This is a genomic window from Paraburkholderia fungorum (genome assembly GCF_046027215.1).
In the GTDB taxonomy this organism is placed as follows: domain Bacteria; phylum Pseudomonadota; class Gammaproteobacteria; order Burkholderiales; family Burkholderiaceae; genus Paraburkholderia; species Paraburkholderia fungorum_D.
This window is the reverse complement of the sequence record NZ_JAQQEN010000001.1, coordinates 1,894,458-2,009,800: the sequence shown is the minus strand read 5'-3', so window position 1 is coordinate 2,009,800 and position 115,343 is coordinate 1,894,458. Positions and strand designations below refer to the sequence as shown.

General features: G+C 62.2%; 92 protein-coding genes and 3 tRNA genes (2 of these 95 cut by a window edge). 35 read left to right on the top strand and 60 right to left on the bottom strand.

All coding sequences use genetic code 11. From position 1 onward, the window contains the following. The 4 genes from PQR27_RS08910 to PQR27_RS08895 form a co-directional block, all read right to left on the bottom strand. Positions 1-857, bottom strand: the 5' portion of a protein-coding gene (locus PQR27_RS08910; protein ID WP_408523281.1) for an SDR family oxidoreductase. The gene continues 31 nt to the left of window position 1, outside the view; only the first 857 of its 888 coding nucleotides appear in the window; its start codon is at positions 855-857; its stop codon lies beyond the left edge, outside the window. A gap of 48 nt (positions 858-905) precedes the next feature. Continuing rightward, positions 906-1,904, bottom strand: a complete 999-nt coding sequence (locus PQR27_RS08905; protein WP_408523279.1) for an NADP-dependent oxidoreductase — start codon at positions 1,902-1,904, stop codon at positions 906-908. 110 nt (positions 1,905-2,014) lie between these two features. Further along, positions 2,015-2,500 (bottom strand): PaaI family thioesterase, encoded by a 486-nt coding sequence (locus tag PQR27_RS08900; protein WP_408523277.1) that lies wholly within the window; start codon positions 2,498-2,500, stop codon positions 2,015-2,017. Positions 2,501-2,509: 9 nt separating this feature from the next. Next, positions 2,510-2,812 (bottom strand): Dabb family protein, encoded by a 303-nt coding sequence (locus PQR27_RS08895; RefSeq protein ID WP_408523275.1) that lies wholly within the window; start codon positions 2,810-2,812, stop codon positions 2,510-2,512. Positions 2,813-3,053: 241 nt separating this feature from the next. On the opposite strand from PQR27_RS08895, the gene PQR27_RS08890 reads away from it, so the two are divergent. Further along, positions 3,054-3,581, top strand: a complete 528-nt coding sequence (locus PQR27_RS08890; protein ID WP_408523273.1) for an LEA/WHy family protein — start codon at positions 3,054-3,056, stop codon at positions 3,579-3,581. Between the two features lie 7 nt (positions 3,582-3,588). Here the strand turns inward: PQR27_RS08890 and PQR27_RS08885 are convergent, their stop codons facing one another. The 3 genes from PQR27_RS08885 to PQR27_RS08875 form a co-directional block, all read right to left on the bottom strand. Next, the gene (locus PQR27_RS08885; protein ID WP_408523271.1) at positions 3,589-4,767 is read right to left on the bottom strand and encodes an acetyl-CoA C-acyltransferase; all 1,179 of its coding nucleotides are present in this window, start codon (positions 4,765-4,767) and stop codon (positions 3,589-3,591) included. Positions 4,768-4,864: 97 nt separating this feature from the next. Continuing rightward, on the bottom strand, positions 4,865-6,949 hold the full coding sequence (locus tag PQR27_RS08880) for a 3-hydroxyacyl-CoA dehydrogenase NAD-binding domain-containing protein (protein WP_408523269.1): 2,085 nt from the start codon (positions 6,947-6,949) through the stop codon (positions 4,865-4,867). Between the two features lie 142 nt (positions 6,950-7,091). Then, positions 7,092-8,777, bottom strand: coding sequence for a 3-(methylthio)propionyl-CoA ligase (locus PQR27_RS08875; RefSeq protein ID WP_408523267.1), 1,686 nt, complete (start codon positions 8,775-8,777; stop codon positions 7,092-7,094). Positions 8,778-8,933: 156 nt separating this feature from the next. On the opposite strand from PQR27_RS08875, the gene PQR27_RS08870 reads away from it, so the two are divergent. The 5 genes from PQR27_RS08870 to PQR27_RS08850 all read left to right on the top strand — a co-directional run bounded on the left by PQR27_RS08870 (position 8,934) and on the right by PQR27_RS08850 (position 12,875). Beyond that, positions 8,934-10,505, top strand: coding sequence for a protein adenylyltransferase SelO (locus tag PQR27_RS08870; RefSeq protein ID WP_408523265.1), 1,572 nt, complete (start codon positions 8,934-8,936; stop codon positions 10,503-10,505). A gap of 84 nt (positions 10,506-10,589) precedes the next feature. Further along, the gene (msrB, locus tag PQR27_RS08865) at positions 10,590-11,012 is read left to right on the top strand and encodes a peptide-methionine (R)-S-oxide reductase MsrB (protein ID WP_408523264.1); all 423 of its coding nucleotides are present in this window, start codon (positions 10,590-10,592) and stop codon (positions 11,010-11,012) included. A 225-nt stretch (positions 11,013-11,237) separates the two neighbouring features. After that, positions 11,238-11,768 (top strand): septation protein A, encoded by a 531-nt coding sequence (locus PQR27_RS08860; protein ID WP_408523262.1) that lies wholly within the window; start codon positions 11,238-11,240, stop codon positions 11,766-11,768. 1 nt (position 11,769) lies between these two features. Next, a complete protein-coding gene (locus tag PQR27_RS08855) occupies positions 11,770-12,084 on the top strand; it encodes a BolA family protein (RefSeq protein ID WP_408523260.1) in 315 nt (104 codons plus the stop codon). Between the two features lie 11 nt (positions 12,085-12,095). Then, entirely contained in the window at positions 12,096-12,875 is a 780-nt protein-coding gene (locus tag PQR27_RS08850; RefSeq protein ID WP_408523258.1) for a peptidylprolyl isomerase, read from the top strand. 158 nt (positions 12,876-13,033) lie between these two features. Here PQR27_RS08850 and purL read toward each other — a convergent pair whose 3' ends face one another. Next, entirely contained in the window at positions 13,034-17,155 is a 4,122-nt protein-coding gene (gene purL, locus PQR27_RS08845; RefSeq protein ID WP_408523256.1) for a phosphoribosylformylglycinamidine synthase, read from the bottom strand. A gap of 315 nt (positions 17,156-17,470) precedes the next feature. On the opposite strand from purL, the gene PQR27_RS08840 reads away from it, so the two are divergent. Further along, complete coding sequence (locus tag PQR27_RS08840; RefSeq protein WP_408523255.1) at positions 17,471-18,766, top strand: FAD-dependent oxidoreductase; 1,296 nt, start codon at positions 17,471-17,473, stop codon at positions 18,764-18,766. Between the two features lie 498 nt (positions 18,767-19,264). Here the strand turns inward: PQR27_RS08840 and PQR27_RS08835 are convergent, their stop codons facing one another. Then, positions 19,265-19,531, bottom strand: coding sequence for a hypothetical protein (locus PQR27_RS08835; protein ID WP_408523253.1), 267 nt, complete (start codon positions 19,529-19,531; stop codon positions 19,265-19,267). A 44-nt stretch (positions 19,532-19,575) separates the two neighbouring features. Here PQR27_RS08835 and PQR27_RS08830 point away from each other — a divergent pair, with 44 nt between their 5' ends. Together PQR27_RS08830 and pgi are read left to right on the top strand one after the other, a co-directional pair. After that, complete coding sequence (locus PQR27_RS08830) at positions 19,576-21,171, top strand: NAD(P)H-hydrate dehydratase (protein WP_408523252.1); 1,596 nt, start codon at positions 19,576-19,578, stop codon at positions 21,169-21,171. Positions 21,172-21,441: 270 nt separating this feature from the next. After that, complete coding sequence (gene pgi, locus PQR27_RS08825; RefSeq protein ID WP_408523250.1) at positions 21,442-23,064, top strand: glucose-6-phosphate isomerase; 1,623 nt, start codon at positions 21,442-21,444, stop codon at positions 23,062-23,064. A gap of 173 nt (positions 23,065-23,237) precedes the next feature. On the opposite strand, the gene PQR27_RS08820 is transcribed toward pgi, so the two are convergent. Then, positions 23,238-23,924: an ABC transporter ATP-binding protein gene (locus tag PQR27_RS08820; RefSeq protein WP_408523248.1), complete on the bottom strand. Its 687-nt coding sequence runs from the start codon at positions 23,922-23,924 to the stop codon at positions 23,238-23,240. On the opposite strand from PQR27_RS08820, the gene PQR27_RS08815 reads away from it, so the two are divergent. Then, entirely contained in the window at positions 23,923-24,627 is a 705-nt protein-coding gene (locus PQR27_RS08815; RefSeq protein WP_408523246.1) for an arylesterase, read from the top strand. The two genes, PQR27_RS08820 and PQR27_RS08815, sit on opposite strands and share 2 nt — an antisense overlap. Positions 24,628-24,746: 119 nt before the next feature. Then, the gene (locus PQR27_RS08810) at positions 24,747-25,088 is read left to right on the top strand and encodes a hypothetical protein (protein ID WP_408523244.1); all 342 of its coding nucleotides are present in this window, start codon (positions 24,747-24,749) and stop codon (positions 25,086-25,088) included. A 139-nt stretch (positions 25,089-25,227) separates the two neighbouring features. On the opposite strand, the gene PQR27_RS08805 is transcribed toward PQR27_RS08810, so the two are convergent. From PQR27_RS08805 to tig, 8 genes are all read right to left on the bottom strand, one after another. After that, entirely contained in the window at positions 25,228-27,165 is a 1,938-nt protein-coding gene (locus PQR27_RS08805) for a SurA N-terminal domain-containing protein (RefSeq protein ID WP_408523243.1), read from the bottom strand. A gap of 87 nt (positions 27,166-27,252) precedes the next feature. Then, a tRNA-Asp gene (locus PQR27_RS08800) sits at positions 27,253-27,329 on the bottom strand. 45 nt (positions 27,330-27,374) lie between these two features. Next, positions 27,375-27,450, bottom strand: a tRNA-Val gene (locus PQR27_RS08795). A 169-nt stretch (positions 27,451-27,619) separates the two neighbouring features. Further along, entirely contained in the window at positions 27,620-27,892 is a 273-nt protein-coding gene (locus tag PQR27_RS08790) for an HU family DNA-binding protein (RefSeq protein WP_007585907.1), read from the bottom strand. A 356-nt stretch (positions 27,893-28,248) separates the two neighbouring features. Continuing rightward, the gene (lon, locus tag PQR27_RS08785; protein ID WP_408523241.1) at positions 28,249-30,672 is read right to left on the bottom strand and encodes an endopeptidase La; all 2,424 of its coding nucleotides are present in this window, start codon (positions 30,670-30,672) and stop codon (positions 28,249-28,251) included. A gap of 204 nt (positions 30,673-30,876) precedes the next feature. Further along, positions 30,877-32,148 carry an ATP-dependent Clp protease ATP-binding subunit ClpX gene (clpX, locus tag PQR27_RS08780; RefSeq protein WP_007182009.1) on the bottom strand — a complete coding sequence of 424 codons (1,272 nt, stop codon included), beginning with the start codon at positions 32,146-32,148 and terminating at the stop codon, positions 30,877-30,879. Positions 32,149-32,331: 183 nt separating this feature from the next. Beyond that, on the bottom strand, positions 32,332-32,985 hold the full coding sequence (gene clpP / locus PQR27_RS08775) for an ATP-dependent Clp endopeptidase proteolytic subunit ClpP (RefSeq protein ID WP_007182010.1): 654 nt from the start codon (positions 32,983-32,985) through the stop codon (positions 32,332-32,334). Between the two features lie 191 nt (positions 32,986-33,176). Then, positions 33,177-34,523: a trigger factor gene (gene tig, locus PQR27_RS08770; protein ID WP_408523239.1), complete on the bottom strand. Its 1,347-nt coding sequence runs from the start codon at positions 34,521-34,523 to the stop codon at positions 33,177-33,179. 517 nt (positions 34,524-35,040) lie between these two features. On the opposite strand from tig, the gene PQR27_RS08765 reads away from it, so the two are divergent. Next, positions 35,041-36,186, top strand: coding sequence for a glycerate kinase (locus PQR27_RS08765; protein WP_408523238.1), 1,146 nt, complete (start codon positions 35,041-35,043; stop codon positions 36,184-36,186). A 68-nt stretch (positions 36,187-36,254) separates the two neighbouring features. After that, on the top strand, positions 36,255-36,707 hold the full coding sequence (locus tag PQR27_RS08760; protein ID WP_408523237.1) for a MarR family winged helix-turn-helix transcriptional regulator: 453 nt from the start codon (positions 36,255-36,257) through the stop codon (positions 36,705-36,707). 52 nt (positions 36,708-36,759) lie between these two features. On the opposite strand, the gene PQR27_RS08755 is transcribed toward PQR27_RS08760, so the two are convergent. Together PQR27_RS08755 and PQR27_RS08750 are read right to left on the bottom strand one after the other, a co-directional pair. Beyond that, positions 36,760-38,247, bottom strand: a complete 1,488-nt coding sequence (locus tag PQR27_RS08755; protein ID WP_408523236.1) for a DUF3999 domain-containing protein — start codon at positions 38,245-38,247, stop codon at positions 36,760-36,762. Then, on the bottom strand, positions 38,244-41,450 hold the full coding sequence (locus tag PQR27_RS08750; protein WP_408523235.1) for a DUF2339 domain-containing protein: 3,207 nt from the start codon (positions 41,448-41,450) through the stop codon (positions 38,244-38,246). The genes PQR27_RS08755 and PQR27_RS08750 overlap by 4 nt, the downstream gene beginning before the upstream one ends. A gap of 240 nt (positions 41,451-41,690) precedes the next feature. Here PQR27_RS08750 and PQR27_RS08745 point away from each other — a divergent pair, with 240 nt between their 5' ends. Further along, positions 41,691-41,972: a hypothetical protein gene (locus PQR27_RS08745; protein ID WP_408523234.1), complete on the top strand. Its 282-nt coding sequence runs from the start codon at positions 41,691-41,693 to the stop codon at positions 41,970-41,972. Between the two features lie 123 nt (positions 41,973-42,095). Here PQR27_RS08745 and PQR27_RS08740 read toward each other — a convergent pair whose 3' ends face one another. Further along, the gene (locus PQR27_RS08740; protein WP_408523233.1) at positions 42,096-43,490 is read right to left on the bottom strand and encodes a sugar porter family MFS transporter; all 1,395 of its coding nucleotides are present in this window, start codon (positions 43,488-43,490) and stop codon (positions 42,096-42,098) included. 367 nt (positions 43,491-43,857) lie between these two features. On the opposite strand from PQR27_RS08740, the gene PQR27_RS08735 reads away from it, so the two are divergent. Beyond that, a complete protein-coding gene (locus tag PQR27_RS08735) occupies positions 43,858-44,307 on the top strand; it encodes a thioesterase family protein (protein ID WP_408523232.1) in 450 nt (149 codons plus the stop codon). A 119-nt stretch (positions 44,308-44,426) separates the two neighbouring features. Here the strand turns inward: PQR27_RS08735 and PQR27_RS08730 are convergent, their stop codons facing one another. From PQR27_RS08730 to PQR27_RS08720, 3 genes are all read right to left on the bottom strand, one after another. Next, on the bottom strand, positions 44,427-44,888 hold the full coding sequence (locus PQR27_RS08730) for a universal stress protein (protein WP_408523230.1): 462 nt from the start codon (positions 44,886-44,888) through the stop codon (positions 44,427-44,429). Positions 44,889-44,983: 95 nt separating this feature from the next. Next, complete coding sequence (locus PQR27_RS08725; protein ID WP_408523229.1) at positions 44,984-46,150, bottom strand: acetamidase/formamidase family protein; 1,167 nt, start codon at positions 46,148-46,150, stop codon at positions 44,984-44,986. Between the two features lie 340 nt (positions 46,151-46,490). Continuing rightward, positions 46,491-47,345 carry a LysR substrate-binding domain-containing protein gene (locus PQR27_RS08720; RefSeq protein ID WP_408523228.1) on the bottom strand — a complete coding sequence of 285 codons (855 nt, stop codon included), beginning with the start codon at positions 47,343-47,345 and terminating at the stop codon, positions 46,491-46,493. Between the two features lie 107 nt (positions 47,346-47,452). Here PQR27_RS08720 and PQR27_RS08715 point away from each other — a divergent pair, with 107 nt between their 5' ends. Beyond that, positions 47,453-48,157, top strand: a complete 705-nt coding sequence (locus tag PQR27_RS08715; RefSeq protein ID WP_408525443.1) for a haloacid dehalogenase type II — start codon at positions 47,453-47,455, stop codon at positions 48,155-48,157. A gap of 167 nt (positions 48,158-48,324) precedes the next feature. Here the strand turns inward: PQR27_RS08715 and PQR27_RS08710 are convergent, their stop codons facing one another. Together PQR27_RS08710 and PQR27_RS08705 are read right to left on the bottom strand one after the other, a co-directional pair. Beyond that, positions 48,325-49,446 carry a branched-chain amino acid ABC transporter substrate-binding protein gene (locus PQR27_RS08710; protein WP_408523227.1) on the bottom strand — a complete coding sequence of 374 codons (1,122 nt, stop codon included), beginning with the start codon at positions 49,444-49,446 and terminating at the stop codon, positions 48,325-48,327. Between the two features lie 435 nt (positions 49,447-49,881). After that, complete coding sequence (locus PQR27_RS08705; RefSeq protein ID WP_408523225.1) at positions 49,882-51,285, bottom strand: aminotransferase-like domain-containing protein; 1,404 nt, start codon at positions 51,283-51,285, stop codon at positions 49,882-49,884. Between the two features lie 182 nt (positions 51,286-51,467). On the opposite strand from PQR27_RS08705, the gene PQR27_RS08700 reads away from it, so the two are divergent. The 3 genes from PQR27_RS08700 to PQR27_RS08690 all read left to right on the top strand — a co-directional run bounded on the left by PQR27_RS08700 (position 51,468) and on the right by PQR27_RS08690 (position 55,341). Then, entirely contained in the window at positions 51,468-52,877 is a 1,410-nt protein-coding gene (locus PQR27_RS08700; protein ID WP_408523223.1) for a glycerate kinase type-2 family protein, read from the top strand. A gap of 1 nt (position 52,878) precedes the next feature. Further along, entirely contained in the window at positions 52,879-54,153 is a 1,275-nt protein-coding gene (eno, locus tag PQR27_RS08695) for a phosphopyruvate hydratase (protein ID WP_408523221.1), read from the top strand. Positions 54,154-54,219: 66 nt separating this feature from the next. Continuing rightward, the gene (locus tag PQR27_RS08690; protein ID WP_408523219.1) at positions 54,220-55,341 is read left to right on the top strand and encodes a tyramine oxidase subunit B; all 1,122 of its coding nucleotides are present in this window, start codon (positions 54,220-54,222) and stop codon (positions 55,339-55,341) included. 19 nt (positions 55,342-55,360) lie between these two features. Here PQR27_RS08690 and PQR27_RS08685 read toward each other — a convergent pair whose 3' ends face one another. Beyond that, the gene (locus tag PQR27_RS08685) at positions 55,361-56,305 is read right to left on the bottom strand and encodes a LysR family transcriptional regulator (RefSeq protein WP_408523217.1); all 945 of its coding nucleotides are present in this window, start codon (positions 56,303-56,305) and stop codon (positions 55,361-55,363) included. A 173-nt stretch (positions 56,306-56,478) separates the two neighbouring features. Between PQR27_RS08685 and PQR27_RS08680 the strand changes: the two genes are divergently transcribed. Further along, positions 56,479-57,696 carry an FAD-dependent monooxygenase gene (locus tag PQR27_RS08680; protein ID WP_408523215.1) on the top strand — a complete coding sequence of 406 codons (1,218 nt, stop codon included), beginning with the start codon at positions 56,479-56,481 and terminating at the stop codon, positions 57,694-57,696. A 120-nt stretch (positions 57,697-57,816) separates the two neighbouring features. Here the strand turns inward: PQR27_RS08680 and PQR27_RS08675 are convergent. Continuing rightward, positions 57,817-57,903 (bottom strand) — tRNA-Leu (locus PQR27_RS08675). 231 nt (positions 57,904-58,134) lie between these two features. Between PQR27_RS08675 and PQR27_RS08670 the strand changes: the two genes are divergently transcribed. Next, entirely contained in the window at positions 58,135-58,959 is an 825-nt protein-coding gene (locus tag PQR27_RS08670; protein ID WP_408523214.1) for a squalene/phytoene synthase family protein, read from the top strand. A gap of 50 nt (positions 58,960-59,009) precedes the next feature. Here the strand turns inward: PQR27_RS08670 and PQR27_RS08665 are convergent, their stop codons facing one another. The 3 genes from PQR27_RS08665 to PQR27_RS08655 form a co-directional block, all read right to left on the bottom strand. Continuing rightward, a complete protein-coding gene (locus PQR27_RS08665; RefSeq protein ID WP_408523212.1) occupies positions 59,010-60,251 on the bottom strand; it encodes a DUF1501 domain-containing protein in 1,242 nt (413 codons plus the stop codon). A gap of 112 nt (positions 60,252-60,363) precedes the next feature. Next, positions 60,364-61,842, bottom strand: coding sequence for a DUF1800 domain-containing protein (locus PQR27_RS08660; protein WP_408525441.1), 1,479 nt, complete (start codon positions 61,840-61,842; stop codon positions 60,364-60,366). A gap of 309 nt (positions 61,843-62,151) precedes the next feature. Next, entirely contained in the window at positions 62,152-62,481 is a 330-nt protein-coding gene (locus PQR27_RS08655) for a hypothetical protein (RefSeq protein WP_408523210.1), read from the bottom strand. Between the two features lie 229 nt (positions 62,482-62,710). Here PQR27_RS08655 and ompR point away from each other — a divergent pair, with 229 nt between their 5' ends. The 4 genes from ompR to PQR27_RS08635 all read left to right on the top strand — a co-directional run bounded on the left by ompR (position 62,711) and on the right by PQR27_RS08635 (position 66,472). Beyond that, positions 62,711-63,445 carry an osmolarity response regulator transcription factor OmpR gene (gene ompR, locus PQR27_RS08650; protein ID WP_408523208.1) on the top strand — a complete coding sequence of 245 codons (735 nt, stop codon included), beginning with the start codon at positions 62,711-62,713 and terminating at the stop codon, positions 63,443-63,445. Positions 63,446-63,785: 340 nt separating this feature from the next. Then, positions 63,786-65,135, top strand: a complete 1,350-nt coding sequence (gene gluS, locus PQR27_RS08645; protein ID WP_408523207.1) for a two-component system sensor histidine kinase GluS — start codon at positions 63,786-63,788, stop codon at positions 65,133-65,135. Between the two features lie 186 nt (positions 65,136-65,321). Continuing rightward, positions 65,322-65,870: a peroxiredoxin gene (locus tag PQR27_RS08640; RefSeq protein WP_325042768.1), complete on the top strand. Its 549-nt coding sequence runs from the start codon at positions 65,322-65,324 to the stop codon at positions 65,868-65,870. A 77-nt stretch (positions 65,871-65,947) separates the two neighbouring features. Beyond that, entirely contained in the window at positions 65,948-66,472 is a 525-nt protein-coding gene (locus PQR27_RS08635; RefSeq protein WP_408523206.1) for a carboxymuconolactone decarboxylase family protein, read from the top strand. A 696-nt stretch (positions 66,473-67,168) separates the two neighbouring features. Here the strand turns inward: PQR27_RS08635 and ispF are convergent. After that, positions 67,169-67,648, bottom strand: a complete 480-nt coding sequence (gene ispF, locus PQR27_RS08630) for a 2-C-methyl-D-erythritol 2,4-cyclodiphosphate synthase (protein WP_408523204.1) — start codon at positions 67,646-67,648, stop codon at positions 67,169-67,171. A 36-nt stretch (positions 67,649-67,684) separates the two neighbouring features. Beyond that, positions 67,685-68,398, bottom strand: coding sequence for a 2-C-methyl-D-erythritol 4-phosphate cytidylyltransferase (gene ispD, locus PQR27_RS08625; protein WP_408523203.1), 714 nt, complete (start codon positions 68,396-68,398; stop codon positions 67,685-67,687). A gap of 121 nt (positions 68,399-68,519) precedes the next feature. Here ispD and mfd point away from each other — a divergent pair, with 121 nt between their 5' ends. From mfd to mscL, 4 genes are all read left to right on the top strand, one after another. Next, complete coding sequence (mfd, locus tag PQR27_RS08620) at positions 68,520-72,002, top strand: transcription-repair coupling factor (protein WP_408523202.1); 3,483 nt, start codon at positions 68,520-68,522, stop codon at positions 72,000-72,002. Between the two features lie 130 nt (positions 72,003-72,132). Further along, on the top strand, positions 72,133-73,371 hold the full coding sequence (gene argE, locus PQR27_RS08615) for an acetylornithine deacetylase (RefSeq protein WP_408523201.1): 1,239 nt from the start codon (positions 72,133-72,135) through the stop codon (positions 73,369-73,371). A gap of 54 nt (positions 73,372-73,425) precedes the next feature. Continuing rightward, positions 73,426-74,460: a threonine/serine dehydratase family protein gene (locus PQR27_RS08610; protein ID WP_408523200.1), complete on the top strand. Its 1,035-nt coding sequence runs from the start codon at positions 73,426-73,428 to the stop codon at positions 74,458-74,460. 88 nt (positions 74,461-74,548) lie between these two features. Beyond that, complete coding sequence (mscL, locus tag PQR27_RS08605; protein WP_408523199.1) at positions 74,549-74,995, top strand: large conductance mechanosensitive channel protein MscL; 447 nt, start codon at positions 74,549-74,551, stop codon at positions 74,993-74,995. A gap of 107 nt (positions 74,996-75,102) precedes the next feature. Here the strand turns inward: mscL and PQR27_RS08600 are convergent, their stop codons facing one another. The 3 genes from PQR27_RS08600 to PQR27_RS08590 form a co-directional block, all read right to left on the bottom strand. After that, positions 75,103-77,076, bottom strand: coding sequence for a hybrid sensor histidine kinase/response regulator (locus PQR27_RS08600; RefSeq protein WP_408523198.1), 1,974 nt, complete (start codon positions 77,074-77,076; stop codon positions 75,103-75,105). Positions 77,077-77,154: 78 nt separating this feature from the next. Beyond that, a complete protein-coding gene (locus PQR27_RS08595) occupies positions 77,155-77,634 on the bottom strand; it encodes a response regulator (RefSeq protein WP_408523197.1) in 480 nt (159 codons plus the stop codon). A gap of 78 nt (positions 77,635-77,712) precedes the next feature. Then, positions 77,713-79,323, bottom strand: coding sequence for a sensor histidine kinase (locus PQR27_RS08590; RefSeq protein ID WP_408523196.1), 1,611 nt, complete (start codon positions 79,321-79,323; stop codon positions 77,713-77,715). Between the two features lie 394 nt (positions 79,324-79,717). On the opposite strand from PQR27_RS08590, the gene PQR27_RS08585 reads away from it, so the two are divergent. Continuing rightward, positions 79,718-80,209 (top strand): hypothetical protein, encoded by a 492-nt coding sequence (locus PQR27_RS08585; protein ID WP_408523195.1) that lies wholly within the window; start codon positions 79,718-79,720, stop codon positions 80,207-80,209. Between the two features lie 713 nt (positions 80,210-80,922). Here the strand turns inward: PQR27_RS08585 and PQR27_RS08580 are convergent. After that, positions 80,923-83,406 (bottom strand): AsmA family protein, encoded by a 2,484-nt coding sequence (locus tag PQR27_RS08580; RefSeq protein ID WP_408523194.1) that lies wholly within the window; start codon positions 83,404-83,406, stop codon positions 80,923-80,925. Positions 83,407-83,577: 171 nt separating this feature from the next. Between PQR27_RS08580 and PQR27_RS08575 the strand changes: the two genes are divergently transcribed. Beyond that, on the top strand, positions 83,578-84,288 hold the full coding sequence (locus tag PQR27_RS08575; RefSeq protein ID WP_408523193.1) for an ABC transporter ATP-binding protein: 711 nt from the start codon (positions 83,578-83,580) through the stop codon (positions 84,286-84,288). Continuing rightward, positions 84,285-85,091, top strand: coding sequence for an ABC transporter permease (locus PQR27_RS08570; RefSeq protein WP_408523192.1), 807 nt, complete (start codon positions 84,285-84,287; stop codon positions 85,089-85,091). Before PQR27_RS08575 ends, PQR27_RS08570 begins: the two co-directional genes overlap by 4 nt. A 69-nt stretch (positions 85,092-85,160) precedes the next feature. Here PQR27_RS08570 and PQR27_RS08565 read toward each other — a convergent pair whose 3' ends face one another. Together PQR27_RS08565 and PQR27_RS08560 are read right to left on the bottom strand one after the other, a co-directional pair. Then, positions 85,161-85,724: a DUF6013 family protein gene (locus PQR27_RS08565; protein WP_408523191.1), complete on the bottom strand. Its 564-nt coding sequence runs from the start codon at positions 85,722-85,724 to the stop codon at positions 85,161-85,163. Between the two features lie 325 nt (positions 85,725-86,049). Continuing rightward, the gene (locus PQR27_RS08560) at positions 86,050-87,066 is read right to left on the bottom strand and encodes a zinc-binding alcohol dehydrogenase family protein (protein ID WP_408523190.1); all 1,017 of its coding nucleotides are present in this window, start codon (positions 87,064-87,066) and stop codon (positions 86,050-86,052) included. 102 nt (positions 87,067-87,168) lie between these two features. Between PQR27_RS08560 and PQR27_RS08555 the strand changes: the two genes are divergently transcribed. Further along, positions 87,169-88,143, top strand: coding sequence for a LysR family transcriptional regulator (locus PQR27_RS08555; protein WP_408523189.1), 975 nt, complete (start codon positions 87,169-87,171; stop codon positions 88,141-88,143). A gap of 9 nt (positions 88,144-88,152) precedes the next feature. Here PQR27_RS08555 and PQR27_RS08550 read toward each other — a convergent pair whose 3' ends face one another. The 4 genes from PQR27_RS08550 to PQR27_RS08535 form a co-directional block, all read right to left on the bottom strand. Then, complete coding sequence (locus PQR27_RS08550) at positions 88,153-88,452, bottom strand: hypothetical protein (protein WP_408523188.1); 300 nt, start codon at positions 88,450-88,452, stop codon at positions 88,153-88,155. Positions 88,453-88,497: 45 nt separating this feature from the next. After that, the gene (ligD, locus tag PQR27_RS08545) at positions 88,498-91,362 is read right to left on the bottom strand and encodes a DNA ligase D (protein WP_408523187.1); all 2,865 of its coding nucleotides are present in this window, start codon (positions 91,360-91,362) and stop codon (positions 88,498-88,500) included. Between the two features lie 37 nt (positions 91,363-91,399). Then, positions 91,400-92,395, bottom strand: a complete 996-nt coding sequence (gene ku / locus PQR27_RS08540; protein ID WP_408523186.1) for a non-homologous end joining protein Ku — start codon at positions 92,393-92,395, stop codon at positions 91,400-91,402. A gap of 193 nt (positions 92,396-92,588) precedes the next feature. Then, on the bottom strand, positions 92,589-93,836 hold the full coding sequence (locus PQR27_RS08535) for a cytochrome P450 (protein ID WP_408523185.1): 1,248 nt from the start codon (positions 93,834-93,836) through the stop codon (positions 92,589-92,591). A gap of 248 nt (positions 93,837-94,084) precedes the next feature. Between PQR27_RS08535 and serB the strand changes: the two genes are divergently transcribed. After that, entirely contained in the window at positions 94,085-94,924 is an 840-nt protein-coding gene (serB, locus tag PQR27_RS08530; protein WP_408523184.1) for a phosphoserine phosphatase SerB, read from the top strand. Positions 94,925-95,159: 235 nt separating this feature from the next. Here serB and PQR27_RS08525 read toward each other — a convergent pair whose 3' ends face one another. From PQR27_RS08525 to PQR27_RS08465, 13 genes are all read right to left on the bottom strand, one after another. Beyond that, the gene (locus PQR27_RS08525) at positions 95,160-95,609 is read right to left on the bottom strand and encodes a hypothetical protein (protein WP_408523183.1); all 450 of its coding nucleotides are present in this window, start codon (positions 95,607-95,609) and stop codon (positions 95,160-95,162) included. Between the two features lie 178 nt (positions 95,610-95,787). Continuing rightward, a complete protein-coding gene (locus PQR27_RS08520; RefSeq protein ID WP_408523182.1) occupies positions 95,788-96,972 on the bottom strand; it encodes a cystathionine beta-lyase in 1,185 nt (394 codons plus the stop codon). Positions 96,973-97,101: 129 nt separating this feature from the next. Further along, complete coding sequence (locus PQR27_RS08515; protein ID WP_408523181.1) at positions 97,102-97,731, bottom strand: hypothetical protein; 630 nt, start codon at positions 97,729-97,731, stop codon at positions 97,102-97,104. A gap of 51 nt (positions 97,732-97,782) precedes the next feature. Then, positions 97,783-98,967, bottom strand: a complete 1,185-nt coding sequence (bktB, locus tag PQR27_RS08510; protein ID WP_408523180.1) for a beta-ketothiolase BktB — start codon at positions 98,965-98,967, stop codon at positions 97,783-97,785. A gap of 75 nt (positions 98,968-99,042) precedes the next feature. Continuing rightward, positions 99,043-99,984, bottom strand: a complete 942-nt coding sequence (locus PQR27_RS08505; RefSeq protein ID WP_408523179.1) for a sugar kinase — start codon at positions 99,982-99,984, stop codon at positions 99,043-99,045. Between the two features lie 3 nt (positions 99,985-99,987). Next, on the bottom strand, positions 99,988-101,364 hold the full coding sequence (gene rimO, locus PQR27_RS08500) for a 30S ribosomal protein S12 methylthiotransferase RimO (protein ID WP_408523178.1): 1,377 nt from the start codon (positions 101,362-101,364) through the stop codon (positions 99,988-99,990). 81 nt (positions 101,365-101,445) lie between these two features. Further along, positions 101,446-102,468 (bottom strand): tRNA dihydrouridine synthase, encoded by a 1,023-nt coding sequence (locus PQR27_RS08495; RefSeq protein ID WP_408523177.1) that lies wholly within the window; start codon positions 102,466-102,468, stop codon positions 101,446-101,448. 335 nt (positions 102,469-102,803) lie between these two features. Next, the gene (gene phaR, locus PQR27_RS08490) at positions 102,804-103,445 is read right to left on the bottom strand and encodes a polyhydroxyalkanoate synthesis repressor PhaR (protein ID WP_408523176.1); all 642 of its coding nucleotides are present in this window, start codon (positions 103,443-103,445) and stop codon (positions 102,804-102,806) included. 134 nt (positions 103,446-103,579) lie between these two features. Continuing rightward, complete coding sequence (locus PQR27_RS08485; RefSeq protein WP_408523175.1) at positions 103,580-104,320, bottom strand: 3-ketoacyl-ACP reductase; 741 nt, start codon at positions 104,318-104,320, stop codon at positions 103,580-103,582. A 159-nt stretch (positions 104,321-104,479) separates the two neighbouring features. Continuing rightward, on the bottom strand, positions 104,480-105,661 hold the full coding sequence (locus tag PQR27_RS08480; RefSeq protein WP_408523174.1) for an acetyl-CoA C-acetyltransferase: 1,182 nt from the start codon (positions 105,659-105,661) through the stop codon (positions 104,480-104,482). 135 nt (positions 105,662-105,796) lie between these two features. Next, positions 105,797-107,563, bottom strand: coding sequence for a class I poly(R)-hydroxyalkanoic acid synthase (gene phaC, locus PQR27_RS08475; protein WP_408525440.1), 1,767 nt, complete (start codon positions 107,561-107,563; stop codon positions 105,797-105,799). 625 nt (positions 107,564-108,188) lie between these two features. Then, the gene (pgeF, locus tag PQR27_RS08470; RefSeq protein WP_408523172.1) at positions 108,189-109,046 is read right to left on the bottom strand and encodes a peptidoglycan editing factor PgeF; all 858 of its coding nucleotides are present in this window, start codon (positions 109,044-109,046) and stop codon (positions 108,189-108,191) included. After that, a complete protein-coding gene (locus PQR27_RS08465; protein WP_408523171.1) occupies positions 109,043-110,314 on the bottom strand; it encodes an RluA family pseudouridine synthase in 1,272 nt (423 codons plus the stop codon). Before PQR27_RS08465 ends, pgeF begins: the two co-directional genes overlap by 4 nt. Positions 110,315-110,352: 38 nt before the next feature. Between PQR27_RS08465 and bamD the strand changes: the two genes are divergently transcribed. Beyond that, positions 110,353-111,213 carry an outer membrane protein assembly factor BamD gene (gene bamD / locus PQR27_RS08460; RefSeq protein WP_132374763.1) on the top strand — a complete coding sequence of 287 codons (861 nt, stop codon included), beginning with the start codon at positions 110,353-110,355 and terminating at the stop codon, positions 111,211-111,213. A gap of 101 nt (positions 111,214-111,314) precedes the next feature. Here bamD and rlmD read toward each other — a convergent pair whose 3' ends face one another. From rlmD to PQR27_RS08440, 4 genes are all read right to left on the bottom strand, one after another. Next, positions 111,315-112,733, bottom strand: a complete 1,419-nt coding sequence (rlmD, locus tag PQR27_RS08455) for a 23S rRNA (uracil(1939)-C(5))-methyltransferase RlmD (protein ID WP_408523170.1) — start codon at positions 112,731-112,733, stop codon at positions 111,315-111,317. Between the two features lie 147 nt (positions 112,734-112,880). Beyond that, positions 112,881-113,657, bottom strand: a complete 777-nt coding sequence (locus PQR27_RS08450; RefSeq protein WP_408523169.1) for a 3'-5' exonuclease — start codon at positions 113,655-113,657, stop codon at positions 112,881-112,883. Between the two features lie 4 nt (positions 113,658-113,661). Then, positions 113,662-114,741 carry an RNA polymerase sigma factor RpoS gene (rpoS, locus tag PQR27_RS08445; RefSeq protein WP_408523168.1) on the bottom strand — a complete coding sequence of 360 codons (1,080 nt, stop codon included), beginning with the start codon at positions 114,739-114,741 and terminating at the stop codon, positions 113,662-113,664. An 11-nt stretch (positions 114,742-114,752) separates the two neighbouring features. Continuing rightward, a protein-coding gene (locus PQR27_RS08440) for a peptidoglycan DD-metalloendopeptidase family protein (protein WP_408523167.1) crosses the window boundary here: on the bottom strand, positions 114,753-115,343 show its 3' portion. The gene runs 348 nt beyond the window's last position; 591 of the gene's 939 nt are visible here — the last part of the coding sequence; its start codon lies beyond the right edge, outside the window — the gene reads right to left on this strand; its stop codon occupies positions 114,753-114,755.

Sequence of the window (115,343 nt, the reverse complement as noted above, 5' to 3'; positions counted from 1 at the left end):
GAGAGCGGATCGGTGGGATTGCGCAACTGCTCGATGTCCTCGTGGCGCAGTTTCACCGTTGCCATGATGCCCGGATGCGTGACGATATAGAAACGCCGCGCGGCGATCGCTTCGAACGTGATGTCGGCGACGTCGGTCGCGCTCAGTTTGCCTGACTGCACCGCGCGTTGCAGTTGCTTGCCGGCGGCAATCTGCGAGCGGGTCGGCGTGGCCTCGTTGCGTAATGCGTCGGGGCGGGCGCGTTCCGCGTCGGCGATGCCGGTCGGCACGAACGCCGGGCACAGCAGCGAACAGCCGACTTCGCCGGCCTCTGCCTGCGCCGCTTGCGCCAGTTTCAGGTCGTGATACAGCGTCTCCGTGAGCGACACCACGGCGTGCTTCGACGCGTTGTAGATGCCCATGGCCGGTGGCGACAGCAGACCCGCCACCGACGCCGTGTTGACGATATGCGCCGGCTCGTTCTGCCGCAGCATGATCGGCGCGAAGACGCGCACGCCGTGCGCGACCCCCATCACGTTGACGCCGAACACCCAGGACCAGTCGTTCGCCGAGCTTTCCCACAGGAAGCCGCCCGAGCCCACGCCCGCGTTGTTAAATAGCAGATGCACTTTGCCGAACGCGTCGAGCGCCGCTTGCGCGAGCGCTTCGACGTGGGCGGCGTTGGACACGTCGGTGGGCACGCCGATCACCTTGGCACCGTCCGCACGCAACGCGTCGACGGTTTGCGCGAGCGCGTCGTGATTGACGTCGGCCAGCACGAGCTGCATGCCGAGCGACGCCCCCTTTGCCGCGAACGCGCGGCCGAAACCGCTTGCCGCACCGGTGATGACCGCCACCTTGCCTTCGAACTCGAACATCGTGTCTCTCCTGGGACTACCGGTTGTGCCGTTGCTTGCGCCGTGAGGTCAGATCAGCTTGACGAGCTGCTTGCCGAAGTTCTTGCCCCTGAGCAGACCGATGAATGCTTCAGGCGCCGCATCGAGCCCTTCTGCGATGGACTCGCGGTACTGCAGCTTCTTCTGCGCGACCAGCGTGCCGAGTTCCTTCAGCGCCTGCGGCCACACGTCCATGTGCTCGCTGACGATAAAGCCCTGCACCAGCAGACGCTGCGTGAGCATCAGCGACGGGTTCCTGAGCGGCAGCGGCTGACCGTCGTAGCCAGCAATGAAACCGCACAGCGCGATGCGGCCGAACGCGTTCATGCGCGCCAGCGTCACGTCGAGCACTTCGCCGCCCACGTTCTCGAAGTAACCATCGACACCGTTCGGTGTTGCCGCTTTCAGGTCCTGATACAGATTGCCGGCCTTGTAGTCCACGCACGCGTCGAAGCCGAGCGTCTCGACTACATAACGGCACTTGTCCGCACCGCCAGCAATGCCGACCGCGCGCGCGCCGGCCTGCTTCGCGAGCTGGCCGACCACGCTGCCCACCGCGCCGCTCGCTGCGCTTACCACCACCGTCTCGCCCGCTTTTGCGGCAATGATCCTGTTCAGACCATACCAGCCGGTCACGCCCGGCATGCCGACCGGGCCGAGCCAGGCCGACAGCGGCACATGCGTATCGTCGACTTTCTGCACACCCGCGCCGTTCGAGACGCCATACTCCTGCCAGCCGAACATCGCAACGACCTTATCGCCGACCGCGAATTTCGGGTTCTTCGACTCGACCACTTCACCGACCGTGCCGCCGATCATCACCTCGTTCAGCGGCTGCGGCGCGGCGTACGACTTGCTGTCGTTCATCCGGCCGCGCATATACGGATCGAGCGACAAAAAGTGATTGCGCACGCGGAATTCGCCATCGGCGAGCGGGGCCAGCGGCGTTTCGACGAGCCGGAAGTTATCGGGCGTCACTGCGCCTTGCGGACGCGAAGCCAGGACGAGTTGACGGTTGATCTGGGGCATGACGATCGTCTCCATGGGTGACCGATGTGATCGGCGAATAGTGCAAACGGTGCCTGCGAAAGCATGGCCGGCGCGCGCGGCTCTCAACGCGCGCGCCGGCCATCCGGCGGTTAGCCGTCGCTGGGTCCGGGTTTGGCGGAAGGGTCGCTGCGCAGACGCTGTTGCGTCACGTCGCGGCCCACGGCGAGGCGCCGCATGTATTTGAAAGTGCCGAGCGCCTTGGCGACGAAATGGCCTCCGCTATCGCGGATCTCGCCTTCGCAATAGGCCATGGTGGTCGAGCGGTGCAGTACACGGCCGGTGGCGCGCAACTCGCCGCGGCCCGGCTGCATGAAGTTGACCTTCATCTCGACGGTCACCACACCGACGCCGTCGCCCGCGAGACTGCGCGCGGCCATGGCGAGCGCGACATCCGCAAGCGTCATGGTGACGCCGCCGTGCGCAACGTCCCACGTGTTCATGTGATCCGGCTGCAGCGGCAGCACGACTTCGCTGGCGCCGTCGTTAGCCGACACGAGCTGCGCGCCGAGCCGGTCGACGAACGGGCTTTCGGGCAACGACGCGCTGCTCGCTCTGGATGAGGGCGTATCGGTCATTGCGTTGCGTCAGACTTCGTAGTCGACAGATTGACGCGCTTCACGCACCGCGCCGACGAAACCCTTGAGGGCTTCGTGCTTCGGATGAACCTGGTACGCGTCGAGCGCGGCCTTGTCGGCGAAGTCCGACACCAGCACCACGTCATAGCTCGATTCGAGGCCCGGCTGCGCAATCCCGACTTCGAGATGCAGGATGCCCGGGACGATGTCGCGGCAGCCTTCGAGTTTTTCCTTCAGCTTCAGACAGTTTTCAGCGCGTGTGGCGCCTTCTGCGGTTTCTTTGAGCTTCCACATCACAATATGACGGATCACGGGTTCACCTTCTTCCATTCAATTCGTTGGACTGGGACTGTGCGTTCAATGCAGCCGCTGCATTCGCCAGACCGGCTGATTCGCGCGAAAGTCCGCAGGCTTCGTTCTGCCCGGACGTGCGCTCGATAGCGCACGCGAACAGTCGGAAATGATACCCGCTATGGCGCTCCCGCATCTGCCGCTGCCGTGAAAGCGCCCGGGTACAATGCACGAACCAACCCGTTCCTGCGAGGTGCCGGTCATGTCCCTGTTTCGCGCACGGCTTTCCGGCCGTACCACCCGCCTAGCCGCAATCCTCGTCTTCACCGCCCTGTTCCTCAACGGCTGCGTCGGCATGTTCGGCAGCGAACCCGTGCGGGTGAACGTGGCCGGCATCGAACCGATCGACAGCCAGAGCCTGGAAGTACGCTTTAACGTCAAACTGCGTGTCCAGAATCCCAACAACTCCGACCTCAATTTCGACGGCGTGTCGCTCGATCTCGAACTGAACGGCAAGCCGTTCGCCAGCGGCGTGACCAACCAGAGCGGCATCGTCCCCCGCTACAGTGAAATCATTGTCAACGTACCCCTGACGGTGCCGGCCTTCGCCGCGGTTCGCCAGGCCTTCGCCTTCGCCGACTCCGCCCAGTCCGGGCAGATCCCGTACATGCTGCGCGGCAGGCTCGCCGGCGGCTTTACGGGCGGTGTCACGAGCGGCCTGGTGGGCGGCACGCGCTTTATCAATCAGGGTACGTTGAGCCTGCCCGCGCTGGGTATGGCTTTCCCTTGATGCAGGATCAGACCACTTCGAACAAACCTGCCGCGCCCTGACCGCCACCGATACACATCGTCACGACGACCAGCTTCGCGCCGCGCCGCTTGCCTTCGATCAGCGCATGGCCGGTGAGGCGCGCACCAGAGACGCCGTACGGGTGACCGACCGCAATCGCGCCGCCGTTCACGTTCAGGCGATCCTGCGGAATGCCGAGCTTGTCCGCGCAGTACAGCACCTGCACGGCGAACGCCTCGTTCAGTTCCCACAGGTCGATGTCTTCCACCTTCAGGCCAGCCTGCTTGAGCAGCTTCGGCACCGCGAACACCGGGCCGATGCCCATTTCGTCCGGCTCGCAACCGGCCACCGCGAAGCCGCGGAAAATACCCAGCGGCTGCAGGCCTTCGCGTTCGGCGACCTTCGCGTTCATCACGACGCACGCCGACGCGCCGTCTGAAAACTGGCTCGCATTGCCGGCGGTGACCACACCGCCTGGCATCGCGGTGCGAATCTTCGAGACGCCTTCGAGCGTGGTGTCGGCGCGAATGCCTTCGTCGGCGCTGACGGTCACTTCCTTCGTGAAGAGACGGCCGCTGGCTTTGTCGGCGACGCCTGCGAGCACGGTCAGCGGGACGATTTCGTCCTTGAACTTGCCGGCTTCGAGTGCGGCTGCGGCGCGTTGTTGCGAGCGCACGCCATATTCGTCCTGGCGTTCCTTCGAGATCGAGTAACGCTTGGCGACGTTCTCGGCCGTCTGCAGCATCGACCAGTAGATTTCCGGCTTGTTCCTGCTCAGCCAGCCTTCGGCCACCATGTGGCGGTTCATCTCGTTCTGCACGCACGAGATCGATTCGACGCCGCCCGCGACGAACACGTCGCCTTCACCGGCGATCACGCGTTGCGCCGCCAGCGCAATGGTCTGCAAACCCGACGAGCAGAAACGGTTCACCGTCATGCCGGGCACGCTGACCGGCAAACCGGCGCGCAATGCGATCTGCCGGGCGATGTTCATGCCGGTTGCGCCTTCCGGATTCGCGCAGCCCATGATTACGTCTTCGACGCGCGCCGGGTCGAGCTTCGCGCGCTCGACAGCGGCCTGCGTCACGTGCCCACCGAGCGTTGCGCCGTGCGTCATGTTGAAACCGCCGCGCCACGATTTGGCGAGACCCGTTCGGGCGGTCGATACGATTACGGCATCAGTCATGCATGTCTCCTTCCTGTGTCGACCAGAGTTAGCGCTTTTAGCGCTTACTCTGGTCCCATACAAAGTTGATTTCACTCAAGCGGCTGTTCAGTCCCGCTCAGCCGTTAAAGCCGCGCCCCTTGGCGGCAAGCTCCGCGATACTCGGCGCGAGTTGCCACGCATCGCCGTTGGCCCGCGCCGCGTAGCGGCGAATCGCGCGCTCGACGTTGTAGAGGCCGACCGTATCCGCGTACAGCATCGGGCCGCCGCGATAGAGCGGGAAGCCGTAGCCGGTCAGATAGACCATGTCGATATCCGAGGCCTTCGATGCGATGCCTTCCTCGAGAATCTTCGCGCCTTCGTTCACCAGCGCGAACACGAGGCGCTCGACGATTTCCTCGTCGCTGATCTTGCGGCGCTCGGCTTTCGTTTCCCTGGAGAATTCGCTGATCATCTCGTCGACCAGTTTCGACGGATACGCAGTGCGGTCGCCCGCCTTGTAGTCGTACCAGCCGCCGCCGGTTTTCTGGCCGAAGCGCCCCGTCTCGCACAGACGATCGGCGATCTTCGAGTAGTGCATCTCCGGATGCTCCTGATAGCGGCGCTTGCGGATCGCCCAGCCAATATCGTTGCCGGCCAGATCGCTCATGCGGAACGGACCCATCGCGAAACCGAATTTCTCGATGGCCTTGTCCACCTGGGCCGGCAGCGCGCCTTCTTCGAGCATGAAGAGCGCCTGGCGGATGTACTGCTCGATCATGCGGTTGCCGATAAAGCCGTCGCACACGCCGGAGACCACCGCAGTCTTCCTGATCTTCCTGGCGAGCTTCATGACGGTGGCGAGCACGTCTTTTGCCGTTTCCTTGCCGCGCACCACTTCGAGCAGCTTCATCACGTTGGCCGGGCTGAAGAAGTGCATGCCCACCACGTCCTGCGGACGCTTCGTGAACGCGGCGATCTTGTCGACATCCAGCGTGGAGGTGTTCGATGCGAGGATCGCACCGGATTTCGCCACTTCATCGAGACGCTTGAACACCTGCTCTTTCACGCCGAGTTCCTCGAACACGGCTTCGACGATCAGGTCGGCGCTCCCGAGGTCGTCGTAGGACAGCGTTGGCGTGATCAGCGCCATGCGCTGTTCGAGCACTTCCGGCTTGAGCTTGCCCTTCTTGACGGTTGCTTCATAGTTCTTGCGAATCGTCGCGACGCCGCGATCGAGTGCTTCCTGCTTCGTTTCCAGCAACGTGACGGGGATGCCCGCGTTGATGAAGTTCATCGCGATGCCGCCGCCCATCGTGCCGGCGCCGATCACGGCCACCTGCCTGATGTCGCGCACCGGCGTATCCGCAGGCACATCGGGAATCTTGCTGGCCGCGCGTTCGCCGAAAAACGCATGACGCAGCGCACGGCTCTCCGGCGTTTGCACGAGCGCCATAAAGCATTCGCGCTCGAAGGCGAGGCCCTTGTCGAAGCCGTTCTGCACGCCCGCTTCTACCGCGTCGATGCACTTGAGCGGTGCCGGAAAATTCTTTGCAATGCCGGCCACGCTATTGCGTGCGAACTGGATGAAACCAGCGGCATTCGGATGGTCGATCTTGCGGTCACGCACTTTCGGATGCGGGCCCTCTTTCGCGCCGACCTTGCGGGCAAACGCGAGCGCGGCTTCAGCCAGATCGCCTTCCACGACTTCGTCGAACAGACCTGAATCGGCGAGCTTCTCCGACATCACCGGCGCGCCCGCGACGATCATGTTCAGCGCGGCTTCGAGGCCGATGGCGCGCGGCAGACGCTGCGTGCCGCCCGCGCCCGGCAGAATGCCAAGCTTCACTTCCGGCAAGGCGATCTGCGCGCCGGGTGCGGCGATCCGGTAGTGCGCGCCAAGCGCCAGCTCGAGGCCACCGCCCATCGCCACGCTGTGAATGGCCGCGACCACGGGTTTCGCGCTGCCCTCGACGGCCTTGATGACCGTGGCGAGGGTGGGCTCCTGAGTGGCTTTGGGCGTGTTGAATTCGGTGATGTCGGCGCCGCCCGAAAAGGCTTTGCCGGCGCCCGTCAGCACGATCGCCTTGATGGCCGGATCGTTCTGCGCGCGCTCGATCCCTTCGACGATACCGGCTCGCGTCGAGAGGCCGAGGCCGTTTACGGGGGGATTGTTCAGCGTGATGACGGCCACGCCGCCATGAGTTGTGTAGTCCACTGCCATCTGCCTGCCTCCATACGATGAGGCGGCGCATGACGCGCCGCCCGTCCGGTTCATCGAGTCGGCTCATTGTCCGACTTTTCGTCCGACTTTCCCGGGGTCAGCAGGCAGGATACACAAAAAAGCACGCTCGTTCAATTTATCGTTAGGCGGGGTTTCCCCTGACAAGGGCAGTCAGCGGACAATCCTTTTCGTCCTCGAGCGCGGACGGCAGGACATGATCGCGGAACGTGTCGCGCAGCTTGAGTTTTTGCAGCTTGCCGGTGGCCGTATGCGGGAGTTCGTCGACGAAGGCGACGTCGTCGGGGATCCACCATTTGGCCACCTTGCCGTCATAGAAGGCGAGCAGTTCCTCGCGCGTCACCTCGAACCCCGCGCGCCTGACCACCACCAGCAGCGGCCGCTCGGTCCACTTCGGATGCGCGCAGGCGATGCACGCCGCCTCCGCCACCGCTGGATGCGCGATCGCGACGTTCTCGAGGTCGATCGAGCTGATCCATTCGCCGCCTGACTTGATCACGTCCTTGGAGCGGTCCGTGATGTGCAGGAAGCTGTCACGGTCGATCGTGGCGACGTCGCCGGTCGGAAACCAGCCGTCCACCAGCGGCGAGTCGTCCTTGCGAAAATACCGGTCGATCACCCACGGCCCGCGCACGTGCAGATCGCCGAACGCAACGCCATCCCACGGCAGTTCGCGCCCATCGTCGCCGACGATCTTCATATCGACGCCATACAGCACATGGCCCTGCTTTTCGAGCAGTTTGCGTTGCTCTTCGAGCGGGCGCTGGCTTTGCTCCCATGTCAACTTCGACAGCGTGCCGAGCGGCGACATCTCCGTCATACCCCATGCATGGATCACCTGCACGCCGTATTCGTCCTCGAACGCGCGCAGCATGGCTGGCGGGCAGGCCGAACCGCCGATCACCGTGCGATTGAGCGACGAGAAACGCGCCTTGGCCTCGCGCAGATAGTTGAGCAGGCCGAGCCACACGGTCGGCACGCCGGCCGAATAGGTGACGCGTTCGCTTTCCATCAGTTCGTAGAGCGATTTGCCGTCCAGATCCTTGCCGGGAAAGACCAGCTTCGCGCCGGTCAGCGGCGCGGCGTGCGGAATGCCCCACGCGTTCACATGGAACATCGGCACGACCGGCAGCACGCAGTCGCGCGCAGACAGGCTCATTGCGTCGGGCAGCGACGCGCCGAACGCGTGCAGCACCGTCGATCGATGCGAATACAGCGCGCCTTTCGGATTGCCTGTGGTACCTGACGTATAGCAGAGGTAGGACGCCTGACGCTCGTCGATGGCCGGCCAGTCGTAGTGGCCGTCCTGCGCATTCACGAGCGTTTCGTAGCTCAATACGGGGGTTTGCATCGCGGGCAGATGGGCTTCGTCGGTCAGCGCGATCCAGCCGCGCACTTTCGGACACTGTGGCGCGAGCGTGTCGACCAGCGGTGCGAATGTGATGTCGAACAGCACGTAGGCGTCGTCGGCGTGATTGATGATGTAGGCGATCTGATCGCAAAAGAGGCGCGGATTGATCGTATGGCAGACCGCGCCGAAACCGGTGGTGCCGTAATACGCTTCCAGATGACGGTAGCCGTTCCAGGCAAGCGTCGCGACCCGTTTGCCGGGTTCGACGCCGAGGGCAACCAAGGCCTGTGCCAGCTGCCTGGCGCGCTTTTCACAATCGCGATAGGTATAACGATGCAGGTCGCCTTCGATGCGCCGCGACACGATCTCGGTGCCGCCGAAATGCCGCGCGGCATGCGCGAGCAACGAGGACACAGTAAGCGGCACGTCCATCATCTGGCCAAGCAGCGGCGTCGTCATAAAGAGAGATCTCCTCGCCTTGTTTTTGGTGATTGAGGTTGTTGTTCAGATGCCGCGCGAGGCTTGCCTGCAAGCGCCACAGGTGAAAGGCAGAGGGCCGGCCAGCAGCTCCGCGGGCGCGGATTTACAATATCGGTTAATCCAGAGGCGCTCAACATGTCGTTTTCCCCAAGCATTGCAGGGTCATCCGGGCCGCTGACGGCTCTTTCCAACGCACTGACCGCACCGCCCGAAAGCGCCTTTGCGCGGCTCGGCAGCACGTTTCTGACGCGTCTGCCGGCCGCGCCGCTCAATGCGCCTTACATGGTCGGCTTCTCGGAAGAAACGGCCGCCATGCTCGGTTTAGAAGCCGGGCTCCAGAATGATCCAGGTTTCGCCGAACTCTTCTCGGGCAACGCCACGCGCGAATGGCCTGCGCAAGCGCTGCCGTATGCGTCGGTGTATTCGGGACATCAGTTCGGCGTGTGGGCCGGCCAGCTTGGCGACGGCCGCGCGCTTGGACTCGGCGAGGTCGAGCACAACGGCAAGCGCTTCGAGCTGCAGCTCAAGGGCGCGGGTCGCACGCCCTACTCGCGCATGGGCGACGGCCGCGCCGTGCTGCGTTCGTCGATCCGCGAATTCCTGGGTTCGGAGGCGATGCATCATCTCGGCATTCCCACCACGCGCGCGCTGTGCGTGATCGGCTCCGACCAGCCGGTGCGGCGCGAGGAAATCGAAACCGCCGCGGTGGTCACACGGGTGGCGCCGAGTTTCGTGCGGTTCGGACACTTCGAACATTTCTATTCGAACGATCGCGTCGATGCGCTCCAGGCGCTTGCCGATCACGTGATCGAGCGTTTCTATCCGCATTGCCGCGAAGCCGACGATCCGTATCTTGCGCTCCTCGATGAAGCGGTGAAGTCCACGGCCGACCTGCTGGTGGAATGGCAGGCGGTCGGCTTCTGCCATGGCGTGATGAATACGGACAACATGTCGATCCTCGGTCTCACGATCGACTACGGCCCGTTCGGTTTCATGGACGGCTTCGACGCCGGCTACATCTGCAATCACTCCGATTCGCAAGGCCGCTACGCGTACAGAATGCAACCGCAGATTGCGTACTGGAACCTCTTTTGCCTCGCGCAGGGCCTGCTGCCGCTGCTTGGAGAAAAGCACGAGGAAAGCGTGCGCGGCGACAAGGCGATCGAAGACGCGCAACGCGTGCTCGGCGGTTTCAAGGAGCGTTTCGCGCCAGCGCTGGAGCGGCGCATGCGCGCCAAACTCGGACTCGAAACGGAACGCGATGGTGACGACACGCCGGGCGACGCTTCGCTGGTCAATCGCCTGTTCGAAGTGATGCACGCAAACCGTGCGGATTTCACGCTGACGTTCCGCAATCTGGCGCGTATTTCCAGATATGACGCGAGCGGCGACGCGCCGGCGCGCGACCTGTTCCTCGACCGTGCCGCCTTCGATGCATGGGTGAACGACTACCGCGCGCGCCTGTCCGAAGAAACACGCGACGACGCCGCGCGCGCTATTGCAATGAACCGTGTGAACCCCAAATTCATCCTTCGCAATCACCTGGCGGAAACAGCGATCCGCCGCGCGAAAGAGAAGGACTTTTCCGAAGTGGAGCGTCTGGCGGCCGTGCTGCGCCGTCCGTTCGACGAGCAACCGGAATATGAAGCGTATGCCGGACTGCCGCCCGATTGGGCAAGCTCGCTGGAAGTCAGCTGCTCGTCGTGACAGCTTGCCGCCCGCGGAAACGGCTTGAATCCGCCTGAATTCGTTAGCACGCTCCAAAACAAGCCCGAGACAGGAACCCCGACCATGAACAACCCCGACGACCTCAAGACCGACGCCCCCGCCGTGCAGAAAGACGACGCCGAGTGGCGCAAGCAGCTCTCCGAGATCGAATATCAGGTGACGCGCCACGCGGCCACCGAGCGCCCTTTCACCGGCCGCTACCATGACCACTGGGATCGCGGCATTTACGACTGCGTGTGCTGCGGCACGCCGCTGTTCGAATCGGACACCAAATTCGACGCCGGTTGCGGCTGGCCAAGCTACTTCAAACCAATCGACGGCGAAGTGATCGCCGAGAAAACCGACCGCTCGCACGGCATGCTTCGCATCGAAGTGGAGTGCAAGAACTGCGGCGCGCATCTCGGCCACGTGTTCGAAGACGGCCCCGCCCCGACCGGTCTGCGTTACTGCATCAATTCGGCTGCGTTACAATTCGAGCCCAAGTAACGCAGCGCGGAGTTCGGCGCGTTGCCGGCCGGCGGGCACCCCAGTGCACCCTTCCCCGCCCGCCGGCCGCGACACCCTTCATCCGGCGTGCGAACCGGACAACCCGGCGCCGGCAGTCACGGTGCGACGGCTCACGCCGCGCACCGGCTGCCGTGGCGGGTTCAGCCAGCCACGCACCGCGTCCCTCATTCTCCGACCCACTCTTGCCGAATTCCCGACCAGATAATGAAATTCCTGTTCGATCTGTTCCCGATCATCCTGTTCTTCGTCGCCTTCAAGATATGGGGCATTTTCACGGCGACGGCAGTGGCGATCGTTGCCACGCTGGTGCAGATCGCGTGGGTGGCGTTCCGCCACCGCAAGGTCGATCCGATGTTGTGGGTGAGCCTCGGTGTGGTCACCGTGTTCGGCGGCGCGACGCTCGTGCTGCATAACGACACCTTCATCAAATGGAAGCCGACGGTGCTGTACTGGGCGTTTTCGGTCGCCCTGATCGTCTCGCAACTGGCCTTCAACAAGAACCTGATCGAAGCCATGATGGGCAAGCAGATCTCGTTGCCGCACGCGATCTGGGGCAAGCTGAACATTGTCTGGGCGGTGTTCTTCGTGCTGCTCGGACTCGTCAACCTGTTCGTCGCGTACAACTACACAACCGACCAGTGGGTCAATTTCAAACTGTTCGGCGCCACCGGCTGCCTCGTGGTGTTCATTGTCGGGCAGAGTTTGTGGCTCTCGAAGTACATGAAGGAAGAATGACATGACGAGCGATGTATTCATGCACGCCACCACCGCCGAGCGTGCCGCGCTGATCGAAGCGCGCCTCACCGCGGCGCTCGCGCCGGTCGCCTCGATCCGCATCACCGATGACAGCGCCCAGCACGCCGGGCACGCCGGCGCCTCCGCCGGCGGTCATTTCAGTGTCACGATCGTGGCCGTCGCATTCGCCGGCAAGGCCCGCGTGGCGCGGCATCGCATGGTGTATGATGCGCTGGCCGATGCCATGCAGCGCGGCATTCACGCCCTTGCAATCACGGCGTATACGCCCGAAGAATTCGCTTTGTTGCCCCGCTAGGAAACCTTTCGATGACCTTGAAGAAAACCCGCCTCTGGGTATTGCTGGCTGCATTTGCGGCCGCACCTGCATTCGCACAGAACATCGCCGTGGTGAACGGCACGCCGATTCCGAAAGCGCGCGCCGATGCGCTGATCGAGCAACTGGTTCATCAAGGCCAGCAAGATACGGCGCAACTGCAAATGGCCGTGCGCGAAGAACTGGTGAACCGCGAAATCCTGATGCAGGAAGCGCTGCGCCGCGGTTTGCCGAATCGCCCGGATATCAAGGCGCAAATCGCCGTCGCCCAGCAAACCGTCGTGTTGCGTGCGTTGATCGAAGACTTCGTGAAAAACAATGCACCGACAGACGCCGAAGTCACGGCGCGCTACAACGCGCTGATCAAGGACGCGGGCGGCAAGGAATATCACCTGCACCACATCCTGGTGGACAACGAACAGCAAGCCAAGGATCTGATCGCAAAGATCAAGGCCGGCGCGAGCTTCGAAGACCTCGCCAAGCAATTCTCGAAGGACCCGGGATCGGGCAAGAACGGCGGCGACCTGGACTGGTCGGACCCGAAGGCTTACGTGCCTGAATTCGCGGACGCGGCCACGCATCTGCAGAAAGGCCAGATGACCGACACGCCGGTGCATACGCAATTCGGCTGGCACATCATCCGTGTCGACGACGTGCGCAACATCACGCCGCCGCCGCTCGAGCAGGTGCGTCCGCAGATCGTGCAGCAGATCCAGCAGGAAAAGCTGCAGGCGTTCGAGGAAGGCCTGCGTAAGAACGCGAAAATTCAGTAAGCGGTTTTTACTGACCGTCTGAAAACAATAAAGCCGCCCGAGGGCGGCTTTATTGTTTTTGCTGCGTCTTTTTTGGCGTTGTTTTGCGTCGAAGGCCGCCTCGCAGCGGCCTTCGTCATATCACCCAATCAGGCCCAATCAGGCCCAATCAGGCCCAATCAGCCCAGCCAGCGCCGTGCGTTCTGGAACACGCGCATCCACGGGCTTGCGTCCGTACTGCCCTCGCCCCAGCCTTCCGGATGCCAGCTCATCTGCACCGCGCGATGCACGCGCTCGGTGTGCGGCATCAGCACCGTGAAGCGGCCATCCGGCGTGGTGACCGACGTAATGCCCTCCGGCGAGCCGTTCGGGTTGAACGGATACTGCTCGGTCGCCTGACCGCGATGGTCGACAAAGCGCATTGCCACGGCCACCTTCGACGCATCGCCTTGCTGCGAGAAGTCGGCGAAACCTTCGCCGTGCGCGATCGCGACCGGAATGCGCGAGCCTTCCATGCCGGCAAAGAAGATCGACGGCGAAGCCTGCACTTCGACCAGCGAGAACCGCGCTTCGAATTTCTCCGACTTGTTACGCGTGAACTTCGGCCATGCTTCGGCGCCCGGAATCATCGACGCGAGACTGCTCATCATCTGGCAGCCGTTGCAGATGCCCAGCGCAAAGGTGTCTTCGCGGCCGAAGAAGGCGGCGAACATGTCGGCGAGTTGTGCGTTGAAGCGGATCGCTTTTGCCCAGCCTTCGCCGGCGCCCAATGTGTCGCCGTACGAGAAGCCGCCGCACGCCACCGCACCGGCGAAATCCGCCAGCGTGGCGCGGCCCGACAACAGGTCGCTCATGTGCACGTCGTGCGCGTCGAAACCAGCACGGTCGAATGCGTAGGCCGTTTCGAGGTGCGAGTTGACGCCCTGCTCACGCAGAACCGCGACACGCGGACGCGCGCGCTTGCCAACGCCCCGAAGGAAGTCCCCTTGGGGGACAAATGGGGCGGCGACATCTTCCGAAGGATCGAAGCTCAGCACCGGCGTGATGCCCGGATCGGCGGCGTCGGAGAGCGCGTCGTATTCGGCGTCGGCGCAAGCCGGGTTGTCGCGCAGACGCGAAATCCGCCAGCTCACTTCGCTCCACGCACGATGCAACTCGGTGCGCGGCGCGTCATAAATCTTCTTTGCGTCGCGATAGATTTCGATCGTGTCGCGCTCGTTGGTCTTGCCGATCACGTGCGAGCACGCCGACAAACCGTGTTCGCGCAACGCGACCAGCACCGCGTCGCGGTCCGCCGCGCGCACCTGAATCACGCCGCCGAGTTCTTCGTTGAAGAGCGCACGGATCGTGCGATCTTCGCGGCGGCCGCTGGTCTGTTTGGCCCAGTCTTTGGCGTCGCCGTAATCGGATTCGTGATGCGGATCGAGCACCAGCATGTCGACGTTCAGCGACACGCCGACGTGACCCGCGAATGCCATTTCGCACACCGTCGCCCACAGGCCGCCGTCCGAGCGATCGTGATAGGCGAGCAGCTTGCCGTCGCTATTGAGCGCCTGGATCGCGGCGAAGAAACGCTTGAGATCTTCCGCGTCGTCGACGTCGGGCACCGTGTCGCCGATCTGTTGCGTGACCTGCGCGAGGATACTGCCGCCGAGACGATGCTTGCCACGGCCAAGATCGATCGCGATCAGCACGGACTCGCCTACGCCATCCGTTCCGCTTGCGCGGCGCAGTTGCGGCGTGAGGTGGCGGCGCACGTCTTCCACTGGAGCGAACGCCGAGATGATCAGCGACACCGGCGCGACCACTTCCTTCGCGACGCCCTGATCTTCCCACTTGGTGCGCATCGACAGCGAATCCTTGCCGACCGGAATGCTGATGCCGAGCGCCGGGCACAGCTCCATGCCGATCGCCTTGACCGTGTCGAACAGCGCGGCGTCTTCGCCCGGTGCGCCGCACGCGGCCATCCAGTTCGCCGACAGCTTGAGCTTATCGAGCGACGCGATCGGCGCCGCCGCGATGTTGGTGACAGCCTCGCCCACCGCCATGCGGCCCGAGGCCGGTGCGTTGATCACCGCGAGCGGCGTGCGCTCGGCCATGGTCATCGCTTCGCCGCGGAAGCCCGCGTAGTCCATCGTCGTGATCGCGACGTCGGCCACCGGCACCTGCCACGGGCCGACCATCTGGTCGCGCGCGGTCGTGCCGCCCACCGAACGGTCGCCAATGGTGATCAGGAACGACTTGCTGGCCACCGTGGGGTGACGTAGCACGCTCACGGCGACTTCCGACAATACGATACCGGTGACATCCACCGGTTCGAGCTTCGTTTCGACACGCCTGACATCGCGATGCATGCGCGGCGCCTTGCCAAGCAGCACTTCCATTGGCATGTCCACCGGCTGATGGGCCGCGTCACCGTTCTGTTGCGTGTCGATCAGCTTCAGTTGACGCTCGGCGGTGGCCGTGCCGATCACCGCGAACGGGCAACGCTCGCGCGTGCACATCGCTTCGAAAGCCGGCAGATCGGCCGGGGCGATCGCCAGAACGTAACGTTCCTGCGCTTCGTTCGACCAGATTTCGCGCGGCGACAAACCACTCTCTTCCAGCTGGATCTTGCGCAATTCGAAAACCGCGCCTTTGCTCGCGCCGTCCACGACTTCCGGGAACGCGTTCGACAAACCGCCCGCGCCGACGTCATGAATGCTCAGAATCGGGTTCTTCTCGCCGAGCTGCCAGCACGCGTTAATCACTTCCTGCGCGCGCCGTTCGATTTCCGGATTGCCGCGCTGTACCGAGTCGAAGTCGAGCTCGGCCGTGTTGGTGCCGGTGGCCATGGAACTGGCCGCGCCGCCGCCCATGCCGATGCGCATGCCCGGGCCGCCGATCTGGATCAGGAGCGACCCTTCCGGCAGATCGTGCTTGTGTGTGTGCTGGTCCGAGATATTGCCGATGCCGCCGGCGATCATGATCGGCTTGTGATAGCCGCGCACCAGACCCGCGACGTTCTGTTCGTACGCACGGAAATAGCCGCCCAGATTGGGCCGGCCGAATTCGTTGTTGAACGCGGCGCCGCCGAGCGGGCCGTCGATCATGATCTGCAGCGGCGAGGCGATGCGGTCGGGACGGCCGTAGGCTGCGTGTTTGTCGTCCGGGTTGCGGAGCGCGAGCGGCTGTACTACGTCGCGGGCGTTTTCCCACGCTTCGACGCCGTCCGGCAATTCCAGATTCGACACTGTGAAGCCCGCCAGACCCGCCTTCGGACGCGCGCCGCGGCCGGTCGCGCCTTCGTCGCGGATTTCGCCACCGGCGCCGGTCGAGGCGCCCGGGAACGGCGAGATCGCGGTCGGGTGGTTGTGCGTTTCCACCTTCATTAGCGTGTGCGTCAGTTCGACGTTGCGGCGGTAGTGCTCCGGCAACGCGTTCTCGCCCAGTTCAGCCGGCGTGCGCGGGAACCAGCGCTCGGCCACGCCGCCCGCCATGATCGCCGAGTTGTCCGAATACGCGACGATGGTGCCTTGCGGGTTCAGCTTCTCGGTATTGCGGATCATGTTGAAGAGCGAGATGTCCTGCTTCTCGCCGTCGATCGTCCAGTCCGCGTTGAAAATCTTGTGACGGCAGTGTTCGCTGTTGGCCTGCGCGAACATCATCAGTTCGACGTCCGTCGGGTTGCGGCCCAGTTTGGTGAACGCATCGACGAGGTATTCGATTTCGTCGTCGGCGAGCGCGAGGCCCAGTTCCGTGTTGGCTGCTTCCAGCGCGCCGCGACCGTTGCCGAGCACGTCGACGGATTGCAGCGGCTTGGCCGGCAGTTCGTCGAACAGATGCAGTGCGTGGTCACGCGAGGGCGACATGCTTTCGGTCATGCGGTCGTGCAGCGCTGCGGCAACTGCGGCGCGCGCTTCGTCCGAGAGCGCCTTCTTGCCGCCCAGCAGGCCGCTTTTCAGCGTGACCGTGTACTCGACGCCGCGCTCGATGCGGCGCACCTGCGTGAGACCGCACAGATGGGCGATATCCGTTGCCTTGCTGGCCCACGGCGACACCGTGCCGAAGCGCGGCACCACGAGGAAGGTTTCGGCGGCGCCGCGCTCTCTGCTTTCTTCGAGCGGATCGCCGTAGTGCATCAGCGCTTCGATCTTCGCGTTATCTTCCGCGGATAGCGGCGTCTGGGCGTTGACGAAATGCAGATATTGGCCACGCACGCCGGTAATGTTGGCGTCGATGCGCGTGAGCGTTTCGAGCAGGCGGGTTTGACGGAAATCGGAAAGGGCCGAAGCGCCGGGGAAACACGAGAAGTGGGCCATGGACTTGACGTTGCGTCTATGAGTCGCGCGTGCAGGCGACGTGAGGCGGAAGGGAAGTCCGAGATTATAACCCGGGAACGTGCTTCCAGCGGGCTTGCAATGGGCCGTGGGGCGCCGGCCCGTTGTGCCGGCATCGCGGCCCGGCATGGCGTCCGGTGTGGCGCTCGCGTGGCCCGGCGATCGGTTTGACTGCTATCATTCGCCCTTTCACCAGATCGGCGCGGACGGCCTGAGCAACGTCGGGCTTCGGCGCCGCATGTCACGCTTAACGGGAACGTCCGGTTTCGGCGCCCCGCCGGCAAATCGAATCAGAACATGGATGTCATCGTCATTGGCGGCGGGATTGTCGGCGTCGCCACCGCTTATCAACTGCGTGCGGCCGGCCATCGGGTGTGCGTCGTCGAACGCCACGCAACGGTTGCGCAAGGCGCGACCTACGGACACGGCGGCACGGTGCTCCCCACCCCGCTGGACGTCTGGTTCGGCCCGACGTTCATGGCCAGCCGCCAGGGCGCAAAAAACGGCGTGATCAGCAAAACCGGCTTTAACGGACCGGCCCGTCAGTTCGTCAGGCAGCTTGCCGCATTACAGGAGCCGGAGGCTTTCAGCCGCCAGTTTGGACGACTGCGTCGGCTGATCGAGCTCTCGCGTGACGCGATGGCCGACATGGAAGCGCGCTTCGGGCTCGAATTCGAACAGACGAGCGGCCTGCTGTATCTGGTACGTTCCGCGCACGAATGGCAGCAGACGCAGACCGCGCTCGAACTGCTGCGTCAATACGAAGTGCCGCACCATGTGCTGACGCCGGCCGAATGCGCCGCGTTCGAGCATTCCGTGCCAACTGACCCCGAATTCGCCGGTGGCGTGCTCTTCGACCAGGAGCGCACGGCCAACTGTCCGCTGTTCACGAAGCTGATCAAGCAGACGCTCGACGCGCAGGGCGGCGTGCAGTTCATGCTCGGCTGCGAGGTCTCGGCGATCCGCCTGGACGGCCAGCGCCCCGCGGTGGAACTGGCGCCGCGTCCGGGTGCCACGTCCCGTTCGCGCGAGGTCGACGTGATTGGCGCAGACGCGATCGTCGTGGCCGCGGGTCACGGCAGCCTGGCGCTGCTCGAGCGACTGGGCTTGAGACTGCCGCTGCATCCGTTGCGGTTGCATAACCTGGTCGCGCCGATTGCGCATGAGGAATGCGCGCCGCATGTCGCGATTGTGGATGCGGTTAAGCGGATCGCGATTAGCAGGATGAATCATCGTTTGCGGATTGCGGGCGGCGCGGTGTTGCAGGGTGCCGGGCAGATTGATAAACCGTTGGGTGAAGCATTGACCAAGGAGGCGCTGGCGCTGCTGGGTCAGGCGACGCACGACTGGATTCCTGGCGCGGCGAGGATTTCGGCGGCGTTGCCGTGGGAAGGGGTCAAGTTGCTGTCGCCGGATGGGATGCCGGTGATTGGGAATGCGTTGCATCCGCGGCTTTTTGTGAATATCGGGCATGGGCCAGCCGGGTGGGGGCTGGCATGTGGGGCTGGGAAGGTTGTGGCTGATATGGTTGCCGGGGTGGCGCCCGGAGTGCCTGAGGATACGTTGGCTGCTGTTCGGGCCGATCGGTTTTAGGTTTTTTTGCCTTTGGCGGCGGCATTGTTTGTGCGCCTGCGGCTTTGGCCTTTCCTTGCTTTTTTATTGGTTTATTAGCGTTCCCCCTGTGCGGGGGGGCACCTACTTTTCTTTGCCGGCCGCAAAGAAAAGTAGGCAAAAGAAAGCGGCTCAAACCGCCAATTCTTAAGCGGGTCCCCTGGCTTGGAGGGTGTAGTGGCTCCGTAGAGATTGAGCCTGCGCACCTTCCGGCCTGAGTGACCAGGCCGTCATACCTCCGGCGGCGCTGCGCGCGCCGGGGCGGTACTTCACAAAACCATCGGTGTATTTCGGCGCCCCGCCGAGGCGAAGCCGATGGCCCCCGCTACGCCCAAACGAAGCACGTGGTTTCCCTGGCAGACCCGTCCGCGACGCGCGCAGTGCGGAGTGGGAGCGGATGACGGCTGTGTCACAGACCCTCATGGACCGAGGTGTGATCCGTTAATCGGACCACCAGCCCCTCCAAGCCAGGAGACCCACTTAAGAGTTGGCGGTGTGAGCCGCTTTCTTTTGCCTACTTTTCTTTGCGGCGGCAAAGAAAAGTAGGTGCCTGCCCCGCACAGGGGCGACGCTAATAGACCAATAACAAAACAAGGAAAGGCCACCGTGGCGGGCGAACAGACCAATAACAAAACAAGGAAAGGCCAACGCCGCAGGCACAAGGAAAATGCCGCCGCCAAAGGCAAACAGATCAACAAAACCCCAGCGCCCCCAGCGCGCATACTCACGGATACTATCAATTTCCAAAATCTCACTTCGCCTTGCAAAAAGGCGCCCGTCAAACTGCTGCCATGACCGAACGCACCGCGAGTCTCCCTCCCCTCATCAGCCCCCATGACCGGCCCTTGCCGCTGCTATCCCTAACCGACCTGCGAATTCTCGAAACCCAGGCTTCAGCGACACTCCCAAAACACACACTGATGGACCGCGCAGGCAAAGCAGCTGCAAGCTTCCTGCAGGAGCAAATAACCCGCGACACATCGCTCGCAAAAGCCAGGCACAAAGTATGGCTAATAGCCGGCCCAGGCAATAATGGCGGCGACACCCTGATCCTCGCGGCGGAGTTGCACAAAGCAGGCATCGCAGTAGAACTCTGCATGCCGGTTGAAGTAAAACCAGAAGACGCCCGCTGGGCACTAGACATCGCCCGCGCTGCAGGTGTAACCATCACCACGACGCCGCCAGCCTCGCTGGACGCCTACACCTGGCTGGTGGACGGCATGTTCGGCATCGGGCTGACACGCCCCCTTGAAGGCATCTTCGCGACCATCGCCCGTCAACTCTCCCAACGCACCAAAGCAAAAACAAAAACAAAAGGCGGCGTCCTGGCGCTGGACACCCCGAGCGGCCTCGACAGCGACACCGGCACGATAGTCGGTCAGGACCAGGGTGATGGGATAGCCGTGCACGCGACCCACACCCTGACCTTCATCGGCGCCAAACCCGGTCTCTTCACGGCACAAGGCCGCGATCTCACCGGCGCCGTCACCGTCGCGCCAATCGGCATCGACAGCACGGCGCGCACGGCCGTGCAACTCAACGCGCCGGACCTGTTCGCCGCGTTCCTGCCGCCGCGCGATTTCGCGACCAACAAAGGCACCTTCGGCAGCCTCGCGGTAGTCGGCGGCGACACCGGCATGTGCGGCGCGCCGATCCTCGCGTCGCGCGCGGCGCTATACGCCGGCGCGGGCAAAGTGCACGTTGCGCTGCTAGGCGCGGGCGCCCCGCCCTACGATCCGCCCCATCCCGAACTGATGCTCCACGCCGTCGACGATCTGCCGCTCGATACGATGGACGCGCTCGCCATCGGCTGCGGCATGGGTCATCGCGAACGCGCCACGCAAGTCATGCACGACGTCCTGGCGCTCGACGTTCCCAAGCTATTCGACGCCGACGCGCTGAACCTGATTGCGAAAGACCCGTCGCTCGCGGCCGAAGTCACCGCGCGTGGCGTGCAAGGCGATCCGTGCGTGCTGACGCCGCATCCGCTCGAAGCGGCACGCCTGCTCGGCACCGACGCGCCGGGCGTGCAGCGCGACCGGCTCAGCGCGGCGCGCGCGCTGGCCGCGCGCTTCGCCAGTGTCGTGGTGCTGAAAGGCACCGGTACGATAATCGCGGCACCGGACGGGCGTCTCGCGATCAACCCGACCGGCAATGCCGCGCTCGCGACAGGCGGTACCGGCGACGTGCTCGGCGGTATCATCGGCGCGCTGCTCGCGCAACATCTGCCGCGCTACGAAGCGGCCCTCGCCGGCGTTTATCTGCACGGTCTCGCCGCTGACACGCTGAGCGCGCAAGGCCACGGCCCGGCCGGCCTGACTGCCGGTGAACTGGCGCCGATGGTGCGGACCTTGCTCAACCGGATGTTCTATCCGACGCCCGATTGATCCCGATTGATCCCGATTGATCCCGATTGATCAGACGGAACGTCCCACTCTTTGCGCCACGCGCTCAAACCGCTGCCGCCTGTCACGCAACGCCGTTATACTGATTGACCAGCCGCGCGATGCATTAAGCGCGGTTCGCGGCAAATCTTCACTGCGAAGCTTCACCGCGAACCGGGCCGCGCGGCCACGCTCTAACAGCATCATTGCTTCATCCTCGGCGGCGCTTCACGCGCGCGCCTTTCATTCGTGCCCCTTCGTTAGACGGACGCTATGACGCAGAACTCGCTCCCCTCCTGGTCCTCGCTGCAAGCGCATTACGAGAAGATTCGCGATGCGCATATGCGCGACTGGTTCGCCCCCGAGAACGATCCCGCCCCTACCCGTGCTGAGCGCTTTGCGTTCGCGGGCGGCGGTCTCGCGGCCGATTTTTCGAAGAACCGCATTACCGACGAAACGCTCAAGATGCTGGTGCAACTTGCCCGCGAAGCCGGCGTCGAGAAGCGCCGCGACGCCATGTTCGCAGGCGAAGTCGTCAACCCGACGGAAGGCCGCGCCGCGCTGCACACGGCCCTGCGTGCCACCGACCCTAAAGCGCCGTTTTACGCGCAGGTGCAAGCCGAGCGCGCAAAAATGGCCGCGTTTGCCGACCAGGTGCGCAGCGGCGCGTGGACCGGCTATACCGGCAAGCGGATTCGCTATGTGGTGAACATCGGCATCGGCGGCTCGGATCTCGGGCCGAAAATGGTTGTGCACGCGCTACATCATCTGGCGAGCCCCGAGATCACCACGCACTTCGTGTCGAATGTCGACGGCGCCGATCTGTACAACGTCATGCAGCAGATCGATCCCGAGGAAACGCTCGCGATCATCGTCTCGAAGACCTTCACGACGCTCGAAACCATGACCAATGCGCGCTCGCTGCGCGACTGGTTTGTCGAAAAGGGCTGCCCGGAAAGCGCGCTCGCCAAACACTTCGTCGGTGTGTCGGCGAATCCGTCGGAAGTGGTCAAGTTCGGCATCGCGAAAGAAAACGTGTTCGAGATGTGGGACTGGGTCGGCGGCCGCTATTCGTTGTGGTCGGCGGTAGGCCTGTCGATCATGATCGCGATCGGTCCGCAACAGTTCGGTGAACTGCTGGCCGGCGCCAACGAAATGGATCAGCATTTCCGCGATGCCCCGCTCGAAAAGAATCTGCCGGTGCTGCTAGGCATGATCGGTATCTGGTATCGCAACTTCTTCGGCTCGCAGAGCTATCTGGTCGCCCCGTATTCGCAAGCGCTGCATTTCCTGCCCTCGTATCTGCAACAACTCGAGATGGAAAGCAACGGCAAGTCGGCGCGCCTGGATGGCGCAATGGTCGACTATCCGACCGCGGCGGTCACGTGGGGCGAACCGGGCACGAACGGTCAGCATGCGTTCTTCCAGATGCTGCACCAGGGCCCGACCATCGTGCCGATCGACTTCGTCGCCGTGCTGACGCCGGAGCATCCGCTCGTCATCCATCATCCGAAGTTGCTTGCCAACTGCTTCGCGCAAAGCGAAGCGCTGATGCTCGGCCGCACGCTCGAAGAAGCGAAGAAAGTGGCCGGCGCGGACAAGCCGGAACTGGCGCCGCACCTGGTGTTTCCGGGTAACCGCCCGACCAGCACGCTACTGGTCGAAGCACTCACCGCGCGTTCGCTCGGCGCATTGATTGCGCTGTACGAGCACAAGGTGCTGGTGCAGGCGTCGGTGTGGAACATCAATCCGTTCGATCAGTGGGGCGTCGAGTTGGGCAAGATTCTTGGCAAGGTGGTCGAGGCCGATCTGACCGCGGCGACTGCGGATGAGAAGAAACATGACTCGTCGACGTCGGCGTTGATCGCGCGGGCGCGTGCTGCACTGAAACGGTAAAGCGTGAGCGGCATGGAAGTTTGCGCCGCTCACGCGCGCTTCTCATGTTGGCCGTGATCGAACGCGCTTAGTGGCGCTTCATCTCCGGGCTTTCCTGTAGATGAGCCGAAATGAAAAGCGGGCCCTTGCGGCCCGCTTTTTGTTGCATCGTCAAGCATGTGTATGACGCGCGTTCAGGCGAGCCGCCCTGCCTCGATCGTCACGGTCGTATCGCAGCGACGCGCCAGCTCGATGTCATGCGTCACCAGAATCAACGTAGCGCCATTCGCCCGGTTCATCTGGAACATCAGATCGATCACCGCATGGCCGGTTGCCGCATCGAGACTGCCGGTCGGTTCGTCGGCGAACAGGATGGCCGGATGCGTGACGAACGCCCGCGCGAGCGCCACCCGCTGCTGCTCGCCACCCGAGAGTAGCTTCGGATAGTGCCCGGTGCGCTGGCCGAGCCCCACCTGCTCCAGCAGACCACGCGCGCGCGTCGCAGCTTCGCGCGTGCCGATGCCGCCCTGCAGTTCAAGCGGCAACGTCACGTTTTCGAGCGCCGTCAAATGCGGCATCAGTTGAAACGACTGGAACACGAAGCCAACGGAACCGCTGCGCAACGCAGCCCGTTCGTCTTCGCTCAGTTCGGTGAGTTCACGGCCGAGCAGCCGAACCGAGCCGGAGCTCGCGCTGTCCAACCCCGCGAGCAAGCCGAGCAGCGTAGACTTGCCCGAACCGGAGGCGCCGACGATCGCCACACTGCTGCCGGCATCGATAGCAAGATCGATATCGTCGAGAATCGTCAGTTCGCCTGTTGCATCCTTAACCTTCTTGCACAAACCCCGCACTTCAATGACTGGATCAGTTTTGTTTAGCATGGTGAAGCGTAGGTTGAAAGTGCGCGCCATAGCGCCACGCGCCGCGGCGCTGACTACGGCATTCGGCTCGGCCGTACTGGCCGCAACCCTGTTTTCGACATCATTCACCGTGCGTGCCGCCAACACGCCCGAACAGGCCAAGCCGGTGATCGTCGTGCTCGGCGACAGCATTTCCGCCGAGTACGGTTTGCCCCGCGACACCGGCTGGGTTGCATTGATGCGCCAGCGCCTCACCGACGAGCGGATCGATTATAGCGTCGCCAATGCGAGCATCAGCGGCGACACAACGAGCGGCGGAAGAGCACGCTTGCCGGCGCTCATGCAACGCCTCAAGCCGAGTATCGTGATCGTTGAACTCGGCGCCAACGACGCATTGCGCGGCGTGCCGCTCGCCACCACCGAAGACAACCTGCGCACAATCATCGAGCAGGCTCAGCAAGGCCACGCAAAAGTCGTGCTGGTGGGCATGTATGTACCACCTAATTACGGCCCGGACTACACGCAAAAGTTCCACGGCTTGTACGGCGAGTTGTCGAAGCAACTGCGCGTGCCTTTGGTCCCCTTCCTGCTCGCCGGTATCGCCGACAAACCGGACATGTTTCAGGCCGATCAGATCCATCCCACGCAGCAGGCACAACCAGTGCTACTGAATAACGTGTGGCCGGCTGTCAAGCCACTCCTTCGCACAAGTTCGCCGCACTGAAAAGCTCGCTAACAACTTGTTTCCGGTAATTGGGGAACACGGATCGGTAAGGACTCTCTGACACCTTTGTAATCCCGTGCTACCCCGGCTCGATTCTGAGCGACTTCTGAGGAGATAACGTGAAATATTTACCGTTAATTGCTTTGACCGTGGCAATTTCTGCTTGCGCCGCTCAACCGCCTGCGGGCGTTCAATCTGTGGGTCAAAGTCAGCAACCGCCTAAGGCGGTCGCGACATGCATCGCACAGAAGTGGGCCGATAGCTCCCAACAGCGAGTCGTGTCGCAAGCTACGTTGGCCAACGATCAGGCCATGGATGTCTATGTTCCAGGTCAGCAGCCACCGAGCGGCGCCGCCGCGGTGGTACGTCCGTCGTACACGGGCGCCGGTTCGTGGGTCGGCTTCCGCGCGAATGGCGCGGCGGGTAGCGACGCCACCAGCTCGATCAGCGCTTGTCTCTAAGCGATGGCAGGCAGCTAACGCTGCGCCACGAAGCAAGCCGCTTGTCGAACTAGTACACGTCAAACGGAAAAAAGCCCCGCATTGGCGGGGCTCTTTTTGTGCCTGCGCGTTGTACCGACTAACGCGCCATTGCCATTACTCAATCGCCGCCTGCTTGCGCATTGCTGCTGTCGAGTGCGCCGTAGAACTTCACCTTCGAGCGGGCACGCAGCGCCTCGACGTAAGCTTCCGCGTCTGATTGCGCATCGACCTGCGCAATCTGCTGCTGCGCGGCAGCGAGGCGTTGCGGATTCACCGGCGCGCTCGCCACCACCGAGTTCACCCGATAGATCGCATAACCGTCGTCGCCGAGATCCACGCCGACGTAAGCCGGAAGCTTTTGTGCATCTGCTTTGTAGATTGCGCTCAACGCGGCCGGCGGCACGCCCTGTGCGTCGTTGCGGGACACTTTCAGCGGCGACGAGAAACCCGTGGTCGACTTCGACTTCTCGAACTCGGCCAGCTTCGCGATACCCTCCTTGTGAGCCGCCTCGTTCGACTCAGCGGCGATCACCTTCTGACGCACGGCGTCCTTGACGGCGTCGAGCGCCGGCACGGCTGCAGCCTTGTAACCGGTTACACGCGCTGCAATCAGCGTGTTGTTGCCGACGTCGATCGCCTGGGTGTTGTTGCGCGCCGTGACCGCGTCGCTCGCAAACACAGCAGCAAGGAACTTGGCGTTGTTCAGCGGGCTATCCGGCGGCAGCTTCGGGTCCGGCTGCGGCGTAACCGTGGCCGTTTGCAACGTCAGCTTGTACTTGTCAGCGGCCGGCTGCAGGCTCTTCGCCTTTTCGTAGACGATCGACGTGAAGCCGTCCGAGTCGTCACTGAACAGCTTGCTTGCCTGCTGCGTTTTCACGTCGTTCGCGATGGCGTCCTTCACTTCGTCGAACGGCTTGGTGACCGCCGGCTTGACGTCCGTCGCCTTGACAATGTGATAACCGAAATCGGTCTGCACAATACCGCTCACTTCGTCCTTCTTGAGGCCGAATACAGCGTCGTCGAACGCCTGGCCGCCTGCGATCATGCCGCGGCCGAAGTAACCCAGGTCGCCGCCCTTCGAAGCCGAGCCCGGATCCTGCGAATTCTGCTGCGCGATCTGCGCGAACTGGTCAGGATGCGCCTTGATCTGCGCGAGCAGTTCTTCCGCCTTCTGTTTCGCCTTGGCCTTGTCAGCGGGACTCGCGTCTTTAGGCGCCGCGATCAGGATGTGGCTCGCACGCACCTGACCGGCCGTACGGTACTTCGCGATATTGTCGTCGTAGTACTTTTTCAGATCGGCGTCGCTCGGTTGCACAGCGGCGGCGAGCGCGGCCGGCGACAGCACGAGGTACTGGATCGTGGCCGTAGCGGGCGTGGCGAAGTCGTTGCGATGCGCGTCGTAATACGCTTGCAGTTGCGCCTCGGTCGGCTGCACCTTTGCCGCGTAATCACGCGGATGGAACGCGATACCCTGCACTTCGCGCTGCTGCTCAGCGAGTTCGGTCAGATGCTGCGCCAGCGTCTTCGACGTGAACGCGCTGCCTTGAATGCTGGCCGGCAACTGCTGCGTGGCAATGCTATAGCGCACGCGCTCGTCGTATTGATCGGGCGTCATGCCCTGCATGGCGAGCAATTGCTTGTAACGATCGACGTCGATCGAGCCGTCGGGATTCTTCAGCGACGAGATCACCGGATCGTTCATCAGCACGCGCCGTACTGCGTCGTCAGACGCAGTCAGGTGCAGGCGCTGTGTTTCGTCGGCCAGCACGCGCTGCTCGATCAGACCGTCGAGCATCTCGCGACGGCGCTCCGGCGTATCGAACGACTTCATGTCGAACTGCGCGCCGAGCATCTGACGTGCGCGGTCGAGTTGCTGACGCATCGCGTCGTCATACTCTGCGCGAGTGATCTTGTGACCGTTGACGCTGGCGACGTTTGCACTTTCGTCAAAGAAGCCGCGAAAACCTTGAATACCCACAAAACCCAACCCCGGCACAATGACGAGGATGAGCATGAACATCATCAGGCGTTTGTGATTGCGGAAAAAATCGAGCATGCGTGAAGGAGTGCCAAAAACAGAACGCCCGATATTACAACAGCGGGCAATAAAAAAGGCGAACCGGAGTTCGCCTTTCGAGGATACTGGCGGAGTGGACGGGACTCGAACCCGCGACCCCCGGCGTGACAGGCCGGTATTCTAACCGACTGAACTACCACTCCTTATACTGCGCTTACCAAACTGAAACATTCTTCCGAATCTGAAACTGGTGGGTGCTGAGAGGCTCGAACTCCCGACCTACGCCTTGTAAGGGCGCCGCTCTACCAACTGAGCTAAGCACCCGTTTCGCGATTCAGTGTGCTTCAGTTTTTGCTGCCCGATGCAAACAAAATTCACATTTGATGTGGCACTACGCCACACAGATCCGTCGCACTTCCCCGTACTTCTCTCTTTAACGGATCTGCTGCTGTGTCATTCGCCCTGCAATGCAGTTCATCAAGCAGCAAGCCCGTTAGTTTAGCGCATCCTTCAGAGCTTTGCCAGGCCTAAATTTAGGAACCTTTGCTGCCTTGATTTTGATCGCGGCGCCGGTGCGCGGATTGCGTCCCGTGCGTGCAGTGCGTTTGCCGACCGCGAACGTGCCGAAGCCGACCAGCGTCACCGAACCGCCCTTCTTCAACGTACCTTTGACGCCACCGATCACGGCATCGAGCGCACGACCTGCCGCGGCCTTCGAAATGTCGGCTTGTTGTGCGATGTGATCGATCAATTCCGTTTTATTCATTCCAACCCCCGAGAATGTTATGGCAATCGTGACGGCGCTCTATAGCGCCTGGCATCACGCGGCCGGCGGGCAACGCCGAGCCGAGTAATTAGAATTGGCCGAAAGCCTTGTGTCAAGCGGGGTTGAGCCTGATTCGAGCAGTTTTAGAGCGCGCTTCTCATGACTAAATCTTGCAGCCCTTCGATACGGAGATAGCCCATTGGCATTCGTGGATGCCAATTGCTCAAAAGTTAGGATAGCACCTCTTCCGGGAGCGTCTTGACGCACCCTTGACGCATTCTCGCGCGCACCAATGAAAAACCCGCGGACGAGGCCGCGGGTTTCTATCCAGCACGCTGCTTTCGCTGCTGCCTGCTTCAGTGTTTCACGACCTCAGTAGCAGCGGCGTCTTTGCCCGGCTCGGCCGCAACCGGCGCAGCAGGCTTCGGCTCTTCTTCAGGCAAGGCTGCGGGCACACGTTCGAGCGCCAATTCGAGCACCTTGTCGATCCAGCGGACCGGCACGATTTCGATTGCGTTCTTCACGTTATCCGGAATCTCCGTCAAGTCCTTGACGTTTTCTTCCGGAATCAGCACCAGCTTGATACCGCCGCGATGTGCCGCCAGCAGTTTTTCCTTCAGGCCGCCAATCGGCAGAACTTCGCCACGCAAAGTGATTTCGCCCGTCATTGCGACGTCGGCGCGCACCGGAATACCGGTCAACACCGACACCAACGCGGTCGTCATCGCGATACCGGCGGACGGACCATCCTTCGGCGTCGCGCCTTCCGGCACGTGGATGTGAATGTCCTGCTTTTCGAACGCTTCGTCCTTGACGCCCAGACGACGCGAACGCGAACGGACCACCGAGCGTGCTGCTTCGACGGATTCCTTCATCACGTCGCCCAGCGAACCCGTGCGGATCACGTTGCCCTTACCCGGCATCACCGCGGCTTCGATCGTCAGCAGATCGCCGCCGACTTCCGTCCACGCGAGACCCGTGACCTGGCCAACCTGATTTTCTTTCGCGGCCAGACCGAAGTCGTACTTGCGCACGCCGAGGAAGGTGTCGATATTGCTGCCGTCGACCTTCACAGCGCCTTCCGCCTTTTTCAGCAGAAGCATCTTCACGACCTTGCGGCAGATCTTCGAAATTTCACGCTCGAGCGAACGAACACCCGCTTCACGCGTGTAGTAACGAATGATGTCGCGGATCGCAGTTTCCGCGACCTCGACCTCGCCATCCTTAAGGCCGTTGTTCTTCTTCTGCTTGGGCAAAAGATAACGTTGCGCGATGCTGACCTTCTCGTCTTCCGTATAACCCGACAGACGGATCACTTCCATCCGGTCGAGCAACGGCGGCGGAATGTTCAGCGAGTTCGACGTCGCCACGAACATCACGTCCGAGAGATCGAAATCGACTTCGACGTAGTGATCGGCGAACGTATGATTCTGTTCCGGGTCGAGCACTTCCAGCAAAGCCGAGGACGGATCGCCGCGGAAATCCTGCCCCATCTTGTCGACTTCGTCGAGCAGGAAGAGCGGATTGCGCACGCCGACCTTGGTCAGGCTTTGCAGAATCTTGCCGGGCATCGAACCGATATACGTGCGACGGTGACCGCGAATCTCGGCTTCGTCGCGCACGCCGCCGAGCGCCATGCGCACGAACTTGCGGTTCGTAGCGCGAGCGATCGACTGACCCAGCGACGTCTTACCGACACCCGGAGGCCCAACGAGGCACAGGATCGGCGCTTTCACCTTATCGACACGTTGCTGGACCGCGAGATACTCAAGAATGCGTTCCTTGACTTTCTCGAGACCGAAGTGGTCTTCATCGAGCACGCGCTCCGCATTCGAGAGGTCGTTATTGACCTTGCTCTTCTTGCGCCACGGCAAGCCGATCAGCGTATCGATGTAGTTGCGCACGACCGTTGCTTCAGCCGACATCGGCGACATCAGCTTGAGCTTCTTCAGCTCGGCGTCGGCCTTCTTCTTGGCTTCCTTCGGCATACGAGCGGCCGTGATGCGCTTCTCGAGTTCCTCGAGATCCGCACCCTCTTCGCCTTCGCCCAGTTCCTTCTGGATCGCCTTGACCTGTTCGTTCAGGTAGTACTCGCGCTGACTCTTTTCCATCTGGCGTTTGACACGCCCACGGATGCGCTTTTCGACCTGCAGGATGTCGATCTCCGCTTCGAGTTGCGCGAGCAGATGCTCGAGGCGCTCGATCACCGGGAACATCTCGAGGATGTGCTGCTTCTGGTCGAGCTTGAGCGGCAGATGCGCCGCGATTGTGTCGGCCAGACGCCCGGCTTCGTCGATACCCGACAGCGATGTCAGGATTTCCGGCGGGATCTTCTTGTTCAACTTCACATACTGGTCGAACTGCGACACGATCGCGCGGCGCAGCGCTTCAGTTTCAGCGCTGTCGGCGTGGTCGGGTTCGAGCGGCATGACTTCGCACGAAAACTGCGTTTCCTGTTCTTCGATGGAAAGCGTCTTGGCGCGCTGCAAGCCTTCGACGAGCACCTTGACGGTGCCATCGGGCAGCTTCAGCATCTGCAGGATGTTGGCGATACATCCTACTTCGTACATGTCCTTTTCGGTCGGCTCATCTTTCGCAGCCGTTTTCTGGGCGACGAGCATGATGTGCTTGCCGCCTTCCATCGCTGCTTCGAGAGCCTTGATCGACTTCGGGCGGCCTACGAAGAGCGGAATCACCATGTGCGGGAAGACGACTACGTCACGCAGCGGGAGCAGCGGGAGCGTAATGCGTTCCGGCGGAAGGAGTTGGGTTCCTGACATTTCATTTCCCCATGAGTGGAATCAGTTCGTTCGATAGGTGAGGCCAGCAGAAAAGATTGCAAGCCTCCGCGTGTGGGAAAAGTTCAGTGACTCCGAAGGTTCAGTGACTCCATAGTGAAAACTACCATCCTCAACCACACGATAAACGAAAAAAGCCGTTCACGTCGCCATGAACGGCTTTTTTGTGCAGAACCCGAAAGCCGATCAGTTCGAACCCGCGACTTTGGGCGCGTCTTCGTAGATCAGTAGCGGTTTGCCGTCGCCGTCAATCACGTTGTCGTCGATGATGACCTTGCTAACACCTTTCATCTGCGGCAGATCGTACATGACATCAAGCAACGCCTGTTCCAGGATGGAGCGCAGGCCGCGAGCGCCCGTCTTGCGACGGATCGCCTTACGTGCGACAGCCTGTAACGCAGCCGGGCGAATTTCAAGCTCGACGCGTTCCATATTGAACAGCTTGTGGTACTGCTTCACCAAAGCATTCTTCGGTTCGACGAGGATCTTCATCAACGCTACTTCGTCGAGCTTGCCGAGCGTAGCCACCACCGGCAGGCGGCCGATCAGTTCGGGAATCAGACCAAACTTGATCAGATCTTCCGGCTCCACTTCGCGCAGCACTTCGCCCGCGTCGCGGTCCTGCTTGCTCTTCACGCTCGCACCGAAGCCAATACCGGTTTTCTCGGTACGGTCGACGATAACTTTCTCGAGACCGTCAAACGCGCCACCGCAAATGAACAGAATATTGGTGGTGTCGACCTGGATGAAGTCCTGGTTCGGATGCTTGCGGCCACCCTGCGGCGGCACCGACGCCATCGTGCCTTCAACCAGCTTCAGCAAGGCCTGCTGCACGCCTTCGCCCGACACGTCACGGGTGATCGACGGGTTGTCGGACTTGCGGCTGATCTTGTCGATTTCGTCGATGTAGACGATCCCGCGCTGGGCCTTGTCAACTTCATAATTGCAATTCTGCAGCAGCTTCTGAATGATGTTTTCGACGTCTTCGCCGACATAGCCGGCTTCCGTCAGCGTCGTTGCATCGGCAATGACGAACGGGACGTTCAGAAGGCGCGCGAGCGTTTGCGCGAGCAAGGTCTTGCCGGAACCGGTCGGGCCGATCAGCAGGATGTTGCTCTTGGACAGCTCGATTTCATCCTTCTTGTCGAGATGCTTCAGGCGCTTGTAGTGGTTGTATACCGCAACAGCGAGAATCTTCTTCGCGCGTTCCTGACCAATCACGTACTGGTCGAGAATTTCACGGATTTCCTGCGGACTCGGCAGGTCGGACTTGGATAAGCCCGCCTCAATGCCCGCACCTGCAGCTTCATCTCGGATGATTTCGTTGCACAGATCGATGCATTCATCACAGATGAAGACCGACGGGCCGGCAATCAACTTTTTGACTTCATGCTGGCTCTTGCCGCAGAACGAGCAATACAACAGCTTTTCGCTGTTAGAACCTTTCTTGTCCGCCATAGATGTGTGAGCCTCCGGACACTCGATTACATGATACGCCGTTTGCCCCTGCCTCGCAGTTTGGGCGCGGCAGGACTTGAGCCAGGATAACGGCGTTTGCCGCAGGCGCTCGGACGGGTCTTGATTATTTCACAACCGGCTGGATGACGGTTTTGCCCCAATTCGGGGCAAAACCGCACCAGATCAAGGACGCTTGTGCGCGACCTGGTCAACCAGACCGTAAGCCTGCGCGTCATCGCCGGACATGAAGTTGTCGCGGTCGGTGTCGCGCGCGATACGCTCGACCGGCTGGCCCGTATGGTGCGCGAGCAGATGATTCAGGCGCTCCTTCAGGTACAGTATCTCGCGTGCCTGAATTTCGATGTCTGATGCCTGACCGCGCGCGCCGCCCAGCGGCTGGTGAATCATCACGCGCGAATTCGGCAGCGCAAAGCGCTTGCCTTTCGCGCCGGCTGCCAGCAGGAACGCACCCATGCTGGCCGCGAGACCCATGCACAACGTGGACACGTCCGGCTTGATGAACTGCATCGTATCGTAGATCGCCATCCCGGCAGAAACCGAACCGCCCGGGCTGTTAATGTAGAAACTGATGTCCTTGTCCGGGTTCTCGCTTTCGAGGAACAGCATCTGGGCGACGACGAGATTGGCCGTCTGGTCGTTCACCTCACCGACCAGGAACACGATGCGCTCTTTCAGCAGACGCGAATAGATGTCATACGAGCGCTCGCCCCGGCCGCTCGTTTCCACGACGATCGGCACCAGTCCGAGCGCCTGCGCTTCGAGATCCCGCGACGACTGGGAAGTCAACGTGTCCAGCATTTGGGCGCGAAAAGTCATGCAATGGATCCTTGTCTGGAAATATTCTAAATATTGGATGCTAGACAGGTGTGTACGACGAGCCCGTATTCAAGTGCGCAATCATGAGAAACGCGTTGCAGACCACTGCGCAAACGCGACGCACATTCACAGCACAAAAAAACGGCGTGCGGGCCGTCGCTCCGACAGCCGGCACGCCGTTGCAGCGACGCTTACGCTTGCGCCGTTGCGCTTGCCAGTTCTTCGAAGCTCACTTCCTTGTCCGTCACCTTGGCCTTGCTGAGGACGAAATCGACGACATTGGCTTCAACGACGTACGCTTCCATTTCGGCAAGACGTTGCTGGTTGGAATAATACCAGCGGACGACTTCCTTCGGGTCTTCATAGCTTTTCGCGAATTCGTCGACTTCGGCACGAATCTGCTCCGGCTTGGCTTGCAGCTCGTTGGCCTTGACCAGCTCGGCCAGCACGAGGCCCAGCTTCACGCGCCGCTCAGCCTGTTCCTTGAACATCTCAGCCGGGATCGGGGCGTCAGCTGCGTTCGGCACGCCACGTTGCTGCAGATCCTGACGGGCCATTTCGACGAGGCGCTGCTGATCCTGTTCGATCAGCGCGTTCGGCACGTCCAGTTCGGAAATCTTCAGCAGCGCGTCCATCACCTGGTTCTTGACGATGGCTTGCGTGCGGCGCTTTGCCTCGCGCTCGAGGTTATCTTTGATCTCCGCGCGCATCTTGACCAGATCGCCGTCTTCAATGCCGAGCGACTTGGCGAACTCGCCGTCGATTTCCGGCAGGTGCGGCCATTCGATCTTCTTCATCGTGATCGTGAATTGTGCCGTTTTACCTGCCACGTCCTTACCGTGGTAATCCTCAGGGAAGGCCAGATCGAATTCCTTCGATGCGCCAACCGCGAGGCCCAGCGCTGCCTTTTCGAATTCCGGCAGCATGCGGCCTTCGCCCAGCACGAACGCGAAGTCTTCTGCGCTGCCGCCCTGGAACACTTCACCGGCGATCTTGCCGACGAAGTCGACCGTTACGCGGTCGCCGTCTTTCGCTGCCGTGTCCGCACCGCCGTCACCATGCTCGCCGGCTTCGCCGCGAGCGTGGAAGTGCACGCGCTGCTTGCGCAGGATGTCCAGCGTGCGGTCGATTTCCGCTTCGCTGATGGTGGTCGTGGTGCGTTCGATTTCAGCCGTGGCGACGTCGCCCAGCTTCACTTCCGGATACACCTCGAACGTCGCGTCGAACGCGTAATCGTTTTCAGCAGCGTCGGCCTTCGGCGCGAAGCTCGGCTGACCGGCAACGCGCAGGTTTTCGGTGCGGCTGATGTCGAAAAATTCCTTGCCGACCTTGTCGCTCAGCACTTCGGCTTCCACCTGGCCCGAATACTGTTGCGTCACCATCTTGAGCGGCACCTTGCCCGGGCGGAAACCCGGCATGCGCACGTTCTTCGCGAGTTGACGGATACGCGAGTCTACTTCCTTCTGCACGGCATCCTTCGGCAGGGAAATCGTTACGCGGCGTTCGAGCTTGCCGAGGTTTTCAACAACGTTAGCCATGGCTTCAATCGTCCTAAAATTATTCGAGCGAATCAGTTATCTTCTCCGTGCCGCTTTTCGATATGGCGTTGACGTCGCTCAGTATCGATTGCGCGCCTGCGCCGCGGGCTTGCAGGCCGCCGGCAGCACGGTTGGGTCCAAAGAGCCGAATATTTTAGCAAACTATTTGCGCGCCTAGCCGGGATTCGATGATTGCGCGCGTTTTTATCGGCATTCGGGGCGCTTTCCATGCTGTTTTTGGACTGTTTGGCGCCTGTTTACCGCCTGTTTCGTGCTAGGTCCCCGCCCGTTCCGCCCTGCCTCGCACTGGCTTTCCGCCCGCTGTGCGCGCCGCGGATCGCACCGCCGCCCGCCCTGCGCCGCGCCTGCCGCGCTTTCCCGCTGACGATTCCGGCTATGCCGTTCGACATATTCAGTCCGCGCCGCCATGCTGATAAGCTAGTGGACGCGCTCGGGGCTGCGCCGCCTTTTCTCCGCCACACCGCCCTCGCAACGATTCCAACCATTCAGAGACACCATGCCGAATTCGCCGTCCTCGCCCGTCGTCGTCATTGCTCCCGATTCCTTCAAAGGTTCGCTCAGCGCGGAACAGGTCGCGCAGGCGATTGCGTCCGGCATCCAGCGCGCCCGGCCCGACGCTACCGTGCGCATCTGTCCGATGGCCGACGGTGGAGAAGGCACGCTCGACGCCATGCTCACGGGCGGCGGCGAACGCCGCAAGCTGACCGTGCGCGGCGCGGCCGGCCCGGTGCGCGAGGGGCTCACGGGCTTGCTCGCGGACGGCAGCGCGATCGTCGAAACGGCTGAAATCGTCGGCATCACCGATCCCATCGGCATGGGCGTGCCGGTTGAGGCGCGCAGCACACGCGGCATGGGCGAAGCGATTTGCGCGCTGCTCGACCTGGGCGCGCGGCGCTTTTTTGTCGCGCTCGGTGGCAGCAGTACGAACGACGCCGGCGCCGGCCTGCTCGCCGGCCTCGGCCTGAAACTTTTCGACGCGCAGGATAAGGAACTGGACGCCACGCCCGAACAGCTCGCGCGCGTGGCACGGCTCGACGTGTCGCAACTCGACGCGCGGCTGGCGGATGCCACGTTCGTCGGCATGTCCGATGTCGACAATCCGCTCACCGGTGAGCACGGCGCGACCGCCGTCTTCGGCCCGCAAAAAGGTGTGAAGCCGGAGCAGATCGCCACGATCGACGCCGCGCTGGCCCACTTTGCCGACCTGCTCGAGGCTGCGCTCGGCCGCACCGCGCGCGATCAACCAGGTGCGGGCGCGGCCGGCGGACTGGGCTTCGCGCTGCATATGCTGGGCGCGCAGTTCGAGCCGGGCGCGGAAACCGTTGCAAGGCAGATCGGTCTCGACGCGGCACTCGAAGGCGCGAACTGGCTGATCACGGGCGAAGGCCGCTCGGACGTGCAAACCTTGCATGGCAAGGCGCCCTTCATCGCCTGCCGTCATGCGCAGGCAGCGGGTGTGCCGGCCACGCTGCTGTCCGGCGCGGTGGACTCCGCGGCCCTGCCGCGCCTTGCCGAATACTTCAGCGGCTGCTTTTCGCCCGCGCCCGGCCCGATCACTCTCGAGGTCGCGATTCGCGATGCGGCGCGCTTGCTGGCCGACGAGGCCGAACAATTGACGCGCCTGAAATACGGCGCGCGTTGACCGGCGGAACGGTTGCGGCAACAATCAAAGCGCCACGACCGCTCCACTCAATACAATACGGGAAGACCATGAAGGCCTCCGCTAAAGCCGGACTCGAACAGTTCCTCACCTACCGTCTACATGTCCTGAACAAGCTGGCGGAGCGTGGCATCGGCGAGCGCTATCAGGCCAGGCTCGGCGTGACGTTGCCTGAGGCGCGCGTGATTGCATCAGTGGGATCGTTCGGACCATTTTCGATCATGGAACTGGCGCGGCATGCCAATCTCGACAAGAGCCAGGCGAGCCGCGCAGCCGAGGCCCTGATCAAGCAAGGGCTGGTGCAGCGCGAGCCCAGCGCGGAAGATGGCCGGGTCGTGCTGGTCTCACTGACCACGGAAGGCCGTGCGTTATATCGCAAAGTGATGCCGATCGCGCGCAAGTGGAACGGCGATCTGTTCGACTGCCTCGACGAACAGGAAAAACTCGCGTTCGGCCATGCGCTCGACAAGATCATCAATACGATGACGGAGCGCGAGGAATAAGCAACGCAGCGCGGGCAACGCGTCGCGCCCGCCTTGCCCGCCCGCGCCGAAATCACCCTCTGGCGCCGCCTCCGCCATGGTCTGGGTCGTCACCACCGGCCGTACCTGTATCGTCAGCCGCTGACGTGGCCGCTGCGCTCACCGCGCCGGATCCACCGGCCTCACCCACCGTCCTCTCGCCAGACCGAGCCTGACCGCCACGCGCCAGCCGCCAGGCGATCGCGCTGAGCGATCCGACCGCGAGCAGCAGCGCCGCCCACAACAGGTAGCGGCGCCTGGCATCCGGGTCTTTGCCCGCCGCCCGCGCGTCGGCATCTTCCGGCGAATCGGCAAGCGCTTCGCCAAGCCGCGCGCTCGCCGCAACCGCCGAAGCGCCCATCAGCAAGTCGGCGCGACTCACTGCCGACGACACCGCCCGCCCATCGCCCACTGCCAGCGTGAACGGCGCCGTGCCGCGCGCAACGAAGGTCAACATCGCCGGACGCCAACCCGCAGTCACAGTCAACGTGCCGCTACCCAAACCGCCGTTGCGCATGTCGACGACCACGCGCCATTGACTGTCCGTGTCGGCTCGCAGCTCGAGCGACGGATTGCTTTGCTCGACCGCGCCGTTGTGCAAGCGGAACAACGTCGCGCTCGCGACTTCGCGCCATGGCGCTTCCAGACCCGTGCGCGAATAGACGATCGCGGGGGCCACCGTATTCGGCTGCGGCAGGTTCAGCCTCAGACGGTCGACGGGATACGGGCCGCCGGTCGCGAAGAAGTACTCGCCGGCTTTCAGCCCCGCATGCGCGACGATGCCCTCGCGCCATTGCCGCTCGGTGTCCGCGCGTTGCGCATGGTCGGCGCTGACGGCCTGCACTTCCATGTCGATCGACTCGATGTATGGCGCGCCGTCGAGCCAGTGCAAGCGCACGTAACGCGCGCGCCGTCCATCCAGCGGGATGCGGTCCTGCGTGAGCGTGCTGCCGTTATAGGTGACCTTGAGCAGTTGCGCATCGCCGGCGGGTTGCCAGTTGCGCAAATCGTCGCTCGACTCGACAGTGACGCGCCCCTGGTAATTGTCATCGCGCACATGCACGAGCAGGGCCTCCACCCGGGCCGCTCCGCCTGCTACATGGCCGACGTCGACGAGGTCCGTGTCGTGTTGCGTGCGCTCCGGCGGCGCCGCGGTTGCGCGTAACGAGCCGTCTGCCCCAATCGTCACACCGAGCGGTGCGCCCGCACCACCATGCGCGGCCGGCGGCAACGGAAACCACCGCACCGATCGCAGCGTGGGGCGCATGCGCTCCGGTTCGCCCGGCGTATCGAGCGAATACGGCACAGGTTCGCCAGCACTGTTGAACACGCGAACGTCGCCGAGATCGTCGCGTTGGCTGGCCGCGTAAACCGCCGCCGGCAGCGACACGCTGTAATACGCGGCGCCGCTCTCGAGTTCGAGCGCAAAATGCTGCGCGAACGGGTCGGCCGCGGCAACCGGCGGCGCCCACGTGGACGCGATCGCAAGACACCAGGCCGTCACGATCAACAGACGCTTCATGACTCAGATTCCTGAACGACAAGTTTGGGCGGCAAGGGCGAGAAGTAGCCGATCAGCAGCAGCATCACGCCAATCCCGATGAACGACACGATCCGCTCGATCCCGCTTACGTGCGATAGATCGAACAGGAACAGCTTCACTATGGTCGCCGCCAGCAGAGCACCGCCGATGAACCAGAACACCCGGCTGGCCCGGCGCGTCGCCCAGATCATCACCGCCAGCGCGCAGAGCGTCCAGAATACCGATACCGACGCCTGGACGAGCATGGAGTGCGACATCTCGCCGAGCTGGTACGGCACGCCGGTCCAATGATGCAGCGTACGCAACAGCATCGCATTGAGCCAGATGAAGCCCGTCACGCCGGCCGCCACCTGCAACGGCAGCCGATATTCGCCGAGCGGCACGCCGAGATGGCTGATGTGCACGAGCCACAACGCCGCCAGCGCAAAGATCACCGCCTGAACCAGATCAAGGGGATTGAGCAACGGCAGACGCGCCCACGCGCCGCCGTCCTGGGTCAGGTTCGCATAGAACGTCCACACCCACATCACCAGCACGAGCGGCGTCGAGGCGATCGCGCATAGCCGCACGATGCTGTCGCGGCGCGCCAGCCACAATCCGGCGAAAGCAAACGCGCTCCAGCCGACGAGAAACACCTGCTGGAATGCGAACGACGACAGCACTGCATCGACATCGTACGCCGCATGAAAGTGCTGGTGCAGCGCGCGCAGCAGCAATGCGTTGAACCACAGGAAGAGCGTGGCGAGCACGGCGTAATCGAAAGCGCGAGGATGCCACTGCACGCCCAGGGCGCGCAGCCGCCGCAGCCACACGGCGCAGGCAATGAACACGAGTATTTGCGCGACATCGAGCGGATTGAGGATCGGCAGCCAGACGAGCGGCGCGGCGCTGCCGTCGCTCATTACGCTTGCGATACTCCATGCCCACAGCAATGCCGCCAGCGGCGCGGCGGCCCATACCTGGTACGCCTGCATGAAACGCGCAACCGGCCAGCGCAGGCGGTGTCCGGCGCCCGCCACCAGCAACAGCAGAGTACCGAAACCGTAGGCCCACGCGCTCCAGCTCCAGGCGCCTTCGGGCACATAGGCGCGCAGGCCCCAATAGCCGACGAGCGCGGCGAGGCCGCCGGCCGTCCAGAACATCAATGTGTGAAGCGGCGCAAGCACACGATCGCCGACGTCGCGCTGCTGACGCCACAGCAGCCCGTAGGCCGAGACGGCGACCATCGCGCATACCAGCCGGCCGTAACCGCTCACCGGCGCCATGCTCAACATGAACAGGCTCGCCGTGAGTAGCGCGAGAACCGGCACCAGCGCGAGTGCCGCCAGTTCGGCGAGCGGCCAACGCAGTTTGTGGCGCGCGCCGTGCGCGAGCCATGCGCTCAGAACCGCAAACAGCCCGACGGCCGCGATTTCGAAACGGTCGCGGTCATCAGCAAGATGGGCGTGCGCGTACGCGTCGATTTCGTGCAACCCACCCAGGGTCCACCACAGCAGTCCCCAGACTGCAGCGACCAGACCGATCTGCGGCATCCATGCATGCCATGCCCCCGCCTCGCTGCGGCCATGCAGGCGCCATGCCGTGAAGATGCCGGCAAGCGCGATCAGCACGGCGGCGATGCAGGGGCCATTCAGAACCGGCAAGACGTGTCCATAATCACTCTGCTCCATCGTGCCGGCAACGAATGCGCAGGCTGCGGCCAGTTGCATCAGCAAGCCGAAACCGGACGCGATCAGGCGCCGCTGACGCACACCGAGCCAGCTGATCGCGGCACCTTCGATAGCCCACGTCGCACTCGTGGTCGGCCCCGTGAAAGCAAGCGGCACGGCTAGCGTCGCGAAGATCACCGCGAGTGCCAGCATGGCCTCGAACAGCATGCCGAGGCGCTCACGGCGCCGCGCGAGCCACCCCGCAATCGCGAGGTAAAACGCCGCCAGCGCCACCGCGCTCCACGCGAGGCCGAATGCGGTGCCCTTCATCAAGGCGGCCTGCAAACCGATCGTCACCAGCGGCGTACCGAATACCAGCGTGCCGTCGACGTAATGCTTCAGCGCCAGTTCGCGGCGCAGCGCATAAAGCAGCGCGATGCCGACATACGTCAGGAAGAACAGAATCAGGAACGGCTCAGTGCTGGCGAACAGGTCGGGGCGATAGGCCGTCACGCCCCACGCAGCGCCGATCGAAAACGTGAATACGAAGCCCAGCAGATTGAGCGGACGCCACGCCTTGAACCACGCAATCGCAAGGATGCCGGCATTGAGCAACGCGTAATAACTGAACAGCATCACGTGACTGCCGCCGCCGGTCGACAGCAGCAAGGGCGCGAGAAAGCCGCCCGCGCTGCCCATGAAGGCTAGCGACGACGCATTCTGCCGCACCGCGAGAAACGCGCTCAACGCGCAGATCGCGATCATCAGCGGCAATGCCGCTCCTGTCGGCAGCAGATGGTAAAGCCGGGTGGCGGCGAACACCGTCAGATAGAGCGCGCCGACGCCGCCGCCCTGCAGGATCAGGCCGTACGCGCCGCGACGCTCGCCGATGCGCCAGCCGAGCGCGAGCAGGACGGTCGAGGCAAGCGCGACGCCGGTGAGGCGGTATTCGATCGGCAGCAGGCTGTTGTCGGCTGCGTATTTGAGCAGGAACGCGATGCCGAAGAACAGCACGATGATACCGACCCGCACGACCGTGTTCCCGCCGATCAGCCAGGCGCGCGCGGCTTTGAAGAGGCGTTCAGCCAGACCCGGGCCGCTCGGCGGCGGGGGCGGCATGTGCCGTGGCGGCTCGGCGAGCGCAGGCGGAATCGCGTGTGGACGAGGTTCGGCGACAAGTGGCTGTAACGTCGGCGCGCGAGACTCGTTGTCCGCGCCAGCTGTTTCGTCATGCGATGTGCCGGCTGTGTCGCCACGCAGTTGCCTGATTTCCCCACGCAACAGGACGATCTCGCGCTCGAGCCGTTCGACGCGCGCGGCCAGTTCGCCGGGTGGATGCCCGCTTTCGGCTGTAACGGCGGCTGGTCTGGATGCCGTCCGGTCAGCTGCGCGGTCAGATCGTTTCTTCAGCACGCGTGCCAGTGCAAAACCGGCGAACCCGCCCAACACCGCGCCGGAACCGATCGACAGGTCGTTCGACAACGCGGCCACCATGCCGATCACCGCACCGAGCATCACCCAGATCACGCTCATCGCATCCCTCTTATTGTCTTGTGCATCGAGATCCGCCTGGTCGCACGGATGATTACGCCTGTAGCGCGGGTATTAAGGCGAAAATCGGCGGGCAGAACACCATGTTATCCACGGCGGCCGAATCCGCGAAACCGTGAGGCAATGGCCCCTACCCTCGCCGCGCGGCGACACGCCAGACATGTCAAAATTCGGATCGGCCACCGAGCCGTCAATCCCCACATTTCACCCAAGGAAGTTTCAGTGGACATCAACAAACAGGTTGCGGCCCTCACCGCCTCGGAACTCCAGACTGCCGGCGCGAGCCAGGCGACGGCGATCGCCGTCAGCGTGCTGCTGCGGCATCTGCGCTCGCCGGAACTGGCGAAACTGCTGTCGTCGGCATTCGAAAATCATCAGGCGGTCATGCTGCAAACCCCGTGGCCGGAGCCGATGCTGCAAGCCTTCGACTCGACCCGCCGCTTCCTCGAAGGCGCCGCGCACGCCGAGCTGCCGGGCACCGAAGCGCAAACGCCGGGTGCCTGAACGCCGCCGGGCACGCCGCACAAAGCAATGCCCGAAGCAGCGCCAGAAACAAAAACCCCCGTTAGTCCGGAAGACTTAACGGGGTTCTCTGCTACAGATAAATGATGCGAGGAAGGGGTGCAACTAGGCCTTTGCGCCCAGTTCCCGCAGCCGCTGACCGGCCATCAGGTTTCGCTCGATGTGCTCCAGTGAGACTCCGCGAGTCTCGGGTACGAAGAGGTAAACCACGCAGGCAAAAATAATATTCAGCAATGCGTACAGAATGAAAGTGTGGGACTCACCAATCGAGGATAGCAGGCTGAGGAACGTCGCAGCCACGATCATATTCGCAGCCCAGTTGACGAAAGTCGATATCGCGATTCCGAAGTCACGGCCTTGCATCGGCTGGATCTCCGAACACAGGATCCACACAAGCGGCCCGGCAGACATCGCGAAACCTGCGATGAAAACGAGAAGCATGGCAACAGCAAGCATCTGCGAAGCGCCTCCTGCAATTCCGGCGTGTAGCAACCAGCCAAGCGTTCCCATCCCCAAGGCCATCGTGGCGCAGCCCACATACAGAATGGGCTTGCGGCCCCAGCGGTCGACCAGTCCAATGGCTCCGAAGGTTGCGAGGACATTGACGAGGCCCACGATTACCGTGCACCAGAGCTGCTGTTCGTGCGTTGCAAAACCGGCCAGGCCAAAGATGCGCGGCGCGTAGTACATGACGACATTAATGCCAGTGAGCTGCTGCAAAATCTGAAGGGTCGCGCCAAGCGCAATCGAGCGACGAAAGTTCGCGCTGGTGCGAAACAGCTTCCAGCCTTGAGCCGGTTGCGCAAGCTGCGCGTTGATTTCCCGAACCTCAGCGTCGGCTTCTTCTGCGGAGCCAAGCAGGCGCTGCAATACGGCTCGCGCCTCTTTCTCGCCCTTGCGCTGCAGCAGCCAGCGCGGGCTGTCCGGCAGTGCCAGCACGCCAAGCAGGAACAGTACGGCGGGGATCGCAATCACCCCGAGCATCCAGCGCCAGCTACCGATGTAGCTCAGCCCGATATTGGAGAGAAAAGCCCCCAGGATACCTACGGTGATCATCAGCTGATAGGCCGAGATCATCGCACCACGTATCTGCCTCGGCGCAATTTCCGAAAGATAGAGGGGTGCCGTGAATGAAGCCACGCCCACCGCGAGCCCGAGGAGCAGTCGCGCGCCGATGATGCTCTCCGGGCTCCCGGCAAGCGCGGACCAGACGGAGCCCGCGACAAACATCACCGCAGCCAAGCCCAGTGAATAGCGACGACCCATCCGCCACGACAACCAGCCTGCCCCCACGGCGCCGAATGCGGCTCCCACCATCATCGAGCTGACAATCCATTCCTGAAGCGTGTCGCCAAGCGCGTATTCCTTGGCGATAAACGGTAGCGCGCCTGAGATTACACCGATGTCCAGACCAAACAGCAGCCCGGCCAGCGCGGCCATCACGCAGACAAAGAACCCGTACCGCCGGGAGGATGGGACATTTAAAGTGACAGCGCTCATTGCGTCTCCTAAAACTTGAGCAGGAATATTTTCAGGGCGTAGCCAACGGAATGGCTGCGTACCCGGCCTGGGTTGCCATGGGGGCGAGCGTCTCCCGCGACGCCCGCAAGGCGTGTGCGATCAGCGAGGGGTCCGGCCGGTGCCGCCGTAACGGGCGCAGGTCCGGATACAGGGAGGACGTGGCTTGATCAACGATCTCGATCAATGGGTCGCGTGAACTCTACGAATCGCGTTGACCGAATCATGCTGGAAAAGAATGAGGCGAAGATGAGCGGCTCGCTGGGATCGGTTGATCAACGTCACACGCTAAAATCGAGGCCGGCGCCCTGCAGGCGCGCATGCCCCCGTCAATCCCAAACTTCATACCATGGCCCGCATTCAGTTGCAGTTTCCCGACGACCAGTTTTACTATTCGACGCATCTCACGGTGCGCGTCACCGATATCAACGGTGCGAACCACCTCGCGAACGATTCAATGATCTCGATGATTTCCGAGGCCCGCGCACGCTTCCTGTTCGACGCCGGCATCGAGGACATGAAGGAGATGCACACGAGTATCATCGTCACCGATCTCGCCACGACCTATCGCGCTGAGGCCTACGCGCGCGACCAATTGTGCTTCGATGTCGGCATGATGGATTTCAACAAGTATGGCGGCGACATCATCTTCCGCATCACGCGGCCGGCAGATGGCGCGTTTATCGCGATGGCGAAATCGGGTTTCGTGTTTTTCAACTACGACACGAAAAAGGTCGTGCCGATGCCAACGGCGTTCCGCGGCAAGTTTCCGAGCGTCAACGCCGTCGACGGCGATTAGCGGCGTTGCGTTCGTGTCCAGAGGTTTGGTGGCGGGATCGGACCCGAGCTGCCCTTCAGAGCGCAGCGACCCCGGCGTCCGCTTTCGAAGCCTTAGCGCTGATCGTACTGGTCATGAAGTTAGTTCTTCGTGTCCCGGGTTTCGATGACTACCACACAGGGCGATCGGTCGATGACGTCTCCGCTGGTCGACGGATTGGCCCAGCGACTGAGCCGTGACAAATGGTGATGTCCCATCACGATGATCTCCGCATTCAGCCGCCGGGCCTGTTCGATGACGACGTCGGCCGGAGGATTTCCCCCACAGAGGTGCTTTTCCACCGTCAGATTCCGGTCGTCAAGCTGTGCGGCCGCGGTAGCCAGAACAGATTGTGCGAAAGATGTCTGCGCCTCTGCGAACGGGTAGGTCAGGCCATCGGCCGTGATACCGCTTCCGTCACTGTGAGGCAACAAGTAGGATGGATCGACAACGCATAAAAGGTGCACGGTTGCCGCGCCCGGCGTCGCCATACGGCTGGCCAGTTCGATAACGCGCACACTCTGGGGTGAGCCGTCCAGCGGAACGAGGAGGATATTGAACATGGCGGGAGATGAGGTCATAAGCGGTATGTGACGAACAGACTATCCGGCCTCTACCAGGCCCGTTTGCGCCCATTTGGATGCTTGCCGCAGCCCGCTCAATTCATGAAGATATCAAGCGGCAACACCGCCGAAACAATCACATTAGGAACATCGACGATCTGACCAATACGCAGATCGACCGCCGCCGCAGCGATTGCGTAGGCCTGCTCGCGTGTGACGCCCTTGTTGGCCACCATCCAATCGATAATCCGGATGAGCGCATCGCGGGTAGCCAGGGTCAAATCTTCAGACAGATTGGTCAGTGCCGCGACCTTGGGGCTATCGAGATACGCGAGATGGAGCGGGACGTAGCCGGCTTCCTTCACGGGCATGCCGGTAACGGCGTGGAAGCGGCTCGGTTCGGTGTTCTTGAGTTGCGACCCTCCTTCGATTTGCGGAAAACGCATCGCCTTGCCCGCGCCCTTGCGAAGTTCACATCGCAAAGTGACGCGCGCTGCCATTTCGATCGCCGAGCCGCAGACCTCCCCGTCGCCCTGCGCGAAATGGATATCGCCGGTCCACAGGCCAGCGCCTTCATAGAGCACCGGAAACAGGATGGTCGTGCCTATCTGCATCGCCTTCACGTCCATATTGCCGCCGTTTTCGCGCGGCGGAACGGTGCGAAGTCCTTCGGCGGCCCATGGCGAGCCAGGACCGAACAGCGACGCCGGTAACGCACGTTCGGGATCGGGCATCAACACAAACCCACCCGCGGCGGCAAGCGCACCTTCACGCTCGAGCGCAGCCGCCACTTCCTCTTTGCCAGGCAGCACACCGATCGAGCCGGGAAAGCCGCACATCGGGATGCGTACCCCTGGTATCTGGTCGGAGACGGCGGCCAGCCGATCGAGTTTCCAGTGGGCAATAAACGGCCCGGGGATCAGGTCGCGCAGAAAACCAAAGCCTGGCACGACGACCGTGTAGCCATACGGCCCCGGATCGATATCCACGATAGTCACGGCAAGCGCATCGCCGCGCTCAGCGCCTTCGATATGGACCGGCCCCGTCATCGGATGGACGCGGTTCAGGTCGCAAGCGGGAACCTGGTCAGAAGTCGTGGTCCAGTCGAACTGGTTGTCGAATGCGTCGCGCGTCTCGAATACGACATAGTCACCCGGGGCAGCGCGCGCCACGGGTTCGAGCGCGTAATGAAGCCGGTTGAAGCAGGCCGGATCGGCAACGGCGGTAGCCCCACTTCTCTTGATCTCACAGGTTTTCGCCATTTCGTTCTCCCTCCGCAGGCGTGGCAATGGTCGGGCCGCACTGTTGCGCCATCGACTCCTTTAGCCAACCGACAGGCGTCGAAGGCCGACGCGTTTCCTTGCTTCCCAGTTTAGGCGGGAAATTCAGTACTGGAGACGAAATGACTCGTGCGCAAAGCCGCAGCTGTTTCGATACGTGTCGAGCGTCAACACGAGCGGGCTTCCAGCCAATATTTTCCCTGACGGAATTGATTCTCTGAATTATTCGTTGACGCGAACCACGGTTCAATAATTAACTACGGTCCCCACCAGTAGCGGGCAGGGTGAACTGAAAAATCGCGCCCTGCCCAGGCAGGCGAAGTCATGCCCGCCTAACCTTCTGCATCAAAAAGTCGACCAGATCCCGCTGTACGGTATCGAGCACGTCGCCTGCGCCGATCAGCGCAAGTTCCGTTGGCGGCAGTGGTGGCATATCGGAGCAGATTCGATGCTCAGGTAAAACCGCCGACTTCGGTAACACCGAGATCGCCAATCCTGCGGCAACGGCAGCCTGAATCCCAGTGAGACTTTGACTGCCGAATGCTACCCGCCATGCGCGCTTTGCCTTGTCGAGGCTGCGAATCGCGCGCTTCCGGTAGATGCATCCTTCCGGGAATAGCGCAAGCGCGAAAGGCTCATCCGAATCCAGTTTCGGCGAAACGGCGTCCCGACCGCGCACCCAGACCAGTGCCTCTGGCCACGATGCGAAGCACTCGCCACTGTCAGGTTCACGTTTGACGAGGGCAATATCAATTTCGCCGGCGGAAAGCTTCTGTTGTAAAACTGCGCTCATGCCCGCCAACGTTTCGAGTCGTGCGTCCGGACGGATTTTCAGAAAGCCGGAAAGCATCGCCGACATACGTCGCGCGTCGAAGTCTTCCGGCACGCCTATCCGCACCGGCGAAAGCCGCACATCTCGCCGGAGCGCCTCCCGCGCCTCCTGAGATATAGCCAGTAACCTGCGCGCGTACTGTGTGAGCAATACGCCATGCTCGGTGGCACTCACATGGCTGCCGGTGCGGTCTCGTAGAAGCAATGGCCGGCCAACGGATTCCTCAAGCTTGCGCACCTGTTGGCTCACTGTCGATTGCGTGCGATGTACGCGTTCGCCGGCGCGGGTGAAACTGCCTTCATCGACGACGCAAACCAGCGTCTTCAATAGTTCGAGGTCAAACATGATTCGTCATTTACCTTTCCACTAAGAATCAGAGATTTATTTAATTTTCCAATATAGAGCATTCAGCCTATCCTGCAAACATCTTCCTCTACGAAACGGAGTCAATGATGTCACTGAAGGGTACGCAGCAGCCAAAATGGCTGACTTTTGACTGCTATGGCACGCTCATCCAATGGGACGAAGGTTTGCTTGCTGCAGTGAAAGAGATTCTGAGCAATCGTGGCGCGACTGAAGTCGACGCGCCCAGGTTCATCGAGGTGTATGACCGGCATGAACACGCGCTCGAACAGACGCCACCGCACCGCTCCTTCCGGGAAGTCTCGGGCCAGGGGCTACGTCTTGCGCTAAAGGAGTTTGGGCTCGATGGCAGCGAAAACGACTCCACCGTGCTCACCTCGCGAATTTCGGCGATGCCGCCGTTTCCCGAAGTCGTCGACACGTTAGGGAAACTGAAGGCGATGGGGTATCGCCTTTGCATCGTGTCGAATACCGACGACGACATCATTGCTGGCAACGTCGCACAGCTAGGCGGTCATATTGATCGCGTGGTGACCGCGCAGCAGGCCGGCGCATACAAGCCCGCACGACGCCTGTTCGAGTACGCTCACGAACTGCTCGATGTATCGAAGGACGATGTCGTGCATATCTGTGCCAGCCCGCATCTTGACCACGCCGCGGCACGAGACATCCGATTCCGGTGTGTCTGGATAGATCGCGGTACGGGTCGGAAGCTTCTGCCTGATTACACCCCTGATGCCACGCTAAAGACGTTGGACGAAGTGCCACAGCTTTTCGCGACGGTTGGCTGGTAGTCGTTTCGCTGAATTCGTGCGGCGGTGCCCCGATCCATGGGCCCGCCGCAGCCTCGGTCGACGAATACACGCAATCAGCGCAGTTGATGATCGCGCGATCGACCTGTACGCACGAAACGAGCGGATTCTCGCCGCTCGTTCCCTGTTCCTGAGGTTTTTGCGGAGCTCTAGCGGATTGGATTGAGGGCGTCGCCTGACACCTTGTAGACCGTCACCGGCGCGTCGACCCACTCACCAGTCTTGTCGAAAGCCACTCTTCCAACCAGGGTCGAGAATTGCGTCTGCTTAAGCAACGGCACGAACTTCTCAGGATCGGTTGATTTCGCGGCCTTAATGGCTTGCGCCACAACCATGGTTGCCGAGTAGAAAGCCGGCGAGTAGATATCGTTCTTTGCGCCGAACTTCTCTTCATATCGGCTTGCAAAATCAGCACCGCCCTGCAATGTGGCCAGCGGCGCACCGCCTTGAGCGCAGTACCCTCGGCCGTTCAGTGATCCTGCAGCGAGCTTCGGCATGTCGATGGAGCAGATGCCGTCGCCGCCGAGAATCGGAATCTCAAGCCCTAACTGTTTGGTCTGTCGTCCGATCGAAGCAGCCTGCGCGTAGTAGCCGCCATAGAAAATGACGTCCGGACGTTCGGCTTTGATGTGAGTCAGGATCGCGTTGAAATCGGTGGCCTTGTCGTTCGAATACTCTCGCCCGACAATCTCGACACCGTTCTTCTTCGCCGTGGCGACGAAGACATCCGCGACTCCCGAGCCGTATGCGGTGCGATCGTCGATCACCGCCGCGCGCTTCGCGTGAAGCACGTTCGCGGCGTATTCGGCCATGCGTGCGCCCATCACGTTGTCGCTGGCGGCGAGACGAAACACATACTCAAAATTCTGCTGGGTGATGGCCGGGTTCGATGCCGCGCCAGTGATCATCGGGATGTGCGCATTGTTATAAATGCGCGATGCGGGAATCGTCACCCCGGAGTTGTAGTGGCCTATGACAGCTTTCACACCTGAATCAACCAGTTTCTGGGCGACGGATACGCCGGTCTTCGGATCCGCTGCATCGTCCTCCGACACCACGGCGAACGTAACAGGCTGGCCGTTGATGATCATCGGCTTGCGGTTCAGGTCTTCGACCGCGAGTCGGACACCTCGCTCATCGTCCTTGCCAAAATTCGACTGCCCGCCCGTCAACGGACCCGCAACGCCTACCTTGACGACTTCCGCTTGCACGGTCATGCAGATCGTGGATAGCAATGCAGCGAACAAGGTCGAAGTCTTAACACCGTCCATGAATCTTTCTCCTCGCAGTGATCGATTGGTAACCGGTTCTCGCATCATGTGATCCGATATCCGCGTTCAGTTCTATGGAACGCCCGCGCTCCCAGAAGTCTGCGTATTCTTTTTGTTCAAATTTCCCCGCGACATGCACACTGCCCGACACGCACCCCTACCTGTGCAGTGGGCAAGACCTGCACAGTTGCACTGGTGTTTGACTGGAGCGGGATTGCGCCGGCGGGATAGAGACGACGGCTGGTTTCGCAGACGGGCAACATCGCCGCAACCGGAAACAGGAAGGTGACTACGAGGAGGGTTCAGCCGAGTTTGTCGGCGCACGCATACGGACGCCTATGCGCTATCGAGATGATCTGGAGGTCAGAAGAAGTAAACACGGCAGTGGCTGGCAACCAATGCCGTTCCGCAGGACGCTACTGTGAGGCGGAAACGCTAACGTGCAACGGATTCCGCTAAAAAAGAAAAAAGCCGGTCGAAGTTGCTATGTGCCACGTTGAATCGCAACCAGCCAGTCCTGACGTGTCCGCCGTAAAACAGATGTCCCGGCGCAAGCAGGATGCGCTCGTCCAAGGCACGTTCGGCCAATTCCGCGGAATCCAGTTCGACGCCTGCCGGCCTCGCCCATACGAACATGCCAGCGCGGGGCTCGCAAAAGATCTCAAACCCAATTGCTTCGAGCCGACGACAGACCCGTTCCTGAGCGGTGGCGAGACGCTCTCTCAACTGTTCCGTCTGTTTGCGAAAATGCCCTTCTGCCAGTATCGCGCTCACCAGCCGTTCCGTGACGGTTGGCGTCGACATACCCGACACCAGCTTCTGATAGAGCAGACCCTCGAGTATCCCAGCCTCGGCGACCACGAAACCGACGCGCAAACCCGCACCTATTGTTTTGGAGAAACTGCCGATGTAAATGACGTGTTTCAGTTGATCCATCGATGCCAGCGTCACGTGCGAATCCTGGACCAGACCGGCGGAAACATCGTCTTCTACGATCATGCAGTTGTGGCGTTCCGCAGCTTTCAGCAATTTGAAGGCCGCCGCAGAGCTGTAACTCGCTCCGGTGGGATTATGGAGCCGGCTATTCGTGAAGTAGACTTTCGGACGGCGCGTTTCGAGAACCGTCTCCAGGACGGAGATGTCGGGTCCGGTCGGTGTCATCGGTATCCCGATGCTTTCGACCTCACGCAACCGCAAGGCAACGAGCAGGTCGCTATAGCACGGCTCATCAACCATGACCGTGTCGCCCGGTTGAGTGAACTGGCGTATGACAAGGTCCAGCGATTGATTCGCGCCAAGGGTCGTCAGCACGCCGCCGGCATCCACTTCTATTTCATAGTCCGACAGCTGTCGGGCTATCTGTTCCCGCAATGGTTCGTAACCCTTCGCGTGCCCATAACCCAGCAGACTTTCAGGCTGCAATGCGAGTTGTCTGAGCGCCCGCGCGAGACCATCGCTGTCGAACCATGGCTCAGGAAGCCAACCGGCTCCCGCGTAAACCGCGCCTTCATTCGCGCCGAGAAAGTTTCGCAATAGCCAGCCATTGGTCATTCTCTCATCGAGCTTTTCGGCGACCTTCTGCGGCGCGTGATGGCTCCGGTCAGAGACATAAAAGCCCGATCCGCGCCGCGCTTCCAGTACACCCTGCGCTACCAGCCGGTCGTAGGCCTCGACGACGGTGAAGGTCGACACGCCGTGCGCTCCGGCAAATGCACGGATGCTCGGCACGCGCGCGCCAGGTCTCCAGCGCTTTTCCACAACCTCATTCATCACCCCGGCCACGATCTGTACGGTAAGCGGCGTATCCGATTGGGAATCCAGCGTCAAAACGGGTTTCATCGTGGCGGCACAAGGGGAAGAACTCGGACGGACAACTGAAAAGGTGTAGAGGTGCCAGGCCCTCTACAGCTATCTCACGATCCCGCCAAGTGTACATGTATCTGTGCAGGTCGTTTGCCTAAATTGATAGCCATCCCGCCCGAGTCTCCCTGTGGCGATAACTCTCACCCGCTTTCCTCAGCATGAACAAGATACGAAATGCAAACGCGATCCTCTCGCAAGGTGACTCGTCCTCCAGGCGAGTGGTGCTCGAGATTGCCGACCGGACACTCGAGCGCCTGGACAGCTACCGGCGGATCAGAAACATCATGCGCATGGAAGGCAACGTGTTGCATGTTGGAACCCGCTCATGGGATCTATCGCTGAAGCGCAACGTGTACCTGATCGGCGCCGGCAAGGCCTGCAACCACATGGCCATGGCCGTGGATCACGTGTTGGGAGACTTCCTGACGCAGGGGATCGCCATCGTCAAGATCACGGAGGAAACAGATCGATTCAACAGGACCGAGGTCTTCGTTGGTGGACACCCGCTACCCAATGAAGACGGCTACCGCGCATCCAGGAAGATTATCGAACTCGTCGATCAGGCTGGGCCCGAGGACCTGTTCATTGCCGTGATCAGCGGCGGCAGTTCAGCGCTCATGTCATGTCCGATCGATGGCATTACCTTGCAGGACGAGATCGATACGACCGACGTGCTGCTGAAATCCGGCGCGGGCATTTACGAAATCAACGCCGTGCGTCGTCACATTTCAGCCTTGAACGGCGGGATGCTGGCGAAGCGCATTCAGGATGTAGGGGCCGAACTGATTGGTTTCGGTATCAGTGACGCGGTCGGCTCACCCGCCACGGGCGATATCGCCGTACCCTATTCGGCATACAAAAGCACACCGATCGGCCCCGACATGACGACGTTGGACGACGCGCGCGCGACGATCATCAATCGCCATGTCGCTGACCGGCTACCTGCAAGCGTTGTCGATTATCTGATGAATGCAGGCCCTGAAGCGGAAACGCCCAAAGCGTTTCCCGACAACACCTATTTCCTGCTCAACACGCTGCCGGATTCCTGCATCTACGCCAAGGAAATCTGCGAGGAAATGGGCCTTCCGGCCATGATCGTTTCGTCCTTCCTCGAAGGCGAAAGCCGCGACGCCGGCACTTTCTTCGCTTCGATGGCGCGAGAAATCCAGACATACGGCAACCCGGTCAAGCCGCCTTGCGTGCTGCTCAGTTCCGGCGAGGTGACGACGCTCATCGACGACAACAGCGTCATCAAGGGTCACGGTGGCCCAGGCCAGGAAATGGCCGTGAGTTTTGCCATCGCGGCCGCGAGGACCAAGGGCGCGTGCCTTTTGTCGATCGATAGCGAAGGCACGGATGGCACAGCGAATGTAGCCGGTGGCATTACCGATTCCACCAGTTTCAAGGCCGCAGCCGACAAAGGAATCAGTCTGTATCAGGTGCTTCGTGAGCACAGTTGCTTCGAGGCACTCGATTCGATTAGCTCGACTGTTTTTACAGGCAACACGGGCACCAACCTGTGCGACCTGAACATTCTTTATATTCCTGAGCCGAAGGCGGGTGAATAACATGGAAGACAGGATCGCATCTATCCGGGCACAGCAGATCATCGACTGCAAATGCCGCCCCGCCGTCGAAGTCGAGATACGCACGGAAAGCGGTGCAATCGGTCTGGGCGCAGCGCCCACTGGCACCTCGGTTGGCATGCACGAGTCATTTGTCCTGCGGGACAACGACCCGTCGAGCTACAAAGGGCTCAGCGTTCATCGAGCCGTCGCCAATGCGGTCAACGTCATAGGCCCGGCGCTCATTGGCATGAACGTGTTCGACCAGCGAGCCATCGACAAAAAAATGATCGCTCTCGATGGCACGCCTGACAAGAGGCGTCTGGGCGGCAATACGATCTACTCGGTATCCGTTGCGGCTTTCCGCGCTGCGGCTGCCGCGCTCTCGATGCCTCTTTATAAGCACATCGCGGGTGGCGACATCCGGACCGTGCCCGTCCCCTGCTTCAACCTGATCAACGGCGGCCGATACGATGGGCTGACGCAGGCTTTCAATGAATTTCTGATTGTTCCCTACGGCACTGATCGCGTCGATTCTTCCATTGAGATGGCGGTCTCCGTGTTCCAGAAACTCGCCGACGTGCTCACGGACTACCTTGGGCATAAGCCACAGGTTGCCAGTTCCTACGGATATGCCGCGCCATCGGACGACCCCGAAACGATTCTGGCACTGATGCAAAAAGCCGTTGACGAGTGCGGCTATACAGGCCGAATTGCCTTCGCGCTCGATTGCGCTTCGAGCGAGATGTACAACAAGGAGACCAATACCTATTTGCTTAAAGGCGAATGGGTATCGTCCGACGAACTCATCGCCTATGCCGGGTTCCTGAGCGAAACGTTTCCCCTTGTTTTTATCGAAGATCTGCTCGACGAGAACGACTGGCACGGCTACATCAAAGCGGTTCGCGAACTCAACCGCACGATCGTTCTTGGCGACGACCTGACCGTGACCAACCCGGCCTTGCTCAGGAAAGCTTACGAACTCCAGGCCGTGAATGGTTTCGTACTGAAGCCCAATCAGGTCGGCACGATCACCGAGGCGCTGGATGCCTATCGATTTGCAGAAGAACACGGAATGATCGCGGTGCCGTCAGGCCGCTCCGGTGGCGTCGTGGATGACGTCGTAATGGACTTCTCGGTCGGGCTCCAGGTTCCGTTTCAAAAGAACGGCGCGCCGCGTTCCGGAGAACGCATTGAAAAGCTGAACTTCCTGATGCGCGCCAATGCACGCAGCCCCGGTTGCCGCCTCTATGACATCTCGCCACTTCTTCGGTTTTGACGCGCGTTTCTGATGTTTGAAACCCGCCGATATACGACCCAACTCATTTTGGAAAGGTGAACTCAAATGTATCCGAACATCGACTTTCTCTATCTTTCAGAGCCGGACATGATCACAGCCGGCGTACTGGATGCAGCGCATTGTGTTTCCGTATGCGAGGAGACTTTCAGCCTTCTCGGTAAGGGCGATTACCTCATGGGTGGCGCCAATCACAACAATCACGGCCTGAACATCGTCTTTCCGAAAGAGACGACGTTTCCCAACATGCCGGTGGCGGGACCGGACCGGCGCTTCGCTGCAATGCCCGGCTATCTGGGTGGGCGCTTCGATGTCTGTGGCAATAAGTGGTATGGATCGAACCATCCCAATGCCGAGAAGGGATTGCCGCGCTCGATTCTGACCATGATGCTCAATGACAAGGACACAGGGGCGCCACTGGCGCTTATGTCCGCGAATCTTCTGAGTGCGGCACGAACCGGGGCTGTGCCTGGTGTGGCAGCCAGGCATCTGACCAACAAGGATTCGAAGACCGTGTCGGTGATCGGTTGTGGTCCGATAAACAAGGCCTGCTTCACGGCAATCATGACCCAACTCGACGGGATCGAGAAGGTCATCTGCTTCGACGTCTTCCTGGACAAGGCGAACGAATTTGCCGGCTGGGTCGAGGAAAAATATCGTATCAGCGCCATTGGCGTCGACCAGGCTGAACAAGGCTTCCGCAATGCCGATGTCATCACGGTCGCAGCCTCGCGCCTGAAGCCGCTCTACTTCAAGGATGAGTGGATCAAGGAAGGGGCAACCATCCTGGTGTCGGGACCGTTCAATACTGACGAATCGTTCCTGACCAATTGCAAGATCGTCTTCGATCACACTCCCTTGCAGGAGGCGTATGTCGAGGATGCTATCGCGTCCGGGAACAAGGACGCCTACTACAGCGGTGTGATTGGCGGCCCGTTCTACCGCTTGATCGATGCCGGCAAACTGCCCGCGCTGGCTGATTCGACCGGTCTGGGTGACGTCGTCAATGGCAATAAGCCCGGCCGGGAAAGCGCGCAGGAACGGGTCATTTTCATCGCGTGTGGCATGGCTGTTTTCGACATCAGCTGGGGCTTTGAAATGTACAGGAATGCAGTTCGCGAGGGAATTGGCCAATCGCTGAATCTTTGGACGAAGCCCAGCACATTGTGATGTGGTCAATATAGGTTCTTCACTGCTTTTTCACCGACTTTGTCTTGCGTACAGGCGTTGCCGTATCCGCAAACAGGTCGCCCACCACTCCGCGCAGCCAGCGATTCCCCTCGTCCTGCTGAACTCGTGCATGCCAAAGCAGATGGATTGGCGCGGCGGGCAGCGTCATGGGCAACGCGCGCAGGACGAGCGAAAAAGGCGTGGCCAGTTCCAGGGCGAGTCGCTCTGGAACCGTGGCGATCAGATCGGTGCGTTGCAGAATGTTGCCGACGCTCATGAAGTGCGGCACGGTCAGTCGCACGTCGCGCCGCACGCCGCGCCGCTTCAGCCATTCGTCTACCTGCCCGTGACCGGTGCCTGCCGATACTACGACCAGATGCCCGGCTTCGCGCCAGGCAGCGAGCGTCAGCGGCGTGTCCTCGAGCGGATGGCCGCGCCGGAACAGGCAGACATACCGTTGATCGAACAGGCGGCGCTGATAGAAGCCGCCCTTCAGTTGGGGCAGCAAGCCTATGGCGAGATCGACTCGGCCTTCGGCCATCTCGTCGCGCAGATTGACGCTCGCGTTGCGCACTGTATTGAGCGCGATGCCCGGTGCGACGCGCGAAAGGCGTTCGACCAGCGCGGGCAGGAATACAACCTCGCCGATATCGGTCATTCCGATCGTGATAGTGCGCGAGGCGAGCAGCGGATCGAACCCGGTCTCGGGGTTGAGCGCAGCGTGCAAAGTCGCGAGTGCCTGCGAGACCGGTTCCGCCAGACGCAGCGCGAACGGGGTGGGCAACACGCCACCCGGCCCGCGTACGAACAGCGGATCACCCAGCCGGCGACGCAGTTTGGCGAGCGCATTGCTGACGCCAGGCTGACTCATGTTCATCTGCTCGGCTACCGTCGACACGCGCCGCTCCTGCATCAGGCGTTGGAAAAGCAGCAGCAGATTAAGGTCGACATCGCTCAGTTCCATAGCTCTCGCGTGACACGCGCTCATTCAAATCAGTGATGAAGCACATTGCTTCCATTTTATTGCGGGATGACGGTCCGGTGCTGACAATACTGACACGGCGCACACATTCGCCATGACCTTGACGCTCGACGCGCCAGGTCAGACCTATAGACCTGGATATCGGAGACACAGTCATGCAACAGAACGATCTGAAGATTGCCATCATCGGTGCAGGCATCGGCGGCCTGACGCTTGCGCTTGCGCTGCGCGAGCGTGGAATCGATGCGAAGCTTTACGAGCAGACCGACGAGCTGCGGGAGGTAGGAGCGGCCGTCGCGCTTTCGGCCAATGCGACGCGCTTCTACGATCGGATGGGACTGCGTACGGCCTTCGAGGCGGTGTGCGCAGAAATACCCGCCCTGATCTATCGTGATGGACGCAGTGGCGCAGTCCTCGGACATCATCGCGGCGTACCCAGTTATCGCGAGCAATTCGGAGGCTCGTACTGGGGTGTTCATCGTGCCGATCTGCAGGCCGTGCTGTCGAAGGCGGTCGGACTGGAGCACATCAATCTCAGCCATCGGCTGGTCGATCTCACGCAGCATCCGGATCGCGTTAGCCTGGCGTTCGACAACGGTCAGCGCGTCGAAGCCGATCTTGTGATCGGCGCCGACGGCGCGCGCTCAATCACGCGGCACTGGATGCTTGGCTATGACGACGCCCTGTATTCGGGCTGCTCGGGTTTTCGCGGTGTGGTGCCGGCCGGGCGCATGGACCTGCTGCCCGATCCCGAGACCATCCAGTTCTGGATCGGACCACAGGGCCATCTGCTGCACTATCCGATCGGTGACAACGGCGACCAGAATTTCCTTCTGGTTGAGCGTCATCCATCGCCGTGGCCGTCGCGCGACTGGGTGCTGCCAGCTAGTGAGGGTGAGCAACTGCGCCTGTTCAGGGACTGGCATCCGGCCCTGGTGCAGATGATCACGGCTGTACCGGTTAGCCAGCGCTGGGGCCTGTTCCATCGTCCTCCGCTCGGCCGTTGGAGCAAGGGCCGGGTGACCCTGATCGGCGATGCCGCGCATGCGCTGGTCCCGCACCACGGTCAAGGCGCCAACCAGTCGATCGAGGACGCCGTCGTGCTGGCCGCGCAACTTGCCAAGGCCGGCCCAGGCAATTGGCGCGAGGCGCAGGAAGCCTACGAGCGCTTGCGCCGGGGCCGCACGCGCAGAGTGCAGTACGCGTCGATTTCCACTGCGGACGTGCTGCATTTGCCCGAGGGTCCGGCAGCGCAGGCGCGCAACGCGCGGCTTGGCGCGCGCGACAGCGCACTACATCATCTGGATTGGATTCACGATTTCGACGCCCTCACACAGGAGCCGAGCGAACGTCAGGGAGGCACCTGGCTTTGAACCCGCCACGCGAGAGCGATTTCGTTTTCGTCATCGCCTGATGTCACCCGTACACCCTGCCAACGAGACACCGCAATGAAAAAAGGCCATGTTCCGAAACCGGAACATGGCCTTTTTTCCTGGTGCGTGAGGCCGGACTCGAACCGGCACGAGATTGCTCCCGTCAGGACCTAAACCTGGTGCGTCTACCAATTTCGCCACTCACGCGAATTTTTATACCTGCCAGGCACGACACAATGCGTCACGCCCGATGCCCTGCAAGCTCAGGAACACGCCAGATCGCGCGCCCGAAAGCGTAAGCGCGAGATTCTAACCGATTGATTCGCGCTTGTCTGCACCCGCCTGACATCTGTCAAAGAAGCGTCGATGCTACAATTTTTGGTTAGTCGCAGATATGCCCTGCCCCTCTTTGCCTGCCCTTCCCCATAATCCAAGCCCGTGAATTTCGACGAATATTGCCAGCAGAAAGCGGCGCCGCCCGGATCGAGCACTTACTACGCGCTTCGCCAGGCGCCTGCAGCAAGCCAGCCGCTCCTGACCGCGCTCTTCGCACTACGCCGCGAGTTCGAGGAAACCGTCAAGGACACCAGCGACCCGGCGATCGGCCGCACCAAGCTCGCGTGGTGGCAAAACGAGATCGCATCGCTGGCCTCGGGCGCCCCGTCGCATCCGGTTTCAAAGGCGTTGGCAGCCTATCTGCCCGACGTGCAGGCCGAATATCCGGCGTTGCACGCGTTGCTCGCCGGCTTCGAAATGGACCTCGACCAGGCGCGTTATCTCGACTATCCGAATCTGCGGCGCTACGTGCAAAACGTCGGCGGCACATTCGCGTCGCTCGTGGCTCGCGCATCGGCCAGGGATTCCGCGCAGGCGTCGAACTGGTCCGCCGCGCTCGGCGAAGCGCTGCTGCTCGCGCAGTTTGTCGTCGAAACCGGGAACGACGCGCGTCACGGCCGTATCTATATTCCGATCGACGAGATGCAGCGCTTTAATGTGACCGCAGCCGATCTGATCAATCGGAAATATTCCGATGCCTTCACCGAGCTGATGCGCTTCGAGACAAAGCGCGCGCGCGACGCGTTGCACGCGGCGCTCGCCGCGCTGCCGGCCAAGGAGCGGCGGTCGCAGCGTACCCTCGTGGCACAGGCGGCACTCGCGTTGGCGCTGCTGGATGAAATCGAACGCGACGGCTATCACGTGCTGCATCAACGCATCGCGTTGACGCCGATTCGCAAGCTGTGGATCGCGTGGCGCGCCAGGTAGGCGAGCGAAGCAACGGCTGCCACGCCGACCGGATTACCTTGCGCCCATCGTCAACCGCGTAACAGCGGCAGCGGCTCGAAGCGCTGCTGCAGAACCGTGGACGCGTCGAGCCCCCACCACGGCCCGAGGACGGTCGCGTACAACTGGCGAAAATCGACGCCGACCGGCAGATTGCCATTGCCATCCAGGCGTGCGAGCAGCGGCGCCGCACCATACAGACCGCCTCGCACGCGCCCGCCCGTCACGAAATGCGGCGCAACGGTGCCATGGTCGGTGCCGTTGCTCTGATTCTCGCGCGGGCGCCGTCCGAACTCCGCATAAGTCATCACGAGCGTATCGTCCCAACGGCCTAGCTCGATGAGCGCGGATTTCATCGACGTGAATCCTTCCGCCAACTGCCTGAGCAACGCCGCCTGCTGGCCCGGCTGATTCTGATGCGTGTCGAAACCGTTCAGCGTGAGACGGATGACCGCGACGCCTTGTCCGCTGCGTTGCGCTTGAGGCAGGTCCCCTGCGGGGACGTCCTTCGGGGCATCGCCAGCGGCCAACACCTGCATGGCCGTTTTGATCGACGTGCCGAATACGCCGCCCGGAAAGACGGTTTTCAACTGCGCCTGACCTTGCGCGGGACGCAGGTGGTCGGCGGCCTTCACGATGTCGTTCTCGACCTCGAGAATGTGCGCGAGCTCCGGATTGCGCTCGTGAAGCGATACCGGCGTGGCAAGGCGCGCAGCCTTGACGAACTGCGCGGGATTGACGAGCGCGATCGCTCGCGCGCCGTTCGCGAGCGGGCCCATTTCAGCGCTGCCGATCACCACGCCGTCGGCAGCAAAACCTGGCGGCACCGGCGTTTGCGCAAAAGCACGCGTGAGCCAGCCTTCGCGCAAATATTGATCCGAACGCGAAGCGGTGTCCCAGATCTCGATCGAGCGAAAATGCGACAGGTTCGGCTGCGTGTAGCTGACGCCCTGCACGATCGCGAGTTGCTGGCTCTGCCACAGCGGCACGAGCGGCTGCAGCGACGGGTGCAGTGCAGTGCGTTCATCGAGTTGAATTGCCTGCTCGCGTTTGATGCCGATGTTCTTGCGCAACTGATAGTAAGTGGGATCGGCAAACGGGATCACGGTGTTCAAACCGTCGTTGCCCCCCTTCAGTTCGACGAGGATCAGCAGGTTGCCATAGCCGCGGCTTGTCGGTGCGCGCGGCACTGCCGCCTGGGCGCCGAACGCGCGCGGCAGCCACAGTGCCGCGCCAGTGGCTGCGCCCATCGAAAGAAAGCTGCGTCGTTTCATCCTGCACCTCGTTCGATTGTCTGGGCGCATGTCATTGCATCGCCGCCGACGGCCGTTGCATTTGAACTGCTTATTCGAGCTGGCTCATTCGAGCTGGCTTATTTGAGCTGGCTCATTTGAGCTGATAAGCCGGGTCCATCAGCAGGGCTTCCAGATAAGCGCTGGCGGTCGAACCGGTTTCGATCGCGTCGACCGGTGTCAGCGGCAGCACCGCATGCTGCAATTGAAGCTCCGCCGAGAGTCCCGGCTTCGCGGCAGGCGAAGTGTTGTAGCGCGCGAGCCACGTGTCGATGTCAAAGCGTACGCCTCCTTGACCGATTCGCGCCATTGCGCGCTGCACCGAAGGGTTAGCCTGCGCACTGCCCATCGCGATTCTGCCGTTCATCGCGTTGCTCATGCCTCGCGTACTGGCGGTTTCCGTCGCGCGAAACAGCTGTCCGACGAACTGCTTACGCGCAAGCAGCGTCGAACTGTTGATCCACGCCGTACCGCCCGGCCATCCTTTGACGTTCGGCGGGTAAAACAGGTTCTCGCCGAGCGTGCGAATCTGCGCGGCGAACGGCGCCGTGTTGTCGTAACCGATATCGAAAGCGCGCAACGTCCCGACCACGAATTCCGCCGGCGACTTCACAAGCACGCCGCGATTGTCGTCGTCCCAGAACGCGTCGCTCATGAAGAGCCCACGCAACGCGACCTTGATGTCGTAGTGGCTCGCGCGAAACTGCGCGGCAATCGGCGCAATGCGGGCCGCGTCGGGCGTGTCGGACACGAACTCGCGCCACAGTTTGGCCGTGACGAAAGTGGCAGTCTCCGGGCGCGCAAGCAGGATGTCGAGCACCTGATCGCCATCGAATGGGCCAGTCTGGCCGAGCACCGTCTTCTCGCCGTCATCGTGCTGATTGGGACGCCACACGTACCCCGCGGTGTCGGGATCGAGACTCCACCCCGTGTATGCGCGCGCGGCCTCCGACACGTCCTGCTGCGTGTAATGTCCTTCGCCGAGCGTGAACAGTTCCATCACTTCACGCGCGAAGTTCTCATTGGGCTTGCCTTTACGATTGCTCGCGCCATCCAGGTACTGCAGCATCGCCGGGTCTTTCGCGACGTCGTGCAACAGCTCGCCAAAATTGCCGAGCGCGTCGCGGCGCAACAGCATGTTTTGCAACGCCATCTGCTGCGGATACTGAACCTTGTCCTGACCTGAAGTGAAATGGTTGTGCCAGAAGAGCGTCATGCGCTCAGTGAGCGGCGACGGCGTGCTCGCCATCTCGCGCACCCACCACGCACGTAATATTTCGTAACGCTGCCCGCGCAGACGCTGCTCGTCGCGACGTTGATCGACGGTCCATGCCTTGCTCGCTTCGCGAGTGGGGACCGGCTCGAGCACCCAATCGGGCAGCGGCGTGACGGCTTCGGTTCGGGTTGTCGCCAGCACCGTGTCGACGGCCTGCTGCCGCGTCGAGCCAATGTATTGCGCGACCTCGGCATGGTCCGGCGCTAAGCCGACGCGGGTGAGGAAGAAACGCGCCTCATCGGCGTCGAGGATGTTCTGTTGTCCAATCGACGAAGCCGCGGATGTGGTGGCCGGCATACGGTGTTTGATGCGCGAACCATGAGGCGCGCCCTGCTGCCCGGCCGTTGCCGGTAATCCGCACGCCAGGGTAACCAGCGCCGCGGCGGTGACTACAAACCATCGCCCACAATTACCGCCTGTCAGCAATTTCATCATCGATCATCCGGGTTCGCGGGACGTCACGGCAAACGCATCCGCGCAAGCAATGCGTGTGACGCTCTGGCGACTCAACGGCACGTTTAACGGAAAAGTTGACGGGGGAAGTGCAACGAAATCTTTCATGCGCGGTGAACGCGAGAGGCGTGCCCTGAGCGGGCACGAAAATCGCTACCGCTTATAGAGCTCGCGGACAGCGTCTTCGATGTGCTGACGCAGCAGGCGCCGTTCGTCGGGCGTCATATGGCCGTCACGACGACGTTGATCAAGATCGGGGGGGACTGCGGTGCGCAACATCACATCTGACGCTGGATGGTCGGCATCCGGGTTGTGGCGGTTCGTTCTGGCGTTGCCTGAGCGGGGCGCGTGTTGCTCGCTCGCAGCTCTGTCGGCGGAAGGCTGGGCATGGGCGAGCGTGGATCCCAGTGTGCCTGCGAGCGTACCGGCTACCGCCAGTGCAGTCACGCTCAGGCGCACATTCGGCCAAACCCCTCCCTTCATGTTGTTCCCTTCGTGGCGCGGCAACCGGCTACCTCAAATGCGTATACAAACCCCGGTAGCGAGCCGGGTGCGAGAATTTTAGTCGAGTGAAGTATCCACCGAACAGCCGCATTCAGTAAAGGAGTCTACCTGCCCCCGCTTTACGCCGTGCCACACTGCGGGTAAATTTTGTAACTGACTGTAACCCGTTAAATGATGTACCCGCGCACCACTTTCTAATCGCGCTAATATGCCGCACATGGAAACCAAAAACCCTTCGAAAATCCTCGTCGTCGATGACGATCAGCGACTGCGCGATCTGCTGCGCCGCTACCTCGGTGAACAGGGCTTCAATGTCTACGTTGCCGAGAACGCGCCGTCCATGAACAAGCTCTGGGTGCGTGAGCGTTTCGACCTGCTGGTGCTCGACCTGATGCTTCCAGGCGAAGATGGTCTGTCGATCTGCCGCCGTCTGCGTGGCAGCAACGACCGCACGCCGATCATCATGCTCACCGCCAAGGGTGAAGACGTCGATCGTATCGTCGGGCTCGAAATGGGCGCTGACGACTACCTGCCCAAGCCATTCAACCCGCGCGAGCTGGTTGCGCGAATCCACGCGGTGCTGCGCCGTCAGTCGCCGTCCGAGTTGCCTGGCGCGCCCTCGGAAACAGCCGAGATGTTCGAGTTCGGCGAGTTCGCACTGAATCTGGCCAAACGTACCTTGACCAAGGCCGGCCAGGAAATCCCGCTGACCACTGGCGAGTTTTCTGTGCTGAAGGTGTTTGCCCGTCACCCGCGGCAACCGCTGTCGCGTGAAAAGCTGATGGAGCTGGCACGCGGCCGTGAATATGAAGTTTTCGACCGCAGTCTCGACGTGCAGATTTCGCGTCTGCGCAAGCTGATTGAACCCGATCCGGGCAGTCCGGGTTTCATTCAAACCGTGTGGGGACTTGGTTACGTGTTCATTCCTGACGGTGCAGCCTGAGTTTGTCCCCGCATCTGTCGACCAGAGTTGGCGCTTTAGCGCCTTACGTCTGGTCCCATGCAAAGCTGTCGACCAGAGTTGGCGCTTTAGCGCCTTATCTCTGGTCCCATGCAAAGCTGTCGACCAGAGTTGATGCTTTAGCTCCTTACGTCTGGTCCCATGCAAAGCTGTCGACCAGAGTTGGCGCTTTAGCGCCTTACGTCTGGTCCCAAGCAAAGCTGTCGACCAGAGTTGATGCTTTAGCTATCGACAAGACTTCGCGCTTAAGCGCGATTACTCTGGTCCCATGCAAAGCCCTAACTCTCGTCCCATGCAAGATAGTTCCAAATAAGAAGGGCCCATGCGGATCGACCGGCGCCTCCTGACGCTCGCGTTCGGCGGCCTTTTCTGGCGGACCTTTCTGTTGATCGCGCTGTTGATCGCAGTCAGTCTCGCCGCGTGGTTCCAGAGCTTCCGGGTGATCGAACGCGAGCCGCGCGCGCAGCGCGTGGCCTTGCAACTGGTCGCCATCGTCAAGCTCACGCGCACCGCGCTCCTCTATTCCGATCCCGACCTGCGGCGCGCGCTGCTGCAGGATCTGGAGAGCAATGAAGGGGTGCGCGTGTACCCACGCGAAACCTCCGACAAGTACAAACTGCAACCCGACGAGTCGCTGAACCGGCTGATCGAGCACGACATCCGTGGCCGCCTCGGCGACGATACGGTGATCGCGCAGACCGTCAACGATATCCCCGGCGTATGGATCAGCTTCAAGATCGACGACGACGACTACTGGGTCGCACTCGACCGCGATCAGCTCGACAACGCCACCGGCCTGCAATGGGCCGGCTGGGGGGTGTTCGCGCTTGCGCTGTCGCTATTCGGCGCGGCGTTCATTACGAGTCTGGTGAACCGTCCATTTGCCCGGCTCGCCATGGCCGCGCGCAAGGTCGGCTCGGGGCAATCGCCCGAGCCGCTGCCTGAACGCGGCATGGGTGTGGCCGCCGAAACCAATCGCAGTTTCAACCAGATGGTGCAGGACCTCGAACAGCTCGAGGCCGACCGTGCGCTCATGCTCGCTGGTATTTCGCACGATCTGCGCACGCCGCTTGCGCGGCTGCGGCTCGAAACAGAAATGAGCCCGTCCGACCAGGCCACCAAAGATGCGATGGTCGACGACATCGAGCAGATGGACATGATCATCGGCCGATTCCTCGACTACGCTCGCCCGGTGCAACGGGCACCGGAACCTGTCGACCTCTCGGTGATCGCAGGAGAACTGGCGGCGCGCATGGCGAGCGAAGACAGCATGCGGCTGATCACGCGGCTCGCGCCATCGGCAGTGATCGAGGCCGACGAAACCGACATGCGGCGCGTGGTGGGCAATCTGCTGGAGAATGCGCGCAAATACGGGCTCAGCGACGGCGACGGCATTCCGCATGTGATTCTGGAAACACGGGTATCGCACTCGCGGGTCGAGTTGTCCGTGGTCGATGAAGGGCCGGGCATTCCGGAAGACCAATTGGCGCTTGTCACACGACCGTTCTATCGTGTGAATTCGGCACGCACGCAGGCGAACGGCACGGGCCTTGGCATGGCAATTGTTCAGCGCCTGGTGGGCCGTTATCGTGGCGCCCTGCGCTTGCGCAATCGCACGCCAGGACCGGGGCTCGAGGTCACGATCGAGTTTCCGCTGGCCAGAGGCGCGTGAGCCTGGCGAGCCTCGCGCCGCGGCTGTGGCTAACTGCCGCGTTGAATAATAACTATCCGGGTTGTTAGTTAAAAACTATTGAACGGATAGTTCAATAGAGTTATAGTCAAAGACGTGTAACGTGCTCGTTACGACGAGCTGGTAGCCTCAACATGCTGTTTTTCCATCACAAGAAGGAGCACTCGCATGAAAACCGTTGGCGATAAAGTCGAAGCGTTCACTGTCACTGCTGCCAAGCCGGGCTTCAACAATCACGAAGAAAACGGCGTGTCGGCATTCGAAGAGATCACGGAGCAGTCGTTCCCTGGCAAGTGGAAGATCATTTATTTCTACCCGAAGGATTTCACTTTCGTGTGTCCGACGGAAATCGTCGAGTTCGGCAAGCTGGCCAAGGATTTCGAAGAACGCGATGCGGTGCTGCTGGGTGGAAGCGTGGATAACGAATTCGTGAAGCTGGCCTGGCGCCGCGAGCACAAGGACCTGAGCAAGCTGAACCACTATGCGTTCGGCGATGTGAAGGGCGAGCTGATCGACCAGCTCGGCGTGCGTGACAAGGAAGCGGGTGTGGCATTGCGCGCGACGTTTATCGTCGACCCGGACAACACGATCCAGCACGTTTCGGTGAACAACCTGAACGTCGGCCGTAACCCGGAAGAAGTGCTACGGATTCTGGACGGTTTGCAAACAGACGAACTGTGCCCTTGCAACCGCGCGGTTGGCGGCGCAACGCTGTAAACATGGCAGATGAAAAGCCCGCTAAGCTTGAAAGAGCCGGCGGGCTTTTTTTGTCGACAATTCGATAGGAGATATCAATGGAATTCTTATCTTCGATTAAGGAACTCGTACCTGACTATGCCAAGGACATCCGGCTGAATCTGGACGGGACGATTGCACGTTCTTCGCTTGAGGGGAATGACGCGGTCGGGGTCGCGTTGGCGGCTGCTTTTGCCGCCAAAAGTACGGTGATTGTTGATGCGATTCGCAATGCTGGGGTTTTGTCTCCTGAAGAGACGAATGGCGCGCTGACGGCCGCAGCGCTGATGGGGATGAATAATGTCTGGTATCCCTATGTTGAGATGGCGGAGAACGCTGATCTTAAATCGCAGCCGGCGCAATTGCGGATGAATGCTTATGCTTCGCATGGCGGGGTTGATAAGCGACGGTTTGAGATGTATGCGTTGGCGGCTTCTATTATTGGCAAATGCCATTTTTGTGTGAAATCGCACTTTGATACGCTGATCGCTGAAGGGATGAGTTCCCCTCAATTGAGGGATGTTGGACGTATCGCGGCTGTTGTTAACGCTGCTGCGCAGTGTATTGCTGCTGAAGGGAAATAGTTGCGGTTTTTTGCCGTTGGCGGTGGGGGTTTTTTTGATTGCCTTGGCGGCGGCGTTTCCTCGTTCTTGCCTCGTTGGCCTTTCCTTGATTTGTTATTGGTTTATTAGCTTCGCCCCTGTGCGGGGCGGCACCTACTTTTCTTTGCCGCCGCAAAGAAAAGTAGGCAAAAGAAAGCGGCTCAAACCGCCAACTCTTAAGCGGGTCTCCTGGCTTGGAGGGGCTAGTGGTGCGATAAACGGATCACACCTCGGTTCATAACGGTCTGTGACACAGCCGTCATCCGCTCCCACTCCGCACTGCGTGCGTCGCGGACGGGTCTGCCAGGGAAACCCGGTGCTTCGTTTGGGCGCGGTGGGGGCCATCGGCTTCGCCTCGGCGAGGCGCCGAAAACACCAATGGTTTCGTGAAGTACCGCCCCGGCGCGCGCAGCGCCGCCGGAAGCATGACGGCCTGGTCACTCAGGCGGGAAGGTGCGCAGGCTCAATCTCTACGGAGCCACTACACCCTCCAAGCCAGGGGAGCCGCTTAAAAATTAGCGGTTGGAGCCGCTTTCTTTTGCCTACTTTTCTTTGCGGCGGCAAAGAAAAGTAGGTGCCCCCCCGCACAGGGGGAACGCTAATAGACCAATAAGAACAGAAACAACCAACGCCGTAGGCACACAGCAAATAATGCCGCCGCCAAAGGCAAAAAAAACCTCACCCCCTGATCAACAAAACAACAGCTTGGGCTTCAATCCCCTCTCCCCTCCCGAGATACCCAAGCTTCTCATTAGTCTTAGCCTTGACATTAACCCGCTCGACCGGCAGGTCAAGATCCATAGCGATATTAGCCCGCATTCCTTCAATATGCGGCGCCAGCTTTGGTGCCTGAGCAACAACACTGCTATCCACGTTGGCAATAGAAAACCCAGCAGCCTTAACGCGAGCAAAACACTCCCGCAATAAAACCCTGCTATCCGCGCCAGCAAACTTCGCATCAGTATCAGAGAAATGCCGCCCAATATCCCCCATCGCGGCAGCGCCAAAAATAGCATCAGTAATGGCATGTAACAGCACATCCGCATCCGAATGCCCAAGCAGGCCACGCTCGTAAGGAATCGTCACGCCGCCAATAATCAGAGGACGCCCCGGCACCAACGCATGCACGTCATACCCCTGCCCAATTCTGAAATCCATATGCGTCTAGCCCGTTAAATAAAATGAAACACCGAATCAGGAAGCCGACGGCCGACACAGAATCGCCTCAGCCAGATCGAAGTCCTCCGGATACGTGACCTTGAAATTGCGCAAGCTGCCTTGCACCAGCTTCGGCGCATGCCCAAGCCACTCGATCGCGCTAGCTTCGTCAGTCAGGTCATGACCGTCCGCCTGCGCGCGCAGAATCGCCTCGCGCAGCATGCCAATACGGAACATCTGCGGCGTCTGCGCCTGCCACAATCCATCGCGCGCCTCAGTACGGGCAATCCGGCCGTCGGATGACGCGGTATCGATGCGCTTCAAGGTGTCCGCCACCGGCAAAGCCATAATGCCACCCACCGGGTCGTCCTTCAGCGCGCCAATCAACGTGCGGATCATAGACGGCGTAATGCCCGGCCGTGCGGCGTCGTGTACCAGCACCCAGTCGTCGTCGCGTGCGCCGAATTCGGCCAGCGCGTGCAGCCCGTTCAGCACCGACGCCTGGCGCGACGCACCGCCCGAGCGGCGTACCGCAAAACGCAAGCCGCCAAAGCGGCGGCCGTCGAAATGCTGGTCGTCAGGGGCGATCACGACCAGCGTTTGCGCAAACTCGCTGCACGCGTCGAACGCGGCCAGCGAGTAATGCAACATGTCGCGGCCGGCGACAGTGCGATATTGTTTGGGCATCGCGGCGCCGGAACGGCTGCCGGTGCCAGCGCACGGAATCAGGGCAAATAGACGGGAAGTCACGAGTGCGGATGCCGCGAAGTCAAAGTAAAACACGGATTTTATAATAGGTCCTTCGCATCCACGCCCCGACACGCGTAAACTTGCCGATCACGTGTGAGCCCGAGGCCGCCTTTTCTCTTCTATGCCAGACATCGCCGCATCATCGCAGTACTCCCCGCCCGTCGCGCTCGTCAAGGCCGGCCAGCGTTTCGCCTTCGACGGCACGCATGGCTCCTCAGACGCGCTGCTGATCGCCCGCTATCACCTCGCCTATCGCGAGAAGGTGCCGCTATTGGCGGTGGTGTGCGAAAGCGCTGTCGACGCGCAGCGTCTTTCGCAGGAAATCGGCTTTTTCGCGCCCGAAGCACGCGTGCGCCTGCTGCCGGACTGGGAAACCCTGCCTTACGATACTTTCTCGCCGCACCAGGACCTGGTCTCCGAGCGCCTCGCCACGCTGCACGATCTCGGCGAAGGCCGCTGCGACATCCTGCTGGTGCCCGCCACCACGGCCCTGTACCGGATGCCGCCCGCCTCGTTCATGGCGGGCTATACGTTTGCCTTCTCGCAAGGCGAGCGGCTCGACGAAGCCCGGCTCAAGGCCCAACTCACGCTCGCCGGTTACGAACACGTCAGTCAGGTGGTGCGTCCGGGCGAGTATTGCGTGCGCGGCTCGCTGCTCGATCTGTATCCGATGGGCTCGCCGCTGCCCTACCGGATCGACCTGTTCGACGATCAGGTCGACTCGATCCGCGCGTTCGATCCGGACACGCAACGCAGCCTCTATCCGGTGAAGGATGTACGTCTGCTGCCGGGCCGCGAATTCCCGTTCGACGAAGCCGCGCGCACGGCGTTTCGCAGCCGCTGGCGCGAGACCTTCGAGGGCGATCCGAGCCGCGCGTCGATCTATAAGGACATCGGCAACGGCGTGCCGTCGGCAGGCATCGAATATTATCTGCCGCTCTTTTTCGACGACACGGCCACGCTGTTCCATTACCTGCCCGAAGGCGCGCAACTGGCGTTCGTGGGCGATCTGGACGCCGCCATCCGGCGCTTCACGAACGACACGAAGCAGCGCCACAACTTCCTGTCGCACGACCGCGACCGGCCGATTCTGGAGCCGCAGCGCCTGTTCCTGTCGGACGAAGACTTCTTTACGCTCGCGAAACCCTTCGCGCGCCTCGTGTTGCCCGCGAATGCCGGCGGCGGCTGGTCGATCCCCCTGCCGAACCTCGCGATCGATCGTCATGCGGAGGACCCCGTCTCGGCATTGCGCGCGTATCTCGACACCACGCCGAACCGTGTCCTGTTCGCGACCGAATCCGCTGGCCGTCGCGAAACGCTGCTGCAGTTGCTCGCGGACAATCATCTGAGACCCACGTCGAGCGACAGCTTCCAGGACTGGCTGCTCGGCGACGCCCGTTTTTCGCTAGGCGTCGCGCCGCTCGCCAACGGTTTTGCCGTGCCGGTGGACGGCATTGCGATCATCACCGAAACGGAGCTTTACGGCCCGCTCGCGCGCCGCACCGGACGCCGCCGCCAGGAACAGGCGAGCAACGTCGATTCGATGGTGCGCGACCTGTCCGAGCTGAAAGTCGGCGACCCGGTCGTGCATTCGCAGCACGGCATCGGCCGCTATATGGGTCTCGTGACAATGGACCTCGGCGAAGGCGAAACCGAGTTCCTGCACCTCGAATACTCGGGCGAAAGCAAGCTGTACGTGCCGGTTGCGCAACTGCACGTGATCTCGCGCTACAGCGGCGCCGATCCGGAAAGCGCGCCGTTGCATTCACTCGGTTCCGGGCAGTGGGAAAAGGCCAAGCGCAAGGCCGCGCAGCAGATCCGCGACACCGCCGCCGAACTCCTGAACCTGTACGCCCGTCGCGCCGCGCGCGAGGGCCATGCGTTCGCGCTCGAACCGAAAGACTACGTGAAGTTCGCCGAGAGCTTCGGCTTCGAAGAAACACCCGACCAGGCCGCGGCCATCGCCGCGGTGATCGGCGACATGACAAGCGGCAAACCGATGGACCGCCTCGTGTGCGGCGACGTCGGCTTCGGCAAGACGGAAGTCGCGTTGCGCGCGGCGTTTATCGCGGTCATGGGCGGCAAACAGGTGGCGCTGCTCTCGCCCACCACGCTGCTCGCCGAACAGCACACGCAAACGTTCAGCGACCGCTTCTCCGATTGGCCGGTGCGGATCGCCGAACTGTCGCGCTTCAAGTCGACCAGGGAAGTGAGCGCGGCGATTCAGCAGATCAACGAAGGCACGGTCGATATCGTGATCGGTACGCACAAGCTGCTGTCGTCGGATGTGCAGTTCAAGCGGCTGGGACTCGTGATCATCGACGAAGAACACCGTTTCGGCGTGCGCCAGAAGGAAGCACTCAAAGCGCTGCGCGCCGAAGTGGACGTGCTCACGCTGACCGCCACACCGATTCCGCGTACCCTCGGCATGGCGCTCGAAGGCCTGCGCGATTTCTCGGTGATCGCCACCGCGCCGCAAAAGCGTCTTGCCATCAAGACTTTCGTGCGCCGCGAAGAAGACAGCGTGATCCGCGAAGCGATGCTGCGCGAGTTGAAGCGCGGCGGCCAGGTTTACTTCCTGCACAACGAAGTCGAGACGATCGAAAACCGCCGGCAAATGCTCGAAGCGCTGGTGCCCGAAGCGCGTATCGCGGTCGCGCACGGTCAGATGCACGAGCGCGAACTCGAACGCGTGATGCGAGACTTCGTCGCGCAACGCGCCAATGTGCTGCTGTGCACGACGATCATCGAAACCGGCATCGACGTGCCGAGCGCCAACACGATCCTGATCCACCGCTCCGACAAATTCGGCCTCGCACAGCTGCATCAGTTGCGTGGCCGCGTGGGCCGCTCGCATCACCAGGCATACTCCTATCTGCTGGTGCACGATCCGCAAGGTTTGACCAAGCAGGCGCAGCGCCGGCTGGAAGCAATCCAGCAAATGGAAGAGCTCGGCTCGGGCTTCTATCTGGCCATGCACGACCTCGAGATTCGCGGCACGGGCGAAGTACTCGGCGACAAGCAGTCGGGCGAGATTCACGAGATCGGCTTCCAGCTCTACACCGACATGCTGAACGACGCGGTCAAGGCACTCAAGGAAGGCAAGGAACCCGACCTTACCGCACCGCTCGCCGCGACCACCGAGATCAATCTGCACGCGCCGGCGATCCTGCCCGCGGACTATTGCGGCGACGTGCAGGAGCGTCTGTCGCTCTACAAGCGGCTAGCTAATTGCGAACACAACGATTCGATCGACGGCATTCAGGAGGAGTTGATCGACCGCTTCGGCAAGTTGCCGCCGCAGGCGCACGCGCTGGTCGAGACGCACCGTTTGCGGCTCGCCGCCAAACCGTTGGGCATTTCGAAGATCGATGCCGGTGAAGCGGTGATCGGCCTGCAGTTCATTCCGAACCCGCCCATCGACGCCATGCGGATCATCGAGATGGTGCAGAAACACAAGCACATCAAGCTCGCGGGCCAGGACAAGCTGCGTATCGAAACCCGCAGCCCGGACCTCGCAGTGCGCGTCGCGACGGTGAAAGAAACCTTGCGCGCGCTCGGCACGCCCAGCCGCGGCACGGCGCCTGCCGCCGCCGCGCGATAGCGCGCCATTAGAAAAACGCCCTACGTCTAGCCGTTTTTTCGCTCATGCTGCGGTGCGCAAACGCGTGCCGCAGCATACGGCAAGCCTTTTTTTGGGTATGATCGAAAGACTTAAATGCCGGAGTCCTGTCATGTCGCATGTCGCTGAATCAGCGCAGTCCTCGCATACGCCCGCTTCCGCATCGACTCCCGCCTCGCCCGTTTCGCTTCCCTGGGTCACCCGCCTCGTGTCGATGGACACCGTCAGCCGCAATCCGAATCTCGGCCTGATCGAAACCGTGCGCGACGAACTGCGCGCCGTCGGCGTAGAAGCCACGCTCACTCACGACGAAAGCGGCAAATGGGCCAACCTGTTCGCCACGATTCCCGCGCATGACGGGGAGACCAACGGCGGCGTGGTGCTATCGGGCCATACCGACGTCGTGCCCGTAGACGGCCAGCAATGGGACAGCGACCCGTTCAAACCGGAAATTCGCGGCGACAAGCTCTACGGCCGTGGTACCTGTGACATGAAAGGCTTTATCGGCGCGGCGCTGGCGCTCGTGCCCGAGATGCAGCGCACGAAGCTCGCGAGGCCAATTCACTTCGCGCTCTCATTCGATGAGGAAGTGGGTTGCGCGGGTGCGCCGCTGATGATCCAGGATCTGATGAAACGCGGCGTCAAACCAGACGGTTGCATCGTCGGCGAGCCGACCAGCATGCGCCCGATCGTGGCGCACAAAGGCATCAACGCATACCAGTGCTGCGTGCGCGGCCACGCCGCGCATTCGTCGCTCACGCCCAAGGGTTTGAACGCCATTGAATACGCCGCGCGCCTGATCTGCTACATCCGCGATATGGCCGATCAGTTCCGTCAGCAAGGCCCGTTCGACGAACTGTACGACGTGCCCTTCACCACCGCGCAAACCAGCACGATTGTCGGCGGCAACGCAATCAATACCGTGCCGGTCGAATGCAAGTTCCAGTTCGAATTCCGCAATCTGCCCACGCTCGATCCAGAACCGATCTTTGCGCGCATCGATCAATACGCGCGTGAAACGCTGCTGCCGAAAATGTTGCGCGAGCATCCATCGGCGGCAATCGAGATCACGAAGATCGCCGCGGCGCCCGGACTCGATTCGTCTGAACAAGCGGCCATCACGCAGCTCGTGCGCGCATTGACGGCTGATCAGGACAAACGCAAGGTCGCCTACGGCACCGAGGCCGGGCTATTCTCGCTGGCGGGCATTCCGAGCATTGTCTGCGGTCCCGGCGACATCGAGCAGGCGCACAAGCCCAACGAGTTTGTCGCGCTCGATCAACTCGTGGCATGCGAACGCTTCCTGCAAAAATTCATTCACAGCATGTCGGTTGACGCACACGCGCACTGAAACTGAGTGCTATAAAAATAGTCATAGGCATATAGACAGAACACCCCACACGCCATGTCAACCGCCACGCCACAGCACACCGACCACACGATCGACGGCGAGCCGATTCCCACGCTCGACGACATCGCCTCGCAGCATTTTGCATTGGCGCCGTGGGTCGCTCGAACGCCGGTGTTCGACAGGCTCGACTTCCCGTCGCTGGAAGGCACGGTAGTGAACTTCAAGTTCGAGCTGCTGCAGGCGGGCGGCAGTTTCAAGGCGCGCGGCGCGTTCACCAACCTGCTCGCGCTCGACGAGGCGCAGCGCAGCGCGGGCGTCACCTGCGTATCAGGCGGCAATCATGCGGTAGCGGTCGCCTATGCGGCGATGCGCCTCGGCATCAGCGCGAAGGTCGTGCTGTTCCGCGCGGCCAATCCGGCGCGGGTCGCGTTGTGCCGGCAATACCGCGCCGAGATCGTATTCGCGGAAAACCTGGCTGAAGCCTTCGACCTCGTGCGCAGTATCGAGGCCGAAGAAGGCCGCTATTTCGTGCATCCGTTTAACGGCTATCGCACCGTTTTGGGCTCGGCCACGCTCGGCTACGAATGGGCCACGCAAACGCCCGATCTCGAAGCCGTGATCGTGCCGATCGGCGGCGGCGGGCTCGCCGCCGGTGTCGCCACCGCAATGCGGCTCGCGAATCCACGCGTGCATGTGTATGGCGTCGAACCGGAAGGCTCCGACGTCATGGGCAAGAGCTTTGCCGCCAATCACACGATCAAGATGGGCCACATGCACGGCATCGCCGATTCGCTGATGTCGCCGCATACCGAGGAATACAGCTACGAATTGTGCCGCCGTCATATCGACCAGCTGGTGACCGTATCCGATAACCAGTTGCGCGCCGCCATGCTGACCTTGTTCGGCCAACTGAAGCTTGCCGTGGAACCGGCCTGCGCCGCGGCCACCGCCGGGCTGCTCGGACCGCTGCGCGAAACGCTGCAAGGCAAGCGCGTGGGCGTTCTGCTATGCGGCACCAATACCGATCCGGTCAGTTTTGCCGCGCATATTGAACGGGCTCGCTCAATGACGTCAGAGTTTCCCGAATAAATATCAATCACCGCTTCCCGTGCCAAAAGACTAGCCTATCCTTATGAGGTTGGTATCATTGCCATAATGACTTCAAGGAGGAACCTTTATGAGCATGGTCAAGGAATTCAAGGAATTTGCCCTCAAAGGCAACGTGATGGATCTCGCGGTCGGGGTGATTATCGGCGGCGCATTTTCCACCATCGTCAATTCAATTGTTAAAGACCTGATCATGCCGGTTGTCGGCGTTGCCACCGGCGGCCTCGATTTCTCCAATAAATTCATTCGTCTCGGCGACATTCCACCTAGCTTCAAAGGCAGTCCGGAGTCGTATAAGGATTTGCAGACGGCAGGCGTTGCCGTGTTCGGTTATGGCTCGTTCATCACCGTCCTGATCAATTTTCTGATCCTCGCTTTCATCATTTTCCTGATGGTCAAGTTCATCAATAATCTGCGCAAGCCGCTTGAAGCCGCGCCGCCCCCCGCCCCGGAAACGCCGGAAGACGTGTTACTGCTGCGTGAAATCCGCGATTCGCTCAAGAGCTCCCCGCGTTAAGATTTCAGCCCGGTACATTGTCAGACCCAATAAAAAGGCCTGCTGCGTTTTAATTCGCAGCAGGCCTTTTTTATCGTGCGCTCGAAACAGCGGCGGCATCCGGCGCACTATGCGTCTTTTTGCGCCTTCAGATTCACCGCGCTTTCAATCATCGTTTCAAGCTGTCCGAAATTGACAGGCTTGGTGAGGTGCGAGGTAAAGCCGGCGCTCAGGCAACGGCGCACGTCTTCGTCGGTGCCAAAGCCGGTCAGGGCGACCGCGGGCACATCCGAACGTTCGCGGAACACCTTGACGAAGTCGAGTCCGGTGCCGTCCGGCAGGCCGACGTCGCTTATCACCAGATCGAAGGTTTGCAACTGGGTGGCGGCAAGCGCGTCGTCCACACGACCGACCACCGTCACGTCGTGGCCGAGGCCGCGAATCAGTTGCGCCATCACGTCAGCGGTATCGACGTGGTCCTCGATCAGCAGAATGGTCAGCAGGCCAGCCGGGTGCATCTCGGCCGGCGTATTCACGAGCGGCACCTCGTCCGGTTTGGCGGCTGTAGGCAGCGTAATCGTGAAAGTCGCGCCGCAATGCGCGCCCGGACTGTGCGCGGTCACCGTGCCGCCATGCACGTCGGTCAGCGCTTTGGTAATCGCCAGCCCGAGGCCCAGGCCACCGAACTGCCGCGTCATATTCTTGTTGCCCTGCTCGAACGCGTTGAATAGCTTGCCGATCTGTTCGGGTTCGATCCCGATCCCCGTGTCCTCCACGGAGATCTGCACACGCATGCGCTCGTCGCGCGTGCGCACGTAGATATGGCCGCCGTCCGGCGTGAACTTGGCCGCATTGCGGATCAGGTTCCATAGCATCTGCTGAAGTCGCGCGCGGTCGGCCAGCACGTAGGGGTGCTGAGCGTCCTTGTGCACGTGCACGTCCTGCTGCTTGACCTGGATCTCGCTGCGAAAGAGATCGAGCACGCTGTCGATTACGTCATGCACGTCGACCGTTTCCAGCGACAGACGCAGCTTGCCGTTCGCCACGCGCGTGAGATCGAGCAGGTCGTCGATCAGTCGCGCTTCGAGTTCGACGTTGCGGCGGATCATGCGCACGCTCGCGCGCGCCTGCTCCGGCAAGCCGGGAACCAGTTCGAGCACGCTGGCGCCGGCCAGCACCGGCGTGAGCGGCGTACGCAATTCGTGCGATAGCATGGCCAGAAAGCGGTCTTTGGCGCGGTTGGCTTCCTCGGCAATCTGACGCGCGGCCTGCTCCGACGCAAGCAGACGTTCGCGTTCTTCGATCGCTTCGCGCTGCGGATGAATGTCCGTGCAACTGCCAAACCATTTACTGACATTGCCGTCGACGTCGCGCACCGCCACCACGCGGGCGTCGAACCAGCGATAGGCGCCGTCGTGGCGGCGAATCCGCAGTTCGTGCCGGTAGTCGCCGGCACCGCTCGAGACCGCTTTCAGCCAGGTGCGGCGGATTTCCTCACGGTCGTCGGGATGCACGGCGTCCAGCCAGGCGAGGCCGTATGAAGCGCTCTCAGGCAGCCCGGTATAGTCGAACCACTGTTTCGACAGAAAATCGCAATCGCCCGCGGCATTGCAGGTCAGCACGAGATGCGGCAACGCCTCCGACAGCGTCCGATAATGCTGCTCGCGATCACGCAACAGCAACGCTTCGTCAGAGGCTTTCTGCAGACGCACCTGCGACAGCACGCGCTCGACGGCTTCGGGCAGATAGCCGAGGTAATCGCCGGATTTCGGCACCACATCGGAGACGCCCGCGCGCAATGCTTCGATCACACGCGATTCGTCGGTAAAGCCGGTCACGAGAATGGCGGGCACACGCACACCTTCCGTGCGCAGCCGGCGAAAGAAATCGAGGCCGGTTTCCGGCCCATTCAACTGATAGTCGACGACCAGCAGATCAGGCATGCCGGCGGCGAGCCGCTCGCGAGCGGCTTCGACGCCGGCGCAGATCGCCACCCGGCAGCCGGCGCGCTCGAGCGACTTGCGCGCGAGCCGCAGGATGCCTTCGTCGTCATCGACGACCAGCACATACGCGGGCGGCTGCGTGGACGCTTCTTCGGTCATGCGGAGTCTTCTCTGGCTAGGTCTGATGTAGTCATATTGTCATGAGCGGCTTTCGGGGCGCCTGCTTCGAACCTTTCGTCACGGTGCGGCGAGGCGCTGGCCCGGTGGCAGCTTGACCACCTGCAGAAAGAAGCCGAGACGGCGCACCGCTTCGATAAACGCATCGTATTCGACCGGCTTGGTGATGTAGACGTTGCAGCCAAGTTCATAGCAACGCGTGATCTCGCGTGGATCGTCGGTGGTGGTCAGCACGATCACCGGCACCGCGGCGGTCTGTGGCGACTCCTTCAGCCGCCGCAATACCTCGAAGCCGTCCACCCGCGGCATCTTCAGATCCAGCAGCACAACGAAATTCGTCAGATCTTCGCGTGAAGGATGAGGACTGGCGGCGGCGTCCGCCGGCGCCGGGCCGAAGAAGTAGTCGAGGGCCTGCTGGCCGTCGCGAAAGCGCACGAAACCGTTCGAAATGCCGGCGCGGCGCAGATTGCGCTCGACGAGTGTGGCGTGGCCGTCGTCATCTTCGATCAGCACGATGCTGACCGTTTCCCCGTGACTCATATGCCCTCCGTGCGGATGGATCGTTGATGCATACCGCTTCCAGGTGTCCTCAATGCAACCCCGATTATTGATGCGAATTCAGTTTCGCGCGGGCTGTTCCGGCAACACGACGAAGAAGGTCGACCCCGCGCCCACCGCCGACTCCACCCAGACACGGCCGCCATGCCGCTCCACCGTGCGCCGCACCACGGCGAGGCCGATGCCCTCACCTGTCGCGACATCGCCATGCAGGCGCTGGAACGCCCGGAACACCTTCGACATATACGCGGCCGGAATCCCCAGACCGTTATCGCGCACATAGTAGGTACGGGTGCGCAACGCGCGCGGCTCCTTGTCATCGATCGGTTCGGGCTCCAGCGAGCCGATCTCGATGCGCCCGTGACGCGCCGGATCGAGATAGTTGAGCGCGTTGCCGATCAGGTTGCTGAAAATCTGCTCGATCGCGCCCGGGTCGCCCCAGGCGGGCGGCAACTCACGCACGGTGACGACCGCCGCGCGCTGGCTGATCGCGCCTTGCAGCGCGTCGACCACCCGGCCCACCACGCGTCCGACGCTCACCCGCTGCCACTGATATTCAAGCCGGCCGGCGCGTGAAATCCGCAATAGCGCGTCGATGATGGCCGCGGCTCGCGTGACCGCGGTGCGCAGATACTGCAGGGACTCGCGCAGGTCGCCGTCGAGGATATGCACCATGCGTCGATGCTCCGCCTCCGGCAGTTTGGCCGCTGCGACGATGGTGTCCAGCTCGTCGCACGACACCTGCAATTCTTTCGAAAAACCTTGCAGATTCACCAGCGGCGAGCGCAGATCGTGCGACACGCTGTAGATGAACATTTCATTGTCCTGGGTTTCCTGGCGCAACGCTTCGTTGACCTCCGCCAGCTCCCGCGCGCGTGCTTCGAGTCGCGTTTTCAGCAAGACCTGGTCGGCTTCGACCTCGCGCAGACGCGCACCCGTTTGATGCAGCACCGTGTCGAGCGCGGCGATTTCATCGTTGCCCGACAGCGGCGCCGCAAGCGTGCGCCCGTTGCCCAGACGCTCGGCATTGTCGGTCAGCACTTCCAGACGTCGCCCGATACTGCGCGCAAAAACGACTGCGGTGGCCGCCCAGATCAGCATCGAGCCGAGTACCGCGGCAATCAGCGCGTACTGCTGGCGTTCGCGCCGCCGGGCCAACGCCGCGTTGCGCTCGGCATCGAGCCGCGACGCCTCGTTGCCGAACGCGGCGAGTTCGTCGCGAAATAGCGCAATCTGCTGCGGCAACGCACCGGTTTCCAGCCCGAGGAATGAATTCAGATTGCGTCCCGCATGCAGCGCCTGCGAGATCGCGGTGGTCTGCGCGCGGTATGCATCGATTGCCTGCTGCATCCTGCGCACGCGCTCGACCTGTTGTGGCGTATCGCCGACGAGCGTTTCGAGCTGCGATAAACGGTCCCCGAGTTCGACCCACACGGTATGGCGGTCGATAAACGCCGGATCGCCGACGACCATGCCCGTACGAACCCGCGCGGCCTGACGCAGCAGCGGATCCACGATGGCCGACGACTGATAGAGGATCTGCTTGCTGTTGGTGACCCACTGCGCGGCCTGCGCCGTCTGCTCCTGGGTATCGAAGACGACGCCCAGAAGCGCCAGCTCGACCACGCTCGGCACTGCAATCAGCAGCAGACCCTTCGTGAAAAGTTTCATGTTCGCCCGAAGGGTGGCATAAACCGCGGCGGCACACACGATGGCCAGCGCCACCCGGTCCTGTGGCGACCGCATGTGGCGGCGGCCAGCCGAGCCTGACGTCGGCCCAGCCGACGGGCCATTATCGACGCGAACTTGAGATATTTCAACGTGGCGGCTAGATGCGTTCGCTCACATAAAAATGACTTTTTTATTGATACGGGATGTTTTTTCGGTGGCGCGTGCGTCTATGATGGAGACAGATGTGCTGGGAAGCGAAAGCGCGCGGCGAGGCGGTTCGGCATGATTCGTGCGGGAGGCGGTGGGGCGTTACAGACGTCGAATCACCGTGAATCCGGCCTTGTCGTATGCTATAAAAGATCGACGTGCGGCGCGCGAAGCCGGGAGTGGTCGCATGAGGACGCTGCGTTTCTTGCAATTCTTTTTCAGGCGAATTTTTATGTCCTTCCCGAAAAAGCGTAGGCGCGCGAAGGTGGACGGCGATGAGTCGTTCCTCGCGGTGCTGCGGCATTTCAAACCCTTCGGTCAACTCGACACCAAGATTGCACGCGCTCGCGCGCAGGACGAGCCGGTGCTGTATGCGCATGTGCTGCCTGGCCTCGATGTGCTTCTGTGCAGTGTGCGGGGGGCGCAGCCGCCCTATCCCGCGCCGGCTGAATTGCGGCGTCGATGTATTGAGTCGATTACCAATGCGTTGGAGCAGCCGCTTGATGGGCTGGAGAACGGCGGGTATTGGTATGAGGCGGATGGGTTTGGGTTTCTGGTCTTCGCCAGTCGGGCTCGAGGGAAGATTTTGCCCGAGTTTGGAGCTACCAGGATTGGAGCACGGCGGGGCGTGCGGAGGCAGGATGCGGCTGGGGATGCGGCGCCTCGGTCACTTCGATAGGTTTTTTTGCCTTTGGCGGCGGCATTTCCTTGTGCCTGCGGCGTTGGCCTTTTCTTGGTTTGTTATTGGTCTGTTCGCTTGGGGCGTTGGCCTTTTCTTGATTTCTTATTGGTCTATTAGCGTCGCCCCTGTGCGGGGCGGCACCTACTTTTCTTTGCCGGCCGCAAAGAAAAGTAGGCAAAAGAAAGCGGCTCACACCGCTAATTTTTAAGCGGGTCCCTTGGCTCGGAGGGTGTAGTGGCTCCGTAGAGATTGAGCCTGCGCACCTTCCGGCCTGAGTGACCAGGCCGTCATACCTCCGGCGACGCTGCGCGCGCCGACGCGGTACTTCATCAAACCAATCCGATTGGCGTTTTCGGCGCCTCGCCGAGGCGAAGCCGATGGCCCCCACCGCGCGCAACCGAGGCGCCTGGTTTCCCTGGCAGACCCGTCCGCGACGCACGCAGTGCGGAGTGGAAGCGGATGACGGCTGTGTCACAGACCCTCATGGACCGAGGTGTGAACCGTTAATCGGACCACCAGCCCCTCCAAGCCAGGGGACCCACTTAAGAATTGGCGGTGTGAGCCGCTTTCTTTTGCCTACTTTTCTTTGCGGCGGCAAAGAAAAGTAGGTGCCTGCCCCGCACAGGGGCGACGCTAATAAACCAATAACAAAGCAAGGAAAGGCCAAAGAAGCCAGAAGCAGGAAATGCCGCCGCCAAAGGCAAAAAACATCAACTCCCCTTATATTCAACCGCCGCACTAGCCGGCGAAACCGCAGAGGGTTTCTTACCCCCGACCGAAGGCGCAGAAGCCCCAGTATTACCAGAATCCTTATTCACCGGCGCCCCATCCAAAGAAATCCCCGCCTTAGGCGGCTGCCGAACCCCGGGTGGCGGAGCCACCGGCGCCTGCCGAACTTGCGCCAGCAACCGCCCACACGGTAGTGGCTTATTATTACTAGGTGCCAGCAAAGGAATCAAAGCCGCAAACGGATTAATCAACCCAAGCCCAACAGCAGCACCACCCCGCAATGCCAACGCGGCAGCATTCACCCCAACATGGGGATCCTTCAAAGTCCCTTTCACATAGAGCGGCGAGCGCAATGAAAACACCCGAAAACCCTTGGTATGCGGATGGACGCCAAGATCCATCGTTTCATCACGCAGATTCACATTCCCATCGATATTAATCACCGCGTCATCCGTATCGAGCGCGAAAACGCGCGAGTCCAGCACGCCATTCGTCGCGACAAAATCGGCCGCCGCGCAATTAATCTTCACGTCGCGATTGCCGAACAACTTCTCATATACGACGTTCGCCACGTTCAGCCCCGCCGCTTCCATCAGCAGGCGGCTCACCGTGCCGTCAGTGATCAGCGCTTTCACCTCGCCGTTCGACGTCGCAGCCAGCGCCGCAGGCGAATTGCCGGTCGCGGTCAGCGCGGCGTCGCCGTTGATTTCGCCCAGCGCGTTCTGCATCGTCTTGAAGTTCGGGAACAGCTGCTTGAGCTTGAGATGCCGTGCCGACGTCGCAAAGCGCCCCTTCAGCGGCGTTGCACTGCCGTCCAGGTGAATGTCGGACTCGAGCGATCCGCCCGCCACGCCGAATTTCAACGGCTCGAGCGACAACACGCCGTCCATCAGCACGACATGCGTGTACAGATCCGTGATCGGCAGGTTGACGTCTTTGACAATGCGCCGGCCAGTAAACTTCACGTCGGCGTCGATCGCTTTCCACCGATCGGTGCGGAATTCTTCAACCGGCAGCACCTTGTTGCCCGGCTGCGCCGCCGCATCGCCGCGCTTGGCCTTGCTCGCGTTCGAGTCCGCGCCGATCACGGGCGCCAGATCCGAGAACTGCAGCAGGTGCGACACCAGTTCGCCCTGCAACAGCGGCCGCGGCTCACGCGCTGTGTAGGTCAGCGAACCGTTCACATCGCTGCCACCTACCCGGCCTGTAAAATTTTCATACTTGAAAACATTGCCGCTGCGCCTGAACTGGCCAACCAGACGTCCCTCGGTGGCATACGGAGGCGTGTCGGGCAAGGTCACACCGGTCAGCGAATAGAGCCGCGCCATACTGTTGCCCTGCAGCCAGAGGCGCAGATCCACCGCCGCCAGATGCGCGGGGTCGGTAATCGTGCCGACCAGCCCGACATGCAGATCGCCTGCCCGCACATCGGCCTGCACCGGGAACGGCCGGCTCGCGTCCTGCAACGCCAGCACGCCGCCCACCTTGCCGGTGCCGGACACCGGCGTCTTGCTGTAAGTACCCTTGACGGTCCAGCCGATTGCGTAGGGCGGTATCTCCTGCTTCGCCCCCTGCGCCGCGGCGGTTCCGCTCGCAGTGGACGCCGACGCCGCAGCAGCGGCGCTCGCCCCCTCGCTTGCGCCGGTTGAACCGCCAGCAACCAGCGCACCCGAGGCGCCCGTGCCCGCCGTTGCGCCGGATGCATGGATGTCGGTCGACGACGCGCCCGAGGCGGCCGCCGCGGAAGCCGCAGCAGCCTCCGACGCCGCGGCCGCGTTGGCCTGCGCGGTCAACTTGCTCGCCCCCGCCTTGCCGACCACTTCGGCCGACGCACTGCGTGAGGCCGTTTCCTGCTGCTTCATTGCCTCGCCGATTGGAATCGGTTGCCCGAGTGTATCGATGACAACCTGCGCCTCGACCTTCTTCTGCTGGTCGGACAGCGCGATATTGCCCTTGGCAAACGCGATGTCATGCAGATCGAGCTTCCATTCCGAAGGCCCGGTGGACGCCGGCAATTTGAAAGTCCAGTTATCGCGCCCATCGAGCAGGCGCTCGAGGTCGACAGAAGGATTCACGAGGTTGATCGCGGGAATCACGATGTCGTGGGCGAGCAACGGCAACACCTTGACCTCGAAGCCGATCTCGTCGAGCGTCGCGAAATGCGGATGCTGGGTCCAGTCAGGATTGCCCACCGTGATGTTGGCGGCCGAAAAACGCGGCCAGGGCACCCAGCCACGCCAGCCCGTCTCGCCCACCGGATGCCGCCAGCCCACTTTCAGATCGCCCGTAATCGCGAAAGGCCGGCCGATCGCCTGGGTAACTTTGTCGTTGACCCACGGCCGTGCGCGGTTCCAGTCGAAGGTCAAAATGAAAATCGCCAGCGCAGCAATCAGAATGACGACGATCGCCAGCAGCCATGCGATGATTTTGCCAACCCGTCTTCCGATAGTGCCCGACCCTGCCATTGAGACGCTCCGCGATTTTTCTTCGTTGTGCACCGAACAGCACGTACCGTGCCCGACCGCTGCCGTTTTATCATGCTGCACAGTTCGCATGCACCTCGCATCCAATGAAAACATCGGCGCCATGTCACGGCAGCCTCACCCATCGCCCACCATTCCACCCCGATCCTGCCCATGACCGATGTGCCCCTTGTCCTTGTCGACGGCATCTCCCGGCGCGACGCATTGCGCGGACAGATCTTGCTGCAGCCAACCACCTTCGCCCTGCGAGCAGGCAACCGGGTGGCGGTCACCGGGCCGTCGGGTTCGGGCAAGAGCGTATTTCTGCGCGCACTCGCCCTGCTCGATCCACTCGATGGAGGACGCATCATGTGGCACGGCGCGCGCATCGAGCGCGCCGCGATTCCGCGTTACCGGCGCAATGTCGCGTATATCCGGCAGCGGCCCGCGCTGCTCGACGGCAGCGTCGAAGACAATCTGCGCTACCCGTTCGAATTGCACACCTATCGCGACGTGCGCTTCGATCGCGCACAGGCGGCGAGCCTTGCCGCTCAGGCGGGTCGCGGCGACGACTTTCTCGACAAGCGCGCGAGCGAACTGTCGGGCGGCGAAGCGCAGATCACGGCGCTGATTCGCGTGCTGCAACTCGCGCCTGAAGTTCTGCTGCTCGACGAACCGACTGCCTCGCTCGATCCCGAGTCCGCGCACGCGATCGAAGGTCTCGTGCATGCGTGGTTCGATGCCGCTCCTGGCCGGCATGCGTCGATATGGGTGTCGCACGATCCGGCGCAAGCCGCGCGCATGAGCGAGCGGCATCTGACGATGCGCGCCGGCACGCTCGACGAATCCGCGCTCACGCCCGCTCACCAGGAACCCGGTCAATGACGCTACAAAACCTGAGTCTCTGGGACGTCGCCATCGCCGCGCTGCTGATCGTCGTGAATGGCGTGGTGTCGGTGGCACTCAAGCTCGATCTGGAACGCACGCTTGCATGGGCGGCACTGCGCACCATCGTCCAGTTGCTGGCGATCGGCTACGTGCTCGGCTGGGTGTTCCGCTATGGCCACTGGTTCGTGGTGCTGCCGTTGATGATCGTGATGACGCTGATCGCGGGCTTCGCGGGTGCGCAACGCGGCAGCCGTACTTATGCCGGGCAACGTGCCGACAGTGTGCTATCGATCTGGGTCAGTTCCTGGCTGGTAGCCGCGGTAGGACTCTTCGTCGTGATCCGCATTCATCCATGGTATGAGCCGCAATATGCGATTCCGATTCTCGGCATGATTCTCGGCAATACCTTGACTGGCGTGTCGCTCGGCATCGAACGGATGACCGAGGAACTGACCGCGCGACGCGACCGCGTGGAGATGGCGCTCGCGCTCGGCGCGACGCGCTGGGAGGCGGCCCAGGCACCCGCGCGGCAAGCCGTGCGCGCGGGCATGATGCCGACGCTCAACCAGATGGCCGTGGTCGGCGTGGTGAGTTTGCCCGGCATGATGACCGGGCAGGTGCTCGCCGGTCAGTCGCCGCTGCAGGCGGTACGCTACCAGATCGTGATCATGTTCCTGATCGCGGCGTCTTCCGCGCTGGGGACTGTGGGCGCGGTGTTGCTGACCTATCGGCGGCTCTTCTCAGCGGAGCATCGGTTTCTGTCGGCGCGGCTGGTGGAGCGGGCCCCGGCCCGGCGCTGAACGACGCAACACGATGACGACGGCGCTCGCGGGCGAACGCCGTCTTTCATGCCGCCATGATGCTCAACCTCAACGCCTGGCGGAAACCGCCACCTCGGTCCCGTCGCTGAGCGTCAGCGTCTTCGTGCTGCCGTTGGTGGGCATCGTAAATCGCAGGATCTGGCTGATGCTCACGTCGTTCGGACACTTGAGCGTTTTGCCGCCGCTCGTCACCGTCTTGACGCCGTGCGGCGTCTGCGCCTGGAAGCTCAGTTGCACCGTCGCCGTGCCGTCGCCGCCAACAACCGGCGCGAAGCGGATCTGCGTCTGACGAATCATGGCGCCGTTGGTGTCGACCGGTAACGACGCATAGTTCGGACAGGTATCCGTTGCCGGAACCGGGCCGCCGGGCGGTACCGTCTTCCACGTGAAGTCGTCCGATTCGCCGGAGCGGATCGTGCGCGTTTCCTGTGAATTGCCGAACTGTTTCGACGTGACGCGCACCGTATAGCGGATCGGGCCGTCGAGCGCGGATTGCGACGTGACGGTGATCGGCGTGGCCGCATGGGCGGCCGGCACGAGCAGGCCAGGGGCCATCGCGCAAGCGAGAGAAGCGACAACCGTCACGGCGGAGAGTTTGAAGCTAAAGCTCATACTGTCACCTCGTTGTTGTGTCGCTGCGCGCCCGCTTAAGCGCGATTGCCTGAACACCGCCCGACTGATGCCGCTCGCCAGGCGAGTCGCGAGACACGCAACTGTTTTGGCATGATGCCCCACCAGTCTACCGCCAAGCGACGATCCGCGGGCTTCATACGAATCGGGTGTTAACCCGCTTGCGGCGACGCGTTTTCTGCGCGTGAATGCCGCCGCTGCGTGATGCAGGAAACGCGCGTTTGAGCGTCGATATCCACGTCAAAACGCACAAGGCCGGCGCCGCATCGCTGCGAGGCCGGCCTTGCGCCGTCGAGCCGTGGGCGGCTTAGAAGCCTGTCAACACCAGCTTGCCGATCGCGCGCCCTTCTTCGAGCAGCCGGTGCGCCTCGCGCAGATTCCCGGCATTGATCTTGCCAAGGTCCTGGCCGACTGTCGTACGCAACGTGCCCGCGTCGACCAGGCGCGCAACCTCCGTGAGCAGCTTGTGCTGTTCGATCATGTCGGGCGTGCCGAACATCGAGCGCGTGAACATGAATTCCCAATGGAACGCCGCGCTCTTTGTCTTGAGCAGTTCGACCGGCAGCGGCTTACTGTTTTCTACGATCGTGCAGATGCCGCCCTGCGGTTTGACGACTTCAGCCGCTGCCGGGAAGTGCTTGTCGGTGTCGTTGAACATCAACACGTAATCGACCTGATCGATGCCGAGCTTTTTCAGCTGCGCGGGCATATCGCCGAAGTGATCGACGATATGATCCGCGCCCAGCTCCGTCGCCCATTTCGCCGATTCGGGACGCGACGCGGTCGCGATTACTGTCAGCTTCGCAAGTTGTTTGGCGAGCTGAATGCCGATCGAACCGACCCCGCCTGCACCGCCGATGATCAGCACCGTGCGGCCTTCGTGCGCACCTTGCGGCGACACGCCGAGGCGATCGAACAGCGCTTCCCACGCGGTGATCGCGGTCAGCGGCAAGGCCGCCGCGTGACTGAAATCGAGCGACGCCGGCTTGCGCCCGACAATGCGCTCGTCCACCAGATGGAACTCGCTATTGGCACCCGGCCGCGTGATGCTGCCCGCGTAATACACGGGATCGCCGACCTTGAAGAGGGTGACGTCCGGCCCAACTGCCACAACGGTCCCGGCGGCGTCCCAGCCGAGCACGCGCGGTTCCTTTTCTACGGTGTCTTTCGGCGCGCGCACTTTGGTGTCGACCGGATTGACCGAGATCGCTTCGACCTTCACGAGCAGGTCACGACCGGTGGCTTCAGGTTGGCTGATCTCGACATCGACCAGCGCTTCGGCTTGATCGATCGGCAAATAACGATAAAGACCTACGGCTTTCATCACAGCTCCTGTGAGTTTGGATGGAATTGCGTCATCGTAAGCCGGTTCTTATTCTTATAAAACCGTCATAATGACTGAAACATCTTTTTGATTTTCAGAAGAATGGATATCACCAGTCACCGTGCCACGCCGGCTTCCAGCGAGCGGGAGCGGCTCGATCTGCTCGACGTCGCCTTGTTCGTGCGGGCAGCGCTCCTCGCCAACGTGTCGGCGGCCGGCCGCGAATTCGATTTGTCGGCGGCGGTTGCCAGTTCGCGAATCGCCCAACTGGAAAAACTGCTCGGTGCGCGTCTGCTGCATCGGACCACGCGCCGTATCAGTTTGACGCAAGACGGCGAAGTATTCATGATGCGCGCCCAGGCACTGCTCGACGCAGCGGCCGCCGCACGCGCTTCGGTAGGCCACGCGCAGGCCGAGCCACAGGGTCGCTTGCGCGTGTCGATGCCCTCCTCTTTCGGGCGGCAGCACGTGTCGCCGGTGATCAGCGAATTTCTGCGCCGATATCCCGGCGTGAGCGTCGACCTACGCCTGACGGACCAGCTGGTCGATCTCGTCGACGCCGGTATCGACGTGGCGATCCGCGTGGGCGTGTTGAAGGATTCGTCGCTGGTGGCGAGGCGCCTCGCGGTGAACCGCCGGGTGATCTGCGCCGCGCCCGCCTACCTCGCAGCGCGTGGCACGCCGCACCATCCTGGCGACCTCGCGCAACACGAATGCATGATCCTGTCCGACCAGCGCGACTGGGCATTCGTCACGCCGGCCGGCCCGCTCGACGTGCGCGTGAGCGGCCGCCTCGTTACCGACAACGGTGAAGTGATCCGCGACGCCCTGCTGGCCGGTTTCGGCATCGCCCTCAAGTCGACGTGGGATGTGGCGCCGCATCTGCAAAGCGGCGCACTGGTCAGCGTACTCGACACCTATCCGCTTGCGGAGAAGGTGGCCATCTGGGCGGTCTATCCAAGCCGCGCCTTCGTGCCGGCACGAACGCTCGCGTTCATCGAATTCCTTGCCGCCCATTTCGGCGATCCACCCTATTGGGATGAAACGGGGATGAAGCGGAATGAAGCGGCGGATTGACGCGCAAAGTCAATGCTTGCCGCTTCCGCTGCCGGGACCTTTGGCGTCGGAGTTGACGTCCGTCTGCGCGTCGTTCTGGGTCTGCTGCTGATACTCGTCGCCACCGCGGCGGTCGGTATCTTTCAGGCCGCGCTCGATGTCGCGATGCGCCTGCTTGCCAACCCGGCGCGGATGGTCCTCATGCTGCGACTCGGGATCCTGATCGGCCTCGTGCGGCAGCGGCGCCGCCTCCTGCAGCGAACGCGGCTGCTTCTTCGCGTGCGGATCGGCTTGCTTGTCGCCATCCGACGATTGCGGTGTGGTCTTCATGATGTACTCCTTTCTGGTATTGATTGGCGGTAGGCTGCGCGGCGATCACGCCGCTTCGGCCAGACGCTTTTTCATCGCCGCGCTAATGCGTTGCCGCGTCTTCGCGTAGTCCGCCCATGGGTCGCGCTTCAGATCCGCGAGACGCTCGTGCAGGTTTTCGATGGTCCATTGGTCGCCGCTCGTTGTCTGCGTGACTTCGTCCCATGCGAGCGGCACTGAAACGCCGAGACCCGGCCGCGCGCGGGCCGAAAAAGCGGCAACCGTGCTCGAGCCGCGGTTGTTGCGCAGATAGTCGACGAAAATTTTCTGCTTACGGTTCTGCGCGCCCATCTTCGCGCTGAAATACTTGGGGAGGGTCGTCGCCATATGCTGCGCGACGGCTTGCGAAAATGCCTTTACATCGTCCCAGCCGGCCTGTTTGGCGAGCGGCACGACCACGTGTAGCCCCTTACCGCCGCTCGTTTTACAGAATGACGTGAGGCCGAGTTCTTCGAGCAGCGAGCGCGTCAGCTGCGCCGCCTCGATCATGCGTTCCCAACCGAGCGACGCGTCGGGGTCGAGATCGAACACCATGCGATCAGGCTTCTCGATGTTCGACACCACGCCGTTCCAGGTGTGAAACTCGACCGTGCCCATCTGCGCCGCGCCGACCAGGGCCTTGAGCGTATCGACGGTAATCAGCGGCGGATGGCCGGGGTCGAGTCCGGGATGCTGTGTGACATTCGGAATCGACAGCTTCTGGCTGTGCTTCTGAAAGAACAGTTCGCCGCCGATGTCCTCCGGCGCGCGCACCAGCGAGACCGGCCGGTCCTTCAGGTGCGGCAGCATCCAGTCGGCAACCGACTCGTAGTACCGCACCAGATCGATCTTGCGGGTGCCGGTGCTGGTGTCGATTACGCGGTCGGGATGGGAGACGCGTACGCCGGCGATTTCGGCAGCAGCAGCGGTTTTCGATTGTGTCGCCGGGGCTTTGGCGCTGCCCGTTTTGCTTGCCGCCGAGGGCGCCGTGCTTTTGCTGGCGGAGCCGGTTGCTGCGCTTGCGGCAGTCTTCTTCGCGGCGCGTTTTTTTGGCGCGGCGTCGGATGCGATATCGGTTTGCTGTTGCACGTCGGCTCCTTGGCGGGGTGCTTCCATGACGATCTGCCGCGCCGGTTTGTCGTGACGCAGACTCACGAACGACGCCTGCCGCACGATGCGCTCGCTGGTCCATTCGGCGAAATTGCATTCGCAGACGAGTTTCGGCTCGACCCAATGCACTGGCGTACGGCTACGCTCACGCGGCGCGCTGGCGAACGGCATGCGTTTCGTTTCGTGCGCGTCGAGGGCTTTTTTGACCGAGCGCAGCAACGCGGCGTCGAAGCCGGTGCCGACCCGTCCCGCGTACTGCAGGCGGCCCTCGTCGTCATAGACGCCGAGCAGGAGCGCGCCGAAGGCGGCGCGGCTGCCCGTCGGCTCCGAATAGCCGCCGATCACAAACTCCTGGCGTCGCCGGCACTTCAGTTTGATCCACGCGGGCGAGCGTCCCGATACATAGCCGCTGTCGCGCCGCTTGCCGATAATGCCTTCGAGCGCCATGTCGCAGGCGCTCTTCAACAGATCCTCGGCACTGAACGCGAAATTGTTCGAGAAGCGCAGCACGCTGTCGTCGACCTCCTCCAGCAACGCGCGCAGAATCGCACGGCGCTGGTCGAGCGGCACGCCGCGCAGGTCGTAGCCGTTCAGGAACGGAATATCGAACAGATAAATGACGATATCCTGCGGGCGGTTCGCGTCGAACGCGTTTTGCAGCGCCTGGAAATTCGGCACGCCATGTTTATCGAGCACGACCGCCTCGCCGTCGAGCCATGCGCGCTCGATGTCGAGTGTGTCGAACGCCTTGACCTGTTTGCTGAACTTCGCGGTCCAGTCATTGCCCGCTCGCGTGAATATCTTAACGTCGCTGCCCCTCGCCTGACGATCGATCCGGGCGAGCACGCGATAGCCGTCGAACTTGATTTCATACGACCAGTTCTCGCCAGGCGGCGCGGCGTCGACGAGCGTCGCCAGTTGCGGCTTGAACGAGGCGGGCAATGCGGCTTTGACCGCGCCTTCGATAGCGGGCGAGGCGGCCAGCTCGCGCAGCGACGGCGCGCTTCGAGTCGCCACGATGTCGGTTTTTTTGGGGTCGGCACGGCGCGATGAAGCGGTCCTGGCGGTCCTGGCGGTCCTGGCGCTCGTTGCGATCTTTGTGCTCTTCCCGCTCTTTGCACTTGCAGGCGCCTGGCTCGCGGCTTTCTTCGCCGCTGCCCCGGCGGACTCCGCACCTTTGCGTGTCGACTTGCCGCCGTCCAGCACGCTGCCCGGACGTTCCTTCAGGATGTCGTATTCGCTTTCATCGCGAGCCGCGTCGTCGCGCTCCTTGATGAGCAGCCATTGCTCCTTGTCGCCGCTACCGCGCATATGGCTGCGCACAAGCGTCCAGCCGCCCTGCAGCTTGTCGCCGAAGAGTCTGAATTTGAGCTTGCCGGCCTCATAGGTCTGGAGTGCTTGCGCGGCGCCGCCGATCGGCTCCCATCTCCCGCGATCCCACACGATAACCGTGCCCGCGCCGTAGTTGCCCGGCGGAATCTCGCCTTCGAACGAGCCGTATTCGAGCGGATGGTCTTCGACATGCACCGCGAGCCGTTTCACCGACGGGTCGAGGCTCGGCCCTTTAGGTACCGCCCACGACAGCAAGGTGCCGTTCAACTCGAGCCTGAAGTCGTAATGGAGCCGCCGCGCGTCATGCTCCTGGATCACGTAGGAGAGCGCGTGATCCGCGACACGCCCTGCCGTCTTGCGGGCCGCTTTTTTACGCGCCCCCGTGCCGGAGGGCTCCGGCGTTTCGTCGAAGCGGCGCTTGCGGTTGTAGAGATCGAGTCTGTCGTTCATGGCGGCGAACTGGTCACGGTTCAGATGCCGTTATCGATCAGGCAGCCGCGCGGCGTTTGCGGGCCGCCGGTGCTGCCTTGGCGCCGCTGCCGCCACTACCGCCGCTGCCGCCGCTGCCGCCGGTGCGGGCGGCGCCGCGTGTCGCACGCGGTTTCTTGCGGGCCGGTGCAGGTGCATCAGCTTCGTCATCCTCATCGTCCGCAACCTTCTTGCGGCCGCCGGCCGCTGGCTTTTCTTTGCCGCGCCCGAGACTGCGCTTGAGCAGGTCGGACAGATCCAGAATGTCGGCGGACTGACGCGATTCGTGCGGCGTTTCGACGTCGGTGATTTCCTCGGTCTTACCCGCGCGAATCTTGCGATCGACCAGCGCCATGATGTCGTCGCGGAAGGTGTCGTGATATTTCGATGGATCCCAGCTGTCGCTCATGTCCTCGATCAGCTTTTTCGCCATGTCGAGTTCGCGGGTGCTGATGCCGGCTTTCTTCGCGCCTTCGGCGGGCAGCTTGAACTGGTCGAAGTCGCGCACCTCCGCGGCCCAGCGCAGCGTATTCAACGCCAGCACCGGTCCCACGGGAATCAGCGCCGCCAGATGCTGCTTGTTATGCAGCACGACGCTCGCCACACCGATCTTGCCAGACGCCTTCATGGCTTCGCGCAGCAGCGCATAGACCTTCTCGCCCTTGCGATCCGGCGTGAGAAAGTATGGCGTGTCGAGATACAGGAACGAGATATCGGGCGCATCGACGAAGGCGAGGATATCGACCGTTTGCGTCGACTCCGGGTTGGCCGAGCGGATCTCTTCGTCCGAGAGCACGACGTACTTGTCCTTCTCGTACTCGAAGCCCCGCACGATGTTATCGCGCGTCACGTCCTTGCCGGTGCGCTTGTTGATCTGCTTGTAGCCGATCGGGTCGATCGAGCGTTTGTCCAGCAGGTTGAAGCCGACTTTCTCCGACTGCGTCGCCGGATACAACTGCACCGGTACGTGGACGAGGCCGAAGCTGATTGCGCCTTTCCAGATCATGTGTGCCATCGTGCGCTCCTAAGGCCCTGGACCTTGCATGAAGCAGCAAGCGTGCCACGGGGTGCGGCGACGGCCGGCTTCATGCAGGCGGGTTCGCCGCCTGCGGGCCGGCTGTAAGTCTTGCGTCAGATCGGCAATAAATACGGAGCGTGGAGGCGCGGGCGGCTTTGGCGCCAGCGCCTGCGGCACGACGATTGTCGTTTCAGCCGGGAGCCGCCGGCTCCAGTTCCACGGACACCGCCGCGAAGCCGCGAAAGCGCACGCGGCCGCCGCGGACCGGTTCGCCGTCGAGCCGGTACGACGGAAAGCGCTGCACGAAGCGGCCGATGGCGATGCGCGCCTCGAGTCGCGCGAGAGACAACCCCGCGCATTGGTGAATGCCGAAGCCGAACGCCAGATGCCGGTTCGGCTCGCGGCGGATGTCGAAGCGATCTGGCTCGGCGAACTGCTCGGGATCGCGATTGGCGGCACCGATGCATAGCGTCACCGGCGTGCCGCGCGTCACCGCGATACCACCGATCTCGGTGTCGACGGTCGCCATCCGGTTGCCAAGCTGATTCGAACTTTCGAAGCGCAGACACTCTTCGACCGCCGGCTCGATCAATGACGGCTCGTTCAGCAAGGCGGCGCGCTGCGCCGGCCAGCCGCTTAGCGTGACGAGACCGTTGCCGATCAGATTGGTGGTGGTCTCATGGCCGGCATTGAGAATGAAGATGCAGTTTTGCAGCAACTCCGCTTCCGACAACTGCTCGCCGCCCTCTTCCCCCTGGATCAGGCGCGTCAGGACGTCATGCTGCGGATCGCCGGGCGCGCGCCGGCGTCGCGCCACCAGATCCCGCAGATAGTCGACGAATTCGCCGACCGCGCGGTTGCCTCGTTCGAGTTGCGCATCGGTCAGCGAGGGTTCGAGCGCGCCGAGTATCGCCAGCGACCAGTCGCGCAACGGCTCTCGCTCCGCATGCGGCACGTCCAGCAGATTGCCGATGATCTCGACCGGAATCGCCGACGCGAATTCACCGATCAGATCGATGCGGCCGCGCACGGCGGCGGCATCGAGCAGTCCGTCCACGAGCCGGACGAGTCCCGGCTCCATGGCCGCGATCGCGCGCGCCGTCAGCGCGCCGGCAATCAGCTTGCGTACCCGCGTATGCCGCGGCGGATCGTTGAACACCAGACTGGTTGTGTGATGCGTGTAGAGCAGCGAGTCGCCGTACTTCGGTTTGAACTCGACGGTCTTGTCCGAGCTGAAGGTTTTTGGGTCGCGATAGACCGCCTGGACGTCACGAAACCGCGTCAGGAAGAGCGATCCGTCAGGCATGCGCTTGACTGGCGCATGGGTGCGCAACGCGTGATAGACCGGATATGGGTTCGTGTAGAAGTCCGGGCTCAGGTGGCGCAGGTCGAAATCACGCGCAAGGGTGGACGCGTCGCTGGCGGTCGCCGGGGTCATCGGTTGTCTCCGTGGTGGTGCGCCCAGGCGCTTTTGCCGATGCGTGTCATGTGCCGCGGCGCGCGGACGCGGTCTGACTTGATGAACGCAAAGGCTGCGGGGCGTCGTTAGATGCGCCAGTATGAACCGCGCGCCGGACGAATGCACGGTGGCGTCCGGCGGCGGGTTGCGTGGCGCCAAACCGTTACAATAGCGGGATTTTCCGCGCGCGCCGCGCGCCCGCCCTTTTCCGCGTCACTGCGTCGTCCATGAACCTCGTCATTCAAAGCCCCGCGCCCCTTTCCGCCGATCATCACAAAACGCTCGTCGCGCTCGCACGCGGCTCGCATGCCACCGTCATCGACGCAAACGCCATTCGTATCGCCGAGGCGAACATTGCGCAGCGCGCCGACCTCGAGGTCTATTGCGGCACGCATCAGCTGGACTACGCATTTGTTGAAGCGGCCCGTCAGTTGCGTGACTTCGGACTGGTCGCGATGGATATGGATTCGACGCTGATCACGATCGAATGCATCGACGAGATTGCCGACTTTTGCGGGCTCAAAGCGGAAGTGGCCGCGATCACCGAAGCATCCATGCGCGGCGAGATCAAAGACTTCAATGAAAGCCTGACGCGCCGCGTTGCGCTGCTCAAAGGACTCGACGCCAGCGCGCTCGAACGCGTTTACGAAGAGCGGCTGCAACTCTCGCCCGGTGCGGAACAGATGCTGGCAGGTGCGAAGGCTGCAGGTCTGAAAACGCTGCTGGTATCAGGCGGATTCACATTCTTCACCGAGAAACTGAAGGCGCGGCTTGGCCTCGATTTCACACGTGCGAACACGCTTGAAATCGTGGACGGCAAGCTGACAGGCCAGGTAGTCGGCGAGATCGTCAACGCTGACGTGAAGGCGCGCACGCTGCGCGAGACTTGCGCCCAACTGGGCATCGAGCCGACCCGCGCGATTGCAATGGGCGATGGTTCGAACGATCTGAAGATGATGGCGGCAGCCGGGTTATCTGTCGCGTTCCGCGCGAAGCCGGTGGTGCGCGAAGCAGCCAGCGTGGCGTTTAATTTTGTCGGACTGGATGGCTTGCTGCGGTTGTTCTGATGAGCGGACGATGCGCCGGCCTGAAGAACGCAGGCCGGCGAGAATGGAGGCGTTATTTCATGAAAAAGGGTATCGAGACTACGACCACCAGGTAGACCAGGGTGACGGAAATCACCACGGTCATCCACTTTAAAGAACGATCAAGATTTTCGGCAGACGCCAGAAACGTAACTAGTTTGCGCATGATCACCTCCGTGAGGTTTTGAGTATAGGCGCTGCACTATCCCAAATAACGCTAGTTAAGATATACATGTAGCACTGCAAAGCAGATCGCCACGACCAGTGTGGCTGCGATCGAAACGCCCATCGTCCTGCGCGACCATGCCTCTGCCGTGAATACCACGTGTTCTTGTAGGATCACCCGGGTTTCGCGGTCTTGATGCGCTTTGATCGAGACCAGCATGACAACGACGGAACAGGAAAAGGCCGCAAAGCAGAAACCCGCAATGCCGAGTTCCAGCATCGGCACCCCACCTCTTCCCCGCTCCAATGCCGTCACTGCCTCATAAACTGCCGCCGCGCGCAAGCCGATCGCACACCAGCACAGTTGGCCGTCTTTCACCGATGCGGCGATCAACGCCCGCGCGACGCGCAAGCCGTGTGTGGGCGCGACGAGCGCCAGCGTAAAGATCGGGCCGATAATCGGCACGCCAGGATTCAGCAGGGTCCAGAAGAAAAGGTTCATCGAAGCTCACCATGATGCGACAACCGTTAGTCAGGATGCGCACCATCGTAGCTTTGAAAAACCGTGTCGAACATTCGTCCGAATGGTTAGGCTAACTGGCTAAATTGACAAAAGAAAAGCCCACCAGAAACGCGTCCCGGTGGGCTGACATGACTTTCAGCAAACAACGCTCAGGCGCTTAACCCAAAGCCGCCAGGCACTGTTCGATATCCGCGCGCAAATCGGCCTCTTCTTCCAGGCCGATATAGAACCGCACCAGCGTGCCTCGGTGCGGCCACTGCCCTTCGGTACGCATCGACGCCACGTTGTACGGCATCGCGAGACTGTGTGCCCCGCCCCAGCTCCAGCCGAGCGAAAAGAGTTCCAGCGACTCGCAGAACGTATCGAATTGCGCGGCACTATAACGGCCATCGAACACAACGGAGAACAGGCCACCCGCCCCGGTGAAGTCGCGTTTGTAAAACTCATGCCCCGGACAATCGGGCAGCGCCGGATGCAACACGGCAGCGATTTCCGGCCGCGTCTTCAGCCAGTTGGCGAGGCCGAGTGCCGCGCGGTCATGCTGCTCGAAACGCAATTGCATGCTCGGCAGGCTGCGCAGGATCAGCGAACAGTCGTCCGACGACACGCCGATGCCCATACGCATGCGCGCCGCCTTCAGCTTCAGATGCAATTCGCGATCGACGGTAATCGTCGCGCCCATCAGCACGTCGCCGCCGCCCGACTGGTATTTGGTCAACGCCTGCACCGAGATGTCGACGCCATGATCGAAAGGCCGGAAGCCCAGTCCCGCCGACCATGTATTGTCGATGGCCGTCACGACCTTGCGTGCGCGTGCCACCGCGGTAATGGCGGGCACATCGGCCACTTCCATGGTCACCGAGCCGGGCGCTTCGAGCCAGATCAAACGCGTATTCGGCTGGATCAGATCGGCAATGCCCGCGCCGATCATCGGATCGTAGTAGCGCACCGTGATGCCGAAATCGCGCGCCAGCCAGTCGCCGTGATCGCGGTTCGGCGAGTAGACGTTATCGGGAACCAGCACGTCGTCACCCGCCTTGACGAGGCCGAAGTACACATTCGAAATCGACGACAGGCCCGACGGCTGCAGCAACGCGTGATGACCGCCTTCGATGGTGGCAAGCCGCTGTGCCAGCGCAAGCGAAGTCGGCGTGGCGTGCAGGCCATAGCGCCACTGCGCGTCGTTTTTCCAGTCGAGCGCACGCATCGTCGCGAGATCGGGGAATACGACCGTGGACGCCCGCGTGACCGGCATCGAGAACGACTCGAAGCCCGGCGTGAGCTGGTCCTCGGCACGCACGATGCGGGTTTGCAGACCGCGTTTGAGTTTGGATTGGGTCATGGTGAAGTTCGATGAGAAGCAGACGGAAACGGAGGGTGCGCTGTCAGGCAGCGCGCCGCACACGCAAGAGTAGACGAGCCGGCGGGATTTCGCTTGAAGAAGCGCTGCGCGCGCACGCGGCGCGAGCCGTTACTCGCCAGTTTGCAGGTTGCTGACCCCGCCGACCGGATGAGCGCCGCCCGTTGCCGAAGCGGGCGCAACGGCGGCAGCGCCCGCGGACGGTTGCGGCCTGGCCGCGGCATTCGCGGATGCAGCCGGCACGGCCTGCCCTGCCGCCAGCGGCTTCAGGTCGAACGGCTGCGGGTCGGAGTCGTCGACATTCATCCGGTCGCCTGCCACCGAACCATCGGCGGCGAACTTGCCGACCCAGTTGCCGGTGATATGCGTGCCGTCGTTCGACTCTTCGACCTCGAGCGTATCGCCGTCGCGGTCACCCGCGATCAGAATGACTTCGCCGGTATCGGTGTATTGATATTCGCCGTGCACGCCGGCCGGATCGTCGGTTTTCGCGCCAAGCCGCAGCACGATCTGACGCGAGCCCAGCATGCCGGCGTAGCGCGGGAACTTCGCGAATTCAGGGCTCGGCTTGAGCGGCAACTGGATCGGCGGCGGCGCCGCCAGTTCCTTGACCGCGTCGCTTTCCGCCGATGCCTGCATGGGCACTAACATGCCCGCGCCCGCATACAGCATTGCAGCCATGCCCAGCGCGACCCAACCGCGCCGGCGCGCCGCGCCCTTCTTCGCTTTGAATACCTGCATCCGTTCCTTCCTTGTTACCTGATACGGCTCGATAGCTGTTCGCCGCGATCCTCAGATCCGCTCGAAGATCGCCGCAATGCCCTGGCCGCCGCCGATACACATCGTCACCAATGCATAACGGCCGCCGACGCGCTGCAATTCATACAACGCCTTGACCGTAATCAGCGCGCCGGTCGCGCCGATCGGATGGCCAAGCGAAATGCCGGAGCCGTTCGGATTGACTTTGGCCGGATCGAAACCCAGCTCCTTGCTGACGGCGCATGCCTGGGCGGCAAATGCCTCGTTCGCCTCGATCACATCGAGATCCGCCACCGTCAGGCCAGCGCGTTCGAGCGCGCGGCGCGTGGCCGGCACCGGGCCGATGCCCATGTAAGCCGGATCGACGCCAGCATGCGCATATGACACGAGCCGCGCGAGCGGCTTGATGCCCCGTTGTTCGGCGACGCTGCGCTCCATCAGGACCACCGCCGCTGCGGCGTCGTTGATACCCGAGGCATTGCCCGCCGTCACCGTGCCGTTTTCCTTCACGAACACTGGCTTGAGCTTCGAAAAATCTTCGGACGTCGCGTTCATGCGCGCGTGTTCGTCCGTGTCGAATACCACGTCGCCCTTCTTCGACGGAATCGTGATCGGCAGGATCTGTTCCTTGAAGTAGCCGCTGGTGATGGCATTCGCCGCACGGCGATGCGACTCGAGCGCGAGCGCATCCTGCGCTTCGCGCGAAATATCGTACTTGCGCGCGACGTTCTCGGCGGTCACGCCCATATGGATCGTCTGGAACGGGTCGTTCAGCGCACCAACCATCATGTCGACCAGACGGGCGTCGCCCATGCGCTGGCCGAAACGCGCGGCGGGCATCGAGTAAGGCGCGCGGCTCATGTTCTCCGCGCCGCCGCCGATGGCGATGTCGGCGTCGCCGAGCAGCACGCCTTGCGCGGCCGAGACGATCGCCTGCAAGCCCGAGCCGCACAGGCGGTTCACGGTCAATGCCGGCGCGTGTTGCGCGACGCCGCCGTTGATCGCGGCCACGCGCGCCAGGTACATATCCTTCGGCTCGGTATGCACGACGTTGCCGAACACCACATGACCGACTTCGTCGCCCGATACGTTCGCGCGCGCCAGCACTTCACGCACCACGCGTGCACCCAGTTCGGTCGGTGAGAAATCCTTCAGGCTGCCGCCAAAGCCGCCGATTGCCGTACGCACACCGCTTACCACCACTACGTCTCGTTGCATCGCTCGCTCCTCTTCAGTCTCGAAAGGTAATTTTGCTCTCGCGTGCTACGGCCATGCATCGCCGTACGTTTGTGATCAACCCGCCAGTATATGTTCGACCGTCGCCCGCGAAGGAACGGGTGCGACCGCGCCATAACCTTGCGTGGACAGTGCCGCGGCGACATTCGCATAACGCGCCGCTTCAAAAGGATCGTCACCCGCGACGATGCGCGCAATGAACGCGCCGCCGAAACAGTCGCCCGCACCGGTTGCGTCAACGGCATTGACGACGTAGCCCGGCACGACGCGCCGCTCGTCAGGCGTCGCGATATACGAGCCTTCCTTGCCGAGCTTGAGCGCGACCACACGCGGACCTTGCGACAGCACGAAATCGACGATCTCGTCACGGCCGGTCAAGCCGGTCAGCTCGGTCACGTCGTCCCAACTGGGCAGGCAGATATCGGTCTGGCGAATCGCTTCGAGCATCACCGCGCGCGCCCGGGCGAGTGGCCACAGCTTAAGACGCAGGTTGGTGTCGAAGCTCACGCGCACGCCGCTCGCGCGCGCGTGTTCGATCGCGGCCAGCGCCGCGTCGCAGGCGCTCAGACTGATTGCGAGACTGATCCCGGACAGATGGATGACCTTGGCTGCGGCGATCGCCTCGAGCGGCAGGTCGTGCGGCGTATAACGGCTCGCGGCCGAACCGGCCCGTAGATAGTCGAACGCGTGACCCTGCGGCCCGTGCGAGACGAAATACACGCCCGTGGACGCGTGCGGGTCGATGCGTACGAGTGAGGTATCGACCTGTTCACGTTCCCACAGATCGATCAGCAGGCGGCCGAAATGATCGCTGCCGACCGCGGACACAAAACCCGTGCTCGCACCCTGGCGCGCGGCCGCGATGCAGAAGTTCGACGTATCGCCGCCAAAGCCCTGCAGATAGTTCGGCTGATCTTTCGCCGACTGGTTGAACTCGATCATCGCCTCGCCGAGCGCGAGGATCTCCGGGCGGCGGGCTACCGGTGTACTCGCCGACATGGCTTAAACCTCGCCCCACAGATCGTGGCCATCGGCGCCGCTAATCTTCACCGACACGAAATCGCCGACCTTATAGCGCTTCGACGCCTTGGTAGCCGGCGCGATATACACAACGCCGTCAATCTCAGGCGCATCCGCCGCCGTGCGGCCGATACCGCCGTCGGCGTTGATCTCGTCGACCAGCACCTTCAGCGTTTTGCCGACTTTCTTCGCGATGCGTTTCGCGGACACTTCTTCGGCCACTTCCATGAAACGCGCGCGGCGTTCTTCACGCACTTCGTCGGGCAAGGCACCGTCGAGTTCGTTGGCCGTTGCGCCTTCCACCGGCGAGTACGCAAAACAGCCGACCCGATCCAGTTCCGCCTCGCGGATGAAATCGAGCAAAGTCTGGAACTGCTCTTCGGTCTCGCCGGGGAAACCGGCGATGAAGGTGCTGCGAATCGTCAGGTCCGGACACATTTCGCGCCACGCCTTCACGCGTTCCATCACCTTTTCAGCGTTGGCCGGGCGCTTCATGCGTTTGAGCACTTCCGGATGCGCGTGCTGGAACGGCACGTCGAGATACGGCAGCACGTGGCCCTTGAACGGACCTTCGGCCATCATCGGGATCACTTCATCGACACTCGGGTACGGATAGACGTAATGCAGGCGCACCCACGCGCCGTATTGCGCGGCCAGTTCGCCGAGCGCGCCGACCAGGTCGGTCATGCGGGTCTTGATTGGCTTGCCGTTCCAGAAACCCGTGCGATATTTGACGTCGACGCCGTAGGCGCTCGTGTCCTGCGAAATGACGAGCAGTTCCTTCACGCCGGACTTGAACAGGTTTTCCGCTTCGAGCATCACTTCGGCGACTGGCCGCGACACGAGGTCGCCGCGCATCGACGGGATGATGCAGAACGTGCAGCGGTGGTTACAGCCTTCGGAAATCTTCAGATACGCGTAGTGGCGCGGCGTAAGCTTCACGCCCGCTGCCGGCACCAGATCGGTGAACGGATCGTGCGGCTTGGGCAAATGGTTGTGCACGGCCTGCATCACTTCGCCGAGCGCGTGCGGGCCCGTCACGGCCAGCACTTTCGGATGGACTTCTTCGATCAGACCCGTGCCGCTCGCGCTTTTTTTCGCGCCGAGACAGCCGGTGACGATAACCTTGCCGTTTTCGCTCAGCGCTTCGCCGATCGCGTCGAGGCTTTCCTGCACCGCTTCGTCGATGAAGCCGCAGGTGTTGACGACCACAAGATCTGCGCCGTCGTACGTGCCGGAAATCTCGTAGCCTTCGGCTCGCAGTTGCGTGATGATCTGTTCGGAGTCGACCAGTGCTTTCGGGCAGCCGAGCGAGACAAAGCCGACCTTCGGCACGGCAATCGGGGGGGTGGCAGACATGGGGGACCGCTTGAAGACGTTAAACCCTGAATTGTAGCGGTTCGCCACGGCCGCCGCTCGTAAGTCTTTGAATTCTCGTCGTCAACTGGCCGCGACCTCAGCCGGATCGAGCTGGCCGAGGGCCACCCATTGATGCGTCACGATTAAATCGTCCAACGCGAGGGCCTGCTCTATGACCGCAAGAATGTCGCGCGAATCATGCAGGCGCCGGATGGCCGCATGCAGTTCGGCGGCCTGCGGCCAGGTCCGCTTCAGATAGCTGAGCCACATCTTGACGCGCCCGTGTTCGTGACGGGATGCGACACGGCCCTGCAATTTTTTCAGATAGCCGGCAATCTGGCGCAGTACGAGCGGCCATTCCTCGCTGGACGGCAACCGGTCCATCTGTCCGCGTATCCGCAACGCGAGGAACGGGTCCGACACGGCACCCCGCCCGATCATCACGTCGCTACAGCCGCTGACCGCCCGGCATCGCTCCCAGTCAGCCACCGTCCAGACTTCTCCGTTGGCAATGACCGGCACGTCCACGGCAGCGTCGATATGCGCGATCCACTCCCAGTGGGCCGGAGGCCGGTAGCCATGATCACGCGTTCTGGCGTGCACGACGAGGGAGGCCGCGCCGCCTTCCGCCAGCGCCGTGGCGCAGTCGATCGCCAGCGAGGTATCGGACACCCCGAGCCGCATTTTTGCCGTCACGGCGATGCTGGCAGGCACCGCCGCGCGAACCGACGCAACGATCCGGTTCAGCTGTTCAGGGTCTGCCAGCAGCATGGCGCCGCCGCCGTGCCGGTTGACGACTTTGGCGGGACAGCCGAAATTCAGGTCGACTCCATGCGGCGACAATTTAGCCGCCTGGGCAGCATTGAGCGCCATCCATTCAGGATCGCTCCCGAGTAGCTGGATCACCATCGGCGTACCGCCAGGGGTACGGCTGGCATGGAGGACTTCGGGCGTGTCCCTCTCGTACACGCGTTCGGGAAGCAGCGAGCCCGTCACCCTGACGAACTCGGACACACAACCGTCGAACCCGTCGGTGCTGGTCAAGACATCGCGCAACACGTAGTCCGCGAGTCCTTCCATGGGAGCAAGAAACAGCCGACTCACGCGAAAGCGGGCGCCGAAGGGAAGCGCTTGTCCTGACGATGGGCTGTAAAACGAAAGCATACGAAATCGACTGCCAGCATGGCCTTAGCCTCGACGGCGGCAGCCTGGCGTGTGTCGTAAATCTCGAAGGGCATAGGGATTAGCGCTGCAGATGGCGACAAAGGGGACTGTGCAGCAAGGGCGACGGGTTCAAAGGACCTCAAGAACCGCGGGGACCACACCCCGGCATAACGCCCTGCGCACGCAACCACTGATTGTACCGCGCCGACGGCCGCCACCCGCCGCGCGGCCGCTACGTCGGGCCTGCACGCCCTGCGCCACCGCGTCTTACGCCGTTACTTCTTCTCCGGCTCCGGATTGCCTTGCGGACTAGTTTGCGGATTGGTTTGCGGAGCAGCCGGCACATTCCCTGGATTTGCCGCATTCACCGGACCACCCGGCGTGAACGGGAAGGTGCTGAACATCGACTTCGCCTGGTTCTGCATCTGCTCCTGCATCTGCACGAACATGTTTTTGGACTGCTCAATGTAGCTGGTCATCATGCCCTGCATCATCGGCGCCTGCATGTTCATGAACTGCGACCAGACTTCGGGGTTCATCGCCTTGCCTTCATACAGGTTCTTCGACTGGTCGGCGAGCTTGGCCTGAATGTCGATGAACGCCTGAATGTTCTTTTCCAGATACGTGCCCATCATGCCCTGCATCGCATGACCGTAGAACCGGATGATCTGCGACAGCATCGACGACGAGAACATCGGCAGGCCGCCGCTCTCCTCTTCGAGAATGATCTGCAACAGGATAGCGCGCGTCAGATCCTCGTTGCTCTTCGCATCGATGACCTTGAAATCCTCCTGGTCCAGCACGAGTTGCTTGACGTCCGTCAGCGTGATGTACGTGCTTGTCTCGGTATCGTAAAGCCGACGATTCGGATATTTCTTGATCAGTCGTTCGGCTGTTTTCTTTGTAGTAGTAGTCATGTAACGCCTTTGAGCGCGAGTTGAGCGCGGAAACGGCGTCCTGCCGACTGCGCAATCGGGCTATCGCACAGTCGAGACGCCGCCGGAACCATCTGAGCACGCGCGCGCCGCCTTGTGAGCGGCGCGTTCATGACTCAGCCCATATGCAAACCGCCGTTCAGCGAAAAATCAGCGCCCGTGGAGAAACCCGATTCGTCCGATGCAAGCCAGGCCACGATCGAGCCAATTTCATCCGGTTGACCGAGACGGCGCACCGGAATGGTTGCAACGATCTTTTCCAGCACGTCCGGCCGGATCGACTTGACCATGTCCGTGCCGATGTAGCCCGGCGACACGGTATTGACCGTCACGCCCTTGGTGGCCACTTCCTGCGCCAGCGACATCGTGAAACCGTGAATCCCGGCTTTTGCGGTGGAATAGTTGGTCTGGCCGAACTGGCCCTTCTGCCCGTTTACCGACGAAATGTTGATCACTCGCCCAAAACCGCGCTCGACCATCCCGTCGATCACCTGCTTGGTCACGTTGAACAGGCTGGTCAGGTTGGTGTCGATCACCGCCGTCCAGTCTTCGTGCGTCATCTTGCGGAACACGACGTCACGCGTGATGCCGGCGTTGTTCACCAGCACGTCCACCTCGCCGACTTCAGCCTTGACCTTGTCGAACGCTACCTTGGTCGACTCCCAATCGCCCACGTTGCCCTCGGACGCGACGAAATCGTAGCCAAGCGCCTTCTGCTCTTCGAGCCATTTCACGCGACGCGGCGAGTTCGGGCCGCAGCCCGCGACCACCCTGAAGCCTTCTTTGTGCAGCCGTTGGCAAATGCTCGTGCCGATGCCGCCCATCCCGCCCGTTACGTACGCAATTCGCTGTGTCATAAACCACACTCCGTTTTCGTTTTCGAAGCGCCGAACGGCGCCTCATCCCTCGCCTGGTGCTTCATCTACACTGCCGCCGGGCGACCGGCCGGCGAGGCGATTACCCGCCGCGCGACACCCTGCTGCAATGGGGCGCGCGGCAACCCTGCTTACGCCTGCTTATGCGCGCTCGACCGCCAGCGCCACACCCATCCCGCCGCCAATACACAGCGACGCCAGACCCTTCTTCGCATCGCGCTTCTGCATTTCGTGCAGCAGCGTGACGAGAATCCGGGCGCCGGACGCACCGATCGGATGGCCGATCGCGATCGCGCCGCCGTTCACGTTGATCTTCGACGTGTCCCAGCCCATTTGCTGATTCACGGCGCACGCCTGTGCGGCAAACGCTTCGTTGATTTCCATCAGGTCGAGATCGGCCGGCGTCCAGCCCGCGCGCTCGAGACAACGGCGCGAGGCCGGCACCGGACCCATGCCCATCACCTTCGGATCCAGACCCGAAGTGGCGTACGCCTTGATGCGCGCGAGCGGCGTGAGGCCGAGCGCCTCGGCCTTCTTCGCCGACATTACCAGCACCGCCGCCGCGCCGTCGTTCAGACCCGACGCATTGGCCGCTGTCACCGAGCCTTCCTTCGAGAATGCCGGCTTCAGACCGGCCAGCGCTTCAGCCGTCACGCCGTGACGCACGAACTCGTCCGTTGCGAAACGCAGCGGCTCGCCCTTGCGTTGCGGAATGTCGACCGGCACGATTTCGTCGTTGAAACGGCCCGACTTCTGCGCGGCTTCCGCCTTGTTCTGCGACAGCGCCGCGAACGCATCCTGCTGCTCGCGCGTGATGCCGTATTCCTTGGCAACGTTTTCCGCTGTCACGCCCATGTGGTACTGGTTGTAGACGTCCCACAGGCCGTCCACGATCATCGAGTCGATCAGCTTTGCGTCGCCCATGCGGAAACCGTCGCGCGAGCCCGGCAGCACATGCGGTGCGGCGCTCATGTTTTCCTGACCGCCGGCGATCACGATGTCCGCGTCGCCCGCGATGATCGCGTTGGCCGCCAGCATCACGGCCTTCAGGCCCGAGCCGCACACTACGTTGATCGTCATGCCCGGCACGGCCGTGGGCAGCCCCGCCTTGATCAGCGACTGACGCGCTGGGTTCTGGCCCGAGCCTGCCGCCAGCACCTGACCCAGAATGACTTCGCTGACCTGCTCAGGCTTCATACCAGCCCGCTCGAGCACCGCGCGAATCACTGTAGCGCCGAGTTCGGGCGCGGCGATCTTTGCCAGCGACCCACCGAATTTGCCTACTGCCGTACGGGCGGCCGATACGATCACAACATCAGTCATTTCCATATCCTCCGGGCATGTCAGCCGATTGCGCCGCTGCCCGTCAAGTTAAAAATCTCTTCGCTCTTCCGCTCTCGATCCACCCGGCGCGCATCGAGCCAACGCTCGATTCACGCCACGCGTCAGCGCTACACGCTACTCGCGCTGCCGCACATAACGCCCCGGCGCCGGTTCGATCACCGGGAATTCGGTGGAACCGGCTTCGGCACGCGGCTTCACCTTCTTGCCGCCATACTGGTCGAGCCACGTGGTCCATTCCGGCCACCAGCTGCCAGGCACATCCGTGGCTTGATCAAGCCACTCGCCCGGGGTTTCCGGCAGTGTTTTGCCCTCGCCTTCGAGCACCCAGTAGTTGCGCTTTTTCTTCGCCGGCGGATTGATCACACCTGCAATATGGCCCGAAGCACCGAGCACGAATTTCAACGGCCCGCTGAGCAAGGGCACCGACGCATAAGCCGTTTCCCACGGCACGATATGGTCTTCGCGTGAACCGTAGATGAAGGTCGGCACGTCGATCTTCGTGAGGTCGACCGGCTCGCCGCAGGTGGTCAGCGCACCCGGCTCACGCAGACGATTCTCGAGATACGTGTTGCGCAGATACCAGACGTACATCGGCCCCGGCAGACTGGTCGAATCGCTGTTCCAGTACAGCAGGTCGAACGGCACCGGCGTGCGCCCTTTGAGGTAATTGTCGACGACGTAGTTCCACACCAGATCGTTCGGTCGCAGGAATGAGAACGTGTTGGCGAATTCGATGCCGCGCATCAGCCCCGGCGCCGTACCGCCCTTGCCGCCTATGGTCTGCTCGCGCATCTGCACATGCGCTTCGTCGACGAAGATGTCGAGCACGCCCGTGTCGGAGAAATCGAGCATCGCGGTGAGCAAGGTCATCGACGCGGCCGGATGTTCGCCGCGTGCTGCCGCCACCGCCAGCGCCGTGGCCAGCATCGTGCCGCCCACGCAGAAGCCTAGCGTGTTGATCTGCTCGCGGCCGCTGATCTTGCACACTGTCTCGATCGCGGTGAGCACACCCTCGCCGATGTAGTCGTCCCACGTTTTATGCGCGACGCTTGCATCCGCGTTGCGCCACGAAATCAGGAACACCTGATGCCCCGACTCGAGCCCGTGCGCGACCAGCGAATTCTCCGGCTGCAGATCGAGAATGTAGAACTTGTTGATGCAAGGCGGCACGATCAGGAGCGGCCGCTCGCGCACGGTGGCCGTGCGCGGCTTGTATTGAATCAGCTGGATCAGCTCGTTTTCGAACACCACCGAGCCTTCGGTGTTCGCAAGATTATCGCCAACCACGAAACGCGATTCGTCGGTCTGAGATATCTTGCCGCGCTGCAAGTCGCCGAGCAGGTTCATCACGCCCTGCCGCAAGCTCTCGCCCTGGCTTTCCAGCAAGGTCTTTTGCGCTTCCGGATTCAGCGCGAAGAAGTTGCTCGGCGACGCCGCGGCCGTCCATTGCTGGACCGCGAAGCGGATCCGTTCGCGTACCTTCGGCTCGGTATCGAGCGCGTCGACCATTTCCTGCAGATAGCGCGCGTTCAACAGATACCACGCCGCCGTGAATGCGAACGCCGGGGCCGAGCTCCACGCGTCGGAACTGAACCGGCGGTCTTTGAGTTCAGGAGCTTTGGCGGAAGACCCGGCTGCCTGCTGGATCAACTCCATCGCCTCGCGCGAATAGTCGGCTTGCAGCTTTTGGAGACGTTCGGAGGGAATCGCGGCGGCGGGCACGTTCAGACCGCCGAATGACGGCATGGACGTTAGCGACGCCATTTTGCTGAAATCCGGCATGCCGGGAAACGACGGCATTTGCGGCAGACCCATCTGCGGTATCGAAAAAGGCATGCCGCTGCCGCCGGATGACGTGCCAAGTGAACGCCACGCATTCATCCAGGCGTCGAGTAACGGCTGCGTGCCTGCGGCTGACGCAGCGCCGCTCGAACCGGCCTGCTGCGTATGCTCCGTGGAGGAGTCCGTGCTGGGAGAAGCTGAGGGATGTGATGCTGCCATACCTGCTTTTGACCGGTAAGTCCTTGCGGACGGGTTGAGAGGCAGGTTATTGCGCACGTGGGCGATTGCTCGCAACCTCGTCACGCCCTGTCCCGTGGTGAGGAACATTCTTGCTCCCCATCGCAAGGCATGTCAATGCTTGTTCCCGATTTTGCCGCAGTGCGATATTTTTTTAATTATCGTTTTCCCTGTGTAGTAGATCGCGCTTTTGGGACTTGAGTCGACATGGGCCTCGTCGGCGAAAAAAACACCCATATTGCATAGACTTATGTGCGCTTATCCGTGCGCGAGCAGACGTTTTTTGCGGCAGATTTACGCCAGGGACGTGAATTCCGGCAGCGCAGCAAAAAGGCCGCCGCACCTCCGAATAAACCCTCATAAGCGCCTCGCAGGACGGCATGGAGCGGCCCGCTGCGCTGACGGCTCACAGCGCAACGCAATGGCATGATGGGCCGGACTGTGCGAAGGATTTTCGACGCGGCCCTTCACGGCCTTTCGCGCACCGCTAATCCGCAATCGCCTGCGCCTGATCGTCCAGCCAGATGAGGGCAGCCATTCGGCCGGTCTCGCGGTCGCGGCGGTAAGAATAGAAACGCTCGCGTTGCGTGACCGTGCAAAGATCGCCGCCGACCACCTGCGTTACGCCCAGCCGCCGCAGGCGCAGGCGCGCCAGCGCCGGAAGATCCGCGAGGTATTTGCCCGCATTGTGAGGATGCTGGACGAACGCGTTCGCAGTCGCATCGCGTTGCGTAGCGTCAACGTCATTCATGAAGGCGTCACGCACGTCTGCCCCTACCTCGAAAGCATCGGGCCCGATGGCCGGGCCAAGACAGGCATGCAGCGAAGCCACCGTCACGCCGGCCAGCTCGGCCACGCGCTGCGCGGTCTGTTCGACGATGCCCGCTGCCAGGCCGCGCCACCCGGCATGTGCCGCACCGACCGCGCGGCCCGCCGCGTCGCACAACAGAACCGGCATGCAATCGGCGACCATCACGACGCAGACCGTGCCAGGCCGGTCGGTGACACTGGCATCGGCGCGCGTCGGCGTGCCGCCGGCATGAGCCTGCGCGAGCACGTCTTCAGCGCGCACGATGCCGGCGCCGTGGATCTGTTCGAGCCATGCGGCCTCGCTCACGCCCGCCAACGCCAGCAGACGCGCGCGGTTGGTCGCGACCGCCGCTGGATCGTCACCCGCTTTCATGCCCAGATTCAGGCCGCCGGGGTGATCGGCGCCAGCCTGCCAGCGGCCGAATGGCGGCTGACTCACGCCGCCATTGCGCGTGGTGACGAGCGCGCGCACGCGCGGCGATACGTTCCAGACGGGCTGCACAACATCGGCAAAGCTCAGCGCGGGCAAACTCATGCGTGATCGTCCTCGTCGTCGTGTTCGGCGCCATCGTGGCCTTCGTCGTGATCGGCTGCGTCGTCATCGTCTTCGTCCAGCGACGCGTCGTAGTCTTCGTCCTCGTAGTACGTCTCGTCAAACTCGCCCGCGTCGTCACGCCCGAGGCCGAGCGCCGCCGACAGCACCTGCATGTCTTCCGGCGCATCGGCGCGCCATTGCATCGTGCGGCCGGTCTGCGGATGGATCAGGCCGAGGCGCCACGCATGCAGCGCCTGGCGGGCGAAGCCGTCCGGCAGCGGCGTGACTGAGCGCTTGCCGCGAGCGCGTCCGTACACAGGATCGCCGAGCAACGGATGGCCGATGTGCGCGCAATGCACGCGAATCTGATGGGTGCGTCCCGTTTCCAGATCGCAATGAATCGCGGTGACCGGCTGACGCTGCCAGATCGCTGTATCGACACGCCGGAAATGCGTGCGCGCAGGCTTGCCCGAGGCGCTCGTCACCACTGCCATGCGCGTGCGTTCACGCGGATCGCGGCCGATTGGCGCGTCGATCGTGCCTTCCTCGGGCATGTTGCCCCACACCAGTGCGAGATAACGCCGCTTCACCGTTCGCGCCTGCAACTGGCGCACGAGATCGGTTTGCGCCTCAAGCGTGCGCGCCACCACCATCAGACCGGAGGTTTCCTTGTCGAGCCGGTGCACGATGCCCGCGCGCGGCAGGCCGGCGGCGGCGTCGCCGTAACGGTACAGCAGGCCGTTCAGCAAGGTGCCGCTCCAGTTGCCGGCCGCCGGATGCACGACCATGCCGGCCGGCTTGTTGATGACCACCAGCGTCTCGTCTTCGTAGACAATCTCGAGCGGCACCGGTTCGGGCGTGAAAGCGAGTTGCTCGGGCAGCAGATCCGGCACGAGTTCGATGGTCGCGCCGAGCGGCACCGGCTGGCGGATCTTCGCCGGCTTGCCGTCGATCCGCACCCGCTCGGCCTCGATCCAGCTTTGCAGGCGGTTGCGCGAGAACTCGGGGAACACGCGGGCGAGCACCTTGTCGAGGCGTTCGCCAGCCAGTTCGTCGGGTACGAGGACACTGCGCGGCGTCTCGTCCGCCACGCGGCTCGCCACGGTCGGTACCATGCTTTGCGGGCCGGCGGCGTCAAGCGCGTCGGCGCCGAGATCGTCGTCGAGCGAATCGACGCCCAAGGCGTCGGAGGGGTCAGCGCTTACGCTATAATCTTTGTTGCTATTCCCGGCACCGGTAGCGGCGCCTGGAGTATTTGAGCGGGTCATTGAGTCTGGGTCACCTGGACGTAAAGCTAGACTGGAAAATGCGAGCCTTGAACACCATTACTAAAGCGGCGATCAATTTGGCGGCCATCAAGAAGGCGGCCCGGAAAGTGGCCGGATACATTGCGTGCGCTGCAGCCGTCGCCGTTGTTGCGGCTTGCCACGGCCTGCCGGAAAAGACCGACGAGACGGCTACGTGGAACAACAACAAATTATATACGGAGGCGAACGACGCTTTGAGCGGTGGCGATTTCGGCAAGTGCGCCAAGTATTTCGAGATGCTTGAGGGCCGCGACCCGTTCGGCCACTTCGCACAGCAGGCGCAGATCAATGTCGCGTACTGTAACTGGAAAGACAACGAAAACGCTGCCGCCGACCAGGCGATCGACCGCTTCATCCAGTTGCACCCGGATCACCCGGACATCGCCTACGCGTACTACCTGAAGGGCATGATCCACTTCAACGACGACCTCGGTCTGTTTGGCCGCTTCTCCGGCCAGGACATGAGCGAGCGCGATCCGAAGTCGCTGCGCGAGTCGTATGACGCGTTCAAGGTCGTGGTCGACAAGTACCCGAACAGCAAATACGCGCCGGATGCCGCGCAACGCATGCGCTATATCGTGAACGCGCTGGCGTCGCACGAAGTCCACGCAGCGGATTACTACTATCGCCGTGGCGCTTATGTCGCCGCGATCAACCGCGCACAGCTGGCGCTGACGCAATACAAGAACGCACCGGCGATCGAAGACGCACTGCACATCATGATGCTGTCGTACGAGAAGCTGAACCAGCCGCAACTGGCCGACGACACCAAACGCGTGCTGGCCGGCACCTTCCCTGACAGCCCGTACATCACGGGCCATGCAAGGCCGGGTAAGGAAAAGTCGTGGTGGCAGTTCTAGGCTACGGCGCCCTGCATTAAAACGAAACGCCACGACCTCGGTCGTGGCGTTTCTGTTTGTACAGCAGGCTCGACCCGCGCGTCAGCCCGGCACACCGCGCCTCAGTCCCGCTCGAACAACGCAATCGACTCCACGTGCGACGTATGCGGGAACATGTTGATCACGCCCGCGCCCACCAGCCGATAGCCGGCCTCATGCACCAGCAGACCGGCGTCGCGGGCGAGCGTTGCCGGATTGCACGACACGTAGACGATCCGCTTGGGCAGCGGCCCGGCGCCGCTCTGCGCGATCTCCACCAACGCCTTGGCGACGGCCAGTGCGCCTTCACGCGGCGGGTCGACGAGAAATTTGTCGAAGTGGCCGAGCGCGCGCAGGTCGTCCGCGGTGACTTCGAACAGATTGCGGCAGGCGAACGACGTATGGCCCGCCACGCCGTTCAACCCGGCATTCGCCAGCGCGCGCGAGGTGAGCGCTTCGCTGCCTTCAATGCCCACCACTTCCTTCGAGATGCGCGCGAGCGGCAAGGTGAAATTACCGATCCCGCAGAACAGGTCGAGCACGCGGTCCGTACGCGCCGGCGCCAGCAGCCGCAGCGCACGGCTCACCAGCACCCGGTTGATCGCGTGATTCACCTGGGTGAAGTCGGTTGGCTTGAACGGCATCCGGATATTGAATTCCGGCAGCGTGTAGTCGAGTTGCCCGTCGAGCGGATAGAACGGCTGGGCCGTGTCAGGCCCGCCCGGCTGCAGCCAGAACTGCACCTTGTGCTCGTCCGCGAAATCGCGCAGTACCTGTTCGTCGGCTGGCGTGATCGGTTCGAGGTTTCGCACCACCAGCGCCGTCACCGAGGAGCCGACCGCGAGTTCGAGTTGCGGCATGCGGTCGTAAATCGACAGCTTGCGGATCATGAAGCGCAGCGGCATCAGCATGGCCGACACGTGCGGCGGCAGCACCTCGCAGGTCTTCATGTCGGCGATATAACTGCTTTTCTTTTCGTGGAAGCCGATACGCATGCCGCCCTTTTCGGGCAGATAACGCACGGCCAGACGGGCGCGATACCGGTAGCCCCACGCCGGGCCGTGAATCGGGCGGAACACCGTTTCAGGGCGCAGCCTGGCCAGATGCTGGAGATTGTCTTCGAGCACGCGCTGCTTGACCGCCACCTGGGCGCGGATGTCCAGGTGCTGCATCGAGCAGCCGCCGCAGACATCGAAATGGACACACTTCGGCGTGGTGCGAATCACACTTTCGCGCAGCACCTCGACGACCTCGGCCTGTTCGAATTTCGGCTTGCTGCGGTGAGTCGAATAGCTGACCCGCTCGCCGGGCAACGCACCTTCGACAAAAATCACCTTGCCGGGCGTGCCATCTTCGCTCTCGACGCGACCTACGCCGCGCGCTTCCATGTCGAGCGAAACGATTTCGATGATCGGCTCATGGCCGGTGATGACGGGCGCCTTGACCGGAGCGGGCGCCTTCTGGCGCTTGGGCGAGCGACGATGGGGGGCGGTTCGGGACACCTGCGACTTCCTGACAGACTTGGGGGAAAGGCGAGATTGTAGACGAACCGGTGCGTTTGCCAACGAATCGGCGCTGCCGTGGCGGCGGGCTCACGTCGAACGGGATCCAAGCACAGCGAACCGGTTCGTCAAGGAACCGGCGTCGTTCTAGTTGTCGAACGCGGCCAGATATTCGGCCCATTGCGGCGCCGTTTCGAGCGCCAGTGCATTTTTGACGAGGTTGATTTCGTCAGCATACTCCTCGGCCGAAAACGCGCCGCGGATCAACTGGAAACGGCAATACAGCAGGTACGTATTGACGACGTCGGTCTCGCAATAATTACGGATTTCCTCAATACGGCCTTGCTGGTAGGCGTGCCACACCTGACTGCCGTCCATGCCCATCTTGCCGGGAAAGCCGCACATCTTGGCGAGCGCGTCGAGCGGCGCGTTGGCGCGCGCCTGATACATCGCCAGCACGTCCATCAGATCGGTATGGCGCGCGTGATAACGACTGATGTAGTTGTTCCACTTGAATTCGCGGTCGTCTTCGCCGAGATCCCAGAAACGGTAGGCGGGAATGCCATTGACCAGCGCGCGGTAGTTCAGCACCGGCAGGTCAAAACCGCCGCCGTTCCACGACACGAGTTGCGGCGTGTACTTTTCGATCACCCGGTAAAACGACTGCACCAGCGTCGCCTCGCTGTCCTCCAGCGTGCCAAGCGAGCGCACCCGGAAGCCGTTGTTGTCGCGAAAGACGCAGGAAATCGCCGCGATCCGTTGCAGATGGTGCGGCAGAAAATCGCTGCCGATCTTTTCCCGGCGTGCGGCGAATGCATGTTCGGCGACTTCGGCGTCGCTCAGCGTGGCGGGCAAATCTTCGAGGCGGCGAATGCCGGCGACATCGGGAATCGTCTCGATGTCGAATACAAGAATCGGTGTCATCAGGTTATAGAACGGCGTCCTTGCGCACACCGTTGGAGGCGAAGAAGCGCTTGAGCCGCACTAGCGCTTCCTGTTGGATCTGGCGCACACGCTCGCGCGTGAGGCCCATTTCGTCGGCCAGTTCTTCGAGCGTGGCCGGTTCGATGTGGTTCAGCCCGAAGCGGCGTTCGATCACATGACGATGTTTGTCCGACAGACGCGCGAGCCACGCGCGCGTCAGTGTTTCCAGCTCGCGGTGCTGCACCTCGGCGTCCGGCGACTGGCTTTGATCGTCGGACAGCAAATCGAGCAGACTGCTCGCCGGGTCCAGATCGAGCGGCGCGTCGAGCGACGCGGTGTGCTCGTTCAGCGCGAGAATGTCGGTGACTTCGTCGGTGGTCTTGCCGGTCAGATAGGCGATGTCGTCGATGCTGGCGTCGCGGCGCTCGGCGGCTTCCCCGGAATTCATCGAATTCTTTTCCAGATGGCGCTTGGCGCGCAGCACCTGGTTGAGTTCGCGGATCACGTGCACGGGCAAACGCACGGTACGCGCCTGATTCATGATCGCGCGCTCGATGCTCTGGCGAATCCACCAGGTGGCATAGGTCGAAAAACGGAAACCGCGCGTCGGATCGAATTTTTCGATCGCGTGCATCAGACCCAGGTTGCCTTCTTCGATCAGATCGAGCAGCGGCACGCCGCGATTCAGGTAACCCTTCGCGATGCTGACCACGAGCCGTAAATTGCGCTCGATCATGACCTGGCGCGCTTCGAATTCGCCCGCCTTGGCAAGACGCGAATATTTCTGCTCTTCTTCGACGGTCAGAAGCGGCTTGACGCTGATGCGGTTCAGGTAGTGCTGGATCGTGTCGGCCGTCAGCTCGGCTTGCAGCAACGCGCGAAAATCGTCTGCGTCTGGTGCGGCTTCGGCAACGCTCTCGCGCGCGTCGCCTTCTTCCGCGCCGCCCTGGCGTTCGTCGACATCGCGCTCTTCTGCGATGTCCTCTTCCACTTCCGAAGCGCCGCTTTCGTCCGCCGAAGCGGACGTGGCTCGGCTGATCGTCTCAGACTCGGCTTGCGGCGGGCGGCGCTTCGATTTCGGCATGGTCGTATCGCTTATTGCGGCGGCAAATACTTCAGTGGGTCGACAGGCTTACCCTGCCGGCGAACTTCGAAATGCAACATCACGCGGTCGGAATCGCTATTGCCCATCTCAGCGATCTTCTGCCCTTTGGTCACCGCATCCCCCTCTTTTACCATCAAAGAGCGGTTGTGTGCATACGCGGTGAGATAAGTTGCATCATGCTTGATGATAATGAGATTGCCGTAACCACGCAGCCCATTTCCGGCATAAACCACGCGACCGTCCGCTGAAGCCTTGACAGGATCGCCCGCGGCACCGCCAATATTGATGCCCTTATTGGTCGAGTCGTTGAACGTGCCGAGCATCGGGCCACGCACCGGCCACGCGAACGCGACGTTGCCGGACGCGCCGGCATTCGCGTCGCTCGCTGCGCCCGGATTCGCCGGCGGCGTGAGCGAGGCGCTATTCGATGTGGAACCGTAGAGCGGCGGCGCCGCGGCGACGCCTGCAGCGGCACCCGTGGACGGCGCCGTGCTGCCCAGCGGTGCGCTTTGTACCACGCCGCCGCTGCCGATCGGCGCGGTCGCCACGCCCGGCGTCAGGCCGGCGGTGTTCGCACCCGG

What these genes read in the sequence shown, in the direction of transcription:
- PQR27_RS08875 (WP_408523267.1), bottom strand. Translation starts at nt 8,777, where the DNA reads ATGACGACGCCGCTGCTTGGCCAGATGATGGACGTGCCGCTTACTGTG.
- pgi (WP_408523250.1), top strand. Translation starts at nt 21,442, where the DNA reads ATGACGCAGAACTCGCTCCCCTCCTGGTCCTCGCTGCAAGCGCATTAC.
- ku (WP_408523186.1), bottom strand. Translation starts at nt 92,395, where the DNA reads ATGGCACACATGATCTGGAAAGGCGCAATCAGCTTCGGCCTCGTCCAC.
- PQR27_RS08715 (WP_408525443.1), top strand. Translation starts at nt 47,453, where the DNA reads ATGTCACTGAAGGGTACGCAGCAGCCAAAATGGCTGACTTTTGACTGC.
- bamD (WP_132374763.1), top strand. Translation starts at nt 110,353, where the DNA reads ATGCGAGCCTTGAACACCATTACTAAAGCGGCGATCAATTTGGCGGCC.
- PQR27_RS08580 (WP_408523194.1), bottom strand. Translation starts at nt 83,406, where the DNA reads ATGGCAGGGTCGGGCACTATCGGAAGACGGGTTGGCAAAATCATCGCA.
- pgeF (WP_408523172.1), bottom strand. Translation starts at nt 109,046, where the DNA reads ATGAGTTTGCCCGCGCTGAGCTTTGCCGATGTTGTGCAGCCCGTCTGG.
- PQR27_RS08600 (WP_408523198.1), bottom strand. Translation starts at nt 77,076, where the DNA reads ATGACCGAAGAAGCGTCCACGCAGCCGCCCGCGTATGTGCTGGTCGTC.
- PQR27_RS08665 (WP_408523212.1), bottom strand. Translation starts at nt 60,251, where the DNA reads ATGAAACGACGCAGCTTTCTTTCGATGGGCGCAGCCACTGGCGCGGCA.
- mscL (WP_408523199.1), top strand. Translation starts at nt 74,549, where the DNA reads ATGAGCATGGTCAAGGAATTCAAGGAATTTGCCCTCAAAGGCAACGTG.
- PQR27_RS08685 (WP_408523217.1), bottom strand. Translation starts at nt 56,305, where the DNA reads ATGGAACTGAGCGATGTCGACCTTAATCTGCTGCTGCTTTTCCAACGC.
- gluS (WP_408523207.1), top strand. Translation starts at nt 63,786, where the DNA reads ATGCGGATCGACCGGCGCCTCCTGACGCTCGCGTTCGGCGGCCTTTTC.
- PQR27_RS08640 (WP_325042768.1), top strand. Translation starts at nt 65,322, where the DNA reads ATGAAAACCGTTGGCGATAAAGTCGAAGCGTTCACTGTCACTGCTGCC.
- PQR27_RS08610 (WP_408523200.1), top strand. Translation starts at nt 73,426, where the DNA reads ATGTCAACCGCCACGCCACAGCACACCGACCACACGATCGACGGCGAG.
- ompR (WP_408523208.1), top strand. Translation starts at nt 62,711, where the DNA reads ATGCCGCACATGGAAACCAAAAACCCTTCGAAAATCCTCGTCGTCGAT.
- clpP (WP_007182010.1), bottom strand. Translation starts at nt 32,985, where the DNA reads ATGACTTTTCGCGCCCAAATGCTGGACACGTTGACTTCCCAGTCGTCG.
- PQR27_RS08560 (WP_408523190.1), bottom strand. Translation starts at nt 87,066, where the DNA reads ATGAAAGCCGTAGGTCTTTATCGTTATTTGCCGATCGATCAAGCCGAA.
- PQR27_RS08830 (WP_408523252.1), top strand. Translation starts at nt 19,576, where the DNA reads ATGACCGAACGCACCGCGAGTCTCCCTCCCCTCATCAGCCCCCATGAC.
- phaC (WP_408525440.1), bottom strand. Translation starts at nt 107,563, where the DNA reads ATGAATGCGTGGCGTTCACTTGGCACGTCATCCGGCGGCAGCGGCATG.
- PQR27_RS08660 (WP_408525441.1), bottom strand. Translation starts at nt 61,842, where the DNA reads ATGCCGGCCACCACATCCGCGGCTTCGTCGATTGGACAACAGAACATC.
- PQR27_RS08515 (WP_408523181.1), bottom strand. Translation starts at nt 97,731, where the DNA reads ATGCAGGTATTCAAAGCGAAGAAGGGCGCGGCGCGCCGGCGCGGTTGG.
- PQR27_RS08485 (WP_408523175.1), bottom strand. Translation starts at nt 104,320, where the DNA reads ATGACACAGCGAATTGCGTACGTAACGGGCGGGATGGGCGGCATCGGC.
- PQR27_RS08680 (WP_408523215.1), top strand. Translation starts at nt 56,479, where the DNA reads ATGCAACAGAACGATCTGAAGATTGCCATCATCGGTGCAGGCATCGGC.
- PQR27_RS08880 (WP_408523269.1), bottom strand. Translation starts at nt 6,949, where the DNA reads ATGGCAGTGGACTACACAACTCATGGCGGCGTGGCCGTCATCACGCTG.
- PQR27_RS08505 (WP_408523179.1), bottom strand. Translation starts at nt 99,984, where the DNA reads ATGTCGGCGAGTACACCGGTAGCCCGCCGCCCGGAGATCCTCGCGCTC.
- bktB (WP_408523180.1), bottom strand. Translation starts at nt 98,967, where the DNA reads ATGCAACGAGACGTAGTGGTGGTAAGCGGTGTGCGTACGGCAATCGGC.
- PQR27_RS08760 (WP_408523237.1), top strand. Translation starts at nt 36,255, where the DNA reads ATGAAGGCCTCCGCTAAAGCCGGACTCGAACAGTTCCTCACCTACCGT.
- tig (WP_408523239.1), bottom strand. Translation starts at nt 34,523, where the DNA reads ATGGCTAACGTTGTTGAAAACCTCGGCAAGCTCGAACGCCGCGTAACG.
- PQR27_RS08585 (WP_408523195.1), top strand. Translation starts at nt 79,718, where the DNA reads ATGAGGACGCTGCGTTTCTTGCAATTCTTTTTCAGGCGAATTTTTATG.
- PQR27_RS08840 (WP_408523255.1), top strand. Translation starts at nt 17,471, where the DNA reads ATGGATGTCATCGTCATTGGCGGCGGGATTGTCGGCGTCGCCACCGCT.
- PQR27_RS08520 (WP_408523182.1), bottom strand. Translation starts at nt 96,972, where the DNA reads ATGACCCAATCCAAACTCAAACGCGGTCTGCAAACCCGCATCGTGCGT.
- PQR27_RS08815 (WP_408523246.1), top strand. Translation starts at nt 23,923, where the DNA reads ATGGTGAAGCGTAGGTTGAAAGTGCGCGCCATAGCGCCACGCGCCGCG.
- PQR27_RS08855 (WP_408523260.1), top strand. Translation starts at nt 11,770, where the DNA reads ATGACGAGCGATGTATTCATGCACGCCACCACCGCCGAGCGTGCCGCG.
- PQR27_RS08705 (WP_408523225.1), bottom strand. Translation starts at nt 51,285, where the DNA reads ATGAAACCCGTTTTGACGCTGGATTCCCAATCGGATACGCCGCTTACC.
- ispF (WP_408523204.1), bottom strand. Translation starts at nt 67,648, where the DNA reads ATGGATTTCAGAATTGGGCAGGGGTATGACGTGCATGCGTTGGTGCCG.
- PQR27_RS08725 (WP_408523229.1), bottom strand. Translation starts at nt 46,150, where the DNA reads ATGGCGAAAACCTGTGAGATCAAGAGAAGTGGGGCTACCGCCGTTGCC.
- PQR27_RS08900 (WP_408523277.1), bottom strand. Translation starts at nt 2,500, where the DNA reads ATGACCGATACGCCCTCATCCAGAGCGAGCAGCGCGTCGTTGCCCGAA.
- phaR (WP_408523176.1), bottom strand. Translation starts at nt 103,445, where the DNA reads ATGACTACTACTACAAAGAAAACAGCCGAACGACTGATCAAGAAATAT.
- PQR27_RS08870 (WP_408523265.1), top strand. Translation starts at nt 8,934, where the DNA reads ATGTCGTTTTCCCCAAGCATTGCAGGGTCATCCGGGCCGCTGACGGCT.
- PQR27_RS08740 (WP_408523233.1), bottom strand. Translation starts at nt 43,490, where the DNA reads ATGAGCGCTGTCACTTTAAATGTCCCATCCTCCCGGCGGTACGGGTTC.
- msrB (WP_408523264.1), top strand. Translation starts at nt 10,590, where the DNA reads ATGAACAACCCCGACGACCTCAAGACCGACGCCCCCGCCGTGCAGAAA.
- PQR27_RS08735 (WP_408523232.1), top strand. Translation starts at nt 43,858, where the DNA reads ATGGCCCGCATTCAGTTGCAGTTTCCCGACGACCAGTTTTACTATTCG.
- lon (WP_408523241.1), bottom strand. Translation starts at nt 30,672, where the DNA reads ATGTCAGGAACCCAACTCCTTCCGCCGGAACGCATTACGCTCCCGCTG.
- PQR27_RS08905 (WP_408523279.1), bottom strand. Translation starts at nt 1,904, where the DNA reads ATGCCCCAGATCAACCGTCAACTCGTCCTGGCTTCGCGTCCGCAAGGC.
- PQR27_RS08805 (WP_408523243.1), bottom strand. Translation starts at nt 27,165, where the DNA reads ATGCTCGATTTTTTCCGCAATCACAAACGCCTGATGATGTTCATGCTC.
- argE (WP_408523201.1), top strand. Translation starts at nt 72,133, where the DNA reads ATGTCGCATGTCGCTGAATCAGCGCAGTCCTCGCATACGCCCGCTTCC.
- PQR27_RS08655 (WP_408523210.1), bottom strand. Translation starts at nt 62,481, where the DNA reads ATGAAGGGAGGGGTTTGGCCGAATGTGCGCCTGAGCGTGACTGCACTG.
- ligD (WP_408523187.1), bottom strand. Translation starts at nt 91,362, where the DNA reads ATGAACGACAGACTCGATCTCTACAACCGCAAGCGCCGCTTCGACGAA.
- PQR27_RS08820 (WP_408523248.1), bottom strand. Translation starts at nt 23,924, where the DNA reads ATGCTAAACAAAACTGATCCAGTCATTGAAGTGCGGGGTTTGTGCAAG.
- PQR27_RS08465 (WP_408523171.1), bottom strand. Translation starts at nt 110,314, where the DNA reads ATGACCCGCTCAAATACTCCAGGCGCCGCTACCGGTGCCGGGAATAGC.
- PQR27_RS08850 (WP_408523258.1), top strand. Translation starts at nt 12,096, where the DNA reads ATGACCTTGAAGAAAACCCGCCTCTGGGTATTGCTGGCTGCATTTGCG.
- PQR27_RS08765 (WP_408523238.1), top strand. Translation starts at nt 35,041, where the DNA reads ATGCCGAATTCGCCGTCCTCGCCCGTCGTCGTCATTGCTCCCGATTCC.
- PQR27_RS08565 (WP_408523191.1), bottom strand. Translation starts at nt 85,724, where the DNA reads ATGAGCTTTAGCTTCAAACTCTCCGCCGTGACGGTTGTCGCTTCTCTC.
- clpX (WP_007182009.1), bottom strand. Translation starts at nt 32,148, where the DNA reads ATGGCGGACAAGAAAGGTTCTAACAGCGAAAAGCTGTTGTATTGCTCG.
- PQR27_RS08755 (WP_408523236.1), bottom strand. Translation starts at nt 38,247, where the DNA reads ATGAAGCGTCTGTTGATCGTGACGGCCTGGTGTCTTGCGATCGCGTCC.
- PQR27_RS08720 (WP_408523228.1), bottom strand. Translation starts at nt 47,345, where the DNA reads ATGTTTGACCTCGAACTATTGAAGACGCTGGTTTGCGTCGTCGATGAA.
- PQR27_RS08590 (WP_408523196.1), bottom strand. Translation starts at nt 79,323, where the DNA reads ATGAAACTTTTCACGAAGGGTCTGCTGCTGATTGCAGTGCCGAGCGTG.
- PQR27_RS08555 (WP_408523189.1), top strand. Translation starts at nt 87,169, where the DNA reads ATGGATATCACCAGTCACCGTGCCACGCCGGCTTCCAGCGAGCGGGAG.
- PQR27_RS08570 (WP_408523192.1), top strand. Translation starts at nt 84,285, where the DNA reads ATGACGCTACAAAACCTGAGTCTCTGGGACGTCGCCATCGCCGCGCTG.
- PQR27_RS08730 (WP_408523230.1), bottom strand. Translation starts at nt 44,888, where the DNA reads ATGTTCAATATCCTCCTCGTTCCGCTGGACGGCTCACCCCAGAGTGTG.
- PQR27_RS08700 (WP_408523223.1), top strand. Translation starts at nt 51,468, where the DNA reads ATGAACAAGATACGAAATGCAAACGCGATCCTCTCGCAAGGTGACTCG.
- serB (WP_408523184.1), top strand. Translation starts at nt 94,085, where the DNA reads ATGAACCTCGTCATTCAAAGCCCCGCGCCCCTTTCCGCCGATCATCAC.
- PQR27_RS08595 (WP_408523197.1), bottom strand. Translation starts at nt 77,634, where the DNA reads ATGAGTCACGGGGAAACGGTCAGCATCGTGCTGATCGAAGATGACGAC.
- PQR27_RS08480 (WP_408523174.1), bottom strand. Translation starts at nt 105,661, where the DNA reads ATGACTGATGTTGTGATCGTATCGGCCGCCCGTACGGCAGTAGGCAAA.
- PQR27_RS08635 (WP_408523206.1), top strand. Translation starts at nt 65,948, where the DNA reads ATGGAATTCTTATCTTCGATTAAGGAACTCGTACCTGACTATGCCAAG.
- PQR27_RS08790 (WP_007585907.1), bottom strand. Translation starts at nt 27,892, where the DNA reads ATGAATAAAACGGAATTGATCGATCACATCGCACAACAAGCCGACATT.
- PQR27_RS08550 (WP_408523188.1), bottom strand. Translation starts at nt 88,452, where the DNA reads ATGAAGACCACACCGCAATCGTCGGATGGCGACAAGCAAGCCGATCCG.
- PQR27_RS08525 (WP_408523183.1), bottom strand. Translation starts at nt 95,609, where the DNA reads ATGAACCTTTTCTTCTGGACCCTGCTGAATCCTGGCGTGCCGATTATC.
- PQR27_RS08860 (WP_408523262.1), top strand. Translation starts at nt 11,238, where the DNA reads ATGAAATTCCTGTTCGATCTGTTCCCGATCATCCTGTTCTTCGTCGCC.
- purL (WP_408523256.1), bottom strand. Translation starts at nt 17,155, where the DNA reads ATGGCCCACTTCTCGTGTTTCCCCGGCGCTTCGGCCCTTTCCGATTTC.
- mfd (WP_408523202.1), top strand. Translation starts at nt 68,520, where the DNA reads ATGCCAGACATCGCCGCATCATCGCAGTACTCCCCGCCCGTCGCGCTC.
- rpoS (WP_408523168.1), bottom strand. Translation starts at nt 114,741, where the DNA reads ATGCCGAAATCGAAGCGCCGCCCGCCGCAAGCCGAGTCTGAGACGATC.
- PQR27_RS08575 (WP_408523193.1), top strand. Translation starts at nt 83,578, where the DNA reads ATGACCGATGTGCCCCTTGTCCTTGTCGACGGCATCTCCCGGCGCGAC.
- eno (WP_408523221.1), top strand. Translation starts at nt 52,879, where the DNA reads ATGGAAGACAGGATCGCATCTATCCGGGCACAGCAGATCATCGACTGC.
- rimO (WP_408523178.1), bottom strand. Translation starts at nt 101,364, where the DNA reads ATGTCTGCCACCCCCCCGATTGCCGTGCCGAAGGTCGGCTTTGTCTCG.
- PQR27_RS08750 (WP_408523235.1), bottom strand. Translation starts at nt 41,450, where the DNA reads ATGAGCGTGATCTGGGTGATGCTCGGTGCGGTGATCGGCATGGTGGCC.
- PQR27_RS08690 (WP_408523219.1), top strand. Translation starts at nt 54,220, where the DNA reads ATGTATCCGAACATCGACTTTCTCTATCTTTCAGAGCCGGACATGATC.
- PQR27_RS08885 (WP_408523271.1), bottom strand. Translation starts at nt 4,767, where the DNA reads ATGACTGATGCCGTAATCGTATCGACCGCCCGAACGGGTCTCGCCAAA.
- PQR27_RS08710 (WP_408523227.1), bottom strand. Translation starts at nt 49,446, where the DNA reads ATGGACGGTGTTAAGACTTCGACCTTGTTCGCTGCATTGCTATCCACG.
- PQR27_RS08890 (WP_408523273.1), top strand. Translation starts at nt 3,054, where the DNA reads ATGTCCCTGTTTCGCGCACGGCTTTCCGGCCGTACCACCCGCCTAGCC.
- PQR27_RS08450 (WP_408523169.1), bottom strand. Translation starts at nt 113,657, where the DNA reads ATGACACCGATTCTTGTATTCGACATCGAGACGATTCCCGATGTCGCC.
- PQR27_RS08535 (WP_408523185.1), bottom strand. Translation starts at nt 93,836, where the DNA reads ATGACCCCGGCGACCGCCAGCGACGCGTCCACCCTTGCGCGTGATTTC.